The organism is Acidovorax sp. M14 (assembly GCF_049331375.1).
In the GTDB taxonomy this organism is placed as follows: domain Bacteria; phylum Pseudomonadota; class Gammaproteobacteria; order Burkholderiales; family Burkholderiaceae_C; genus Acidovorax.
Genome location: NZ_CP186263.1, coordinates 1,464,543 through 1,579,502, shown reverse-complemented (window position 1 = coordinate 1,579,502; position 114,960 = coordinate 1,464,543). Strand labels below are relative to the sequence as shown.

Below are 114,960 nucleotides of genomic sequence, written 5' to 3'. Positions count from 1 at the left end.
TCTTTGTTGAACTTCTTGAACGTGGCCATTGCGGACCCCTTGAAAATTAATTTTGTTGAATATCCTGGATGTGCAGCACTGCAGTCTTGCCGTTGCGCGGCGTGGCCAGAAACCCAGAGAAAGTCCAGAGACTTCCGATGTTCTGCCTTGCCAGTCGCTCGGCCATCGCTCCAAACGCGGTGGCCTTCATGGCAGCCTTGACTTCGCGGGGGCGACCTGCCTCGGTTTGCTGGGACTCGTGTTCGAGGCGCAGCGAGATGGCAGGCAATCCGGCGGGCGTGTATCGCAGGGGTTCAGCCTCTGCGATACAGGCGGTCAAGACGACGCGGTTCTCCACTCCAAAGAGAGAAGAGGATCAGCGCTCGCCAGCCGCTGCGTATTCAGCTTGGCTGGCCTTGCGGGCTTCTTCGCGCTCCACGGTCTTCATCATGGAGGAAGGACCGGTTTCGGCCTTCTTCTTTTGCACGGTCAGGTGGCGCAGCACGGCGTCGTTGAACTTGAAGGCGTGTTCCAGTTCAGCCATCACAGCCTGGTCGGCTTCGATGTTCACGCACAGGTAGTGGGCCTTGGCCAGCTTGTTGATCAGGTACGCCAGTTGACGACGGCCCCAGTCTTCCACGCGGTGCACCTTGCCACCGCCAGCGGTGATCATGCCCTTGTAGCGCTCCAGCATGGCTGGCACTTGTTCGCTTTGATCCGGATGGATCAACAAAATGATTTCGTAATGACGCATGCAGACTCCTTTTGGGTGAGACCACCCACCGCGTCTAGAAGTGGTGTGGCAAGGGAAAGCCTGCGATTATAACCCGGCCGCTCGCGCTTGTACACTCAGCACATTCGCAGCCGCACTCTCCGCGCCCCATTTGCCCGGTCATGGGAGATAGGGCCCTTGCAAAAACGGCAGTTGGGCCGACATGCCTTACAACCACTTGCGCCAGTCCGGGCCGTCACAACGACAAATCCCTTGCGCAGACCTTGATATTGCCCGGCGAGCCCCCAGATGCCGCGCGTACCGCTTTTTTACCTCTTCACTTACTGACATGTCAGACCACAGCCAAACCAACCCCGCCCAGAGCGCCCCTGCCCCCGAAGAAGTCGAAGCCGCCATGGCTGCCCACGCCTCCGATGAGCTGGCTCGCCTGCAGGGCGAGCTGGCCGAGCTGAAGGCCAAGAGCGCCGATCTGGCCGACCAGTTCCTGCGTGCCAAGGCCGAGGCAGAGAATGCCCGCCGCCGCGCTGAAGAGGAAGTGTCCAAGGCCCGCAAATTCGGCATCGAGAGTTTTGCCGAGAGCCTGCTGCCCGTGGCCGACAGCCTGGATGCCGCCCTGGCCATCAAGGAAGCCACCCCCCAGCAGCTGCGCGAGGGCGCCGACGCTACGCTGCGCCAGCTGACCTCGGCCCTCGAGCGCAACAAGGTGGTGGCCATCAACCCCACTGCAGGCGCCAAGTTCGACCCCCACCAGCACCAGGCCATCAGCGTGGTACCCGCTGAACAAGAAGCCAACACGGTGGTCGCCGTGCTGCAAAAGGGCTATGTGATCGCCGAGCGCGTACTGCGCCCCGCCCTGGTCACCGTGGCGGCCCCCAAATAAAAGCCGCAAAAAATCGCCCCGGAAGACTTGAACCCCACCAAGTTATCCACAAGTTACTAGCCATCCAAACCATTCAAGCATTCGGAGAAAAATCATGGGAAAAATCATCGGCATTGACCTGGGCACCACCAACAGCTGCGTCTCCATCATGGAGGGCAACACCACCCGCGTGATCGAAAACAGCGAAGGCGCGCGCACCACGCCGTCCATCGTGGCTTACCAGGAAGACGGCGAGATCCTCGTCGGCGCATCCGCCAAGCGCCAGGCCGTGACCAACCCCAAGAACACGCTGTTCGCGATCAAGCGCCTGATCGGCCGCAAGTTCACCGAAAAGGAAGTGCAAAAGGACATCGACCTGATGCCCTACTCCATCGTGGCCGCCGACAACGGTGACGCCTGGGTGGAAGTGCGCGGCAAGAAGCTGTCGGCCCAGCAAGTGTCTGCTGACATTCTGCGCAAGATGAAGAAGACCGCCGAGGACTACCTGGGCGAGCCCGTGACCGAGGCCGTGATCACCGTGCCCGCGTACTTCAACGACGCTCAGCGCCAAGCCACCAAGGACGCTGGCCGCATTGCAGGCCTAGACGTCAAGCGCATCATCAACGAACCCACGGCTGCGGCCCTGGCCTTCGGCCTGGACAAGCAGGAAAAGGGCGACCGCAAGATTGCTGTGTATGACCTGGGTGGCGGTACGTTCGACGTGTCCATCATCGAAATCGCCGACGTAGACGGCGAAAAGCAGTTCGAAGTGCTGTCGACCAACGGCGACACCTTCCTGGGCGGCGAAGACTTCGACCAGCGCATCATTGACTACATCATCAGCGAGTTCAAGAAAGAGCAAGGCGTGGACCTCTCCAAGGACGTCCTGGCCCTGCAACGCCTGAAGGAAGCCGCTGAAAAGGCCAAGATCGAGCTGTCCAACTCGGCCTCTACCGACATCAACCTGCCCTACATCACGGCCGACGCTTCGGGCCCTAAGCACCTGAACATCAAGCTGACCCGCGCCAAGCTGGAAGCCCTGGTGGAAGAGCTGATCGAGCGCACCATCGCTCCTTGCCGCATGGCCATCAAGGATGCCGGCGTGTCCGTGTCCGACATCCATGACGTGATCCTGGTCGGCGGCATGACCCGCATGCCAAAGGTGCAGGAGAAGGTCAAGGAGTTCTTCGGCAAGGACCCCCGCAAGGACGTGAACCCTGACGAAGCCGTGGCCGTGGGCGCCGCCATTCAAGGTCAGGTGCTGTCGGGCGACCGCAAGGACGTGCTGCTGCTGGACGTGACCCCCCTGTCGCTGGGTATCGAAACACTGGGCGGTGTGATGACCAAGATGATCACCAAGAACACGACCATCCCGACGAAGTTCGCACAGACCTTCTCGACGGCCGACGACAACCAGCCTGCCGTGACCATCAAGGTCTACCAGGGCGAACGCGAAATGGCTTCGGGCAACAAGCTGCTGGGCGAGTTCAACCTGGAAGGCATTCCACCGGCAGCCCGTGGTGTTCCACAGATCGAAGTGTCGTTCGACATCGACGCCAACGGCATCTTGCACGTGGGCGCCAAGGACAAGGGCACCGGCAAGGAAAACAAGATCACCATCAAGGCCAACTCGGGCCTGTCGGAAGAAGAAATCCAGAAGATGGTGAAGGACGCCGAGCTGAACGCCGCGGACGACAAGAAGAAGCTGGAGCTGGTACAAGCCCGCAACCAGGGTGAAGCTGCCGTACACAGTGTGAACAAGAGCCTCGCCGAGCATGGCGACAAGCTCGAAGCCGGCGAAAAGGACGCCATCACCGCCGCCGTGAAGGCCCTGGAAGAAGCGCTGAAGGGTGAAGACAAGGCTGCCATCGACGAAAAGACGACCGCGCTGATGGCCGCCAGCCAGAAGCTGGGCGAGAAGATGTACGCCGAATCGCAGGCAGCGCAAGCCGCCCAGGCGGCCGGTGGTGCAGACGCCGCAGGCGCCTCGGCCGGTGCAGCCAACAAGCCCGCCGATGACGATAACGTCGTCGATGCCGAGGTGAAGGAAGTCAAGAAGGGCTGAACGAGCCCCCGTTGACCCGAGCCGCCGCGCATTGCTCTGAGGGGCTGCGCGGCGTTCCTGTTCCAACTGGGTTCTGAATCACTATGTCCAAACGAGACTTTTACGAAATCCTAGGCGTTCCGAAAAACGCCTCGGACGAAGAAATCAAGAAGGCCTATCGCAAGCTGGCGATGAAGCATCACCCTGACCGCAACCAGGGTGATGCCGCCAAGCCTGCCGAAGAGAAATTCAAGGAAGCCAAAGAGGCTTACGAAATGCTCTCCGACCCGCAAAAGCGGGCCGCCTACGACCAGTACGGCCACGCCGGTGTGGACCCCAACATGCGCGGCCCCGGCGGTGCAGGTGCCGAAGGGTTTGGCGGTTTTGCCGAGGCGTTTGGCGACATCTTCGGTGACATGTTCGGCCAGCAAGGCCGTGGCCGGGGAGCCGGCGGACGCCAAGTGTACCGGGGCTCCGACCTCAGCTACGCCATGGAGATCACGCTGGAAGAGGCCGCGCGCGGCAAGGACGCGCAGATCCGCATCCCCTCCTGGGACACCTGCGACACCTGCCATGGCAGCGGCGCCAAGCCTGGCACCAGCGCGAAGACCTGCGGCACCTGCCAGGGCGCAGGCACGGTGCAGATGCGCCAGGGCTTCTTCAGCGTGCAGCAGACCTGCCCCCACTGCCGCGGCACGGGCAAGATCATTCCTGAGCCCTGCACCACCTGCCACGGCCAGGGCAAGCTCAAGAAGCAAAAAACGCTGGAGGTGAAGATCCCTGCGGGCATCGACGACGGCATGCGCATCCGCAGCACGGGCAACGGCGAACCGGGCACCAACGGCGGCCCACCGGGCGACCTGTACATCGAGATCCGCCTGAAGAAACACGACATCTTCGAGCGCGACGGTGACGACCTGCACTGCCAGGTGCCCGTGAGCTTCATCACGGCGGCCCTCGGCGGCGAGATCGAAGTGCCCACGCTCGCAGGCAAGGCCGCGATCGACATCCCCGAAGGCACCCAGGCCGGCAAACAGTTCCGCCTGCGCGGCAAGGGCATCAAGGGAGTGCGCGCCAGCTACCCCGGCGACCTGTACTGCCACATCGCGGTCGAGACGCCCGTCAAGCTCACCGAGCACCAGCGCAAGCTGCTGCGCGAGCTGGAAGACTCCCTCAAGAAGGGCGGCGCGCGCCATTCGCCCAGTGGCGAGAGCTGGACGGACCGACTAAAGAACTTCTTCAGCTGATCCCTAACGCACGGGTTTCCCCGCCCCTAACCGCCTGCAGCCCCAAGGCCGCAGGCGGTTTTTTCTTGATGCAAGGCAAGAAACGCCGTGGCAATGTCCACGGGCGCGATCCGATCAGTAGGATGGGCACCATCGATGATCAGTCAGGAGCCTGGACACATGAACGTCAACATCACCTTCCTAGGCGGCTCCGGCACTGTCACCGGCTCCAAATACCTGGTGCGCTACAACGGCAAAAGCCTGCTGGTCGATTGCGGTCTGTTCCAGGGCTACAAGCAGCTGCGCCTGCGCAACTGGCAGCCCCTGCCCGTCACGCCGCACCAGATCGACGCCGTGGTGCTGACCCACGCCCACCTGGACCACAGCGGCTACCTGCCCTTGCTGGCGCGCGACGGCTATACCCACGCCATCCATTGCACGCCGGGCACGCGCGACCTGTGCACCATCCTGCTGCCCGACAGCGGACACCTGCAGGAAGAAGACGCCGCCTTCCTCAACCGCCACCAGCTCAGCAGCCACAGCCCCGCCCTGCCCCTGTATACGCGGCTGGATGCAATGCACTGCCTCAAGCAGTTCCAGATCCATCCGTTCCACAAAGCCTTCGAGCCCTTGCCCGGCTGGCGCGTGACCTTTTCGCCTGCGGGCCACATCCTGGGGGCGGCCAGCGTGCTGCTGGAGGTGGGAGGCAGGCGCATCCTGTTCTCCGGTGACCTGGGCCGGCCGGACGACTTGCTGATGAACCCACCAGACGCCCCGCCCCAAGCGGACACGGTGCTCATCGAATCCACCTACGGCGACCGCGAGCACCCGCCTGAGGGTCTGCTCGACGAACTGGGCCCCGCCCTGCAGCGGCTGGCTGCACGCGGGGGCATCGCCGTGGTGCCTGTGTTCGCCGTGGGCCGTGCACAGGTCGTGCTACACGCCATCGGTTTGCTGAAGGCGCAGGGCGTGGTACCCGCATCGCTCAAGGTGTTTCTGGACAGCCCTATGGCCGTGAGCACCACAGGGCTGTTCCAGCACCACATGCAGGAACACCGCCTGAGCGGGCGGGAAGTGCAGGCGCTGGAACACGGCGCCACCATGGTCCAGACGACGGAACAGTCCAAAGGCCTGGCCCGGCTGCATGGGCCCATGGTCATCCTGTCGGCCAGCGGCATGGCCACCGGGGGCCGCGTGCTGCACCACCTGGCGCTGCACGCGGGCGACCACCGCAACATGATCATCCTGACCGGGCACCAGGCGCCGGGCACGCGCGGCGCCCGCCTGGCTGAGGGCGAGAAAAACATCCGCATCCACGGCCAGGACGTGGCTGTTCGGGCCGAAGTGGTCAAGCTGTCTTCTGCATCGGCCCATGCGGACGGCAACCAGCTCATCGCCTGGCTGCGCAGCATGGGCCACGCACCCGACCAGGTGTACGTGGTGCATGGCGAAATGGACGCTGCAGACCGGCTGCGCCAACGCGTTGAACACGAGCTGCGCTGGCGGGCCTCGGTGCCCGAACACGGCAGCACCTGCACGGCCTGAGCTCCGCCCCGGTCTCTCTTTCTGCGCTCCAGAAGAGCAGTTCTCGCGCAGAAGGGCATCGCAGTCATCGCGTATCGCGATGACAAACCACTAATAATGGGGGGAAAATAGGAAACCTTCTCCTTTCGAGAAGTCAAAACCCCATGAAAAGCTCCGAGCGCAGTTTTGCGCGCCGTATTGACCTGACCTCGCTGCAATTGTTTGTGGCGGTGTGCGAGCTCGGCAGCATCGGCCGCGCGGCCGAGCGCGAGTTCATCGCGGCGTCGGCCGTGAGCAAGCGTCTCTCGGATCTGGAAACGGCCGTGGACACCGCCCTGCTCTACCGCCACAGCCGGGGCGTGACCCTCACGCCCGCTGGCGAGAGCCTGCTGCACCATGCGCGCACCGTGCTGTTCGGCCTGGAGCGCATGCAGGGCGAACTGAGTGAATACGCTGACGGCGTGCGCGGCCATGTGCGCATGCACGCCAACATTTCGGCCATCTTCCAGTTTCTGCCCGAAGACCTGGGCGCCTTCGCGCGCGAGCACAGCCAGATCAAGATCGATCTGCAGGAGCACCTTTCCAGCGACGTGCTGCACGCCGTGCAAGAAGGCGCCGCCGATCTGGGCATCTGCAACATCGGCATGGCGAACGGCGGGGGTGCCCTTGAGCTGCAAACCCGCCCCTACCGCGCTGATAATCTGGTGCTGGTTGTGCCCCGAGCGCATGATTTGTCTGCGCTTGATGCTATCAATTTTGAAGAAGTCCTGGACTGGGACATCGTGGGCCTGCACGCCAACAGCAGCATCAGCCTGGCCATGCGTGCAGCCGCAGCCGCTGCCGGGCGCCCGCTGCGCCAGCGCATCCAGGTCACGGGGCTCGATGCCATGTGCCGCATGATCGACAACGGCCTGGGCGTGGGGCTATTGCCCGACCGGGCCTTTGCACTGATGCGCGGCGTGGGCAACCTGCAGGCCATCCCGCTGACCGATGCCTGGGCGCACCGCGAACTGCGCGTGGTGGCCCGCGACTTTGACGCCCTGCCCGTCACAGCCCGTTTGCTGGTGGAACACCTTGCACCGCGGCCGGAGCCGCCCTCGGCGCAAACAGCCCCCGACACTAAAATCCAATCCCCCACCTGAAGCCCGAAAGCAGAAAGAAAGCCACGCCATGGGACGCACCCTGTACGACAAGATCTGGGACGAGCATGTTGTCCACACCGAAGAGGACGGCACCTCCATCCTCTACATCGACCGCCATCTGGTGCACGAAGTCACCAGCCCCCAGGCGTTTGAAGGCCTGCGCGAGGCGGGCCGCAAGGTCTGGCGCATGAGCTCCATCGTGGCCACCGCCGACCACAACACGCCCACCACGGGCTGGGAGAACGGCTACGACGGCATCACCGACCCGATCAGCAAAGAACAGATCACCACGCTGAACGACAACATCGCGCAGATCACGCCGGCAGCGTTCTTCCCATTCATGCACAAGCGCCAAGGCATCGTGCACGTGATCGGCCCCGAAAACGGCGCCACCCTGCCCGGCATGACCGTGGTCTGCGGCGACAGCCACACCAGCACACACGGCGCGTTTGGCGCACTGGCGCACGGCATCGGCACCTCCGAAGTCGAGCACGTGATGGCCACCCAGACCCTGCTGGCCAAGAAGGCCAAGAACATGCTGGTCCAGGTGGACGGCACGCTGGCCAAGGGCGTGACGCCCAAGGACGTGGTGCTGGCCATCATCGGCAAGATCGGCACCGCCGGCGGCACGGGCTACACGATTGAATTTGCCGGCTCCGTCTTCCGCGCCATGACCATGGAAGGCCGCATGACCGTGTGCAACATGGCCATCGAGGCCGGTGCCCGCGCAGGCCTGGTGGCGGTGGATGACAAGACCATCGAATACGTCAAGGGCCGCCCCCTGTCGCCCACAGGCGTGGAATGGGATCAGGCCGTGGCGTACTGGAAAACGCTGCACTCTGACGCCGACGCAAAGTTCGACGCCGTGGTCAAGCTCGACGCGGCGGAGATCGTTCCGCAGGTCACCTGGGGCACCAGCCCCGAGATGGTGCTGGGCGTGGACGCCCGCGTGCCGGACCCCGACAAGGAGAAAGACGCCAACAAGCGTGGCGCCATCGAGCGCGCCTTGACCTACATGGGCCTCACGCCGGGCAAGCCGATCAACGACATCACCATCGACAAGGTGTTCATCGGCAGCTGCACCAACAGCCGCATCGAAGACATGCGCGAAGCCGCCGCCGTGGTGAAGAACCTGGGCCGCAAGGTGGCCAGCAATGTGAAGCTGGCCATGGTGGTACCCGGCTCGGGCCTGGTCAAGGAACAGGCCGAGCGCGAGGGCTTGGACCAGATCTTCAAGGCCGCAGGCTTTGAATGGCGCGAACCCGGTTGCAGCATGTGCCTGGCCATGAACGCCGACCGCCTGGAGCCTGGCGAGCGTTGCGCATCGACCAGCAACCGCAACTTTGAAGGCCGCCAGGGCGCTGGAGGCCGCACCCATCTCGTGAGCCCCGCCATGGCCGCTGCGGCTGCCGTGCACGGGCATTTCGTAGACATCCGCCAATTTGCCTGAAGGAGCTTTGCCATGAAAACCACCGCTACCCTCATCGCTTTGACCCTCACGTTCCTGCTGGCCGGTTGCAACACCGTCAAGGGTGTGGGCCAGGACATCGGCAAGGCCGGATCGGCCATCGAGCGCGCAGCCAAATAAGGCCTCCTGACATGCAGAAATTCACCCTCCACAAAGGCCTCGTGGCTCCCATGGACCGCGAGAACGTCGATACCGACGCCATCATCCCCAAGCAGTTCCTCAAGTCGATCAAGAAGACGGGCTTTGGCCCCAACCTGTTTGACGAATGGCGCTACCTGGACAAGGGCGAGCCGGGCATCCCCGAAAGCCAGCGCAAGCCCAACCCCGACTTTGTGCTGAACCAGCCACGTTACAAAGGCGCGAGCATCCTCATCGCGCGCAAGAACTTTGGCTGCGGCTCCAGCCGTGAACACGCGCCCTGGGCACTGGACCAGTTCGGCTTTCGCGCCGTGATCGCGCCCAGCTTTGCCGACATCTTCTTCAACAACTGCTTCAAGAACGGCCTGCTGCCAATCGTGCTGCCAGAGGCCACCGTCGCCCAGCTGTTTGACGAAGTGGCGGCCTTTCCGGGCTACCAGCTCACCATCGACCTGGAGCGCCAGGTCATCGTGCGCCCCCAGGGCGAGGAGATCCCGTTCGAGGTGCAGGCCTTCCGCAAGTACTGCCTGCTCAACGGTTTTGACGACATCGGCCTGACCCTGCGCCAGTCGGACAAGATCAAGGCCTTTGAAGCCCAGCGCCTGGCCACCAAGCCCTGGCTGGCACACACCATGGTGTCGTAACCCCAATATTCAGCCCAATTGGCCGCAAGTGCTACATCCATATGCGCTGGCAGCTATCAAAAACAAAGCAAAACCAATGAAAATCGCAGTTCTGCCGGGTGACGGCATCGGTACCGAAATCGTGGCCGAGGCCGTCAAGGTCCTCAACGCACTCGACCTGAAGTTCGAGATGGAATCGGCCCTTGTCGGCGGTGCCGCCTACGAGGCCCACGGCCACCCGCTGCCCGAATCCACCCTCCAACTCGCCAAGGAAGCCGACGCCATCCTGTTCGGCGCCGTGGGCGACTGGAAATACGACAAGCTCGACCGCCCCCTGCGCCCCGAGCAAGCCATCCTGGGCCTGCGCAAGAACCTGGGCCTGTTCGCCAACTTCCGCCCCGCGATTTGCTACGAGCAACTGGTGGGCGCCTCGAGCCTCAAGCCCGAGTTGATCGCAGGCCTGGACATCCTCATCATCCGCGAGCTGACGGGCGACATCTACTTCGGTCAACCCCGTGGCCGCCGCACGGCAGTGGATGGGCACTTCCCCGGTGCAGAGGAAGCCTTTGACACCATGCGCTACTCGCGCCCTGAGATCGAGCGCATCGCCCATGTCGCCTTCCAGGCCGCCCGCAAGCGCAACAAGAAGGTCACCAGCGTGGACAAGGCCAACGTGCTGGAAACCTTCCAGTTCTGGAAAGACGTGATGACCGAAGTGGGCCAGCAGTACCCCGACGTCGAACTGCAGCACATGTACGTGGACAACGCGGCCATGCAACTGGTCAAGGCCCCCAAGGCATTTGACGTGGTGGTGACCGGCAACATGTTCGGCGACATCCTGTCGGACGAAGCGTCCATGCTCACCGGCTCCATCGGCATGCTGCCCTCGGCCAGCCTGAACAGCAGCAACCAGGGCCTGTACGAGCCCAGCCACGGCAGCGCCCCCGACATCGCCGGCAAGGGCGTTGCCAACCCGCTGGCCACCATCCTGTCGGCTGCGATGATGCTGCGCTTCAGCCTGAACCAGGAAGCCGCCGCCCAGCGCATCGAAGCGGCCGTGCAAAAAGTGCTGGCCCAAGGCCTGCGCACGCCCGACATCTACAGCGAAGGCACCACCAAGGTCGGCACAGCGCAGATGGGCGACGCCGTGGTGAAGGCGCTGCAAGCGTAAACCGCCCCACCCACGCGAGCTGCTCGTAGCGGCGGCAAGCGGCATCCATCACAGGCGACCCTCAGTGGTCGCCTTTTTCATGGGCAGGACCCGGCTCGCAGATCCACCCAGCCCTCTAGGTGGCGTTGCACAGCAGTTCATGGCGTTCGCGCAACGCTGCAAGCCCCGTGCAAGCCGCGATCCATTACAATCACGCTCATGTTTGCCGCCCGCCCGTTCGCCCTGAACACCGCTACTGCCGCCCTGGCAGGCGTGGCTGTGCGCGCAATCACCACCAAAACCACGACCATTATTAAGGGCTGATCCAGCTCCGGTACCGTCGTGCGCCCTCTCCCGGCCAGACGAGCCGGGGCAAACAGTCTGGTCTGGCACTGTTTCTTAATCTGAAAGGGGCGTTGAAATGAGCAAGTTGGTAGGTTTGGTCGGCTGGCGCGGCATGGTCGGCTCAGTGTTGATGGACCGCATGGTCGAAGAAAAAGACTTCGACCTGATTGAGCCATTGTTCTTCTCCACCTCCAACGCCGGCGGCAAGGCCCCTGCGCAGGCCAAGAACGAAACCACCCTGCAAGACGCCTTCAACATCGATGCCCTGAAGCGCTGCGACATCATCATCACCGCACAAGGCGGCGACTACACCACCGAAGTCTTCCCCAAGCTGCGCGCTGCGGGCTGGAACGGCCACTGGATCGACGCCGCCTCCACCCTGCGCATGGAGAAGGACGCGGTCATCATCCTCGACCCCGTGAACATGCCCGTCATCAAGGACGCGCTGGCCAACGGCGGCAAGAACTGGGTGGGCGGCAACTGCACCGTGAGCTGCATGCTGATGGGCGTGGGTGCACTTTACAAGGCCGGTCTGGTCGAGTGGATGAGCACCCAGACCTACCAGGCCGCGTCGGGCGGCGGCGCGCAGCACATGCGCGAACTGCTCACGCAATACGGCACGCTGAACGCCGAGGTGAAGGCCCTGCTCGACGACCCCAAGAGCGCCATCCTGGAAATCGATCGCAAGGTCATTGCCAAGCAGCGCGCCCTGACCGGCGCCGAAACCGCCAACTTCGGCGTACCCCTGGGCGGCTCGCTGATCCCCTGGATCGACAAGGATCTGGGCAACGGCCAGTCCAAGGAAGAGTGGAAGGGCATGGCCGAGACCAACAAGATTTTGGGTCTGGGCGAGGGTTTTGGCTCTGCCGCCATACCGGTCGACGGCTTCTGCGTGCGCGTGGGTGCCATGCGTTGCCACAGCCAGGCGCTGACCTTCAAGCTCAAGAAGGATGTGCCCGTGGCCGACCTCGAAGCCATGATCGCCGCCGACAACGAATGGGTGAAGGTGGTACCCAACACCCGCGAAGCCACGATCAAGGACCTGACCCCCGTGGCAGTGACCGGCACCATGACCATCCCCGTGGGCCGCATCCGCAAGCTGGCCATGGGCCCTGAGTATGTGGGTGCCTTCACCATTGGCGACCAGTTGCTGTGGGGTGCCGCAGAGCCCCTGCGCCGTATGCTGCGCATTTTGCTCAACGCCTGATAACCTCCCGCAAAAAGCGCGCGCAAACCCAGTTGCGCGCGCTTTTTTGCGTCTGGACCATCGACACACTCGGTTACGCGACGTTGGCAATTGGCAACAACTGCACGCCCCAATTTGGGGCGCCGGGACCCCTCACAAAGCTTCGGAGCCACCTCAGCTTGTCAGTGCAAAACATTGATGCTATGGTGCTTTTTACATATTTTCACGCGCCGGGGCGGGACCAGACCATGACAAAAAAAGCACCGCTCGTCCGAGCCGCACAAAATCCTCATCAGTTGTTGGCAAACATGCATCGTTGGAAATTTTCTGTCCTGGCGGCCGCGGCCGTGGCTTGCGCTGGCTTCTACACCAGCGACGCGTCTGCGCTGGCACTGGGCCGCATCACCGTGCAGTCTGCCCTGGGAGAACCCCTGCGCGCTGAAATCGACCTGCCACAGATCACCCCCGCAGAAGCCGACTCGCTGCGTGCCACAACAGCTGCGCCCGAAGTCTTCCGTGCCCAGGGCATGGAATACACGCAGACCATGAACAACCTGCAGATCCAGCTGCAGCGCCGCGCTGACGGCACCGCCGTGTTGCGCTTGTCCAGCGACCGGCCTGTGAATGAGCCCTTCCTGGACTTGGTGCTGGATGCCAACTGGGGATCGGGCCGTATCGTTCGCAGCTACACCATGCTGTTCGACCCGCCCAGCATGCGCCGCGCAGCGCCTGCGGTCACAGCAGCACCTCAGATTTCTGCACCTGCTGCGCCCCAGGTGCCAGCAACCCGCCCAGCAGCAACGGCCCGCGTCAGCGAGCCTGCGGCAGCTCCGACCGCGCCGCGCGCGGCTGCGCCCCGCCCCGCACCGACAGACGGTGTGACGGTGCAGGCAGGCGACACCGCAGGCCGCATTGCGAACGCATACAAGCCTGCTGGCGTGTCGCTCGACCAGATGCTGGTTGCCATGATGCGCGCCAACCCGGATGCATTCATCCAGGGCAACGTCAACCGCCTGAGGGCTGGCGCTGTGCTGCAGATGCCTGACCAGGCCGCAGCTCAATCCACCCCAGCCCCCGAAGCACGACAGATTCTGGCGGCCCAGGCCCGGGACTTCAACGACTTCCGCCGCAAGCTGGCGGGGGCAGCCCCGTCGACTGAAGTGGCAGCAGCCCAGCGCTCTGCCTCTGGCAGCGTCCAGACGCGCGTCGAAGACAAAAAGCCCGCGACGGCGGCACCTGACAAGCTCACTCTGTCCAAAGGCTCCGTCAAGGGCCAAAAGGCAGCCGAAGAGCAAGTCGCCAAGGACAAGCAGGCCAGCGAAGCCGCCACGCGGATGGCGGAGTTGTCCAAGAACATTACCGATCTGAATAAGCTGAGCGCTGCGTCCGCAGCTGCCGGCAGCAGTGCCGCGCCGGCCGCCGCAGGTGCCGCCAGCGCGCCAGCAGGGGTGGCAGTGCAGACCCCAGCCGTGCCGGCCACGCCGACCGCGCCCGCTGCACCTGCAGCCCCCGCTTCTGCCCCCGAGGCAGCAGCCAGCACGCCGGCAGACACCCCAGTGGCAGCAGAAGCGGCTGCCTCGGCTCCCGCCGCAGATGCATCCGCCCCCACACCTGCACCCAAGTCAGCGCCTACTCCCAAGCCTGCCCCCGCGCCGGTGGAAGAGCCTGGCTTCTTGTCCACCCTCATGGACGACCCGCTGCTGCCTATCGGCGGCGGCATCCTGGTCGCGGGTCTGCTCGGGTTTGGCGCCTACCGGCTGATCCAGCGCCGTCGCCAGAACGGCGGGGTGGACAGCTCCTTCCTCGAAAGCCGCATTCAGCCCGACTCGTTCTTTGGCGCCAGCGGCGGCCAGCGCGTAGACACGGCCAACAGCGACATGACCACGGGCTCGTCCATGGCCTACTCTCCCAGCCAGCTGGATGCAGGCGGTGACGTAGACCCTGTGGCAGAAGCCGATGTGTATCTGGCCTATGGCCGCGATCTCCAGGCCGAAGAAATCCTGAAAGAGGCCGTGCGCCACAACCCCGGCCGTGTCTCGGTGCACGTCAAACTGGGCGAAATCTACGCCAAGCGCCAGGACCGAAAAGCCCTGGAGGCTGTGGCTGGTGAAGTGTTCAAGCTGACCCAGGGCGAAGGGCCCGACTGGAACCGCATTGCCGAACTCGGACGTGACTTGGAGCCCGAGAACCGCCTGTACCAACCTGGCGGCCGCCCCGGCATGGCCGAAGATGAATCGCCCTCGGTGCCACCGGGCGGCTTCCCCAGCACCTTCACAGGCGCAGGCAGCCCTGCTGCAGCCTTGCCACCGGACCTGGACCTCGATCTGGATCTGGACCTGCCCGATGACGCGCTGACGGATGCGCCGCCAGCAGCAGCCGGTGGGTTTGCAGCGGCCGCCGCGGCGGCGACTGCAGCCAACAGCCGCAGCGAAGCCAGCGAACCACAAACGCTGCGCCCCGAACTGGACTTGCCCAGCATCCCCGAAGAACCTAGCGCCTCGTGGAACAGCCAGGAAACCGCACCCAGCCCCATGATGGCGCCCCCGCCCGTGGCCAATCTGGACTTCCCCAGCGGTGACGACCTGAGCATGGCTCCGTCGGGCCCGATGCCTCTGAGCGGCGAGCCACAGGATTCTGGCCCGATGGAGTTTGACCTGGGCGACCTGTCTCTGGACCTGAACGCCCCCTCCAAGCCCATGGCAGCGCCTGCCGCCAAAGCACCCGCTGCCCCGGCGCCAGAATTTGCCGACGACGGATCGGCCGCAGCACAAGACGACCCTCTGGCCACCAAGCTGGCACTGGCCGAGGAGTTCAACGCCATCGGTGACACGGATGGTGCACGCACGCTGATTGAAGAAGTGGTGGCAGAGTCCAGCGGTGCCCTCAAGACCCGTGCGCAGCGCATGCTGGCTGAACTGGGCTGATGCCGTTCGGCCCATCCGCTGATCTAGCACCCAGCACTTCCCCAGGCCCCCCCATGACCCGGGTGGCGCTGGGCGTCAGCTACAACGGCCAAGCCTACAACGGCTGGCAAAGCCAGCTTTCTGGCAACACCGTGCAGGACAAACTCGAAGCGGCCCTGGGCCGCTTTGCTACGCATCCGGTCAGCACGCTCTGCGCAGGCCGCACGGATGCCGGTGTGCACGGGCTGATGCAGGTGGTGCACTTTGATACCCCCCTCAACCGCCCTGCTGCGTCTTGGGTGCGGGGCACCAACACCTTCCTGCCGCCTGACATTGCGGTGCAATGGGCACAGGCAGTGCCTGAGCAATTTCACGCACGCGCCAGTGCGGTGGCACGGCGGTATGCCTACGTGTTGCTGCAGTCTCCGGTGCGGCCCAGCGTAGATGCCGGTCGGGTGGGCTGGGTGTTTCACCCGCTGGACCATGGCGCCATGCGGCAGGCAGCCGACTACCTGATCGGCGAGCATGACTTCACCTCGTTCCGCGCGTCCGCCTGCCAGGCCAAGACCCCCGTCAAAACCTTGCATCGCATCGACATCGTGCGACGGGGCGCGAGTGCACCGCACCCAGAGCTGGGCTGGAGCCCCTGTTACTGGCGTTTTGAATTTGAAGCCAACGCCTTCTTGCACCACATGATCCGCAACATCATGGGCTGCCTGATCGCCATCGGCCAGGGCACGCAGCCTCCCGAATGGATGGCCGAGGTGCTGGCAGCCCGATCCCGCAAGGTGGCTGCGCCGACGTTTTCGCCAGACGGGCTGTACTTTCAAGGGCCCGTCTACGACGCAGCCTGGGGCCTGCCCCAGCGCACGGCTGCGTATGATTGGCTTCCATGAACCAGGCCACCCCACTGACCACAACGGCTCTAGCCGCCAGTCAACGCCTCCACGCCCCTTTCCAGGCGTCTGCCAACGTACGCACCCGCATCAAGATCTGTGGGTTGACCCGCGAGGAAGACGTGGATGCAGCCGTGGCTGCGGGCGCCGATGCGGTGGGCTTTGTGCTCTACGCCCCCAGCCCACGGGCGGTCACCCCTCAGCGGGCCGCGCAGTTGGCCCGGCGCCTGCCGCCGTTTGTCACACCCGTGCTGCTGTTCGTGAACGAATCCACTCCTAATGTGATAGCAGCCAGCACAATGATTGCTGGCGCTACAGTGCAATTTCATGGTGATGAAACGCCGCAGGACTGCCTGGCCGCCACCCACCAGGGGGCACGCCCCTATCTACGAGCCGCCCGAATTCCCCTCGGCGATGGAGCGGCGCAGTTTGACCTCGTAAAATACGCCCACGATTACTCCCACGCCCAAGCCATCCTGCTCGACGCCCACGTCGACGGTTTTGGCGGAGGCGGCAAGGCATTCAATTGGTCACTCCTTCCACCAAGCGTCAGCTCTCACCTCGTTTTGTCTGGTGGACTCACGCCTGCAAACGTGACCGATGGCATTTTGCAAGTCCGCCCGCGGGGTCTCTCGCTGGCGGTTGATGTCAGCTCCGGCGTTGAAGCCGATGGCCCCGATGGCAAACCCATCAAGGGCATCAAGGACGCCGTGAAGATCCAACGCTTCGTTGCCGCCGTGCGTGCGGCCGATGCACAACTTGCAAAGAACCCCCATGAATTCCTATCAGCAACCTGATGCTTCCGGCCATTTCGGCCCCTACGGCGGCAGCTTCGTCAGCGAAACCCTGACCCACGCCATCCAGGAACTGCGCGAGGCCTACGCGCGCTACCAGAGCGACCCGGAGTTTCTGGCCGAATTCCAGTACGAACTCAAGCACTTCGTTGGCCGCCCCTCTCCCATCTACCATGCGGCGCGCACCAGCCGCGAAATGGGCGGCGCGCAGATCTACCTCAAGCGCGAAGACCTGAACCACACCGGCGCACACAAGATCAACAACGTGATCGGCCAAGCCATGCTGGCCAAGCGCATGGGCAAGCCCCGTGTGATTGCCGAGACGGGCGCAGGCCAGCACGGGGTGGCGACGGCCACCATCTGCGCCCGCTACGGCCTGGAATGCGTGGTGTACATGGGTGCCGAAGACGTGAAGCGCCAAAGCCCCAACGTGTACCGCATGAAACTGCTGGGCGCCACCGTGGTGCCCGTGGAGTCCGGCAGCAAGACCCTGAAAGACGCCCTGAACGACGCCATGCGCGACTGGGTGGCGAATGTGGACAACACCTTCTACATCATCGGCACGGTGGCAGGCCCGCACCCCTACCCCATGATGGTGCGGGACTTCCAGAGCGTGATCGGCAAGGAATGCATTGAGCAAATGCCCGCCATGCTGACCGAGCAAAAGGTGCTGGGCCAGCAACCCGATGCCGTGATCGCCTGCGTGGGCGGCGGCAGCAATGCCATGGGCATCTTCCACCCCTATATCCCGTTCGAGAAAACGCGCCTGATTGGCGTGGAAGCTGCGGGTGAAGGCCTGGAGTCGGGCAAACACTCCGCATCGCTGCAAAAAGGCAGCGCGGGCGTGCTGCACGGCAACCGCACCTTCATCTTGCAGGATGACAACGGCCAGATCACCGAAACCCACAGCATCAGCGCGGGCCTGGACTACCCCGGCGTAGGCCCCGAGCACGCCTGGTTGCAGGAGATCGGCCGCGCGGAGTACGTCGGCATCACCGACCAGGAAGCGCTGGACGCCTTCCACTATCTGTGCCGCACCGAGGGCATCATCCCTGCGCTCGAATCCAGCCACGCCGTGGCCTATGCCATGAAGCTGGCCAAAACCATGCGCCCAGACCAGTCGATCCTGGTCAACCTCTCGGGCCGGGGCGACAAGGACATTGGTACTGTGGCCGATCTCAGTGGCGCCGACTTTTACTGCCGCCCCAGCTGCCAGGGGCAGTCCGTCAAGGGCGGCGAGCAACCCATCAAGTTGGTGAAATAAATGAGCCGTATCGCATCCACCTTTTCTGCCCTGCAAGCCCAGGGCCGCAAGGCGCTGATTCCTTATGTGACCGCCGGTTTCCCGTTCGCCGACATCACCCCCGCGCTCATGCACGGCATGGTCGAGGCCGGTGCCGACGTGATCGAGCTGGGCGTGCCCTTTTCCGACCCCATGGCCGATGGCCCGGTGATCCAGAAGGCGGGTGAAAAAGCCCTCAGCCTGGGCATTGGCATGGTGCAGGTGCTGGACCATGTGCGCGAGTTCCGCAAGCGCAACAACACGACACCCGTGGTGCTGATGGGCTATGCCAACCCTGTGGAACGCTACGACCAGAAGCACGGCGAAGGTGCGTTTGTGCGCGACTCTGCCGCTGCGGGCGTGGACGGCGTGCTCATCGTGGACTACCCGCCCGAAGAATGCGAAGCTTTTGCTGCCAGCCTGCGCGCGCACGGCATGGACCTGATCTTCCTGCTGGCTCCCACCAGCACGGACGAACGCATGGCCCAGGTGGCGCGCGTAGCCAGCGGCTATGTGTACTACGTGTCGCTCAAGGGCGTGACCGGCTCCGGCGCGCTGGATACGGCGGCCGTGGAGCAGATGCTGCCCCGCATCCGCCAGCATGTGACCATCCCGGTGGGTGTGGGCTTTGGCATCCGCGACGCAGCCACCGCCCAGGCCATTGGCAAGGTGGCCGATGCCGTGGTCATCGGTAGCCGCATCATCCAGTTGATTGAAGACCAGGAGCACGCCAAGGTGGTGCCCCTGACCATCGACTTCCTGCGTGGCATCCGCAAGGCCCTGGACGCCTAGTCGCATAATGCAGCCCGGCGCATCCTGTGGGGTGCGCCGACAGATTCACACCCGGCCTGCCCCGCAAACGCCTACGGGCTATGCAGCAGGTCGCGCCACTGAAGAGGAGAACACCATGTCCTGGCTCGAAAAACTTCTGCCCGCCAAAATCCAGCAAACCGACCCCACCGAGCGCCGCCAGGTGCCCGAAGGCCTCTGGATCAAGTGCCCGAGCTGCGAAACGGTGCTCTACAAGGCGGATCTGGAACACAACCAGAATGTCTGCCCCCATTGCAGCCACCACCACCGCATTGGCGCACGCGCCCGCCTGGACGCCTTTCTGGACGCCGAAGGTCGCTACGAAATCGGCCAGGAAGTGCTACCTGTGGACGCCCTCAAGTTCAAGGACAGCCGCAAGTACCCCGAGCGCCTGAAGGAAGCGCTAGAGAACACCGGCGAGACCGACGCCCTCATCGTCATGGGCGGCGCGGTCAAGAGCATCAACGTGGTGGCCGCCTGCTTCGAGTTCGACTTCATGGGCGGCTCCATGGGGTCCGTGGTGGGCGAGCGCTTTGTGCGCGGCGTGGAAACCGCCATTGAGCAGAAGGTGCCCTTCATCTGCTTCACCGCCACCGGCGGCGCGCGCATGCAGGAAGGCCTGCTGTCACTGATGCAGATGGCCAAGACCAACGCGGCACTGACCCGCCTGGCCAAGAAGGGCCTGCCCTACATCAGCGTGCTGACCGACCCGACCATGGGCGGCGTGAGCGCCGGCTTTGCCTTCGTGGGCGACATCGTGATCGCCGAGCCCAAGGCGCTGATCGGCTTTGCCGGCCCCCGAGTGATCGAATCCACCGTGCGCGTAACCTTGCCTGAGGGCTTTCAGCGCGCCGAATTCCTTCAGACCAAGGGTGCCGTGGACTTCATCTGCGACCGCCGCGAACTGCGCAACACCGTCGCCAGCAGTCTGGCCATGCTGCAACGGCTGCCCGCCGACGCGGTGATGTGAACAACACCCAGTCCCTGGGAAGGGACTGGGCCGGGCCTATCGCCCACCACCAACGCTACATTTTCAATAGCAATTGAGGCATATGCGCCTAGCGCATCGGGCCGTTTTGGTGCCTCAGCGCATCACGCTGGCCTGCAAATGGCCCAAAACGATCATCGCGACCTGCAGCACCACCAGCGCCACCAAGGGTGACAGATCAAAGCCGCCCATCAGCGGAATCACCCGGCGAAATGGCCGCAACACGGGCTCGCACAAGCGTGCAATCACATCGCCCAACGGCGAACGACCGCCTTGTATCCAGGACAGGACCGCATAGACGATCAGCAGGCCGATCAGCCCCGAGACCGCCACGCGCAGCAGCCCGAACAAGGCCAGCCAGGGCAACCATGCCCACGCCGAGCCAGCTCCCAGCAGCAACGTCAACAACGCGTACTGCACCAGCTGCACGAGCATCGCTGCCACCAGGCTGGACACATCCCAACGCCCCGCCGGTGGTATCACCCGGCGCAGCGGCATGATCAGCCAGTCGGTCAACGCAAACACCAACCCACCAACGGGGTTGGAAAACGGCACCCGCTGCCACTGCATGTACAGCCGCAAGAGGCAGGCCCCGGTCAGCAAGCCGCCAATAACATCAAGCAGGAAAGAGGCGATCTGATAGAGCATGGATGAGACAAAAGCAGTGGTGCGCAGCAAAAGCCGACAGTGTCATGGGATGATAGCGGGCCACGGCACCCGCGCGCCCATGACCCCACCCCTCACCTTGTCGTCCCTGCCGCTTTTCCCCCTAGGCTCCGTCCTGTTCCCGGACGGGGTGCTGGCGCTGCGAGTGTTTGAGGTGCGCTACCTGGACATGGTTCGCAAGTGCCACCAGGCAGGCGCACCATTTGGCGTCGTCTCTCTCACCCAGGGACAGGAGGTACGCCAAGCTGGCGTACCGGAGGAACGCTTCAACGACATCGGCACCCTCGCCGTCATCGAGCAGCTGGAAACGCCACAGCCTGGACTGATCACGGTGCTATGCCGTGGTAGCCAGCGTTTTCGGATCACCCAGCGCCGCCACTTGCCACACGGTTTGTGGACGGCAGACGTAGGCCATATCGAACGGGATCTGACCGTACCGGTTCCAGAGGATCTCAAAAAGGCGTCAACGGCATTGGCGCAGGTCTTAAACACTCTCCAGGTACGCGACCCGGGCATGCCTCACTTGGCAACGCCTACCGCAGCGCAACTGGATGATTGCGGCTGGGTAGCCAACCGGTGGTGCGAATTGCTGCCCGTTCCCCTCGAGCTGAAACAGCGGTTGATGGAGCTGGACAATCCGCTGGTGCGTCTGGAACTGGTGGGGGATGTACTGGAGCGGACGGGGATAGCGCCGTCTTGATGCGCATGCCCCCCATTGCCAATCCTCCCGCCCCGTCATCTCCAAGGGCATTGAATACGCCCATGCTGAGCACTATCCTGTCGTGGCCACGATCTACCAAGCGGCTTTTTGTGGTCAGCCTGGACCTGTGCACGGGTCTGATTGCCATGTGGCTGGCTTTTACCCTGCGGCTGGACACACCGCATTGGCCCACCGGGCTGCAATGGTTAGTTTATGGCCTGGGCCCCGCACTGGCGCTGCCCATATTCATCCGCGCGGGCTTGTACCGGGCCATCTTTCGCTACAACGGCATTGCAGCACTCATCACCACGGGTAAGGCGGTTGCGCTGTATGGCGGCCTGCTATTCAGCATCTTGCTCATAGCGCAATGGGAGGGGGTACCACGCAGCGTTGGCGCGCTGCAACCGCTGATCCTGCTCCTGATGGTGGGATCGAACCGAGCGCTGGGCTGGTTCTGGCTGGCGGGTCGACCGCGCAACGCCACCCATCGATTGCTGATTTATGGAGCTGGCAGTGCAGGCGCGCAAACAGCCGCTGCCATGCAGAACATGCGGCAGTACCAGCTGATGGGTTTTGTGGACGATGATCCCCGAAAGACCGGCAGCACCATCAACGGCGTGCGCGTGTACAACCCCAGCCACCTGCCCGAGTTGATCGAGCGGCTCAAGGTCACTGACGTGCTGCTGGCCTTGCCCAGCACCACACGCCAGCGCAGGCACCAGATCATTGAAAACCTCGGCGGCGCCGCAGTGCGCGTGCGTACCCTGCCTGGCTTGTCCGATCTGGCCAGTGGTCGGGTCACCATGACGGACTTCCAGGAGCTGGATATCGAAGACCTGCTGGGCCGCGAACCCGTCGCTCCCGATCCGGAACTGCTGGGGAAGAACATCCGCGGCAAGGTGGTCCTGATCACCGGCGCGGGCGGCAGCATCGGCAGCGAGCTATGCCGGCAAATCGCAGCGCAAGCGCCTGGACGCCTGGTACTGCTGGACCACAGTGAATACGCGCTCTACAGCATTCACCATGAGCTCAGCACCCTGCAAGCCAAAGGCCTGCTGGACTGCGAGTTGCTTCCCATCCTTGCCAACGTCCGTGACGAGGCCTGGGTCACCCGTCTGTGCGAGGAATACCGGCCGCACACGATATACCACGCCGCCGCCTACAAGCACGTGCCCATGGTGGAGGCCAACCCCGGCGAAGGCGTGCTGAACAACGTATTTGGCACCCTTAACATGGTCCGGGCCGCCATCGCCGCCGACGTGCAGGACTTTGTGCTGATCTCCACCGACAAGGCCGTACGCCCCACCAACGTGATGGGCGCCACCAAGCGCGTTGCCGAGATGATTCTGCAAGCCGTGGCGGCAGCTGACACCCACCCCTTCGCCACCGATGCAGCGACGGCCGCGACACCCTGGGCCAGTCCCACCCGCTTTTCCATGGTGCGATTCGGCAACGTGCTCGGTTCCAGCGGTAGCGTGATCCCCCTGTTTCGCCGCCAGATAGCAGTCGGCGGCCCCGTTACCGTAACGCACCCCGAAGTGACACGCTACTTCATGACCATCCCGGAGGCAGCCCAACTCGTGCTGCAGGCCGGCGCCATGGCGGAGGGTGGAGATGTGTTTTTACTGGACATGGGCACGCCCATCAAAATTTTGGAGATTGCCCGGCGAATGGTCACGCTATCGGGGCTCCGCGTGCGAGATCAGTCCCAAGCCGCGGCAGACATCGACCTGGTATTCACGGGGCTGCGCCCAGGAGAAAAGTTACACGAAGAGTTGCTGATCGGGGAAAACGCCCAACCCACAGAGCATCATCGGATACTGCGGGCGCGCGAGGAACATCTGTGCTGGGAGGCCCTGCAGCCTCAGCTCCAAGAGGTGAAAACCGTCATCCAGAATCGACACACATCGGCCCTCAAATCACTGTTGCGCCGACTGGTTCCGGGCTATGTCCCGGAAGGCAGCTGATGCGCGACCGGAATCATCTTTTCAACATCATTTCGAATGTCACTGGGATGGTGTTGCCCATGCTGGTGGGCGTGCTAACGGTTCCCGGCCTGCTTCAGCGTTTGGGCCACGAGCAGTTTGGCGTGCTTGCGTTGGGCTGGGTGCTGGTGGGCTATTTCGGGTTTCTCGATCTCGGTATGGGGCGTGCGCTCACGCAATACCTGGCTTCGGCTGACCGGACAGGCACCTCCCGCCAGGAACAAGCGACGGTGGCCTATGCGGCGCGGCTCCTGCTGGGTGGCTTGTCTCTGTTGTTGGCACTGTTGCTTTGGGTGGTGCTGCCGTGGCTGGTCGGTTTTGTCCAGATGCCCGCAGATCTGCAGGCACAAACGCGTGCCACCGTCCCGCTGCTGGTAATGGCCGTCCCACTGACCATGTGGTTTTCGTGCAGCGCTGGCGTGCTCGAGGCACGCAGCCGATTTGGCGCAGTCAATAGCGTACGCATTCCTACGGGCGTAGGAAACTTTGTCGCGCCTTGGCTGGTATCGCTGTTCACTGCGGATTTGAACGGGGTTATAGGCAGCCTGTTGGCGGTGCGGTTGGCCGGGGCACTGGGCATGGCATGGTGGGCAAGGCCCGAATTCACCAACCCCGCATCTCACTGGCCCACCGAAGGCATACGGCGACTGCTGCGCTTTGGTGGCTGGATGACAGTAAGCAATCTGGTCGGTCCGTTGATGACGTACTTCGACCGCTTCGCCCTTGCAGCATGGGTCACTATGACTGCCGTGACGCATTACACCGTGCCTTTTGATGTCATTTCACGCCTGCCCATGGTGCCCCTGGCGATCATGGGCGTGCTGTTGCCGCTGCTCGCACAGGTCAGCCACGCCACAAACAGCACCAGCGCGCCACTTTACGCCACCATCAAACGCACCGTGAACTTGCTGCTTGTATGCTGGATTCCAGGGATGGTGCTGGTGGCGTGGGTGGGACCGCATTTGCTGGAGTGGTGGGTAGGCGCCGACATGGCCGCTGCCAGCACTACCATTTGGCGCTGGCTGGCAGTGGGTGTGCTGATCAATGGACTGGCGCACCTGCCATTCACCTTGCTGCAAAGCATGGGGCGAACCAACATCATCGCCAAGATTCACCTGGCGGAACTGCTGCCTTACTGCGTCGGCCTGTGGTGGGCACTGACCCACTACGGAGTGGTCGGAGGTGCTGTGTTGTGGTCTTTGCGTATTAGCGTGGATACAGCACTGCTATTTGCCAGCGCCTTCCGGCTCTTTCCTGTTTGGCGTCGCATTTTTGTCAGCCTTACCCTTTGGGGAGGGGTGGGGACGTTAGCCACTCTCTGGATCGCAATCACTGCCTGATCGCCCAATCACCGTTTAGAACGTCGCATTCGCTTATTCGAACGCCCATGACAACCCTACAGAAACCCGCAAGTCTTGCTGCAAGTACGGCATGGGACCCGACTGAACTCGAAACGCTCGGGCACTGCCCCATTTGCCAGAGCACAGCCCGGAAGGTAGTTCACAAAGACCTGACGGACACTCTGTTTGGATGCGCGCCAGGGCATTGGACTATGCACGTCTGCGACGCCTGTGACACCGCTTACCTTGACCCCCGCCCCACCGTCGAATCCATTGGCAAGGCCTACGCCCAGTACTGCACCCACCCAGAGGCAGCCAACAAAACCCCTGGCCACGAGATTCCGGACCGCGACAGTGCGCTGCGGACCTTCGCACGCGCCCTGTTCAACGGCTACCGCAATACCCGCTGGCAAATGACCATCGCCCCTAGCAACCCTTGGGGGTGTTACGTCGTGCCCCTGATCCCCCTCGTGCGATCCTTGGTTGCGCAGCAAATGCGCCACATGCCACCGCACCCAGTGGGGCGACAAGGGCGTCTGCTGGATGTGGGTTGCGGCAATGGCGCATTCCTCAAGCTAGCACAAAAGGCAGGATGGTCCGTGCATGGCATTGACTTTGATCCGATTGCCGTGGCCGAGGCCCGCGAAGGAGGACTGGATATTTTCCTCGGTGACATCGACCAATTGGCAGCACAAGAGCAAACCTACGACTGGATTACCTGCAGCCATGTTTTGGAACACGTTCATCACCCGCAAAAATTGCTGAAATCCATGCAACGCTTGCTCCGCCCTGGCGGCACCCTCTGGCTGCAAACACCGAATATCGACAGCATCGGTCACCGAACGTATGGCACAAGCTGGATTGGTGCCGACCCACCGCGCCATCTGACTCTCTTGAATTTGCCGACCCTTCGTCAAACGTTTGAAAGTTCAGGTTTCAAAGCAAGCTTCTGTCGCCTGCCGGTGCTCTCGGCAATGGCTGTATACGCCGCCAGCAGCGCTTTGCGCAGCGGCGAAGCAAATGCCATAGCGCTTCCCCATTCACGCATTTTGAGGTTTCGCTTTTTGCTTCTGGCTATTGCCCAAAACTGGAGCTTGCGCCACGCTGAATTTCACACCGTCATTGCCACACGTTAAGCCAGCTCCGCCTAGCCATGTCTGAATACAAAGTTTTCTGCATCATCGTCACCTACCGCCCTGATGCAGAACACTTGCAGCGTGTGCTGGCCAGCATCACGCGGCAAACACCTCATATCGTCTTGGTGGACAACACCCCCGGCCAGCACGAGGCCCTCGCGGTGCCAGAGGGCGTGCAGCGCGTCACCTTGGGCGACAACATAGGCATTGCTGCGGCGCAAAACATCGGCATACGCGCCGCGCTGGAGCAGGGTGCCGACGCAGTTTGGCTCAGCGACCAAGACACCGTTTATCCCCCTCAATTTTTGACCGACATGCTGGCCGCTCTGCAGACCTGTCATGCCCAAGGCATTCGGCTGGGCGCCCTGGCGCCGTCTTACTTCGACACCAACAAGGGCACGGTGCAGGCATTTGTCAGGCACGCGCCATTCACGCAATTCTTCCTGCCCCAGCCCGGATTACATCCGGTGTCCCATGCCATTGCCTCCGGTACGCTGATACCTGCCTGCGCGTTGCAGGAAATCGGGCACATGCAAGAGAACCTGTTCATTGATTGGGTCGATCTGGAATGGTGCTGGCGGGCTAAAAATCTGCACGGCTACCGCACCTTTTGCACAGGCGATGTGGTGATTGAACACACCATGGGGGATAGCTCTGTTTATTTTCGCGGCAAGAAGGTGAGCATTCGCACCCCCATACGCCACTATTACATGGTTCGTAACGCCATCCACATAGCACTACACTCCCAATCGGCCACCACGCCCATTCGTTTTGAGGTCTTCGTCAAGGCACTGGCCTGGACGCTCGTCTTTCCCCTCATTGCCCCCAGCGACAAGCGCCAGCATCTGCGTGCCACCTTGGCAGGGCTCTGGGATGGCCTCTGCAATCGCATGGGCCAAAAGGCCTAGTCTGACGACCCAAGCCCTGTGACACCGCCCACCCGTATGCCCCGCGTGCTCGTCGTCCTGGCAGCATTTAATGGCATCAAGTTTTTGCCCGCGCAACTGGAATCTATCCTTTGCCAACAAGACGTTGCTGTACAGGTGGCGATCAGCGTCGACCGTTCCATCGATGGCACACAAGCCTGGGCCGAGGAGACTGCGCAGCGAGACCCCCGGGTTTCCGTTTTACCTTCAGGACAGGTCTTTGGAGGGGCGGCGCCGAATTTCTTTCGCCTGATCGACGAGGTCGATCTGACGGGGTTTGATTGCCTGGCTCTCGCCGACCAGGACGACCTGTGGTACCCAGACAAACTTGCCCGCGCCTGTCAGCAAATGCAGCACACGGGTGCTGTGGGTTACTCCAGCAACGTCACAGCTTTCTGGCCGAGCGGCCGAGAGCGCCTGATTGACAAGGCCCAACCGCAGCAGCCGTGGGATTTTTTGTTTGAAGGCCCCGGGCCAGGCTGCACTTTTGTCTTGAAGCAGCCACTGGCACTGGCGCTACAAGCTTGGGTACGCACCCATGCCGAGCAATTGCAGCCGGTGGGTTTTCATGACTGGCTGATCTATGCCTGGGCGCGCGCACAAGGTTATGCATGGACGATAGACGCACACCCACACATGCTCTATCGCCAACACGCAGACAACCAGATCGGCGCGAATGCAGGGCTGCGTCCACTCCTGCTGCGGATACGGCGTGTCGCTGATGGCTGGGGGCTGGGCCAGGCCAGCCTCATCGCTCGTCTGACCGGATTGGAGACACACCCTTTTGTAGCCCCCTGGTGCCAGGGGCAGCGGCTCGGTTTGCTACGCCTGGCGTTTCGTGCAGGCCAATGCAGGCGGCGGCGCCGTGATCAGGTACTCTTTATGCTGTCGTGCCTTTGGATGGCTTTTTTCTTGCCCAACCGTGGACATGTCGCATGAAAACTTGCCTGATCACTGGCGCATCCGGGTTTGTAGGAAGGCATCTGGCCACCGCACTCCAGCAGTCCCCAGACCCCTGGCTGTTGCGATTGGTGGCGCGAGACACCGACAGGCTGCAGGATCGGGACGGAGTGACACGCCACGCCATCAGCACTATCGACGGCAACACTGAATGGCCCTGCCTGCAAGGCACCGATGTGGTGGTGCACGCCGCCGCCCGAGTGCATGTGATGCAAGACACTGCAAGCGACGCATGGGCGCAGTACCAGCGCGTCAACGCAGACGGCACGCTGCGGCTGGCACAACGGGCGGCAGACGCTGGCGTGCAGCGCTTTATCTTTCTGAGCACTATTGGCGTCCACGGCACAGGGCAGGAGCGGCCCTACAACGAATCCGACAACCCCGTACCCAACAGCCCCTATGCCCAGTCCAAGCTGGACGCCGAAATCGGCTTGCGGTCGCTGGCTGCGCACAGTGGCATGGAGGTGGTGGTGATTCGCCCCCCGCTCGTGTATGGCCCAGGCGCACCAGGCAACTTTGCCCGGCTCGCGGCCATGGTGCAGCGTGGTGTCCCCTTGCCGCTAGGCGGCGTACGTAATTTACGCAGCCTTCTCGCCATTGACAATCTTGTGAGCTTCATACAATGCTGCATGACTCACCCGGCAGCGGCAAATCAAACATTTTTGGTCAGCGACGGCCAGGATCTATCAACTCCAGACATCATCCGCGGCATGGGTGCTGCTCTAAACCGGCCGGTGCACTTCCTTCCCTGTCCGCCGACGCTCCTGCGATGGGGTATGGCCTGCCTCGGCAAGCATGCCATGCATCGCCAGCTCACATCAACGCTACGGGCAGATATCCGCAAGGCCCGCACCATGCTCACTTGGGAGCCGCCCATACCGGTGAGTACGGCACTCATCAAAGCACTATCGCCCCACCAACCCAGATGAAACGATTGATAGACTTGCTGTTGGCAGCCGTGGCAAGCGTGCTGCTAGCTCTGCCACTTTTGATCATTGCGCTATGGATACGGCTGACATCGCCCGGCCCTGCACTCCACTGGTCGCAGCGGGTAGGTCGCAACAACCGCCTGTTCGCCATGCCCAAGTTCCGCAGCATGCGGATCGACACGCCCGAGGTAGCCACCCACTTATTGGAGAACCCCGCACAATGGCTCATCCCCATCGGGAGTTTTTTGCGCCGCAACAGCCTCGATGAATTGCCCCAGCTCTGGAGCATTCTGCGTGGCGATATGAGCCTGGTCGGCCCCCGGCCCGCCCTGCACAACCAGCACGACCTGATCGCACAGCGCACACAGGCAGGCGTACACATGCTGCGTCCCGGCCTGACCGGCTGGGCGCAAATCAATGGACGCGATGAGTTGCCCATCGCTCAAAAAGTGGCGCTGGATGCTTGGTATCTGGAACACCGCTCGCTTGCGCTCGATGTGCGCATCCTGCTGCGCACGGTGCTGAAGGTATTGCGACGTGACGGCGTAAGCCACTGAACCGCAACGAAACACTTCCAACGACGCTCGGATCACAACATGCATGTCGCCATCAAAAAGGCCGTTCGTACCATTCTTCCCAAGAAGGTTGTGGAGGCACTCATCTATCTCAAGCACTCCCGTTCCAGGCTGCCCAACCACGAGACCTATGCAGCCTGCGTTGCCGGCAAAAAGGGGCTTGAAATTGGGGGCCCGAGCATGCTGTTCAAAACCACGCTACCCCTCTACCAAAGGATCAAAGATCTGGATGGAGTGAACTTCTCGACCCATACCGCTTGGGAGGGCAGCATCAAGGCCGGGCGCCACTTCAATTTCATTGGGTCCAAGAAGGGGATGCAGTTCATCGCAGAAGCTTCCGACTTGACAGCCATCCAAGATCATTCATACGAGTTTCTTCTCTCGTCCAATTGCCTTGAGCATGTTGCCAACCCTATCAAAGCATTGATGGAGTGGCAAAGAGTCATCCAGCCTGGTGGCGCACTGATTCTGGTACTGCCCAACAAAGCGGGTAATTTTGATCACAAGCGACCCACCACCCCGCTGGCCCACCTCGTGGAGGATTTCGAGAAGGGCACATCTGAACACGACCTGACGCACCTGAAGGAAATTCTGGCCCTCCATGATTTATCTATGGACCCGCCAGCAGGCACCCCGGAGCAATTCAGGACGCGCAGCCTGGACAACTTCAACAACAGAACCCTGCACCATCATGTTTTTGACCTGGATGTGATGCGAGGCATGCTGACCCATGCAGGTTTCGACGTGGTTGAGACCACGGCGACAGACACTGATTTCTTTGCATTGGCAAAAAAACCTCTATAGCCCCTTGCCATGGCATCGGACAGCGATTTGCACCGCACGGTCCGTGAAAACCTAAAATCCCGGGTTTTGGTTCAAACCACCGCCCCTTTCAGGCGGCCCTCCATGTCTGACAACAACACAACCCTCCCTCCCCAGGACGACAACCAGCTCATCGCCGAGCGCCGCGAAAAGCTCCGTGCTCTGCGCGAAGCCCAGGCCAACGGCGGTAGCGTTGCTTTCCCCAACAACTTCAAGCCCGCCCACAAGGCTGCGCAGTTGCACCTGGAACACAGCGCAGCCACCAACGAGTCGCTGGAAGCCACGCCGGTGAACGTTTCCGTGGCTGGCCGCATGATGCTCAAGCGCGTGATGGGCAAGGCCAGTTTTGCCACGATCCAGGACGGCTCGTTGGGCGAAGTCGGCGGACGCATCCAGCTTTATGTGACCCGCGACGCCGTGGGCGAAGATCTGTACGCTGCGTTCAAGCACTGGGACCTGGGCGACATCCTGGGCGCCGAGGGCACGCTGATGAAGACCAAGACCGGCGAGTTGTCGGTCAAGGTGACCAGCCTGCGCCTGCTCACCAAGAGCCTGCGACCGCTGCCGGACAAGTTCCACGGCATGGCCGACCAGGAACAGAAGTACCGCCAGCGCTATGTGGACCTGATCACCGACGAGCAGGCCCGCAAGCGCTTCGTGGCCCGCAGCAAGGCCGTGAGCGGCCTGCGCGAGTTCATGGTGAGCCATGGCTTCCTCGAAGTCGAGACGCCGATGCTGCACCCCATTCCGGGAGGCGCCAATGCCAAGCCGTTTGTCACGCACCACAACGCGCTGGAGCAGGAGATGTACCTGCGCATTGCGCCAGAGCTGTATCTCAAGCGCCTGATCGTGGGCGGCTTCGAGCGCGTGTTCGAGATCAACCGCAGCTACCGCAACGAAGGTATCTCGGTGCGCCACAACCCCGAGTTCACCATGATGGAGTTCTACGCGGCGTACTGGAACTACCTGGACCTGATGGACTTCACGGAGACGCTGATCCGCGAGGTGGCGCTCAAGGCCACAGGCTCGCTGCAGATGACGTACCAGGGCCGCGCGGTGGACCTGTCCCAGCCGTTTGCCCGCCTGACCATCCGCGAAGCCATCTTCCAGTACACCGAAGCCGGCGCCCATGTGGACGATGCCGCCTGGCTCATCAGCGCGCTGAAAAAGCTGGGCATGACGGAAGAGAAGGACAAGCTCTCCACCCGAACCCTGGCCAGCCTGCAGGTGCTGTACTTTGAAGAAACGGTGGAAGACAAGCTGTGGCAGCCCACCTTCATCATGGAGCACCCGACCGAGATCTCGCCGCTGGCACGTGCGAACGACAACCGCCCCGAGGTGACCGAGCGCTTTGAGCTGTACATCACGGGCCGCGAGTTCGGTAATGGCTTCAGCGAGCTGAACGACGCCGAAGACCAGGCCGCACGCTTCCACGCCCAGGTGGCGGCCAAGGACAGCGGCGACGACGAGGCCATGTTCTACGACCACGACTTCGTGCGCGCACTGGAATACGGCATGCCACCGACGGGGGGTTGCGGCATCGGCATTGACCGCCTCATGATGCTGCTGACAGACAGCCCCAGCATTCGCGACGTGATCCTGTTCCCTGCGCTGCGCCGCGAGTCCTGAGGCCTGGATTTGCCCTGGGGGCGGTCTTGACCGTCCTCGCCCCCGGCACCAAGGAGACACACCGTGCCCTTCAGCTCCAGCAACGCCCCCTACCCTGCCAACGAGCCCCTGCCCTCGGGCAATGCTTTTTCGGTGCTGGTGGTCGAGGACCAGGGCTCCGTGCGCGCGGCGCTGGTGGCCGAACTGCGGCGGGCGGGTGTGTCCGACATCTTCGAAGCGCCTGAAGGCCAGGCCGCGCTGCATCTGTTCAAGACACACCGGCCGGACCTGGTGTTACTGGACATCAAGCTGCCAGGCCAGGACGGCTACTGGGTAGCGCAGCAGATGCGCGAGAGCGAGGCCGGCGACTGGACACCTATCATCTTTCTGTCGGGCCTGGACAACGAACTGGATGTGTGGCGCGGCATCGAGGTGGGCGGCGACGACTACCTCGTCAAGCCGGTCAAACCCATCGTGCTGATGGCCAAGCTGCGTGCCATGCGGCGCCTGCTGGACATGCGCCGACGGCTGGTGTCGATGTCTGCCGAGCTGCATGCTGCCAACCAGCGGCTCAATGAGATGGTGGAAATCGATGCCCTCACCGGCCTCGTCAACCGCCGCGGGTTTGACCGCATCCTGCACAACGAGATCCTGGCCGCACGGCGCGACGGAACGCCGCTCACGCTGATGCTCTGCGATCTGGACCACTTCAAGCTGTTCAACGATGCCAGCGGCCACGTGCAAGGCGACGCCTGCCTGAAGGAAGTGGGCCGCCTGCTGCGCGAAGTCTGCGTGCGCCCCCGGGACGTGGCCTCGCGCTATGGCGGCGAGGAATTCGCCCTCATCCTGCCCAACACGCCCCGCTCCGGCGCGATGACGTTTGCGCGCGCGCTGGGGCAGTTGCTCAAGGTGCGCGCCATTGCGCACGCGGGCTCCCCGCTGGGCGACACGCTGACCCTGTCGGGCGGCATCACCACCTGCGTGCCCGATGACAGCACCAACGCCGAAAGCATGATCATGCGGGCCGATCAGGCGCTGTATGCCGCCAAGGCGCAGGGCCGCAACCGCTTTTTCAGTTTTGAAATGCAGATGGACACCCTGGAGCAATTACGCCATTGAGTTTCTTCCACTTTTTCTCGTTTGACGCGACCGAACGCAACGCCCGTACCGCCGTCTCCCGCATGCAAGTTCTGAAAACCCGACTGCCTGAGTGGATGCAGGACTGGCTCGAAGTCATCATCCCCGGCTCGCAAATCCTGCTGATCCTGTTCGCAGCCTGGTTGCTGCAGCGCACGCTGCGCCGTTTGGTACGCCGCGCCAGTGCGCACTACCAGCTGCCCAATGAGCTGGTGGTGCCCATCAACGGCCTCATCCGGTGGATCATCATTGCCAGCGCGCTGCTGCTGGTGCTGGAGCGCATGGGGGTATCCGCCACGGTGCTCTGGACTGCGTTCACCGGGTTTGCCACGGTGGGGGCGGTAGCGTTCTTCGCGGCCTGGAGCGTGCTGTCCAACCTGTTTTGCGCGCTGCTGATCTTCACCGTGCGGCCCTTCAAGATTGGCGACTACATCGAGGTGCTGGACACTGCTGAAAAGCCGGGCGCGAAGGGACGGGTGGTGGACATCAACCTGCTCTACACCACACTGGAAGACCACGGCGCAACATCCGGCCACGTGGCTTGGTTGCAGATTCCGAATGCGCTGGTGTTCCAGCGCGTGGTGCGCCGGTTTCAGGGGGTGCCACCGCCCCCTGCCCCACCCACACCACCGGCTACCGCCGCGGATGCTGTAGCCAACGCCTCCCCGGCCGCACCGACGCCGGTGACGCCAGGGCCTTTCAACACGCCTTAGCGGTGAAGGGGCAGCGCCGCACGGGACGGCGCCGCACCCAACGCCTCATTACCAACCAGGTCAGGGCAAAAGGTCGAGCGCCTGCAGGTAAGCAGGCTGGTACATGAGTTCGTCCCAGGCCTGCGGCAGGGTTTCGGGCAGCAGCGCCAGGCGGCGGGATTCGCTGTCCACACTCGGCTGCCAGCGGCCTTGCTGCTGGGCCTTTTCCAGGCCTTCGATGAGTTCGTCCACGGCCTTGCCATCCCCCACGCTCTGGTTGCACAACAGCACCAGGTCGCAACCTGCCTCCAGCGCCGCCACAGCGGCATCGGTGTAGCTGACCACCTGGCCGTCCAGTCGGCGGGCCCCTTCCATGCTGAGGTCGTCGCTGAAGATTGCGCCGTCAAAACGCATCTCGCGGCGCAGGATGTCTTGCAGCCAGCGCTGCGAGAATCCTGCGGGGCGGCTGTCGACCTTGGAGTAGATCACGTGGGCCGGCATCACGCTGGTGAGCGTGCTGCTGAGCCAGGGGTACGGCGCTGCATCGTCGGCCAGGATGGCCTTGAGGCTGCGCTTGTCCACGGGTACTTCGGTATGCGAGTCGGCCTTGACAAAGCCGTGACCAGGGAAATGTTTGCCGCAGTTGGCCATGCCCGCCTGCAGCAGGCCGTGCATGAGGCTCTTGGCGAGCAGCGCCACCACACGAGGGTCACGGTGGAACGAGCGGTCGCCGATCACGCCACTTTCGCCCCAGTCGAGGTCCAGCACCGGAGTGAAGCTGAAGTCCACGCCGCAGGCGCGCAGCTCCGCGCCAAGCACATAGCCCGCCGCCGTGGCTGCGTTGGTGGCGCGCAGGGCACCGCTGCCGGGCACGGCCTTGGCGCCCTTGCCGTCGTCCATCCACATCTCGCCCAGCGCGCGCATGGGCGGCAGATGGGTGAAGCCATCGGTGCGAAAGCGCTGCACGCGGCCGCCTTCGTGGTCCACACAGATCAGCAGGTCGTCGCGCACGGCCTTGATGCTGCTGGTGAGCTGCAGCAGCTGCGCGCGGTTTTCCCAGTTGCGGGCAAACAGGATGACGCCACCCGTGAGCGGGTGCGCCAGGCGGCGGCGGTCATCAGCGCTGAGGGTGGTACCAGCGACGTCGAGGATCAGAGGTGCGTGTTCAGTCATGGAAGGTTTCAAAGGGCAATTGCTACTCAATGGACAGCTATCAGCGCATATCAATCCAGCGCTTCAAGGTGATTGGGTTTGAATTTTCTCCACCACACAGAAGCTGGCGGCGTAGTCGGTCTCGTCAGTCACGCTCAGGTGCGCCTGCAGGCCCTGGGCCTCAAACCATTCCTTGAGCGCGCCGTGCAGCACGATGACGGGCTGGCCGCTGCGCAGCTTGGCGACCTCGCAGTGGCGCCAGGTCATCGGCATCCGCATGCCCAGGCCAATCGCCTTGCTGAAGGCCTCCTTGGCGGAGAACCGGGTGGCCAGGTAGCGCAAGCCCCGGTCGGGCCAGCGCGCGCTGCGTTCGCGCCAGGTGGCCAGTTCGCCATCGGCCAGCACCTTTTCTGCAAAACGGTCGCCGTGGCGGGCCAGGCCGGCCGCGATGCGGCGCACGTCGCAGATGTCGGTACCGATGCCGTAGATCATGAAATTTCAATCAAAATGGCTGCAAGCGCTAGTGTGATATGCCTCTACAGCTATCAAATCAGGAGTTTTCATCATCCACAAACCCCTGGGCAATGCAGTCCAGGTAGGCCTGTACGGTGGCCGTATAGCCCAACTCCAGCGCATCGGCGATCAGCGCATGGCCGATCGAGACCTCGAGCACGCCCGGCACTTCGCGCACAAAGGCCGCCAGGTTGTCCCGATTGAGGTCATGGCCCGCATTCACGCCCAAGCCTGCATCCAGCGCCGCCTGGGCGGCTGCAGCGTAGCGTTTCAGCTCCACCGCCTGCTGCGGCGAGCCCCAGGCGGCTGCATAGGGCTCGGTGTACAGCTCCACCCGGTCAGCGCCCACCGCCTTGGCGGCGGCCATCTGCTCTGGCACCGGGTCCATGAAGAGACTCACACGCACGCCCAGCGCCTTGCATTCGGCCACCAGAGGCGCCAGACGCTCAGCATCTTGCGGAAAGCTCCAGCCGTGGTCGCTGGTGAACTGGTCTTCACTGTCAGGCACAAAGGTGGCCTGGTGGGGGCGCACCTGGCGGATGAAGTCCATCAGGTTCTGCGAAGGGTTGCCCTCGATGTTGTATTCGCGCTCGGGCCAGGCCTTCATCAGCGTTGCCAGCTCGTACACGTCCTGGCTGCGGATATGACGCTCGTCGGGGCGAGGATGCACCGTGATGCCCTGGGCCCCCGCCTTCAGGCACAGCTCGGCCGCGCGGGTGACGCTGGGAATGCCCAGATGGCGCGTGTTGCGCAGCAGGGCCACCTTGTTGACGTTGACGGACAAAGCGGTGCGCTGGAGGGAACGGGAGGATGGGTTCATAGGGCCTGCAAGTCGATCATGAGCTGGCGGGTGCGCAGCGTCGGGCTACCGCAATGGTATTGCAGCAAGGCACGCAGCTGCGGCTTGAGTTCGGTCGCCACGGGGGCGCACGCGCGCAAGGTGGCGGTGTAGCTGGCCACATCATCCAGGCCACGCTGCAGGGCCTGCCATTGGCCGCCCGTCAGGCCTGCACGGTCTGCGGCGGACGCAGCGCGCAGACCACCTTCGGGCACCAGTGTGTAACGGGTGTCGGGCTCCAGGGGGGCGAAGGTCATGGTCTGCACATCCAGGCCGGGCAAGAGGCCAATCTCGCGCAGAAGCAGCAGCTCAAAACTGCGCAGCACCGCCTCCAGCGCATCGCCATGTTCGCTGGCCAGCACGCGCACCACGCCCGCATAGGCATCGAACAAGGCTGGGTGCGGGTCTGCCCGCGCCAGCAGGCGCAGCAGCAGTTCGTTGAGGTACATGCCCGACAGCAGGGCATCCCCCGTGGGCATCACATGCCCACCCACCCACTCCGCGCCCTTGAGCGTATGGATGTCCGCATGGCCGTCGCCCGTGAGCGTGTAGGTCACCAGCAAGGGCTGCAGCGGCAGCAGCACCGGGCGGAAGTTGGAGCTGGGCTTCTTGGCCCCTTTGGCCACCAGAGCGGTCCGCCCTTGCTGGCGGCAGAAGACCTCCAGGATCAGACTGGACTCGCTCCAGTCGTAGCTGTGCAGCACGAACGCAGGCTCATCGGAAACGCGCTTGGCTACGGCCACGGTGCTGCAGGGATGGAGGGTGGGAAAGGATCGCCTGTGACGCCTGCTGCGGTGTGCGCGAGCAGCAGGAAGGGAGCGTTAGCGTTCGGGATTCACTCGTAGCCGAAGGAGCGCACCCGGGCTTCGTCATCGGCCCAGCCGGAGCGGACCTTGACCCACAGCTCCAGGAACACCTTGGCGTCCATGAGCTTTTCCAGCTCTTGGCGGGCTTCAGTGCCAATGCGCTTGAGGCGCTCGCCCTTGTCGCCGATGACCATCATCTTGTGGTTCTCGCGCTCCACCACGATGGTGGCGGCGATCTTGACCAGGCGCTTGTGCTGCTTGCTTTTTTCCTCGTCGAACTTGTCGATCACCACGGTCGACGTGTAGGGCAGCTCGTCGCCGGTAAAGCGGAACAGCTTCTCGCGCACGGTTTCGGAGGCCAGAAACTTCTCGCTGCGGTCGGTCAGCTCATCCTCGCCATACCACCAAGGCTGCTCGGGCAGGTATTTGGCGCAAATGCCGAACAAGCGCTCGATGTCACCCTTGTTCTTGGCCGACATCGGCACAAATTCGGCGAACGGGTGACGCTCCTGCATGCTCTTGAGCCAGGGGACAAGCTCGGCACGGCGATGCACCATGTCCAGCTTGTTGGCCACCAGCAGCGTGGGGATGCCGGGCTTGAACAGCGACAGCACCTTGGCGTCGGCCAGGGTGAAATTGCCAGCCTCGACCACAAAGAGGATCAGATCCACGTCGCCAATCGCGCCCATCACGGTCTTGTTCAGCGACTTGTTGAGGGCGGTGGCGTGCCGGGTCTGGAAGCCCGGGGTGTCCACAAAAATGAACTGCGTCTGATCCAGGGTACGGATGCCCGTGATGCGGTGGCGCGTGGTCTGCGCCTTGCGCGAGGTGATGCTGATCTTCTGCCCCACGAGGGCGTTGAGCAGGGTGGACTTGCCCACGTTGGGCTTGCCCACAATGGCGATCACGCCGCAGCGTTGGCCGTGCACTGCAGCGGGAGCTCCGGCCGCAGCCAGCATGGCTTCGAGATCATCTTGCACTGGGGCGCTTTCAGCGCCGTCGTCAGCTGCTACATCTTTGGTAGCGTCATTCATAAATTTTTTGCTTTCAATGTGGCCAGCATGGCCGCAGCAGCGGCTTGTTCGCCCGCCCTGCGGGACCCGCCGATGCCACGCTCGGTCAGGCCCAGTTCGGGAATATCGCATTCGACGTCGAAGGTCTGGCGGTGAGCTGCCCCCACCGTCGCCACCACCTTGTACTGCGGCAGCTTCATTTTGCGGCCCTGGAGCCACTCCTGCAACGCGGTTTTCGCGTCCTTGGACGCTGCCTGCATCTGCGGATTGATCTCCACGCCCTGGAAAAGGCGGTGCACCAGGGCTTCTGCGCTGGCATAGCCTGCGTCCAGATACACCGCACCGATCAGGGCTTCCAATGCGTCCGCAAGGATTGAGGGCCGCTGCTGCCCGCCCGACTTAGCCTCGCCCTCGCCCAGACGCAACACCTCGGACACTTTGAGTCGCACAGCCAGTTGGTGCAGCGTGTCTTGCTTGACCAGATTGGCCCGAACGCGAGAGAGATCCCCCTCAGGCAAAGCCGACAGCCGCTGGTAAAGCAGACTGGCTACCGCCAGGTTCAAGACGGAATCGCCCAGGAATTCAAGCCGCTCGTTGTGGTCGGCCGAAAAGCTGCGGTGCGTGGTAGCGCGTTGGAGCAGCGAGGGATCAGAAAAAACATGCTGCAGGCGCCCCTGCAGCGCCAAGAGACCGGCCTGCACCTAGTTGGTCTGCGCTTCAAGGCGGTAGACCAGATAAGCTGGACCTGCCAGGGGAATTTCGCGCGAATATTTGAAAGACACGATCACCTTATCGCCGCGCTTAGTCACTTCTAGGTCAGAGCCTTTGATGGATGTGATGTCATCAATCGCTGCCGCGCGGTCGAAAGCAGCGCGCACACCGGGCACCGTCGTCTCCACTTTGGCTTTCTCGATGGCCTTCTTCGCTGCGCTGTACTCCAGAAAGATAGGCACCGACTGCCCGCCGATAGCAAACGCGGCCACAGCGATCAACCCCACAAAAATTAGTCCAAAAAACGACAACCCGCGTTGGCGCGAGCGGCTAGCGATGCGATGTGTCTTCATTAATGATCCCCTCAATATTGTTGGCAATCGCCCGTACTCAATGGAACGAGCCGATGCGCTTGAGACTACCGAAATTCATCCAGACAAAAAAGGCCTTGCCCACAATGTTGCCCTCAGGCACGAACCCCCAGTAACGGGAATCCAGTGAGTTGTCTCGGTTGTCACCCATCATGAAGTAGTGTCCCTCCGGCACCTTGCACGTAACACCTTCCACACTGTAGCGACAGTTTTCACGATAGGCAAAATTGCTGGCGCCTTGCACAAAAGCGGGCACATCGGGGTTGTTCAACAACCGGTGTGGCTTGTCGCCCAGTTGCTCTTCGAACTGCTTGAAGTACCGCATCGAGTCTTCTTCAAAGAAGTCGGGCAAGGCTTTCGTATCTAGCGCTTTGCCATTGATGGTGAGGCGCTTGTTGATGTAAGCCACCTCGTCGCCCGGCACACCCACCACCCGCTTGATGTAGTCCATGCTCGGTTGTGGTGGGTAGCGAAATACCAGCACATCGCCGCGCACGGGCCGGCTGCCTTCCGTCAGCCGTGTGTTAATGACGGGCAGCCGGATACCGTATGTGAATTTGTTCACCAGAATCAGGTCGCCCACCAGCAGGGTCGGGATCATGGAACCCGACGGGATCTTGAAGGGCTCAAACAGAAACGAGCGCAAAAAGAAAACGGCCGCAATCACGGGGAACAAGCCCGCCGTCCAGTCCAGCCACCAGGGTTGCATGAGGATGCGGCCCTTGGCTTCCTGCACATCCACGTCCACCTTCTGGATCCCCATGCGATCCAGTTCAGCGCGCCGCTCGGCGGCTGCATCCTCAATGGCCTGGGCTGCACGCCGCCGGCGAGGGAGAAAATAAATGCGCTCTGCCAGCCAGTAAACACCGGTGACGACCGTCGCAAGGAACAGGAGCAGCGCAAAGTTGCCCTCGATCGCCCCGGTGTACCAAGCACCGATGTAACTCACAAAGGCCGCCAGCACCAGCGACGTCAAAATTTGCATGAACTGCATCAGTCTTCCACCTGCAAAATGGCCAGAAATGCCTCCTGGGGCACCTCGACCGATCCAATCTGTTTCATGCGCTTCTTGCCTGCCTTCTGCTTCTCAAGCAGCTTGCGCTTGCGGGTAATGTCGCCCCCATAGCACTTGGCCAGCACGTTCTTGCGCAGCGCCTTGATGGTTTCACGGGCAATGATGTTGGCGCCGATGGCGGCCTGAATCGCCACATCGAACATCTGGCGGCTGATGATCTCGCGCATCTTGGCCGCCACCGCGCGGCCACGATAGGCCGACTGGCTGCGGTGGACGATGATGGACAGCGCGTCGACCTTTTCACCATTGAGCAGGATGTCCACCTTCACCACGTCGGAGGCGCGGTACTCCTTGAACTCGTAGTCCATGGAGGCGTAGCCGCGCGACACGGACTTGAGCTTGTCGAAGAAGTCCAGCACGATCTCGCCCAGCGGCAGCTCGTAGGTCAGCATGACCTGCCGGCCGTGGTAGGCCATGTTGAGTTGCACGCCACGCTTCTGGTTGGCCAGCGTCATCACAGGGCCCACGTATTCCTGCGGCATGTACAGATGCACCGTGACGATGGGCTCGCGGATCTCCTGGATACGCCCCTGCTCCGGCATCTTGGAGGGGTTCTCCACCATGATGACTTCGCCGTCACCCTTGACCACCTCGTACACCACGCTGGGCGCGGTGGTGATCAGGTCCTGGTCGAACTCGCGCTCCAGACGTTCCTGAACGATCTCCATGTGCAAGAGGCCCAGGAAGCCGCAGCGGAAGCCGAAGCCCAACGCTTGCGACACCTCGGGCTCAAAGTGCAGCGAGGCGTCATTGAGCTGGAGCTTTTCCAGCGCGTCGCGCAGCTGGTCGTATTCGCTGGCTTCGGTCGGGTAGAGACCGGCGAACACCTGGGGCTGGATTTCCTTGAAGCCGGGCAGCGCCTGCTCAGCCGGGCCCAGGTTGTTGGGTAGCTTCTTTTCCAGCGTGATGGTGTCGCCCACCTTCGCGGCCTTCAGCTCCTTGATGCCCGCAATGATGTAGCCCACCTCGCCCGCATTGAGCGCGTCGCGCGGTGAGTTTGCGGGCGTGAACACACCCAGGTTGTCAGCGTTGTAGGCCGCGCCCGACGCCATCATCTTGATGCGCTCGCCTTTGAGCAGGCGACCATCCACCACGCGCACCAGCATCACCACACCGACGTACGGGTCGAACCAGCTGTCAATGATCATCGCACGCAGTGGGGCATCTGGATTGCCACGAGGTGCAGGCACCTTCGCGACGATCAGTTCCAGGATTTCATCGATGCCCATGCCCGTCTTTGCCGAGCATGGGATGGCATCCGTGGCATCGATGCCGATGACATCCTCGATCTCGGCCTTCGCGTTGTCGGGGTCGGCCTGTGGCAGGTCCATCTTGTTGAGCACGGGCAGCACTTCGACACCGAGATCCAGCGCGGTGTAGCAGTTGGCCACAGTCTGTGCCTCCACCCCTTGCGATGCATCCACGACCAGCAGTGCGCCCTCGCACGCAGACAACGAACGGCTGACCTCGTACGAGAAGTCCACATGGCCCGGTGTGTCGATCAGATTGAGGTTGTAGACCTGCCCATCGCGCGCCTTGTAATGCAGCGCAGCGGTCTGCGCCTTGATGGTTATCCCACGCTCTTTTTCGATGTCCATCGAGTCCAGGACCTGGGCCTCCATCTCACGGTCTGCAAGACCTCCACACCGCTGGATCAAGCGGTCGGCCAGCGTCGACTTGCCATGGTCGATGTGCGCAATGATGGAAAAATTTCTGATGTGATTCATCAACGGAAAGCGTCAAGTGATTGAATTAAAACAGCGCGCACAAGAAAAAAGGGCGCGTCGAGTGGCGACGCGCCCTGAACCAACAATCATTGGCAACTGCGATAGTTGGAGCTTCATTGTAGGCAAAAAGGCCAACTGAAAAAGCCCACCCCCCGGTATCTGAGGGAAGTTGCCATGGTGCAACAGGGATTTTATACACAGTTTATGCACAGTCCACACACAAACAACGCTGAACAACTTGTGGGCGAGCTGTGGATCAACTGTGCATTGCACAAAAACATCCCACATCGTGAACACAGAGCCGGTCGATATGCAGATAAGCGTTGAACGCCGGCCTCTATTCTATCGAAAGTGGTTGATGGCCCTTTAAAAAGTTAGCAAAAGCTAACATCTAGACTCATTGCGGCGCCAGCGATCGACCTGTCAAAAATTCAGCGATCACGGCAAAGTCCCCCATTCTAAGTAGGGAATCGCCCCGGGCGGAGCCATTCCCCTCACGCCTCTGCCCAGCTCACTTGCCAGGACGAATCAGCGCGTACTGCGCCCACTCGCCGCGGCGATAGAGCACATTAATAGGCTTGCTCTTATCGGCCTTGGACAGCACGGTCTCGAACTCTTTCACGCCCGAGACTTCCGTGTTGGCCACCGACAAGATGATGTCCCCTTCGCGCAGGCCCGCGCGTGCGGCAGCATCCGTAGCGGCAGCCACCACCACACCGCCCTTGAGCTTGAGCTCTTTCTTCTGGGCATCCGTCAGGTCGGTCACAGACAAACCCATCTGCTGCGCGGCGGCTGAGGCCTTGGGCTTCTCTTCGCGCTCAGCTACTTTGGTCGCTGGCTTGTCTGGCTCGATCTCCGCAATGGTGATCGCCAGATCACGCGAGGCACCGCGACGGAACACCGTGACGGAGCTGCGGTTACCCGGCTTGGTGTTACCAACCAAGCGCGGCAGGTCTGCCACTTTGTCAATGGACTTGCCATCAAACCGCGTGATGATGTCGCCCGCCTCCACGCCGGCCTTGTCGGCAGGCGATCCAGCCTCCACCCCCGTTACCAAGGCTCCTTGCGCCTTGCCCAGACCAATCGATTCGGCAACGTCCTTGGTGACTGGCCCGATCTGCACGCCGATGCGGCCACGCGTCACACGACCCGACGCGCGCAGTTGATCACTCACACGGATGGCTTCATCCATGGGAATTGCGAATGAGATCCCCATGAACCCCCCCGAGCGGGAATAGATCTGGCTGTTGATGCCAACCACCTCGCCCCGCATGTTGATGAGGGGGCCGCCAGAGTTCCCAGGGTTGATGGCCACATCCGTCTGAATGAAGGGGAGGTAGTCGCCCGTGTCCCGCTGCTTGGCGCTGACGATGCCTGCCGTCACCGTGTTCTCCAGCCCAAAGGGTGAGCCAATCGCCATCACCCATTCACCCACGCGGAGCCGGCTCACGTCGCCCACCTTGACCGCAGGCAGTCCGGAAGCCTCGATCTTCACCACCGCTACATCGGTGCGTTTGTCGGCGCCCACGATACGCGCCTTGAACTCGCGCTTGTCGGTCAAAGTCACGATGACTTCATCGGCACCATCGACCACGTGCGCGTTGGTCATCACGAACCCGTCGGAGGTCAAGATGAAACCCGACCCCACACCGCGTGGCTGAGCCTCTTCCTCCTGCTGGGGTCTATGGGGCCGCTGCTGCCGCGGGACGTTGGGAATCGGAACACCAAACCGGCGGAAGAATTCGAGCATCTCTTCGTCCATACCGTTGGCATTGGACCGACTGGACACTTTCTCGACCGTGCGGATGTTGACCACCGAAGGCCCCACCTGATCCACCAGATCAGTGAAATCAGGCAGGCCTCGAACCAGTGGTGCAGGCTGTGCCAACGCCGCATGGGGCGCTAACGACATAGTGGCCAAACCACCCATCAGGCATGCCACTGCCACCGAACGCAACATACTTCCATCAAACTTCGGCATCTTCGACCTTTCTTGATTCTTGGCGAATGCTGTTCACGAATTGTGTGTGACTGTGAAGAGTGTGACGCCAAATGGTTCCCGGGATGCGTGGCCACCACCATGACCCCACGACGATCCACAGGTCCACGAGCGATGGGCCCACCGCTTCGTACCCACAGCACCGGTCAGCGCAGGCGCTCCAGTTGGCCGACAAAGAGGCGCAGCGTCTGCAGTGGCACTTCACCCACCGCAGTCAGCCACATGTCTGATGGCCCACGTTGGGCCAGCAACTGGGTGGCTCCCATGCTGGACACCTGGGGCTGCGCGGGATGGCGCTGGGGGTCAAACGGCTCGACGAAAAGCGAGACCGAAGCCAACCCATCGGAGTAAAGACACTGCAAGACACTGGGGGCGTCCGGCGCGTCGGATACCGCCCTGCGATGGCAACTGACAGGCACAAAACCCGCCACCGGCTGGCGCAAGGTCCAACCTTCGGCCTTGGCCGTGGTCTTGACGACGGAAGGTGCGACCACCTTGTAACCCGAGGTCGCATCCATCAGACGCGACAGCTGCTCCACCTTCACCGGCGCGTTGAGGTCCAGTTCGGAAAAAGCCGCCTGCTCCAGCACCCGACCGTCCGCCGCCAGCGTCTGCAGCTTCACCACCAGCCCGGTCTCCCGCTCACTCCAGAGCCGATAACCAAAGCGCAGAGTGTCCGCGGGCTGAAACGAAACCACATCCGACATGAAGCCCGCCACCCGCTCCTGGCCCAGCAGGCGGGGTGTGTAAAACTGGGCAATCGACGTTCCGCTGACGACAGGTACGCGCGGAAAGAGCCCGGACGTATCACGACGGTCCGAGCGCACGACGCGCGCCTGAGGCAGAAAGGTGCGAACCTCATCATTGCGACGATAGACGGTGCGCGGAGTGCCACTGAGCGACTCCACCCGCTCCAACTGTTGCTGGCCGTCGCATGCATGCCAGATGCGTGAACTGGACATGGCGCCATTGGCTGACAGCACCACAAAGGTGCCGGCATATGCACGGCTGCAGGGTGCGCTGTGCATGCGCTCGATCCACTGCGCCATGTCGCGCTCTGCCGGTGCATTGGCAACTGATTCGGCGGGACCAGCCACCGCAGGAAGTACGCTCAGTCCGCAAAGTGCCGCCGCGATCAGCGAGCCAAACCATCGAACCCGGGAAATTCCAAAGACCTTCACTACTCCAGAGGGGTTCATCACACGATCTCAGCGCCAGAAATTGCCATCCACGGTTCAGCGGCCAGGGGTCTCAAACGTCGCGTTGCGCAAAAAGCCCGCCGGCATCTGCAGGGCCGATGTACTTCCGAACTGCTTGTGGGCGGCCAGCAACTCGTCCAGACGAGGGTCCCGGATCATCACCTGCTGGCCGTCTGCGTCTGCAACGGCCACTACGGGCGCGCCTTGCGCCGTCGCGCGCTCGGGGGAAGATGCGGCCAGTTGCGCCCCCGGCCCGCCGGCACCCTGGAGTTGGGAGAACGAGGTCCAGCCGATGGCCGCCACGGCGGCCAGCGATGCAAAACCCGCCACCATCTTCCAACGGAACACAGAAGCATTGGCAGCCTCCGGCAAGTGAGCTGCTACATGGTCTAGTGGGTCCAGTTCAACCGGAGCCTGAGGGCGCTGTGGCGGCGTTTCCTTGGCAAGCTCGTCGCGCAAGCGGGACAGAAATGCCGGATTCACTGGCCGGGCCAGGTCAGAGGAGCGCAACACATCGCCCACAAGGTGATACACCCCCCAGGTGTCTCGTCCGTCATCTTCCGCCGCCCAGGCCAGCGCAGCGGCGAACTCGTCACCTTGGAGCTGACCGTCTGCCAGCGCCGACAACTGCTCGCTTCGCACTTCGCGCAAGTCAAGTTCTGCCGGGGTATGGATACCTGTTTCTGCCTTGTTCATTCGATCACCTCACCACCGTTTGCCCGACTGGTTTTCGAGCAAGGGACGCACTTTGGCCGAAATGGCTTCGCGCGCCCGAAAAATTCGAGACCGCACCGTACCTATGGGACATCCCATTGCGGTTGCAATTTCTTCGTAACTGAGCCCCTCGATCTCTCGCAGCGTGACCGCTTGGCGCAGATCGTCAGGCAAGGCCTCCATGGCTGCATTCACGACCTGCGCTATTTCTTGGGCCGCAAGGACAGTTTCTGGGGTTTCGTCGCTGGTTAGTTCGTGTCCAAGGCGGGAAGTTTCATCCTCATCCTCGGAACCCCGGAAGGCATTTTCAGAAATGACCGGGTTGCGCTTCATGTCCATCAGCGCCTTTTTGGCGGTGTTGACGGCAATCCGGTACAGCCAGGTGTAGAACTGGGCGTCGCCACGGAACTGGTGCAGCGCCCGATAGGCGCGAATGAAGGTTTCCTGGGCAATGTCCTGGACCAAGTCCGCGTCACGCACCATGCGTCCGATAAGTCGCTCGATGCGACGCTGGTACTTGATGACCAGCAATTCATAGGCGCGCTGGTCGCCCGCTACCGTGCGCTCCACCAGTTGGAGATCGCTGTCTTCGGAGGGGGAAGGCGGAATTACAGTCATGGATACTCAGGATTCACGCCCTGCAACAGCTTGCCGGGCGGTTTCGTCAGCGTTGTCAACGCCCGATATGGCGCGCGAATATACCGCACGGCGCAAGTCCATCCAGCGCTCAGGCTGGCTGGAGCGCTCCAGCCATAACCACTGGCATGAATGCCCTATGGGCACGACACGCAACCACAGGTGCGCCTGCAGATCCAGCAAGACCTCGGGAGGCACAGAAAGCGCCAGTGGCCCGCTAAAGGACTTTGCCGTTTGGCCCAGCGTCCAGGCTTGACCATCGAATTGCAGCACTACGCGCGGTTGGCTCCACCAAAAATGGGCTGCCCCTGCTGCTGCCAACAGCCAGAGTCCGAGGGCCACAGCAACCGATACAACTGCATCACGCGCCCCGGAGCTCACCCAAGCAACCGCGACCCCAGCCCCGGCGAACAAAAGAGCCAATAACAGTGCACCCAGCACCCTGCTGCGCCACAGCGGGTACTGAACAGAAGGAGCACGCCTTGAGAGCAGTGTCACAGGACTACCTACTCAGGCCCACAGACCGAATGCCTGCCAGCGCCAAAAACGACGCCATGCTCCTTTGGGAGGACGGTCGCAAGCGGACAGGCAATGCTTGTTGCAACCGAATCCGTGATGTCTGCGCCCAATCAGACGCGTTTGAACACCAGCGTTCCGTTGGTACCACCAAAACCGAAGTTGTTCTTCACGGCAACGTCGATCTTCATGTCCCGCGCCGTGTTGGCACAGTAGTCCAGATCACATTCCGGGTCCTTGTTGAACAGGTTGATGGTGGGTGGCACTTTTTGTTCGTGCAGGGCGAGCACGGTGAACACGCTCTCAATACCGCCCGCACCACCAAGCAAGTGGCCCGTCATGGACTTGGTGGAGCTCACCACGGTCTTGTAGGCATGGTCGCCCAAGGCCGCCTTGATCGCGTTGGTTTCGTTGATGTCGCCCAAGGGGGTGGACGTGCCGTGGGCATTGAGATAGTCCACCTGATCCACATTGATCCCGGCATTGCGCAGTGCACTGAGCATGGCGCGCCGAGGCCCGTCCATGTTGGGAGCCGTCATGTGCCCAGCATCTGCGCTCATGCCAAAGCCGCTGAGTTCGGCGTAAATCTTGGCACCTCGGGCCTTGGCGTGCTCGTACTCTTCCAGCACCATCACGCCAGCGCCCTCGCCAAGCACAAAACCGTCGCGATCCTTGTCCCATGGGCGGGATGCTGTCTTGGGATCGTCGTTGCGGGTGGACAGTGCGCGCATGGCGGCAAACCCACCAATGCCCAGCGGGGAAACCGTGGATTCGGTCCCGCCAGCCACAACCACGTCGGCATCGCCGTATTCGATCATGCGTCCTGCCTCGCCAATGCAGTGCAAGCCCGTTGTGCAGGCAGTCACCACGGCAAGGTTGGGGCCCTTGAAGCCAAAACGCATGGACACATGCCCTGCCACCATGTTGATGATGGACGCAGGGACAAAAAATGGGGTGATACGCCGGGGTCCACGGCTGACCAGTTCGGCGTGGGTGTCTTCGATCAGCGGCAGGCCGCCAATGCCGGAGCCGATCACGCAGGCAATGCGTGTGGCGAACTCCTCACTGAGCGCTTCCCCCGTGGGAAGGCCTGCGTCCTGCACGGCCTGCGCCGCGGCAGCAATGCCGTAGTGGATGAAGGTGTCCATCGCGCGCGCGTCCTTGGCGCTGATGTACGACTCCAGGTCAAGACCTTTGACCTCTCCCGCAATCTTGCAGGCGAAGTTCGACGCATCGAACTTGGTGATGAGGTCAATGCCGGATCGGCCGGCAAGGAGGTTGGCCCAGGAATCGGCCACCGTGTTACCCACGGGGCTGACGCAACCCAGGCCGGTCACGACAACGCGACGACGGCTCATGCGTATAAAACCTTCTGCTGATCGCTTGAGTCAGGCGCGGGGCGCCGCTCAGGCCTTCTGGTGGGTGTTGGCGTAGTCGATGGCGTTTTGCACCGTGGTGATCTTCTCGGCGTCTTCGTCCGGGATCTCGATGCCGAATTCGTCTTCCAGAGCCATCACCAGTTCCACCGTGTCGAGCGAGTCGGCACCGAGGTCTGCCACGAAGGCCTTTTCATTGGTGACTTGGGACTCTTCCACACCGAGTTGTTCGGCAATGATTTTTTTGACGCGTGCTTCGATATCGCTCATGGTTTCCCTCTGGGGGTTGTGAATGAATCCGCGATTCTAGCCGCTTAAGGAGAAGCCCCTAAACGACCCGCCGTCCGGATGAACCGGCGTTAACTTGTCTTAATTACATGTACATGCCGCCATTGACGTGCAACTCCTGCCCCGTCACGTAGCCAGCCTCGCGCGAGGCAAGGTATGCCACCGCGTGTGCGATGTCCGCAGGCTTGCCCATGTGACCCAGCGGGATCTGCGCATTGAGCGCTTTTTGCTGGTCTTCGGGCAGCACGGAGGTCATGTCGGTCTCGATGAAACCGGGTGCCACGCAGTTCACGGTGATGTTGCGGCTGCCCAGCTCACGGGCCAGTGCACGCGTCATACCCGCCACACCCGCCTTGGCCGCAGCATAGTTGGCCTGCCCCGGATTGCCCGACGCACCCACCACGCTGGTGATGCTGATGATGCGCCCAAAGCGCTGCTTCATCATCGGGCGAATAGCGGCACGGCTTGTGCGGAATACGGCCTTGAGATTGGTGTCCAGCACCGCATCCCAGTCGTCGTCCTTCATGCGCATGGCCAGGGTATCGCGCGTGATGCCGGCGTTGTTCACCAGCACATGCAGACCACCCTGTTGCTTGACGATGCCGTCCATCAAGGCCTCGACCGCAGCCACATCGTTCACATTCAGATTAGCACCCCGGCAGCCAGGGTAAGCCGACAGCGCCTGGCTGATGCGCGCAGCGCCTTCATCCGTGGTGGCCGTACCCACCACCTGGTAGCCGCGCACCGCCAATTCCAGGGCAATGGCCGCGCCAATGCCGCGCGATGCGCCGGTCACCAGCGCCACTTGCGCCGCTGTCTGGGTCGATTCCGTCATGCCAACAACTCCCGGGTTTCGGCCAGCGTGGCCGAGTCAAACAATGCAGCACCGACCAGTTCGGGGTCGATGCGTTTGGTGAGGCCAGCCAGCACCTTGCCGGGGCCACATTCAATGATGTGCGTCACACCGCGCGCCTTGAGCGCATGCACGCATTCCACCCAGCGCACGGGGCCGAAGGCCTGGCGATAGAGCGCTTCGCGAATGGCATCAGCGTCCTGCTGCACCGCCACGTCCACGTTGTTGACCACCGGAATCTGGGGGGCAGCCAAGGCAACGTCTGCCAGAGCCACACGCAGCTTTTCAGCGGCCGGCTTCATCAGGCTGGAGTGAAAAGGCGCCGACACCGGCAGGGGCAATGCACGCTTGGCGCCCGCCGCCTTAAGCACTTCGCAGGCCTTGTCCACCGCCGCCTTGGTACCAGCGATCACGGTCTGGATCGGGTCGTTGAAATTGACAGCCTCCACCACTTCGGCCGTGCCCGGGCCGAACGAGGCCAATGCCTCGGCGCAACCGGCGATGACCTTGGAAGCCTCCATGCCCAGAATGGCGGCCATGGCTCCGGTCCCGACGGGCACAGCCTCTTGCATGGCCGCTGCGCGCAACCGCACGAGCGGAGCCGCCTGCGCCAGCGTCAGCACACCAGCCGCCACCAGGGCGGAGTATTCACCCAGCGAATGCCCCGCCACAGCCGCTGGGGCTGCGCCACCTTCTGCGCGCCACACCCGCCATGCCGCCACACCCGCGACCAGCATCACCGGCTGGGTGTTGGTGGTGAGAGCCAACGCTTCCTTGGGACCTTCCTTGATCAGCAGGCCAACATCTTCGCCCAAGGCATCCGAGGCTTCCTTCAGGGTCTGAGCCACCACCGGGTGGTCACCCCAGCCATCCAGCATGCCCACCGATTGCGAGCCTTGCCCAGGAAAGACAAATGCAAAAGACTTCATGAAAAATCCAGAAATATGATGAAACTGGCCGGTAGCGCTAGTACCTATTGCGCTAGCAGCTACAACTTCAGGAGCACGGCGCCCCAGGTGAAGCCGCCGCCCACGCCTTCGAGCAGCAGGGTTTCGCCTTTCTTGACCTGACCGGCACGCACCGCGTGGTCCAGAGCCAGAGGAATGGACGCCGCCGAGGTATTGCCGTGCTGGTCCACCGTGACCACGACCTTGTCCATGGACATCTTCAGTTTGCGGGCAGTGCCCTGCATGATGCGGATGTTGGCCTGGTGCGGAATCAGCCAATCGATATCGACCTCAGTCAGCCCGGCCTTGGCCAAGGCCGCGTGGGCCGCTTTCTCCAGCACACCGACTGCCAGCTTGAAGACCGCCTGCCCGTCCATCTTGAGGACCGGGTCGCCAAGCACCTTGCCGCCAGACACATTGCCGGGCACACACAAAATATCCACATGCTTGCCGTCGGCGTGCAGGTCGCTCGACAGGATGCCCGGTGTGTCCGAGGCTTCCAGCACCACAGCGCCCGCGCCATCACCGAACAACACACAGGTAGTGCGGTCGTTGAAGTCCAGAATGCGGCTGAAAACTTCGGCGCCAATCACCAGGGCGCGGTTGGCCGCACCGGTCTGGATCATGGAATCCGCCACGGACAAGGCATAGACAAACCCGCTGCAGACCGCTTGCACATCGAAAGCGGGGCAACCATTGGCGCCCAGCTTGTTCTGCAAGATACAAGCGACGGACGGAAACACCATGTCTGGCGTGGACGTGGCCACGATGATCAGATCGATGTCTGTGGGCTGCAGATTGGCAGCCTGCAAGGCACTGCGCGCAGCCTCCAGACCGAGGTCGCTGGCCGTGACATCCGGCGCGGCAAAGTGGCGCGCCCGAATACCGGTGCGCTCCACAATCCATTCATCCGAGGTTTCGATGCCGCGCTGGCCCAGTTCTGCGACCAGATCGGCGTTGGTCAACCGGCGTGGGGGCAGATAGCTGCCTGTGCCGGTAATGCGGGAATAACGTCTCATTATTGTGCGGTCGCCGCAACGCCAGGCTGGGGCTGGGCATCTGCAGGCGCCAGCAGGGGCGCCGCGTGCGCAATCCGGGTCCGGACACGGTCGAGCAGGTTGTTGCGGGCTGCATCATACGCCCGGTTCAACGCCTGCTCGAAAGCCATGGCGTCTGCCGATCCGTGGCTCTTGAACACCAGCCCGCGCAGGCCCAGCAGCGCCGCACCGTTGTAACGACGGTAATCCATGCGCTTCATCAACGCTTTTAGGATCGGATAAGCGACGATGGCAGCCATTTTGGTAAAAATGTGGCGCGAAAACTCGGTTTTGAGAGCGCCAATGATCATTGACGCCACACCTTCGCTGGCCTTGAGGGCCACATTGCCCACGAACCCGTCACAGACCACGATATCCACCGTACCCTTGAAGATATCGTTACCCTCCACATTGCCATAGAAGTTCAAGTCGCCGGAATTGGCCGCAGATCGCAGCAATTCACCAGCTTTTTTGATTACTTCACTGCCCTTGATGACTTCTTCACCAATGTTCAGCAGGCCCACCGTGGGCTCACCACCCTCTTGAAGAACCGACACCAGGGCAGAGCCCATCACGGCAAACTGCAGCAGATGCTCGGCCGAGCAATCGACATTGGCACCCAGATCCAGGACGGTTGTGGCCCCGCCCGTGGCGTTAGGCATCTGGGTGGCGATGGCGGGCCGGTCGATGCCGTCCAGCGTCTTGAGAAGGTACCGGGCAATGGCCATCAGGGCCCCGGTATTGCCGGCAGACACCGCTGCCGATGCAGCGCCGTCCTTGACCTGCTGGATGGCAACCCGCATCGAAGAATCCTTCTTCTTGCGCAAGGCCACCTCCACCGGATCGTCCATGGCCACCACTTCGGTAGCAGGCACGATGGTGGCTCGGTCGTGGGAAAACGATTGCAGGCTGTCCGCCAGGCCAACTAGCAGCAGGCGGGCATCCGGGTGGTGGTCGAGAAACTGGCGGCACGCCGCGAGCGTGACGCGGGGGCCGTGGTCGCCCCCCATGCAGTCAACAGCCAGTGTGATCATGGGCGACTTGTCCGGTCGGCCCAAGGGGCCGAGAAATGAATACGACGGTCAAAACAAAGGCCCGCGCTACAGGGTGTGTAGCAACGGGCCTTTGGATGGAGTGAAGGTCAGGCTTCAGACTTGTTCTTCAGCACCTGACGGCCACGGTAGAAACCGTTGGGGCTGATGTGGTGACGCAGGTGCGTTTCACCGGTAGTGGGTTCCACAGCAATGCCTGGCACATTCAGGGCATTGTGCGAGCGGTGCATACCGCGCTTGGAAGGGGACTTTTTGTTTTGCTGAACGGCCATGATGGCTCCTGATCTGGAATAGGTTGGTAAAAACGCGATCAGCCCAAAAAGACACGATGGGGTTCGCGTGAAGCCGACGATTATAACCCAAATGCTTTTTGGGCCTGCCAATCAGTCTTTGGCATCCTTGCGCAAAGCGGCCAAGGCAGCGAAAGGATTGGGTTTTTCGGCATTGGCTTCTTCAAAATCATCGTCAGAAGACGCGAGAGGTACCGAGGTCGGACACTCGTCGTGTTTGGGCACCACGGGCAACGCCATCAGCAACTCGTCCTCGATGAGTTCGTGCAAATCAAACTCGCGGCTCAGGGCCAGCAGGTCTTCTTCGCTCTCATCGTCCAGGGCCTCGGCCGTGGCTTCATCGGCCACGAAGCGAAACTCCCGATCCACCTCCAGCGGGACATCCACCGGCGTCAGGCAGCGCTGGCACTCCATAGGGAAGCTGGCGCGTACCTTGATGTGCAACCAGACCTGCCCCATTCCGCCCAGCGCAGTGCGTATTTCACCGGTCGCCTCCCAGTCCACCAACAGGTCCGGGTGCAGGCCTTTGGCTTCTTGCGCCAGGCGTTCGTACTTCAACAGCGAGTCGTGGCCCGCCAGCCGACCGCCCGCCTGTGCAAAGGCTTTCACGTCGAGGCGCTGTGCGGAGAATTCCTTGGTCATGGCGGCAGTGTAAGAGAATCGGCGCATGCATCAATCCCCCTCCTCCCAACGCCCTCTGGTATTGGGCTCGACCTCGCGCTACCGGCGCGAATTGCTGGAACGGCTGAACCTGCCTTTCGAAGTGACCGCCCCCCATGTCGATGAGACCCCCCTGCCCGGCGAGGCGCCCCGCGCCCTGGCCTTGCGCCTGGCGCTGGCTAAAGCGAAAGCTGTGGCACGGCAGCACCCCGAAGCGGTGGTGATCGGGTCCGACCAGGTGGCCGACCTGGCCGGGGAGCCGCTGGGCAAACCGGGCCAGCACGAGCGCGCCGTGCAGCAGTTGCATCAGATGCGCGGCCAGACGGTGGTGTTCCAGACCGCGCTGGCCGTGGTGTGCGCCGCCACCGGCTTTGAGCAGGTGGACCTCGCCCCCGTGGAGGTGAAGTTCCGCGACCTGTCGGACGAGGAAATCGAACGTTACCTGCGCGCCGAACAGCCCTACGACTGCGCAGGCAGCGCCAAGAGCGAAGGCCTGGGCATTGCACTGCTGGACGCCATCCACAGCGATGACCCCACGGCGCTCATCGGGCTGCCACTGATCCGCACATGCCGCATGCTGCGCGCAGCGGGGCTGGTGCTGCCATGAGCGTCAAAACCGGCACGCTGTATCTTGTGCCTGCCCCCCTGGACTTTGGCTGCGACACCCAGGCCCCGCTGCAGGACGCCCTGCCCTCGGCCACCATGCAAACGGCCTCCCGCCTGACCCACTGGGTGTGCGAAAACGCCAAGAGCACGCGGGCTTACCTCAAGCGGATTGACGCGCTGTACCCCCTGGCTCTGTCCCTGCAGCAACAGCAGATCACCGAGTTGCCGCGCGAGGTGCACAAAAAGGGTGACCACGGCGACAAGGGCTCAGCCCCGTTCGACGCCCGCCCGCTGCTCGCTGCTGCGCTCAACGGGCACGATATCGGCCTGGTCAGCGAAGCAGGCATGCCCGCCGTGGCCGACCCCGGCTCGTCGGTGGTGCGGGCTGCGCACGACCTGGGCCTGCGCGTGGTGCCACTGGTCGGGCCGGTGTCGCTGCTGCTGGCGCTGGCGGCCAGCGGCCTCAACGGGCAAAACTTCGCCTTTGTCGGCTACCTGCCGCAAGACGGGCAAGAGCGCACACAGCGCATCAAGGAGCTTGAGGGCATGGCGCTGCGCACAGGCCAGACCCAGCTGTTCATCGAGACCCCGTACCGCAACCCCGCCCTGTGGCAGGCCCTGGTGCAGACCCTGCAACCGCACACCCGGCTGGCGCTGGCCAGCGGCCTGACCCTGCCCGATGCGCGGGTGCAAAGCCAGCTGGTGCGCCAGTGGAAGCAGCAGCCCGCGCCACCGGACAACCGCACGCCCGTAGTGTTTGCGCTGGGACGCTGAAACAGGCAGGAGGCGGCACGGGACACGCGTAGCGCCTAAAATGCTACATATTCAGGAGCATTTCAGGCATATTGCACTAGCGCATTCGCCCGAAAACACCTCAAAACGCTGCACAACGGCCTCGCACAGGCTCCGAGGTACAGCACACAACCTGGGCCTACAAAAAAGCCCCGGCAGAGACCTCTGCCGGGGCTTGGGATACGCATCTTCCTCAGTCAATTCAAGGGTTTGCGGATGATCAAGCCCCCTTGCCGAGTCCTAGGCGACTGTCAGCGCAGCTGCGGCCCCGATACAGCCAGCGATTTGACCGCGCCCATGCCCACGGCAGCGCCAAAGCGCTTGGCCAGGCGCTCGGCCACGTTGTCGCGGCGGGTGTAGTCGATGATGTCTTCGGCCTTGACCACTTCGCGCGCCACGTAGTCGAGGTTGCCCAGCTTGTCCGCAAGTCCCATCTCCACAGCCTGCTGGCCTGTCCAGAACAAGCCGCTGAAGGTGTCGGGCGTGGTCTTGAGGCGATCACCCCGCCCGGCCTTCACCACGGCAATGAATTGCTGGTGGATCTGGTCCAGCATGGTCTGCGCATAGGCGCGCTGCTTTTCGGTCTGCGGGCTGAAGGGGTCGAGAAAGCCTTTGTTTTCACCGGCGGTGAGCAGGCGGCGTTCCACACCCAGCTTTTCCATGGTGCCAGTGAAGCCGAAGCCATCCATCAGCACACCGATGCTGCCCACGATGCTGGCCTTGTCCACGTAGATGTCGTCGGCAGCGGCAGCGATGTAGTAGGCGGCCGAGGCGCAGGTTTCTTCCACCACCGCGTAGATCGGTTTCTTGTGCTTGGCCTTCAGGCGCACGATCTCGTCGTTGATGATCCCCGCCTGCACGGGGCTGCCGCCCGGCGAGTTGATCAGCAGCACCAGGGCCTGCGAACCCTCGTCTTCCAGCGCGCTGCGCATGGCGGCCACCACAAACTCGGCACTGGCCTCGGCACCACTGGCGATTTCGCCCTTGATGTCCACCACCGCCGTGTGCGGCGCGCTGGTGCTGGTGCTGGGCGACGCCTGACGCAACGCGGCAAACGCAATCGCCGCCAGCAGGGCCAGCCATGCCAGGCGGAAAAAGATCTTCCAGCGACGGGCGCTGCGTTGCTCATTGAGAGCAGCAAAGGCCAGCTTTTCCAGCGTGGCACGTTCCCAGCCGGGTTCACGCGATGAGTCGCTCACAGGTGCTCCTGAATTTGTAGCTGCTTGCGCCCACAGATCGGGCGCGGAATTGGTTTTGGGGTCAAAGCCCGACGAGCCGGGCTGTTGGGAGTCTGTCATGTCATGCGTCCTGGGAACTGCACCGCTGCAGCCCGCGCGCCGTGCCGGACGGAACCAGGCGACAGCACATCAGGGTAATACATCTGGATTTTCTAGAACTCTACGGGCTGCAGGTTGTAGGCAGTATGCCAGCGCACCACGCCATCCCTCTCCGACAGGGCAATTTTCACCAGTCCACCCCGGCAGGGTCCGCCCGCGCACTGGCCGGTGTGGGGCAAATAAGCCGCGCCGTGGGTCGCACACAACAGCCAGTGGCCCGTGTCGTCAAAAAAACGGTCGGGCTGGTAGTCCATCTCCATTGCCACATGGGTGCAGCGGTTGAGGTAAGCGTGTGGCAGGCCCTGGTAGCGGATTGCAAAGGCCCGGCAGGTCTGGCCAGCGTACACGACATCAAACGGCACGGCACGGCCGCCATCGACGAGGTCGGCGCTGTTGCACAAAGCGAAGGACTGCTCGGGCGATATGTTCATGGCTTGCTCCGCTTCACGGCCCAGCGTCAGGCATTGTTCAGCAGCCAGTCGTGCAGCTCGCGCACCGAATGGGCCACCGCCAGCGGCTTGAGAGCATGGAAGGCGTCGGGCTCATGGGCGCCATAGCTCACCCCCACACTCGCACAGCCGGCGTTGACGGCCATCTGCAGGTCGTGCGTGGTGTCGCCAATCATCAAGAGACGCTCGGGCGCCACGTCAAATTCGGCCATCAGCTCCTGCAGCATCAGCGGGTGGGGCTTGCCTGCGGTCTGGTCGGCGGTGCGGGAGCCGTCGAACACACCGCGCAGGTCTACCGAGTGCAGCGCCTCGTCAAGCCCGCGCCGGCTTTTGCCGGTGGCCACGGCCAACAAGTGGCCGCGCTCGCGCAGGTCGTTCAGCAGAGGCAGCACGCCTTCAAACAGGCTCAGGTCGTCCTGGTGCTGGATGTAGTGAAAGCGGTAGCGGTTGCCCAGCTCCGTGTACTTCTCGGGCGGCACATCGGGCGCCGCATGGGCCAGCGCCTGCATCAGGCCCATGCCGATCACGTAGGCAGCCTCCTTGTCGGTGGGCACGGTGCCGCCCACGTCGCGCACCGCCGCCTGGATGCAGCGCACGATGATGGCGGTGGAATCGAACAGCGTGCCGTCCCAGTCAAAGGCGATGAGGTCGAAACGGCGCGGACGGAAGTTTTTGGCGGACATGGAAGCAGAAGTTTTTTCGCGCAGGATCGTCAGGCGGTGGGCACAAAATCGGCCAGCTCGGGGGGCAGCTCGGCGTTCAGTTGCACACGTTCGCCCGAGGCGGGGTGGTTGAACTGTAACCGCCACGCATGCAGAAACATGCGCTTCATCCCCTGCTTCTGCAGACGTTTGTTGAGGTCGAAATCGCCGTATTTGTCGTCGCCCACGATGGCGTGCCCCTGGCTGGCCAGGTGCACGCGGATCTGGTGGGTGCGGCCGGTCTTGATAGTCACCTCCAGCAGCGACATCGCGGGCAGGCCCTGTTCCGGCCGGGCCGCTGCTGTGCAGCGCACCTTGACCAGGGTGATGGAGCGCATGCCATCCGGGTCGTCTGCGGTGGTCACGCGCACGCGGCGTTCGCCGTCGGCCTGCAGGTATTTGTGCAGCGGCAGGTCGATGACCTTCTTGTTGGCCGGCCAGGTGCCGGTGACCAGCGCCAGGTAGGTTTTGCCCGTCTCGCGCTCGCGGAACTGGTCCTGCAGGTGAGTGAGCGCTGACCGCTTCTTGGCCACGAGCAGGATGCCGGAGGTCTCGCGGTCCAGCCGGTGCACCAGCTCCAGGAATTTGGAGGCAGGGCGCGCCTGGCGCAGCTGCTCGATCACTCCGAAGCTCACACCGCTGCCGCCGTGCACCGCCACGCCGGCCGGTTTGTCAATGGCGATCAGGTGCTCGTCTTCCAGCAGGATGGGAAATTCGCGTGCGGGCGCCGGGCGCTCGGCCTTTTCGGCGACCTTGTCTGAAATCCGGACAGGCGGCAGGCGCACGATGTCACCCGCCTCGACGCGGGTGTCGGCACTCACACGGCCTTTGTTGATGCGCACCTCGCCGCTGCGGATGATGCGGTAGACGTGCGTTTTTGGCACACCTTTCAGGTGGCGTATCAAAAAGTTATCGAGCCGCTGGCCGGCGGAGTCAGCATCCACTTCCACCAGGCGGGCTGCGGGAAGCCCCGCAGAAGCTGCGGGCGGTTTGGCCCCTATAATGTGTTTCACCTGCGCGTTGTTATGTAAGTGGTTGATTTGTCTGGAGTTTAGTCCACACAGCCCTTGCCCCTCACGCAGGCAGGTCGATGCCAGCGGGCGTCGTGCGCGCAGATTGCAGGCCAGATGCCTGTGGTGGCCCGCATGCCGTGCGGCGGGCTGACAGATTGAAACACTGATACGGAATCCCCCAGCTGGCAGATGCTCCCTACCCGGGCGCAGCCTGCCAGCGGATCAAAGCGAGCATGTGGTTGTTGATGAGCTGGATGGTGACCTTGTGGCGGTGGCTGATGCCCCCGGCTGCACGCTCCTATTCGGCTCTAGCGCCCAGCCAGCAAGCGCAATCAGCTACATTTTTGCTAGCAAAACTGCGCTCCTACCACTCGCCCCCATCCACGCGCCCCTGCCTCACGATGCTGCGCTAGAGCGCGGCAGATCATTGGCATTCCCGGCAATTCCCTTCGTTTCGATGCGTCAGTCCAGGCATTCACAGCTCCTGTAGAGCTTGTTGTTAATGGTTTGGAACTGTGGGCGGCAGCCCGCGCAGCTTTCCCCGCTGAGAGGGATGGTTGCACCGCTGCTGTCCGCAACACACTGAAGGAATCGCATCATGAAGCGGATGCTCATCAACGCCACGCAGCCCGAAGAACGGCGCCTGGCCATCGTCGACGGACAAAAGCTCCTCGACTACGAAATCGAGATTGAAGGGCGCGAGCAGCGCAAGGGCAACATCTACAAGGCCGTCGTCACGCGCGTCGAGCCCTCGCTGGAAGCCTGCTTTGTCGATTACGGCGAAGACCGCCACGGTTTCCTGCCGTTCAAGGAAATCTCGCGCCAGTACTTCGCCCCCGGCGTGTCGCCCAGCCAGGCGCGCATCAACGAAGTCATCAAGGAAGGCCAGGAACTGCTGGTCCAGGTCGAAAAGGAAGAGCGCGGCAACAAGGGTGCAGCCCTGACCACCTTCATCTCGCTGGCAGGCCGCTACGTGGTGCTGATGCCCAACAACCCCCGTGGCGGTGGCGTGTCGCGCCGCATCGAGGGCGAGGACCGCGCCGAACTCAAGGAGGCGATGGACCAGCTGGAGTACCCCAACGGCATGTCCATCATTGCGCGCACCGCCGGCATCGGCCGCACCGCGCCGGAGCTGCAGTGGGACCTGAACTACCTGCTCAAGCTCTGGAACGCCATCGACGGCGCTGCCAAGGGCGGCAAGGGCGCCTTTCTGATCTACCAGGAATCGTCGCTCGTCATCCGCGCGATCCGCGACTATTTCAACAACGACATCGGTGACATCCTCATCGATACCGACGACATCTACGAACAGGCGCAGCAGTTCATGGCGCACGTCATGCCCGAGCATGCCGCTCGCGTGAAGCGCTACCGCGACGACGCCGCCCTGTTCAGCCGCTTCCAGATCGAGCACCAGATCGAGTCGGCCTACGCCCGCACCGTGAGCCTGCCCTCGGGCGGCGCCATCGTGATCGACCACACCGAAGCATTGGTGTCCGTGGACGTGAACTCGGCCCGTGCCATCAAGGGCGGCGACATCGAGGAAACCGCCACCCGCACCAACCTGGAAGCCGCCGACGAAGTGGCCCGCCAGATGCGCCTGCGCGACCTGGGCGGCCTGATCGTGATCGACTTCATCGACATGGAAGAGTCGAAGAACCGCCGCGAAGTGGAAAACCGCCTGCGCGATGCGCTGCGCCAGGACCGCGCCCGTGTGCAGTTCGGCACCATCAGCAAGTTCGGCCTCATGGAAATGAGCCGCCAGCGCCTGAAGCCTGCCCTGTCCGAAGGCTCCTCCATCCCCTGTCCCCGTTGCGGAGGCTCGGGCCACATCCGTGACACCGAATCGTCGGCGCTGCAGATCCTGCGCATCATTCAAGAAGAGTCGATGAAGGACAACACCGCCGCCGTGCACTGCCAGGTGCCGGTGGAAGTGGCCTCGTTCCTGCTGAACGAAAAGCGCACCGAGATCGCAAAGATCGAACTCAAGCAGCGCGTGGCCGTGCTGATGGTGCCCAACAAGACGTTGGAAACCCCCAACTACCGCCTGGAACGCCTGAAGCACGACGACCCACGCTTGGACCACATCGAAGCCAGCTACAAGCTCGCCGAAGAAGTGGAAGACCCAACGTCTGTCACACGCCGCTCGCAGGAGCCCACCAACAAGCAGACCCCGGTGATCAAGGGCGTGCTGCCTGATGCCCCCGCCCCCGTGGCCGAGCCCCGCCCCGAAGGCGCGGCGCGCCCACCCCGTGGCGGCCAGCGCCCCGCAGCCCATGCAGCCCCTGCACCTGCCCCCGTGGCCGCTCCGGCGCCTGTCGCCCCCGCGCCGCAGGAGCAAGGCTTCTTCGCCTGGCTCAAGAGCCTGTTCGGCTTTGGCAGCGCCCCTGCCGCACCCGCCCCGGTGGCAACGGCTGCGCCAGCCGCCGCACCGGCCGCGGCTGAAACCACCGGCCGTGGCGAACCCCGCCGCGAAGGCCGCAACGGTGAAAGCCGTGGCCGCCGTGGTGGCCGCGACGGCAACCGTGACGGTCAGCGCGAAGGCGCACCACGTGACGGCAACCGCGAAGGCAGCACCGGCGAAAGCCGTGGCCGCCGTGGTGAACGCTCGGCCGAAGGCCGCGCACCCCGCGACGCAGAGCGCCGCCCTGAGGGCGAAGGCCGTGACGGTGGCCGCAACGGACGCGGCGAAGGCCGTGAAGGGGGCCGTGGCCGCCGCGACAGCGAGCCGCGCAACCTGAACGCTGGCACGAACGGAGACAACTCCAACGCCGCCACCGCTCAGGTGGAAGGCCCCAACGCTGGCAACACCGGTGGTGCAGAAGGCCAACCCGCCCAGCAACCCCGTGGCGAACGCGGCCCGCGCCGCGAACGCGGTGATCGCGGTGGCAACCGTGGCGAGCGTGGTGAACGCGCTCCCCGTGCGGTCGAGGCCCAGGAGGCAGCAGCCCCAGCCGCTGCTGGCGACTTTGCCGACACCGCGCCTCTGGCCTCGCTGCCAGACCTGGACCTGAGTGGCAATGACGCACCCGCGAATGGCAATGGCAATGGCGCCAACGAAGAGCAACGCCGCGAGCGCCGCTCCCGCGACCGCTACGGCCGTGACCGCCGCGAACGTGGCGAGCGTGGCCCACGCGACGCCAACGGCAACGCTGAAGCCGCAGCACCCGCCATGCTGGACTTCGACCCCACCCAGGCCGAGCCGGCCCCGGCACAGGACGAAGCGCCACGCCGCAGCTACTTCAGCAACAACACGCCCGCCGCAGAGCCTGTGGCACCGGTGGCAGCCCCTGTGGCCGCAGCGCCAGTCGCAGCGGCTACCGAACCTGTAGCTGTTCCCGCGCCTGTTGTCGCACCCGCTGCTGCCCCCGTGGCGGCACCGGCTCCGGTCGCGGCACCCGCTCCGGCCGCTGCAGCACCAGCGCCTGCAGCGCCTGCCAAGGGCCTGCCGCGCGTCCAGGCGTTCACGCTGCCCATCGATGAACTGCAGCAAGTGGCTGCCGCGTCGGGCTTGCAGTGGGTGAACTCGGACGCGGACAAGATTGCGGCCGTGCAGGCCGCCATCGCTGCCGAGCCCAAGCCCATCCGCGTGCCCCGCGAGCGCCCCCCAGCGGTGGTGCTGGACGAAGGCCCGCTGGTGCTGGTAGAAACCCGCCGCGACCTGTCGGCAATGGCGCTGCCATTTGAGCAGCCCCCCGCAGCCTGACACGCTGCAATGGCTGCTGCCCCAGGGCTGTAGCCATCACCCAGAAGGCGGCTCAGGCCGCCTTCTTTTTTTTGGGGACCGCCGAGTGTGTACGGCCCTTGGCGCCAATACCCGCAAGCGGCCGGAGGCAGCCTGTCAGCAGGTACCATTTCGGCTCGCTGGTGCCGCAGTGCAGCCAGTAACCCGCACCGTCCAGGCCAAGCCCCACGCCACACACCCGAGATCCACGGACCCTTCGCCCCATGCTGTTCCTGCTGTCTCCCGCCAAATCGCTCGACTACGACACGCCCGTTCCCGAAGGCCTGCCGCACACCACGCCACAATTTGTGCCGCAGTCCACGGCCCTCATCGAGGTGCTGCGCGAGCAGTCGCCGCAGCAGATTGCGTCGCTGATGGAGTTGAGCGACACGCTCGCGGCGCTGAACGTGGCGCGCTACCAGGCCTGGCGCCCCCGCTTCACGGCCCACAACTCGCGCCAGGCGGTGCTGGCCTTCAATGGCGACGTGTACGAGGGCCTGCAGGCCCGCAGCCTGAGCGCTGACGACCTGCACTGGGCCCAGAGCCATGTCGCCATCCTCAGCGGCCTGTATGGTGTGCTGCGGCCGCTGGACCGCATGCAGCCCTATCGCCTGGAGATGGGCACGCGCCTGGCCACCGAGGCAGGCAGCAACCTGTACCAGTTCTGGGGCCGCCAGATTGCCGAGCACCTGAACACCCGGCTGCGCGCGGACACCACGCCGGTGGTGATCAACCTCGCCTCGCAGGAATACTTCAAGGCCGTGGACCGCAAGGCGCTCAAGGCGCGCGTGATCGAATGCGTGTTCGAGGACTGGAAGGGCGGCAACTACAAGATCATCAGCTTCTTTGCCAAGCGCGCGCGCGGCCTGATGGCGCGCTATGCCATCACCCACCGCCTTGCCACACCCCACCAGCTCGAAGGCTTTGATCTGGATGGCTATGCCTTTGCCCCGGCCTCCTCCACGCCCGAGCGCCTGGTCTTCCGGCGCAAGGCCCCACCGGCCTTATAAACACCCCTCCCCCTGCTCTTTCTTGTTGAAGGACCGCCATGACATTGCGTTCTGACCAGCACCCGGACGGCACGACCACCAGCACCCAGCGCGCCAGCGCAGCGCGGCAGGCCATCACGCCCGAGCTGCGCCGCTGGATCATTGAGCAGGCGCAGGCAGGCTACGCCGCGCCTGTGGTGCTGCAATCCATGCGCGACGCAGGGTGGGACGAGGACGTGGCCGCCGACGCGCTGGAGATCACGCTGCAGGAGCACCTGAACGACCTGGCCGTGCAGCAGGGCCTGCCCTCGGCCGTGCCGGTGCCCGAGCCCCGGCTGGATGAATCCCCCGCCCAGGTGGACTGCGGAGACCGCACGGTGAATGTGCTGCTGGCCATGGCGCAGCCGCGCATCGTGGTGTTTGGCAACCTGCTGTCGCCAGAGGAGTGTGATGCCCTGATCGCCGCCGCAGAGCCCCGCATGGCACGCTCGCTCACCGTAGCCACCAAGACCGGCGGCGAAGAGATCAACGCCGACCGCACCAGCGACGGCATGTTCTTCCAGCGCGGCCAAAGCCCGTTGATCCAGCGCATCGAAGAGCGCATCGCGCGCCTGCTCCAGTGGCCCATCGAAAACGGCGAAGGCCTGCAGGTGCTGCATTACCGCCCCGGCGCCGAATACAAACCCCACTACGACTACTTCGACCCCGCCGAGCCCGGCACGCCCAGCATCATCAAGCGCGGCGGCCAGCGTGTGGGCACGCTGGTGATGTACCTCAACACGCCCGAAAAGGGCGGCGGCACCACCTTCCCCGACGTGCACCTGGAGGTCGCGCCGCAGCGTGGCAACGCGGTGTTCTTCAGCTACGAGCGCCCGCACCCGTCCACCCGCACCCTGCATGGCGGCGCCCCCGTGATCGCAGGGGACAAATGGATCGCCACCAAATGGCTGCGCGAGCGGGAATTTCAGTAAAAACGCCGGTATGCGCGAGTCGAATATGCGCCAGCAGCTACAAAAATAGTAGCAAAAATACATCCCCCTTGGAACCCATACACCCGAAAGACCAGGCCATGAACACGCCAGAACAATCCCAGCTTGGCAAGGCCTCGGCCTATATCGACCAGTACGACGCGTCGCTGCTGTTCCCCATCCCGCGCGCGGGCAAGCGGGCCGAGATCGGCATCACCGGCGCGGCGCCCTTCTTCGGGGCCGACCTGTGGACGGCGTTCGAGCTGTCGTGGCTGAACCAGCGTGGCAAACCACAGGTGGCCCTGGCGCACATCACGGTGCCCTGCGAGACGCCCAACATCGTCGAGAGCAAGTCGTTCAAGCTGTACCTCAACAGCTTCAACAACACGCGCTTTGCCGATGCGGCCGAGGTGCAGGCCCGCATCCGCGCCGACATCAGCGAGGCGGTGTGGCGCGGTGCCGAGCACCCCGCCACCGTGGGCGTGAAGCTCATCGCGCCCGAACTGTTCGACCAGGAGCCCGTGCACGAGCTGGACGGCCTGAGCCTGGACCGGCTGGACGTGGAATGCACGCGCTACCAGCCCGCGCCCGACCTGCTGACGGCCACATTCAACGAAGCGCCCGTAACCGAGACCCTCACCAGCAACCTGCTCAAGAGCAACTGCCTGGTGACCGGCCAGCCCGACTGGGGCAGCGTGCAGATCAGCTACAGCGGCCCACAGATCAACCAGGAAGGCCTGCTGCAGTACCTGGTGAGCTTTCGCAACCACAACGAGTTTCACGAGCAGTGCGTGGAGCGCATCTTCATGGACCTGTGGACCCGCTGCAAACCCATCAAGCTCACGGTGTACGCGCGCTACACGCGCCGTGGCGGGCTGGACATCAACCCCCTGCGCACCAGCCACCCGCAAGCCCTGCCGCGCAACGTGCGCACGGCGCGCCAGTAGGCCTGACCATCCCCGTCAACCGACCGCGTCCGTCAGTTGCGCGCGTCAATCCAGTCGCACCGCAGGGTGTGGCGCAGGTGCGCGCGGGTGCGCCAGGCAACGTACAGGCTGGGGACAAAAATGCCGATCAGGCAGACCGGCGCGGCGCAAGGCTCGCCAAACGCGCAGATGGGAAACCAGCCCACCCAGCCCAGCATCCAGACCGTCAGCACCAGGTCCCACAGGTGGTATTCGAGCGGGTGGTCGGCCTTGTGCGCCACATGCCACTGCTTGATGCGCTGCAGCTCGTCGAGGGTCATGGTGATCTCCCGGACAACGGGAGAATCACTGTAAGTTACGAGTAAGAATTCGTCAAGGTACGAATGGCTGTGGGCGGCTCCTTGCGGTGCCGCTCACCCCAGCCGGAACACGTCCACCGAGCGGCCCAGCGACACCGCGCTCTCCTTGAGACCCTGGGCGGCGGCGGCCGACTCCTCCACCAGCGCGGCGTTCTGCTGCGTCACGGTGTCAAGCTGGGTCACGGCCTCGTTGACCTGGGCAATGCCCTGCGACTGCTCCTTGGTGGCGCTGCTGATCTGCTGGACCAGCGTGCTCACGCGTTCCACCGCATGGACCACGCCTTCGATGGTGGTGCCGGCATGGTCCATCTGCTGCGCGCCGCTGGCGATCTGGTTCACCGTGACGCCAATCAGGCCGCTGATCTCCTTGGCCGAGCTGGCACTGCGCTGCGCCAGTGCCCGCACCTCGCCCGCCACCACCGCAAAGCCCCTGCCTTGCTCGCCAGCCCGCGCGGCTTCCACAGCGGCGTTGAGCGCCAGCAGATTGGTCTGGAAGGCAATGCCCTCGATCACGCCCACGATCTCGCTGATCTTGGTGGACGACAGCTTCATCTGCTGCATGGCCGCCCCCACCTCCTGCACCGCCTGGCCACCGCGCGTGGCGATGTCGCTGCTCTGTGCGCTCTCGTGCGACACCTTGGCCGCTGTCTCCGACGTCTGCAGCACCGTGCTGGCCAGTTGCTCCATGGCCGCGGCGGTCTCTTCCAGGCTGCTGGCCTGCGACTCGGTACGGGCCGACAGGTCCATGCCGCCGCGCGCGATTTCGTCGGCCGATTCGATGAAGTTGCGCACCTCGGTGCGCACGTCGCCCACCACGGCGCGCAGGTTGACCTGGGTCTGCTGCAAGCGCTGCATCAGCGCGCCCAGGGGTTGGGGGTAGTCGGTGCCCACCGACGTGGCGAGGTTGCAGGCCGAGATGTCGGATGCGAAGCGGGTCGCGTCGTGCACCCCTTGCAGCACGGTGGCCTGAAAGCGCCACAGCGTCCACCCCGCCCCCAGCACCAGCAGCGCCAGGCGGGCCACCCAGGCGGTGGTGCCCTGCAGGCCCATCACGTCGGGCAACAAGGCCAGCAGCACCATCACCGCCAGCAACAGCGCCATGCGGGGCAGCAAGGCCATCTGCGCCAGGCGCTGCTGCCAGCCGCGCACCCCGCGATAGCGCACGTTGCCCGAGTCCAGGTAAAAGCTGCTCGCGCCCGACGCCGCCTCGCTGCGCATCTGGGCATACAGGGCTTCGGCGGCAGAAATTTCTGCCGCGCTGGGCTTGGTGCGCACCGACATGTAAGCGCGTGGCTTGCCGCCTTCCATGATGGGAGTGACGTTGGCACGCACCCAGTAGTGGTCGCCGTTCTTGCGCCGGTTTTTCACCAGACCTGTCCAGGGCTCGCCCCGGCCAATGGTGCGCCACATGTCCTTGTAGGCCTCTGGCGGCATGTCCGGGTGGCGAATGATGTTGTGCGGCTGGCCGATGAGTTCGTCGTAGCTGTAGCCACTGACGCGCACAAACGCCGGGTTGCAGTGCGTGATCTCGCCCTTGGTGTTGGTGCTGGACACCAGCAGCTCATCACCGGGGTAGTCAAAATTCTGCTGGGTCACTGGCAGGTTGATGCGCATTCGAGGCTCCTGGAAGGCCTGCGGCAGGGGCAGGCAGCGCGGTGTTTTGTTAGACGTTCGTGTAACCGCTTGATACGAATCAAGTCTAACTGCTCACTCCCCCGATTTGCCCCCAAAAGGTGCCGAGTGAGGAATGGCCTGCACAACCCTCCCGAGGCGCACACACCCCAGCCCTACTCCTGTGGCGTCAAAAGAGCTGCCCCGTGTCCCTGTCCACACCCGCCTGCGGCCTGCGCCGGCTGCTCGCAGCTGCGGCACGGGTCTGCGGATCGGGCTCGGGCTCCTCGCCGCGCCGCACCAGCGTGCTGGCCCGCACGCCCAGCAGGCGCAGGCGCTTGTCCAGCGGCACGCGCTTGAGGCACTGCCCGGCCAGCTGCCGGATGGTGGCTCCGTCGGCCGTGTAGCTGTTAGCCGTGTGGTCGCGCGTCGCGATCTTGAAGTCGTCGTAGCGCAGCTTGATGCCGATGGTGCGCGCCACATAGCCCTTGCGCTGCAGGTCCTCGGCCACGCGCATGCACAGGTCGGTAAAGATCGCGCCCAGCTCGGCCCGGTCGCGCACCGCGTGCAGGTCGCGGTCAAAGGTGGTCTCGCGGCTCATGCTCACGGGCTCGCTCTCGGTCACCACCGGGCTGTCATCGCGGCCCCAGGCCACGCGGTGCATCCAGGCGCCGGTGGACTTGCCAAAGTGGCCCATCAGCCATTGCTCATCCTGCGCGGCCAGCTGCCCGATGGTCTCGATGCCCAGCCGCGCCAGCTTCTCGCCGGCCTTGGGCCCGATGCCGTTGATCTTGCGCACGTTCAGGGGCCAGATCTTGCTCTGCAGGTCTTCCTCGTAAACGATGGAGATGCCGTTGGGCTTGTTGAACTCGCTGGCCATCTTGGCCAGCAGCCGGTTGGGCGCCACGCCAATCGAGCAGGTCAGCCCGGTCCGTTCAAAGATACTTTTCTGGATAAGCCGCGCAAGCACCCGCCCGCCTTCGCGCTGGCCTCCCGGCACGTCGGTGAAGTCGATGTAGACCTCGTCCACGCCCCGGTCCTGCATCACCGGCGCAATCTCGGTGATGGTGCTTTTGAACAGGCGCGAAAAGCGTCGCACCTCATCAAAATCCACCGGCAGCACGATGGCCTGCGGGCACAGCTTGGCCGCTTTCATCATGCCCATGGCCGAGCCCACGCCAAACTGCCGCGCCGGGTAGGTGGCCGTGGTGATCACGCCCCGGCCCACATAGTCCTTGAGCAGCGGAAAGTCCTCCACCGGGATGAAGCGCCGCTCGCGCTCTGCGGTGCCGTCCGGGCCGCGCAGCAGCAGCTCGTCCACCTTGCGCCTGCCGCCGCCAATCACCACGGGCAGGCCCTTGAGCTGCGGGTAGCGCAGCAGCTCGACGGACGCAAAAAAAGCGTCCATGTCCAGGTGCGCGATGCGGCGCCGCTTGCCCGAAGAGGCAGCCTGCGCAGGGGTTTGGGTCTCAGAAGAATCGAACTCGGTGGCGGTCACACCCGATATTGTGCGGGGCGGAGCCATCCCTGCGCAGGCGGTGCATTAGCGATTACGCCGCGCGCTACGCTCCCCTGCCGCTATGGCCCCCAGCATCAGCACCACACCGGCCATCTGCCATGCGCCCAAGGTGTGCTGAAAGTACACCCAGTCCACCACAATGGCGACCGTCGGGTAGGCAAACTGCAGCACCGCCACCCGGGCCGTCGCCAGCCGGGCCATGCCTGCGTACATCAAGGTGTATGCCAGGCCCGTGTGGATCAGCCCCAGCCCGGCCAGCCATGCCCATGGGGCGCCCCAGGCGGGCCAGCCTTGTCCCACGGGGGCCACCCACAGCACGGCCGCACCCAGCGCGCATTGCCACCACGCCAGCGCGCCTACCGGCAGCGCCCCCAGGCGCTTGGCAACCACGGTGACGGTGGCTGTGCACAGCGCACCGACCAGGCAGAGGCCTACGCCCACCCAGTAGCCAGACGCATGCCCGGCGCCGGAGGAGGTCAGCCCCCCGGCCACGCCCGTGGCCAGCACCAGCCCCACCATCGCGACCAGCACTGACACCACGCGCTGCCGGGGTACGGCTTCTTTGAGCCACCAGGCCCCCAGCAGCAACACCCACAGGGGCTGCACATGGAACAGCACCACCGCCACCCCGGTAGGCACCTGCTGGATCGCCGTGAAAAACAGCCACCAGCTCGCCAGCATCAGCCCGCTGAGCAGCAACACCCACGGCAAAGCCGCCCAGCCCACCCAGAGCCCCCGCCACAGTCCCGACCATGACCGGTGGCGCCACGCCATCCACAACGTGAGACCCACGAGACCAAAAGCGCAGCGGAACCAGGTCACCGTCAATGGCGCCGCCTGCGCCTCGTGCACGAACACGCCGATGATGCCCAGCAGCGCGTTGCCTAGCACAAAGGCGATCCAGCCATCCAGCCGGTGGGCAGACGACAGCCCACGCGCGCTGCCCGCAGGGGAAGCGGACGCGGGAACCACGGGGACGGATGTGCCTGAAACGGTAGAGGAAGACTGCTGCATGCTCGCAGTGTGGCTGCCAGCCCCAGCAATCGAAAGCGCATAATTTATGCATCAACCATTCGATCTTCGAATACATCACCACAGGGGCAATCCATGAGCTACCGCGACTTGCAATTCGACTGGCTCCAATGCCTGGTGGCGGTGGTGGATGCAGGCTCGCTCTCTGGCGCGGCGGCCGAGGTGCACCGGTCGCAGTCGGCGGTCAGCATGCAGCTCAAGAAGCTGGAAGACGCCGTAGGCCACCGACTGCTGGAACGCGACGCCCGCAAGCAGCACCTCACACCCGAGGGTGAAACCCTGCTGGGCTACGCCCGCCGCATTCTGGAGCTGCATGCAGAAGCGCACGATGCCCTGAACGGCGACGCCCTCACAGGCCGGGTGCGGCTGGGGGTGCCGGATGACTATGCAGCGCGCTACCTCACGCCCGTGCTCAAACGCTTTGCGCCCCGGCACAGCGCGGTGGAGATTGAGCTGGACTGCGAGCAGTCCACCGCCCTCATCCCGCGCGTGGCCAGTGGCGACCTGGACCTGGCCCTGATCTCGCGCGACCACGCACGCCGGGGCACGTTGCTGTTCCATGAGCCCATGGTGTGGGTGGGGTCTGCGCAGTTCGAGTTGTGGAGGCGCGACCCGCTGCCCATTGCGGTGTACGAATCGGCCAGCCTGGCGCGGCGCGGCGCCATCCACGCGCTGGCGCAGCAGGGGCGCCGCTACAAGGTGGTCTATCACAGCTCCAGCCTGGCCGGACAAATTGCAGCGGTGGAAAGCGGCCTGGCCGTGGCCGCCCTCACCCACTGCAGCGTGCCACCGCAGTTGCAGGTGCTCGGCACCGAGCACGGCCTGGGGCCGCTGGCCCCCATGGAGGTGGCCGTGTATCGCAGCCGCGCATCGCGCGGCTCCAAGGCGGTGGACAGCCTGCAGAATCTGCTGGTGCAGACCCTGCGGCAATCCGGTGGCGCCCGCGTGACCGGCTGAACGCCTCAGCGCCTGCTTACGAAAAGGGAGCCTACTTTTTGGAGAGCGCCGCGCTGCGAATGCCCTGCAGTGTGCCGGTGGGCGTGATCGCCTCGGGGTCGATCAGGCAGTGCAGCACGCTGGGCAGTCCGCTGGCGCGGGCACGGGCCAGCGCGGGGGCAAAGTCTTCGGTGCGCTCCATCCGCTCGCCATGGCCGCCAAAGGCCTGGGCGTAGGCCTTGAAGTCGGGGTTCTTGAGCTGCGTGGCGCTGATGCGGCCGGGGTACTCGCGTTCCTGGTGCATGCGGATGGTGCCGTACATGGCGTTGTCCAGCAGCACCACGATGATGGGCAGGCCGTATTGCACAGCCGTCGCAAACTCCTGGCCGTGCATCAGAAAGTCGCCGTCGCCCGCGAAGATCACCACCTCGCGCTGCGGCCACAGGCGCTTGCCGCCCACGCCCGCAGGCAGGCCGTAGCCCATCGATCCGCTGGTGGGCGCGAGCTGGCTCGCGTAGGTGGTGAAGGGCCAGAAGCGGTGAATCCAGGTGGCGAAGTTGCCCGCGCCGTTGCAGAAGATGGTGTCGGCGGGCAGCACTTCCTTGAGGTGCTGCATCACCTGGCCCATCTGCAGGTTGCCGGGGATACGGATGGGCGCCGTGTCGCTCCAGGCCAGGTACTCGGCATGGGCGGCTTCTGTGTGGGCCTTCCAAGGCACAGCCGCCGTGGGGCGCACCGTGTTGAGCGCCGCAGCAAACGCCTGGGGCGTGGCGTGAATGGCCTGTGTGGGGCGGTAGAGCTTGCCCAGTTCGTCTGCATCGGCATGCACATGCACCAGCGTCTGTGCAGGCGTGGGAATATTGAACAGCTCGTAGCCTTGCGACGGCACCTCCGACAAGCGGCCGCCCACCACCAGCACCAGGTCGGACGCCTTGATGCGTGCCAGCAGCTTGGGGTTGACGCCCAGGCCCAGGTCGCCGCCGTAGCAAGCGTGCGTGGCCGGGAACAGCATCTGGCGGCGGAACGAGCAGTACACAGGGATGGACCACACTTCGGCAAACGCGGTGAACTCGCGCACCGCCTGCTCGGACCAGCGGCTGCCGCCCAGGATAGCGACGGGGCTTTGAGCGGCTTGCAGGCGCTGCGCCAGCTCGGCCATCTGCGCGGCGCCGGGGTGCGTTTCCGTCACCTGGTAGGGCAGCGCATCGGCCACCGTAGCGGCTTCCGTCAGCATGTCTTCGGGCAGCGCCACCACCACCGGGCCGGGGCGGCCCGAGGTGGCAACGTGGAAGGCGCGCGAGATCAGCTCGGGCACACGGGCCGGGTCGTCGATCTGCACCACCCACTTGGCCATGGTGCCAAACACGGCGCTGTAGTCCAGCTCCTGAAACGCCTCGCGCCCCATGGCGTTGCGCGCCACCTGGCCCACGAAAAGGATCATGGGCGTCGAATCCTGGTGCGCGATGTGCACACCGGCCGACGCATTGGTGGCACCGGGCCCGCGTGTCACAAAGCAGATGCCGGGCTGGCCCGTGAGCTTGCCCTGCGCTTCGGCCATCATGGCCGCGCCGCCCTCCTGACGGCACACGGTCACGCCGATGTCGGCATCGTGCAGCGCATCAAGCACAGCCAAGTAGCTTTCGCCAGGCACACAAAAGAGCTGCTTCACGCCATGGGTGATGAGCTGCTGCACCAGGATCTGGCCGCCGGTGCGCGGGGTGAGGGAGGTCGTATTCATATCAACGGTATCGGATCAGAAATTCAGAACAGGGCCTGGCAGGCGCGCTGGATGCGCGCGCAGGCCTCTTGCAAATCGGCGGTGGAGGCAGCGTACGAGATGCGAAAGTATGGCGCCAGCCCCAGCACCCCGCCGGGCACCACCGCGACATGGTGCTCGCGCAGCAGGTAGGCGCAAAAGTCGGCATCGGTGCGCAGCAGCATGCCGCCGGGCGTGGTGCGGCCCAGCACGCCTTCGCAACTGGCAAAGGTGTAGAACGCGCCCTCAGGCACGCGGCAGCGCAGGCCGGGGGAGGCGTTGAGTGCAGCCACCACCAGATCGCGCCGGTCCTGGAACGCTTGGCAGCGCTCGCGCACCACATCTTGCGGCCCCGTGAGCGCCGCCACGGCTGCCGCCTGGCTGATGGACGAGGGGCACGACGTGGCCTGGCTCTGCACTACGGCCATGGCCGCAATCAGCGCCTTGGGGCCTGCGCCGTAGCCCAGGCGCCAGCCCGTCATGGCGTACGACTTGGAGACGCCGTTCACCGTCAGCGTGCGATCGCGCAGCGAGGGCAACACGGCGGCGGGCGTGGCAAACGCGCGGCCGTCGTACAGGATATGTTCGTAGATGTCGTCCGCCAGCAGCCACACCTGCGGGTGGCGCTCCACCACCTCCAGCACCGGGCGCAACTGCTCAGCGCTGTAGGCCGCGCCGCTGGGATTGGAGGGCGAGTTGATGAACACCCAGCGCGTGCGCGGCGTGATGGCCGCCTCCAGCTGCTCGGGCGTGATGCGAAAGCCGTTGGCCTCGGTGCAGGGCACGACCACGGGTACACCGCCCGCAATCAGCACCATGTCGGCGTAGGACGTCCAGTACGGCGCGGGCAGGATCACTTCATCGCCCGGATTCACCGACGCCATCAGGGCGTTGTAGAGGATCTGTTTGGCGCCTGCACCGGCGGTGATTTCGTTGAGCGCAAAGTCCAGCCCGTTGTCATGCTTGAACTTGTGCTGGATGGCGGCCTTGAGTTCGGCCGTGCCATCCAGCACCGTATAGTGCGTCTCCCCCCGCGCCATGGCTTTTTGCGCAGCCTCCAAAATGTGCGTTGGCGTGTCGAAGTCGGGCTCGCCCAGGCCCAGCACGATCACGGGCTGGCCCTGGCGCTTGAGCTGGTTGGCGTCTTGCGTCAGGCGCACGATTTCGGAGACGCATATGGCGCCCAGGCGGTCGGCCGCGCGGAAGGCCGTGGCGGGGATGGGAGCGTTCATTGCTGGTAAGTCTCCAGGGGCTTGTCGTTGGGGGTGGCAAACAGCTGGCGCAGCGTAGTGCCCAGCGGCAGGTTCAGGCTCATGTTCTTGGGCGGAATGGGGTTCACAAACCACTTGGTGTAGATCTTTTCCATCTCGCCGGACTGCATCAGCTTGGTGAGCACACCGTCCACTGCGGCCTTGAAGGTCGGATCGTCCTTGCGGAACAGCAGTGCAATGGGCTCAGCGCCCAACGGCTCGCCGACGATGCGGTAGGCCGAGGGGTCCTTGGAGTTGGCAATCATCCCGGCCAGCAGGTTGTCGTCGAGCACAAAGGCATCGGCGCGGCCGGTCTCCAGCAGCAAGAAGCTCTCGTGGTGGTCCTTGCCCAGCACGGTCTTGATCGGGGCGCCGCCCAGCGCGCGCTCTTGCTTGCGCAGCAGCTGTACGGCGGTGGTGCCGGTGGATGCCGCAATGGTGCGGCCTGCAAGCTGGCTAATGGACTTCAGGTCCGAATCCTTGCGCACCGCCATGCGCACTTCGCTCACGTAGGTGGTCACGGCAAAGGCCACCTGCTGCTGGCGCGCGGTGTTGTTGGTGGTGGGGCCGCAGCCGATATCCAGCGTGCCGTTCTGCACCAAGGGCAGCGTGTTCTGCGCCGTCACCGCCATGTATTCGAGCTTGGCGTCGGGCGCGATTTCCTTGAGCACACGCTCGCACAACTCGACGTGGTAGCCCACGTATTTTTGATTCGCGCCCAGCGCATAGGCCATGGGCGGCGAGGTTTCGCGCACGCCCAGCACGGCCTTGCCGCTGGACTTGATCTTCTCCAGCGTGGGCTGGGTGACCGTCTGCGCCTGTGCGGGGGCCGTGGCCATGCATGCCAGGGCCAGACCTGCGGCGAGCGCAGTGAAGGTCTTGCGGGAAATTGCCATGTCATTGTCTCCGTGTGTGTTGTGGTTGGCAGGTGGATGAATTGGTGAGAGAGAAATCGGGCGGCCGGGTGACGCTCAAATCACGTTCTTTTCGAGCAGCGGCGCGTTGCGCGCAATGCGTTCAATGGACAGCGGCGACAGGTCCAGGCTTTGGTAGCTGCCCGTGAGCAACAGCTCGGCCACGCCCCGGCCCACGGCGGGGCACTGCTGCAGGCCATGGCCCGAAAAGCCGTTGGCAAACACCAGGTTGTCGCACGCCGGGTGCAGGCCCACGATGGCGTTGTGATCGAACGTGTTCATCTCGTAGTAGCCCGCCCAGGCGCCCTGCATGCGCAGTGCCTCAAAGCCCGGGATGCGCTCGGCCAGCGTGGGCCAGATGTGGTCCTCGAACGCTGTGTACTCCGGCTCCAGCGGGGCAAAGTCGGCATCGTTGACTGCGTCGGGCGCAAAGCCGCAGATAAAACCTTTGCCCTCGGGCCGCAGCCAAATGCCGCTGGTGTCGATGAGCAGTGGGCAGCCCGGCAGCGCTGCGGGGCTGGCCAGGTTGAAGACGGTGCGGCGTTTGCCCACAACGGGCAAATCAATGCCCGCCCAGCCCGCAATGGCGGCCGCCCAGGGGCCACCCGCATTCACGGCGTAGCGGCAAGGCAGCACGGTGCCGCTTTGCAGGCGTACTGCGTTCACATGCAGCACGCCATCGTTGGCCGCCGTATCCAGGCCCACCGCCTCGTCGGCCACATAGCGCACGCCCTGGCTCTGCGCCTTTTTACGCAAAGCCGTCAGCAGCAGGTAGCCATCAAACCAGCCCTCGCCCGACAGGCCCAACGAGCCCAGCACCACGTCCTGCAGCGCCAGCCACGGAAAACGCTCGGTCAGTTGCTGCCGGCTCAGCAGCGCCACATCGGCGCCGTGCTGCTTCTGCAGTGCATGGTTCTCGCGCAGCGTGGCCTCGCCCGCCTGGGTGGCCAGGTACAGGTAGCCGCCTTCGTGCAGACCGATGTCAGGCACATCACCATGGCACGCCAACAGTTGGCCCACGTTACGCAAAAAGCCGATGCCAAACGCCGAGATCTGGATGTTGATGTCGGTAGAAAACTGCTGGCGGATGGAGCTCGCCGACAGCGCGGATGACGCCCGCGCGTAGGTCGGATCGCGCTCGACCACCACCACCTCGCAGCCCGGCTGCTCCAGCGTGAGGAAGTACGCAATCGCACTGCCGATGACACCACCGCCAATGATGACGATGGGGTGTGAGTCCTTAGCAATCAACATGAACGGGGCAACCAGCGCATGGCTTACACGTCAAACGTCACGCCCTGCGCCAGCGGCAAAGCGGTGGAGTAGTTGATGGTGTTGGTCGCCCGGCGCATGTAGGCTTTCCAGCTGTCCGAGCCCGCCTCGCGACCACCGCCGGTTTCCTTCTCGCCGCCAAACGCGCCGCCAATCTCGGCGCCGCTGGGGCCGATGTTGACATTGGCGATGCCACAGTCCGAACCGGCGGCCGACATGAACTGTTCCGCCTCGCGCACATTGAGCGTGAAGATGGACGACGACAGGCCCGCGCCCACGGCGTTGTTCATGGCAATGGCGTCGTCGATGCTGCTGTAACGCACCACGTACAGGATGGGCGCAAAGGTTTCGTGCAGCGCGGGGCCTTCGTGCTTTTGCAGCTCCACCAGCGCAGGGCGCACGTAGTACGCGTCCGCACCGCCCACGCCTTCCACACGGCCACCGCCGTGCACCGTGGCGCCCAGCGCGCGGCTTTGCTCCAGTGCCTTTTGCATGCCGTCAAAGGCCATGCGGTCGATCAGCGGGCCCACCAGCGTGCCAGCGGTGCGCGGGTCGCCCACCTGCACATTGGCGTACACCTTGGCCAGCTGGGGCACCAGCTGGTCGTAAATGCTTTCGTGCACGAACAGGCGGCGCAGCGTGGTGCAGCGCTGGCCCGCCGTGCCCATGGCGGCAAACGCAATGCCACGCAGGGCCAGGTTCAGGTCGGCCGTGGGCGCCACGATGGCCGCGTTGTTGCCGCCCAGTTCCAGAATGCCGCGCGCAAACCGCGCTGCCAGGCGCGGGCCCACGGCGCGGCCCATGGCGGTGGAGCCTGTGGCCGACAGCACGGGCACGCGGGCGTCATCCACCAGCACCTCGCCGATGTCGCGCTGGCCCACGATCAGCTCCAGGAGGCCTTCGGGGGCATCGGCGCCAAAGCGTGCAATGGCACGCTGGGCAATCGCGTGCGTGGCCAGGGCAGTGAGCGGGGTCTTTTCCGAAGGCTTCCACACCACCGAGTCACCGCACACCAGCGCCAGCGCGGCGTTCCACGACCACACAGCCACGGGGAAGTTGAAGGCCGAGATCACGCCGCACACGCCCAGCGGGTGCCAGGTTTCCATCATGCGGTGGCCAGGGCGCTCGGTGGCAATCGTCAGGCCGTACAGCTGGCGCGACAGGCCCACGGCAAAGTCGCAGATGTCGATCATCTCCTGCACCTCGCCCAGGCCTTCGGACGGGATCTTGCCCGCCTCGATGGTCACCAGCAGGCCCAGGTCGGCCTTGGCGGCACGCAGCTCTTCGCCCAGCAGGCGCACCAGCTCGCCCCGGCGCGGTGCGGGCACATTGCGCCACGCCAAAAAGGCCGCATGCGCGCGGCCGATGGCGGCCTTGGCATCGGCCGCGCTTTGTTGCGGCACCTGGGCCAGCACCTCGCCCGTGATGGGCGAACGCGCCGCCAGCGTGCCGCCGGTGTAGGCAGCGCGGGGCACGCCCAGGCGTTGCAGCAGTGGATCGACTTCAGACAAGAGCGGTGTGACAACAGGGGTGGCGGCAGGGGTGGCAGACATGGCGGCTCGCAAAGGTGAATGGAGGCAGAGAGATGGCAACAGCGTGGAAGAACACACGCAATGAATGCACCAATATCCGCCAATCGCGCCGTGCTGGATAGCAAAAAAATGGAACTACTTGATCACAAATCAGCATGAAGTGCCTGAAAATTGCAGAGCTGCCGACGCTTGATGTAGTAGCACTACGCCCCAAAACCATGCACAACGAGACAGAGCCGCTCATTCCCCCTGCGCATGATTGACCCCATTTGCCACCATGACCCTGCTGCGCCGCGCCTTCTTGCCCTCCACCGCCGACCTGCTGGCCTTTGAGGCGGCAGCGCGCCACCAGAGCGTGTCGCGCGCGGCCGAGGAGCTGCACCTCACCCAAAGCGCGGTGTCGCGCCAGATCCGCCAGTTGGAAGAGCAGATCGGCACCGCCCTCTTCCACCGCGTGCGCCAGCGTGTGGTGCTCACCGACGCGGGCCGCGTCTATGCGGCCGATGTGCAAAACGTCTTGCAGCAGTTGTCGGCCAGCACGCAGAAAGCCATGGCGTTCTCCAGCACCGACGGCCTGCTCAACCTGGCCGTGCTGCCCACGCTGGGCACCCGCTGGCTCATCCCACGCCTGGGTGGCTTCATGGCCTTGCACCCCGAGGCCATGGTCAACTTCTCGGCACGCACCGAGCCGTTTGACTTTGCGGGCACACCGTTTGACGCTGCCATCCACTTCGGCACCCCGCACTGGGCGGGCGCCGTGTGCGAATACCTGATGCATGAAGAAACCGTGCCCGTGTGCAGCCCCACCTACCGCGACCGCCACCACATCCGCACCCCACAGGACCTGACGCGTGTGGTGCTGCTGCAGCAAAGCACCCGCCCCACCCAATGGGCCGAATGGTTTGAGCTGGTTGGCGCCCCCACCGCCCTGGCCCTGCGCGGCCCCCAGTCGGAGCACTTCGCCATGATTGCGCAAGCCGCCGTATCGCACCTGGGCGCGGCGCTGCTGCCGCGCTTCTTGATCGAGCAGGAGCTGGCGGCAGGCAGCCTGGTGGAGCTGTCAGACCAGGTGCTGACCAGCACCGATGCGTACTACCTAGTGTACCCCGAGGCGCGAGCGCAGACGCCGCTAGTGAAGGCGTTCAGAGACTGGCTGGTGGGGGAGTGCGCAGGGCAGAGGCAGGGGTGAAACGCTCACCGCTGAAACAAAAGGGCACCCGTGTTCAAGCGCTTGAGGAAGTGCGCAGGCAGCATGCGCGGCCCCAGGTTGACCCAAGTGCCTGACGATGCCTGAACGCTAGTGAAAAAACTGCACCAGGTCAAAATTGTCAATCGACCTCGCAAGCTCCAAAGGAGAGATACCGTAGTTGTTCTCCTTGTTTCTGTCAGCCCCAGAGCGAAGCAACAACTTGATCAAATCGCCGTTACGTTCGGAATGGAAAACAGCATCTGAAAGCGGTGTATTTCCATTCGCATCAACAGAGTCCACGGTCGCCCCCGCCAGTATCAGGGCCTCACTGACGGCGTAGCCGTTGGATTGCGCAGCGAAGTGCAAGGGGGTCAAGCCGTTGTCATCCGACGCGTTGGGGTCCGCGCTGGCCAACAGAAGTTCTTTCACCTTCGACAAGTCAGCTTCCAGAGCCGCGTAGTCAAGTTCGGTCCGCCCCATGCGATCCACGCCAGAGCGTTCGTTCTTCTTCGGACTTTTGCGCGTCATTGCCTCTCCGTCACTTGCATTGCAGAACCATCGAGGATGGAAGGGGCCGTCCGAAGACGCTGGGCATCGATACCTCCTGGAGATGGCGGACGACCCGGGTTTGCAGATGTGAAGCGTTGCGCGAATGGCGAAGGCCAAGATCCCATGGCACCCCGGAATTTCAACCCAGCGAACTATAGCGTTCGAAGAAGCAGGTACGTGGCCCTTATCTGCTTTGGAAATTGATGTGCTCCAAAGCGTCCAACCACGCGGCAAGATTCTGTTCCATGTCGAATTCGTTCAAGACGCTGCCCCCAGCGCCAGGGCATCCTCCGGCGCCATGCAACTTGAATCCCTCGACACCCATCTCTGGCACGCCACCCACGCCTTCAAGGCCAACGGACTTCCCATCACCACCCGCATGACTGTGGTGCGGCTGCCAGGAGAGCAGCTTCTCGTCCACTCACCGATTCCAATGCCCCCAGGGAGTGCCCTGCTGGAGCAGCTGCAGGCACTTGGCACGGTGGCTTTCATCGTGGCACCGAACAAGATGCACCACCTGTTTCTGGCGCCTTGCGCCCAGACCTTCCCGAACGCCAGGGTGTATGGCCCCAAGGGCCTGGCTCAGAAGCGGCCAGACCTGGCAGCCAGGCTGAACGATCTGCCCTCAGGCGATGTGCCCGAATGGCTTCCAGACCTGGAGCACCTGGCTTGTGAGGGCATTCCTGCAGGCAATGAGTCGGTATGGTTCCACCGCCCTTCGGCCACGCTCATCGTGACAGACCTTCTGCAGTGGATGGCGGGGGACCTGCCTTGGTCCACGCGTGCCTACGCCACGTTAACCGGGGTGCGGCGCCAACTGGCGGTTCCGCTCACGGTGCGCGCGCTGGTGCGTGACCGTCGTGCCGCAGCCCGCAGCGCAGAGCGCGTGCTGCGCTGGCCCTTTGAGCGGGTCGTGACGGCCCACAACCAGGTGCTGGACGACCATGCCCACGCACAGGTCAAAAAGGCATTCGCCGTGCTCTGCTGACCACACCCAACAGCCGCCTATTTTTGCTCCTGTCCTGCAGGCTGAATGGCGTGATCGGGGCGAACGCTCGACAGGCTTTGCGCTGGCCGCCGCAGCGTCACATCAAACGGATTGATCTTGGGCCCCACCGCCAGAGCTTCGCGCTTGAGCAACTCCACCACCGTGGGCAGCCGGTCGTCATTAAGCCGCGCAGAAATGGTGCCCACGCTCAGCGCCGCCACCGCGCGCCCCTCGCGGTCCAGGATAGGCACGGCCACGCCGGCCATGCCTTCGAGCAAGCCGGTATTGCGCCCCGCATAGCCCAGCTGGCGCACGCGCTCGATTTCGGTGCGCAGATAGACCTCGTCAAACACGCCGTACTCCCGCACGCGCGACAGGTTGAAGCGGATGACCTCTTCGCGCTCTGCCTCGGGCAAAAACGCCAGGATGGCCAGCGCGCCCTGCCCCACGCCCAGGGCCACGCGGCCGCCGATGTCGCCGGTGAACGAGCGGATGGGGAACGGGCCCTCGCTGCGGTCCAGGCACACGGCGTCAAACCCACTGCGCACCAACAGAAAGATGCTGTCGCCCAAGCTGGCGCACAGGCGCAGCAGCGCAGGGCGGCACAGGCTGCGCAGGTCGCCGGGGTTGCCAGCCTTCGCCGCCAAGGCAAAGAAATCCATGCTCAAGCGGTAGAGCTTGCTGCGCTCGTCCTGCTCGACCATGCCCTCTGCCACCAGCGATTGCAGCAAACGGTGCGTGGTGCCTTGCGTCAGGCCCACGGCACGCGCCAATTGGGTGACTCGCCCGCCCTCGGCCTGCACGGCCGACAGGGCCCGGATGACGGCAAACACCCGGGGTACGCCGCCGGTGGCGGTGGATGCGGCTTCCATACCTCGCTCCTGTGGAATTCGTTGATCAAACTGAAGGCATCATATTTCATTGAACGGAATAAATTCAATAAAAATTCTGTTTAATGGAATACCAGAAGCATTCTGGTTTGTTTATTGCAATAGATTCAATTGAATCGAGCGGCTGTTCCAGCTTTTGTATGGCACTTGCACCACCCCGGTGCAAGCACACCGAAGGCCCGCAGCCCATCCATGCAACTCCACAGCAGGTGGCACGCACGGCCCCCAGGCAAACCGTGCGATGCCACCACCGGAAAGGCTTTCGCCATGTCGTTTCTCAAGCTCACGGATGTGACCAAGTTCTATGGCAGCACCTGCGCGGTGCAGTCCATGAACCTCACGGTGCAAAAGGGTGAATTTGTGTCGTTGCTGGGCCCGTCGGGCTGCGGCAAGACGACCACGCTACAGATGGTGGCGGGGTTTGAGGCCGTGACCAGTGGGCGCATCGAACTCGATGGCAAGGACATCACCCACGCCAAGGCCAACACGCGCGGCCTGGGCATCGTGTTCCAGAGCTATGCGCTGTTCCCGCACATGACGGTGGCAGCCAACGTGAGCTTTGGGCTGGAGATGCGCAAGGTGCCCAAAGCCGAGCGCGCCGAGCGCGTGGCCCAGGCGCTGGCCCTGGTGCACCTGGAAAAGCATGCCACGCGCTACCCGCGCGAGCTGTCCGGCGGCCAGCGCCAGCGGGTGGCCCTGGCACGTGCGCTGGTGATCGAGCCGCCCGTGCTGCTGCTGGACGAACCCCTGTCCAACCTCGACGCCAAGCTGCGTGAGGAGATGCAGTTTGAGCTGCGGCAGATTCAGCGCAAGGTGGGCACCACCACCATCATGGTCACGCACGACCAGAGCGAGGCCATGTCCATCAGCGACCGCGTGGTGGTGATGGAGGCCGGCCGCGCCACGCAGATCGACCACCCGCACCGCGTGTACGAACACCCGCGCACGCGCTTCATCTCCACCTTTGTGGGCAAGGCCAACCTGCTGCCCGGCCAGGTAGCGCATGCAAGCGGCACGCACACGCAGGTGAAGGTGGGAGCCCTCACGATGGAGGTGGACGGTGCCCGCTACCGCCCCGGCGCCGCCGTGCTGCTGAGCGTGCGGCCTGAAAAAGTGCAACTGGTGCCCGCCGTACAGGGCCGGATGGATGGTCAGGTGTGCGAGCGGTTCTTCCTGGGCAGCCAGTGGCTGTACCGTGTGGGCACCCCCGTGGGCGACCTGATGGTGCTGGTGCCCAACGACGGCCGCGCTGCGCTGGCCGAGGGCGAGCGCACGGGCGTGGACTGGCCCGACCACTGCATGCGCCTGCTGCCCGCCGATGAAACCGCCATGGCCGAGCTGGAGGCCGAAGACGCCGCCGAGGTGGCGCCATGAGCCTGACCACCACCTTGTTGCACAAAAAGGCCGCGCCCTGGTGGTTGTCCGGCCCGGCGCTGCTGCTGTTCACGGTACTGCTGCTGGTGCCACTGGCACTCACGGCCGTGCTGTCGTTCAACGCGTTCGACCCGGCCACAGGGGTGAAGGCAGGCGAGTTCACGCTGGAGCACTACGCCCATGTGTTCACCGATTCGTACTACCACACGATCTTCTGGCGCACGTTCTGGATTGCGGGGCTGGTCACGCTGATCTGCGTGGCCATTGGCGCACCCGAGGCCTACATCCTGAGCCGCATGGGCAACCCGTGGCGCTCCATCTTGCTGCTGGTGGTGCTGGCACCGCTGCTGGTATCCGTGGTGGTACGGGCCTTTGGCTGGAGCATGCTGCTGGGGCCTGAGGGGCTGGTGAATGGGCTGTTCGGGCTACTTGGATTTGGCCCCGTGAAGATGCTTTACACCGAGATCGCCGTGGCGATTGCGCTGGTGCATGTGATGCTGCCGTTCATGGTGATCCCGGTGTGGACCTCACTGCAAAAGCTCGACCCGGGTGTGGAGAACGCCGCCCTGTCGCTGCAGGCCACACCCTTCACCACGCTGCGGCGCATTGTGTTGCCGCAGGTGCTGCCCGGCATCCTGTCGGGAAGCCTGATCGTGTTTGGGCTGGCGGCCAGCTCGTTTGCCATCCCCGGCCTGCTGGGCGGGCGGCGGCTGAAGATGGTGGCAACGGTGGTGTACGACGAGTACCTGCACGAGCTGAACTGGCCCCTGGGCGCCGCGATTGCGCTGACGCTGCTGGTGGCCAACCTGGTGGTGATGCTGAGCTACAACCGGCTGGTTGAGGGCCGGTACAAGAAAGCGTTGGGCTGAAGTTATGCAGAAGAACGGACCTTTGGCCCTCGCGTTCAACGCGCTGGTCATCACCTTCATGCTCGCCCCCTTGCTGGTGGTGTGCATCGTGGCCTTCACGCCGCACAACACGCTGACACTGCCCACCACCGAGCTTTCGCTGCGCTGGTTCAAAGCGGTGTTCGAGCACCCTGACTTTGTGCAGTCGTTCTGGAACAGCCTGTGGCTGGCGCTCGCCTCGGCCACGCTGGCCACGGTGCTGGCGGTGCCTGCGGGCATTGCCATCACACGCTACGACTTCCCCGGGCGTGGTTTTCTCAATGGTTTGTTCCTGTCACCGCTGATCATTCCGCACCTGGTGCTGGGCGTGGCCCTGCTGCGCCTGTTTGCGCTGATCGGTGGCACGGGCAGCTTTGGCTGGCTGGTGTTTGCGCATGCACTCATCGTCACTCCCTACACGCTGCGGCTGGTGGTGGCTGCCCTCGTGGGGTTTGACCGCAGTGCCGAGCATGCCGCCCTGTCGCTGGGCGCCAGCCAGGCCACGGTGTTCACGCGCATCACGCTGCCAATGATCCTGCCCGGTGTCACAGGTGGCTGGATGCTGGCCTTCATCAACAGCTTTGACGAAGTGACCATGTCGATCTTTGTCACCTCGCCCAGCACGGTGACGCTGCCAGTGCGCATGTACATGTACGCCACCGAGTCGATTGACCCGCTGATGGCGGCGGTGTCGGCACTGATGGTGGGCCTGACGGCTTGCGCGATGGTGATTCTTGACCGCGTGTACGGCCTGGACCGTGTGCTCGTAGGCAAGAAATAAATGGGCACGAATTCCATGACTGTGAACACAGCCCTGCTCCACCGCGTGGCCGAAAAAGACCGCGCCCCCGTGCCCTTCACGCTCGATGGCGAACCCGCCACAGCACTCGAAGGCGACACGGTGCTCACGGCCATCCTCACCCACCGGGCCCAGTTGCGACGCAACGAGTTCAGCCACGAACCCCGCGCAGGCTTTTGCCTGATGGGTGCTTGCCAGGACTGCTGGGTGCAAACCGCCACGGGTGAGCGGCTGCGGTCTTGCGCCACCTTCATCCAGGCAGGCATGCAGCTGACCACCGGAGCGCCCGCATGACCGGCCCCACATTGCAACCCGTGATCGTGGGCGCAGGCCCTGCGGGCATTCGCGCTGCGCAAACCCTGGTGGCGTATGGCGTGCGGCCCGTGGTGATTGACGAGGCCGCGCGCGGTGGCGGACAAATCTACCGCCGCCCGCCTGCCCACTTTGCCCGCAGCGCACAAACGCTGTACGGCACCGAGGCATCACGCGCCACCGCGTTGCACAGCACTTTCGACAGCCTGCAGGCACAGATCGACTACCAACCCAACAGCCTGGTGTGGAACACCCAGGGTAGCCTGCTCGATGTGCTGCACGGCCCCACGCAAACCACGCGCACGGTGCCCTACCAGCAGCTCATCGTCGCCAGCGGCGCCACCGACCGCGTGTTGCCCGTGCCCGGCTGGACGTTGCCCGGCGTGTACACCCTGGGCGGTGCGCAGGTGGCGCTCAAGTTCCAGGGCTGCACCATTGGCCGCAACGTGGCGCTGATGGGCACGGGGCCGCTGCTGTATTTGGTGGCCTACCAATATGCCAAGGCGGGCACCAAAGTAGCCGCAGTGCTGGACACCGCCCGCTTTGCGGACCAGTTGGCCGCCCTGCCCGGCATGCTCACCCAGCCCGCCGTGCTGGGCAAGGGCCTGTACTACGTGGCCTGGCTGCGTGCACAGGGCGTGGCCGTGCACACCGGCGTGCGGCCGGTGCGCGTGGAAGGCAGCATAGAGGGCGATATGCGGGTGAACGCCGTGGTGTGGAGCGATGGGAACACCGAGCACACCGTGCCCTGCGATGCCGTGGGCTTTGGCTACGCCCTGCGGTCCGAAACCCAACTGGCCGACCTGCTGGGTTGCCGCTTTGCCTGGGCCCCGATGCACCGAGCCCACCTGCCCGAGCGCGACAGCGCAGGCCGCACCAGCGTGGCCGGTGTGTACCTGGCGGGCGATGGCGCGGGCATCATGGGTGCCGATGCGGCCGAGTGGGCGGGCGAGCGCGCCGCGCTGGCGCTGCTGGCCGACCACGGCGTGAAGGTGGATGCGGCACGCTCCGCAGAGCTGGAACGCAAGCTGACGCATCTGATGCCGTTTCGCCAAGGGCTGGAGCGCGCTTTTCCCTTCCCCACCGACTGGGCTGCGCACGCGCCCGATGCGCTGGTGGTGTGCCGGTGCGAGAACGTCACGGCAGGCGAACTGCGCGCCTGTGCCCGCGATACAGGCGCCGACGAGATGAACCGCCTCAAGGCCCTGACCCGCGTGGGCATGGGCCGTTGCCAGGGCCGCATGTGCGGCGTGGCGGCGGCAGAAATCCTGGCCCAGGCCACCGGCAAGCCGATTGATGCGGTGGGACGGCTGCGCGGGCAGGCACCGATCAAGCCCATTCCCATCCACCTGCAGACCCGGGCGGAGGCCACCGAATGAGCACAACCACCCGAACCATCGACACCGACGTTGCCATCGTAGGCGGCGGCATCATGGGGGCATCCGCCGCGCTGGCGCTGCGCCGCAAAGGCGTGAGCGTGGTGCTGCTGGAGCGCGATCTGTGTGGCTCCCGCTCCAGCGGCGTGAACTATGGCGGCGTACGCCGCCAGGGCCGCCCGGTGAGCCAACTGCCGCTGGCGCAGCGCGCCCACCAAGTGTGGGCCGACCTGCCAGCGCTGATTGGTACCGATGGTGAATACCAGCGCAGCGGGCATTTCAAGATTGGCCGCAGCGAGGCGGACATGGCTGCGCTGGAAGCCTATGCCAACCTGAGCCGCGACTTCGACCTGGGCATTCAACTGATCTCGGGCACCACACTGCGCGAGCGCTGTCCCTGGCTGGGCGGGCGCGCTGTGGGCGGATCGCTGTGCCCCGATGACGGGCAAGCCAATCCGCGCTTGGTGTCGCCCGCCTTTGCCCTGGCTGCGCGGCGTGCAGGTGCGCAGATTCTGGAGCGCACACCGATGACCTCGGTGGAGCACGACGGCAAGCTGTTCACCGTGCGCTCCGGCACCGCTGTGGCCGTGCGTGCGCCCGTGCTCATCAACTGCGCAGGCGCCTGGGCCGGTGCGCTGGCCGCGCAGTTTGGCGAGGCCGTACCCATCCACTCCGGCCACCCGGCCATGGCGGTGACCGAGCCCCTGCCCTTCTTCATGCATTGGAGCCTGGGCGTGGAAGGCGGCGGCATCTACTGCCGGCAGGTGGCGCGTGGCAACCTGGTGCTGGGTGGCGGATCGGGCGTGGCGCTGGATGCCGACCGCGCCCGCTCCGAGCGCAGCGCCATTGCCGCCTTGGCGGTGCAAGCGGTGGAGCTGCTGCCCGCGCTGAAAAACGCGCACTTCATCCGCACCTGGAGTGGCACCGAGGGCTACCTCCCCGACCGCCAGCCCGTGCTGGGCCCAAGCAGCACCACGCCCGGGTTGATCCACGGCTTTGGCTTTGCCGGTGCGGGCTTTCAGATCGGCCCCGGCGTGGGCGAGGTGCTGGCCGAGCTGGCGCGCGATGGCCGCAGCACCACGCCGATTGATGCGTTTGCAATTGAGCGATTTGTTCCCAAAGCAGTGGCTGAAGTGGCCAGCACTGCGGCTGCCCAGTGACCCGTTTGCCACCGACCCGTACCCACTCTCCCACCAGAAAGGAAACCACCATGACCTTCTCCCCCCGCTTTGCCAGCCGCGCCCGCCGCGCCCTTGTGGCGGCCGCTGCACTGGCCACCATGGCCGCCGCAGGCACCGCCACCGCGCAGACCAAGACGCTGTACATCGGCATGAACGGCGGCACCATGGAGAAGGCGTACACGCAGTACGTGTTCCCGGCGTTTGAAAAGCTGCATGGCGTGAAGGTGGTGGTGGTGCCCGGCACGTCCTCGGACATCCTGGCCAAGGCCCAGGCCAACAAGGACAAGCCACAGATGCATGTGATGTTCCTCGACGACGGCATCATGGTGCGCGCCATGGGCATGGGCCTGTGCGAGAAGCAAAAGCCCAACCAGAACCTGAACGACCTGTACCCCGCCGCCCGCTTCAAAGACGACCTGGCCAGCGGCGTGAGCCTGGGCATGACGGGCATTGCCTACAACACCAAGATGTTTGCCGAAAAGGGCTGGGCCGCGCCCACGTCGTGGATGGACTTTGCCGACCCCAAATACAAAGGCAAGGTGGTGTTCCAGTCCATGCCGTCGTCGTCGTTCGGGCTGCACGGCTTCTTGATGTTCAACCGCATCCAGGGCGGCAACGACAAGAACGTGGAGCCGGGCTTTACCAACTGGGCCAAGACCATTGGCCCCAACGTGCTCGAGTACATCCCCAGCTCGGCCAAGATTTCGGAGATGGTGCAGACGGGTGAAGCCGCGATCTTCCCGCTCACGCCCACCAGCGTGGCGGCCTTGAAGGCCAAGGGCATTCCGGTGGAATACGCACAGCCCAAGGAGGGCTCGGTGGTGCTGATGACCGGCCAGTGCGTGATCGCCAAGAACAGCGAACCCGAGCTGGCCCAAAAGCTGGCCGAGTTTCTGCTGAGCCCTCTGGCCCAGGCCAACGTGCTGCAGTTTGGCGCGCAGATCCCCACCAACCCCAAGGCGCCTGCCGTGGGTGAAGGCGCGGCGCAAGTGGCACAGATCAGCCAGTGGATGAAAAACGCCGTGACCCTGGACTGGGACAGCGTGAACGCGAACCGCCCTGCCTGGAACGCGCGCTGGAACAAGACCATCGAGCGTTGAGAGAACCCTCAGAGAACGTTGAGAGTGTGTGAGCGGGCTACACCTGCTCACACCGGCGGGCCGTTTGTGACAAATGTCACCGGCCCCGCTGTCCCCTGCGGTGGTGGGGTGTCACAAACCCCTGCTTCGACTTCAGAATCCGGCGCCTGGACACGCTGATCCCTTCAGCCAGTCCGCCCACATTCGAAGAAGAGGGATACCACCATGAAACGCTGGATCAAATGGACCGCAGGCAGCGCGCTGCTGCTGGGCGTGATCGTTGTCGCCACCGCCGCCAGCGGCCTGTACCTGGCCGAGCAAAAACGCAACCGCTACATCGACATCAAACCCCGCCCCGTGGCCTACACCACCGATGCGCAGACCATCGAACGTGGGCGCTATCTGTATGCATCGCGTGGCTGCACCGACTGCCATGGCGCACAAGGCACGGGCCGCGAGTTCGTCAACGATGGCAAGGGCACGCGCATCGTGGGGCCCAACATCACGCCGGCCGGCGTGGTGGCGCGCTACCAGCCCGAGGACTGGAATAGCGTGATCCGCCACGGCGTCAAGCCCAATGGCCGCCCGGTGCTGGTCATGCCCAGCGAGGACTACAACCGCTTCACCAACGAGGACCTGAACGCCCTGGTGTCGTATGTGCGCCAGTTCCCCCCCAAGGAGGGCACGCAGGCCGTGGTCGATCTGCCGCACCCTGCCTGGGTGCTGTATGGGCTGGGGGCGATTCCCGACGCGGCGTCGCGCATTGACCACCAGCTGGCCCCCTCGCGGCCGACGGCTGCCGGAGTGACGCTGGCCAACGGCCAGTACGTGGCCAACATGTGCATCGGCTGCCACGGTGCCGATCTGTCGGGCGGCAAGATTCCGGGTGCCCCACCCGACTGGCCTGCGGCCGCGGACATCCGTCCTGGAACACACAGCCCGGGCACCGCCCTGGCCCGCTATCCCAACGCTGCCAGTTTTGTGTCCATGCTGCGCACCGGCAAGCGCCCGGACGGCACGCCCATCCAGGTCATGCCCTTCGAGTCGCTGGGTCAGTTGAGCGATGTGGATGCGCAGGCGCTGTACCTGTACCTGAACGCGCCCCCGGGCAGCGTGAAGCAGGAGGTGGGCAGCACCACGGCCGGCGGCCAGAAGAGCAGTGCCAACACCGTGCCCTCCGGGCCCGGCGGGCTCAAGCTGCCTGGCTGACCTCGGAACCTCAGGGTGCCCTGCAGCAGGGCGGCCCATAAGAACCTGTTCAAAGTCTCAGGCAAAGAAAGGGCGAAGCACTCCACCCGTCCAAAGTGACTGCCCTGCTGACCCGCCCCCGGTGGACCACCCGCTAGCGTGGCGGGTCAGCTTCCCGGGTGCTGAGGGGCTGGGTGAGCAGAAACAGGGGCCAGGCTGTAAGACCCCATGGGTCCGCCCGGGGTGTTGCCGGGGCCTGCGGGCGCAGCCGGGGGCGCACGCCGCACGCGGGGCACCACGCTGAGCTGCACGGTATCCAGCACCGGGCCAGGCACCACATTCAGCGCCTTGCGCGGCAGGTCCACCAGTTGCTCGGCATGCCATACGTGCACTTGCGCGGCGCCATCGGGCACGCTGGCAAAACGGGCGATGCCGTCGCTGTCGGTCTTGAGCGTCCAGGCCGAATCGGTCACAAACACATGGCCGCGCATGGAGCCGTGCAGGTGGCAGCCCAGCAGCACCACGCCGGGCGTATCCAGCTTCACATCGGCAAAGTTGGCGGGCTTGCCATCGGCCTTGCCCGCCAGGCGCAGCTCGAAGTTGGAACTGGCCGCAGCCGATGCTGCCGCAGCGGACGCCCCCGTGGGGTTGCCGCGTACATGGTGGTCCCAGCGGTCCTGGTTCGTGAAGCGCACCGTGGAGCCGGGCATGACCACCGTGACGGCAGGCACAAACCGCATGCGCTCCTGCTCGATGGTGGGACTGGGCTGCAACAGGCTGGGGGCTGCACCAGTGGTGGCGCTGGGGTACACCACCACCACGGCGTCGGGCACGGGCTTGCCGTCGCGGTCCAGCACCTGGATTTGGACATTTCCGGCGCAAGCGCTAGTGAATATTGCGCTGGCAGCTATGAAAAAAATAGCATTTTTCATCGTCTTAGTGTTTGGTGATCACATCGCGGTGCATGGGCGCCAACAAGGCCAGCAGGCGGTTTTGTTGAGCGAACGGTATGCCCTGGGCGTCCATGGCGCTTTGCAGCACCTCCACCAGGGCGTTGAAGTGGCCCTTGTTGATGTCCATGTCGGCATGGGCCGATTTCATGTCAGCGCCTTCATATTTGCAAGGGCCACCGCTCAATTGGCAGAACTGGTCGGTCAGGCTCTCCTTGAGGGCGGCCGGTTTGGTGTCCTTGAAGTGGCCGCCAATGCGCGGGTCTTTGACCACGCGGTTCACAAAATCGTCCACCAGGCGGGTGATGCCCGGCTTTTCGCCCAGGGCCTGGTACAGGCCTGCAGGGGCTGCTGGGGCAACAGTCGTGGCTACCGGAGCCGCGGCGGTCTGCGCAAAGGCCGGGGCAGCAAGCCAGCCGCCGAGGGAGACGGCCAGGGCGATGAGGGTTTTGGAGTGCGTCATGACAATGTCCTCAGAAGGCGACTTGGGCCGACAGGTAGTAGCCCGTCTGGCGGCGGTTGTTGGTGATGCCGGGGACGATGCGGCCCAGGTCCACATAGGCGAGCGTGAGCGACACGTTCTTGCTGGGCGCCCAGGCCACAAAGATGTCTTTCCAGTCGTCCTCGCGCAAGGCGGCGCCCAGGCCGGCCGCTGCGCCGAGGGCCTGCAGATTGTTGGGCTTGAAGCGGTATTCGGCACCCACTGCCAGGTTCTTGTTGATCAGATACGCCACCGAGAACTCGGGCTGCAGGCTGCGGCTGTTCTTGCCGGGCGCAGCCGAGCCAAAGCCCAGCAGGCCGTTCTGGTTGGCGTTGGTGTAGCGCAGCGTGCCGTTGACCAGCACGCTTTGCGCCAGCAGCAGCTTGGTGGCGCTCACGTACACATCGGTGCCGCTGGTTTTGGTGCCCAGAAAGTCCAGCACCGACCTGATGGAGCCCGGGTGCACCTGCTTGTGCTCCAGCCCCACCGCAATCTGGGGCATCCAGCTGTCGCTGTTGAGCACCGCGTCGCCCGCCACCTTGAGCTTGATGCCGAGCACATCCATCTTGATGTGCTGGCCGGGTGTCACGCCAAACGGCGCAATGCCGTTGAGCGCGATGGCAGGCGAGGCATCAAAGTCCTGCCGCGCCAGCGACAGCTCCAGGCGGTCGTGCAGGCCCAGGGCCACGCCATAGCCGTTCAGGCTGTAGTCCTGGGTGGCCGCGCGGGTGGCATAGGCGCTGACACCCACTTCGCCCTCGGTGGCGTTGCTGCCAATCACTGCCCAGGGGGTCAGCCCGCCGCCCGCCGATCCGGCGATGGTGCTGACACCACCGGTGAGCAGCAGCTTGCCGGTATCGGCCTGGACCGCACTGCAGGTCAGTGCAACGCCAGCCAGCACGGCGATGGAAAGGGGACTCTTCATGGGGCGCTCCTCGTGTTTGTAAATAATTGCTACGACAGCGTCATTACGCACACGGGCGGCGTCCAGATGTGAATCCAGAGTACCGCAAAGGGTCTTTAGCGCCTGATCAGGGTCTGGCCCCCACGACGGACTGGCCCCCGTTCTCGTCAGCCAGCGAAGGCAAGGCGCTGCACGGTCCAGTACAGCGACAGCACCAGCAACGCGACGGAGCCCCCACGCACCACCACCGAGCGGTACCACGCCCTGCGCGCCAATGCCACCGAGACCGCGCACCACAGGGCGACCACCATCAGTTGGCCCACTTCGACCCCCAGGTTGAACCCCGCCAGGGCCCACAACAGCGAAGCGCCCGCCACGCCCGCTTCGACCAGCACCCCGGAAAAACCCAGCCCGTGCACCAGACCAAAGCCCAGAGCAAGCCAGCTACTGCGCAGGCCTTGGACGGGAAACAGGTTCATCAACGCCGAGACGCCGATGCTGATAGCAATGGCGGGCTCCACCCAGTTGCCCGACACGGTGACCCAGCCCAGGCCTGCCAGTGCCAGCGTGATGGAATGGCCCACGGTGAAACAGGTCACCGTGAGCAGGAGCGCCTTGATCCCGGCGAAGCGGCCCCTGGTGCCGGAGGCCAGGGTTTCAGCGATCGGTGTTGTGCCGGACTCCGTGTGCAATGGCAGATCGCGGTGGCGGGGCTGTGGCCGCGCCAGGGAGATGGGCAGCAACAGTGCCAGCAAAAAGGCCAGGTGGTCGTAGCCAGACAGGATGTGGTGCACCCCCTCGGTCACAAAGTGCAGCAGCGTGGCCAACCCGCCGCGTGGGGCGCCGGGCTCTGTTGCGTCCGCACCTTGAGCCCCTTCCGCACCGTCTGCCCCCGCTTGTCCTGCGCGGCTGCCCGCAGAGCGCAGGTCGGTGCCGGAGCGCCCGTCAGGGGCCAGCACGGCTGCCAGCGTCTGGCCGCTCAACGCGCCGCCCACCAGCAGGCGGTGTGTGGGGTCGATGCCCTGCAGCAGGCCGTAGCGCAGGGTGACCGCCTGGGCTGGCGCACAGGGCAGCGTGGCAGCCAGCCGCGCGTAACGCCCATCGGTGCGCTGCTCCAACGCTTCAAAGCGCCAGGCAGGCACCGTCGCCGTGCCGTCGCACTGCCACAACATGCCCTGGCCCACCCACTGGACGATGGCGGGCACGGACTGTCGCACCTCGCCCCATGTGAGCTGGCGGTCGCCATCGGCATCGAGCTGCTCCAGCGCGGCATCCACATCCTTCAAGGCCACCGACAGCACAAGGCCTATCGATGCGCCCGCCCCTGCAGTGCCCTGGGGTGCCAGCGCATCCGTCACCCGCAGATAGGCGTCGCTGGCCTTGTGGGCCCAGGCGCTGGGCGCAAGTGCTGCGGCAGCCAACGCGACAGCCACCATGGCCCGCAGGGAACGCCCGTGTGGGCGCAGGAGGCCTGTTAACCAGTGCATGCAGCGCATCATTGGGCTCCCCGGGTCTGCCAGCGCGCCAGGCGCAGGTCGTGCAGTCCTGCTTGCTGCAGGGCCTGCCGCACGGCCTGGTGGGCAGCAGCATCGCCCGACTGCTCAGAGGTCTGCAGTGCAAGCCACCAGTCGAGCGGCTCTTTTTGGAGGGCAAGGTTGGTGCCGGCCGCCTTCCATGCGGCGGCGGGCTGCCCCTGCAACCACAGCGCCATCAAGGCACGCTCCCGGGCGTGGGCGTCCAGCCCCTCTCCGCGCGCCGCGATAGCGGCAAAACGGGCTTCCAGGTCGCGCACCAGGGGCTGCCACGCGGCGTCCCCCATCAGCCGCAGGGCCTGCGCGCGCCGCAACAGCACGGAGTCGCTGTCGGGCTGGTGCCGGAGCACCTCCAGCGCGGCGCTCGCACGATTGCGGCGCAACAGCTGGTCGGCATAGGCCAGCGCGGTGTAGCCGTCTGGGGCATCGGCCAGGCTGCGGCGGTAGGCCGCGTCGGCAGCGTCATCGCGCCCTGCGCGCTCTTCGCTCTCGGCCAGCAGCGACCCGATCCAGGCCCGCTGGGCGGCATTCCCCGCCACCTGCTGTCGCAGGGCGGTGAAGCCATTGCGTGCGGCATCGTGCTGGCCTTGCAGTGAACGGGTTTCGAGCAGGCAGGCGGTGGCGTACAGCGCAGCACCGTGGCGGGCTACGTTGCGGCAGGCGGCCTCGGCGGCCTCATAGCGCGCGGCCACACGCTCCAGCGTGGCCAGCGTGAGCCAGCCTTGCACCTGTGCGGGGTTGGTTTGCAAGGCGCGCTCCAGCGTGGCGCGCGCGGCTGAAAATTCATGGCGCCCTTGCTCTACGGTGGCCTGCAACACCAGCAGATCGGCCGGGGCGTCTGCCTGGCCCCACCAGCGTGCCAGGGCCGCCTGTGCCCGGCCCAGGTAACGCGGGTCCGCCGTCTCGCGTGACAGCGTGATCCAGCGCCGGGCCGTGGCGGCAGCGGCCTGGGGCGTGGCGGGGGCTGCGCTCACACGCTCGGGCAGACGCTCGACCACATCGGCATCGAGGCCAGGTGGCAAGTCCTGCGGCAAGGCCGCCAGGGCCGTGCCCGCCCATAGCACCAGGCACAAGGCCACGCACACACAGTGATTAGGTTTCTTCATGGGCTCGTGACAACAGCGGATATCGAAAGAGACACAATCACCCACGCACGCCCTGGCCACACCCCTTCGGGGCGCAGCCAAGACATCGCGCAAGGGTCAGAGCCGCGAATCGGGCTCTTCAGTCTCGGTGCTGGACAGCACCAGCTGGTCCACCGCTTGAGGCTCGGCGGTGTCCGACGCGCCGCTGGCCACAATGGGCTGCACATACGCGAACGCATTCACCATCACCGGGCCCCCATTGCCAGGGTCTGCCGTGTTGTCGCCGCTACCGCCCCCGCCGCAACCGGTGATAGCCAATGCCGCCACCGAAGTAAGGGCCAGGTGCTGAATCCGAAGGTTCTTTTGCATGGTGTGGCTCCTTCGGATCAGAAGTTCTTGGCACCAGGCAGCGGTGGATTCACATACGGAAACGCCGTACGGTAGTCCGTCGCCTTGGTGCGCGAGCCGTCCACAAACGCTACCCCTCCTGCCGGGGCATCACCCGGCTTGCAGCCCACCTTGAGCGTGTCCGTGGCACCCGTCACCGTGCACAGCGCACCCATGGCCACGCGCAGCGATACGTCCACCACGTCGTCGCCCAAGCGGCGGCCGTTCGGGAAGCCGGCCGCATCCCCTGCCACCACCCCCAGCGAGTTCTGCGCAGCCGCAGCCGTGGCGGCAATGCCCGTGTTCAAGCGCAGCATTTCGGCCAGGGGGCCTCCAGCACCCAGGCCGGTGACGTTGCCGGGGCGATTGACGGTGGGCAGCCCCGTGAGGAAGGCCGTCATCAGGTCGGTGCGCGGGAAATTCGTGGGGGCCTTGGCGCCAAACAGCGTCTCGACCAGCGCGGGCAGCGTGGGGTGCGTCACGTAGTCCGCAAAGTTGGCCGCATCATCCTTGGGCTTGGATGCGTTGAACTTGTCCTTGTCCTTGAGGCCAATCACCACCTCGTTGACCAGCGGCATGCCCAGGCGCGAGACCTGCGTCCATGCGCCACCGGCCTTCTCGCTGGCCTGCAGGCCCGAGTCTGGCTTGCCATTGAGCAAGCGGGCCTGGCGCAGGCTGGCAGTGGTCCAGCCGCCAATGACCTTCTCGCCCGATGCCGCCGTGAGGCAATTGGTGGGCACTTCCACCGCGAGCGACGTCACGTTCTTGTTGGCAATCTGGCCCGCGCCGAAGGCCGCAGCATTCGACTCGCTGGTGATGACGGCGGCAGGTGCATTCACCAGATCAAAGATGGTGCCCAACGACACCGGGAACGGGTCCTGCCGCTGGCCCACAAACACCTTGCCGGGGGTGGAGCAGCCGGGGATGTTGATGCCATACACATACTTGCCGGCGTAGGCGTCGTAGGCGGCCGCATTGCCCAGCGATTTTTCACCGATGTAGTCGATGGGCTTGGTAAAGGTGGTGCCCCCACCGGCCATGGTGATCTGCTCGCGCTTGCCGGTACGGCGGTCACCGCGCACGATGAACATCTCGTACTCTTCGCGGTAGGCCAGCGGGTCGCCCGCTGCGCCGCTGATGCCACCGGCGTTGCGCAGCGGAATGGCCACCTTCTTGCGGGCACCGTCAGGGCCGATATCGAGCGTGATGCCGTTGCCACCATTGTTCAGCGTGTTCTTGAAGCGGAACTGAAAGGTGATGTCCTCCGCTGCGTCGCCGTTGTTGTCGATATGGATCTCGTACAGCGCATTCGAGTCCAGGCTGAAGTAGTTGGGGCCGCCATAGGCATCCTGCAGCGGCAGGTAGTTGGCGATCATGGTGACAAAACCCGCTCGACCCGGTTCGTAGCTGTTGAACAGGTAGAAGTCGCTGCCGTCAACCTTGGGCTGGGTCGTGATGAACGGCGCCTCGCGGTGGCTGGACGCCAGACTGACGCCGGCTGCGCTGGCAGCCAGAACAGCCAGCACGGCCAGACTGATTTTTTTCAATGGCATGGGGATCTCCTCGTAGGTGGATGGTGGGGTGCCAAGCACCCCACCCTTGAATACGACGAAGAGAAACCCGTGGATTCAACAGTGGCAACTATTCTTTTCTTTCGCCACCGGTTCTTCCAGACCTGTACGCAACTGCCTGAAACCCGTGTGTCAGGTGGCCTTGCGGATCAGAGCGCCCTTGAACAGCACCGGCCCAGTCGGGCCTGTGGCGCTGGGCACCCCCCCCTTGGGCTCCAGACTGATGGCCAGGGTGGGGACTTCTTTCACATCGCCCTCCTGGGCCACCAGCTTGAGCAGCTTGTCCTGCCCCAGCACGCCCAATGAGCGCGGGCCACCAGCGGGCGGCAGCGCCCACAGTTGCAAGGACTTGTCCGTCCCCTCCTGGAAACCTCCCACGCGCTGCAGCACGAGCTGGTTGTTCTTGGGGTCGAACGTCACCAGCATCGACGCGTCGGCCTTGTCATCGGCCAACACCGCCACGTACTGGATCTGGGGCGTGGCCTGCAGTTGTTGCTGCAGTGCGGCGATCTGCGCGCCCGTGGTGGCACGCAGGCCTCCATTGACCTGCACGCCCACCACCACAGCCGCCAGCGTGGCGATGGCGCCCGCAGCTGCCGCACCGCGCCACACCAGCAGGTTGCGCCACCAGCCGCCGGAGGCTGGCGCGGGTGTGTGTGCGGGGGCGGCCTGCCGGGCGGCCCGCATGGCCTGCTCCAGCTGGCCAGCCCGCACCAGGTTGTCGATGCGCGTCCAGACGGCGGGCGACGGCGCCACCTGCGGTTGCAGCTCGGTCAGGCCCGACCAGCGGGTCTGCCATACCAGCGCGGCAGCGCGCACAGTGGCGTGTTCGCGCGCCAGGGCTTCAAAACGGCGGCGGGCGCCACCGCGCAGCGTGCCCAGTGCGTAGCTGGCGGCGAGGCGGTCGAGCAAATCAGGGTGTTGGGTGATGTTCATGGCGACGACCTCAGGCGTAGCGCGCCATGCAGGCACGCAGTTGCTCCAGCCCCCGGCGAATCCAGGTCTTGACGGTGCCCAGCGGCAGCTTGAGCTGCTCGGCCAGCTCGCCGTGGCTCTGGTCGCGCAGGTAGGCCAGGCTCACCACCTCGCGCTGTTTGTGGTCCAGCTTGCCCAGGCAGTGGTGCAGCGCAAACGCCTGCTCGCTGGCATCGGCAGCGTCCATGGGGTTGGGGGCATCGCCCTCCAGCGTCTGCGCCATGGCGTCATCCAGCTCGTTCATCAGGTCGGCCCGGTCGGTGGTGCGCTTGCGCAGGGCGTCCAGCGCCCGACTGCGTACGATGAGCCCCATCCAGGCCATCGGCGGGCTCAGCGATGCGCGGTAGCTGCCGGCACCGCGCCAGATGGTCAAAAACGCCTCCTGCAGCACATCCTCCGCCGCGTCGCGGTTGCGGACGATGCGCAGGGCCAGGCCAAAAAGCTGCGACGAGGTGCGCTCGTACAGTCTTTTCAGCGCGACGTCGTCCTGCGCGGCAATACGGTCTAGGAGGTCCATCAGTTCGCTGTCTGGGTGGAGGGTGCTCATGCGCCCATTCTCTGGGATTGGTCGGGTTGGCAGGGCCTGTGGGGCTTTGCTGTAGGTGAATACGCCACAGCCGGCGTTTTGGATGTGGGCGGGGCACACCCCGGGAACGATGCCCATGAAAGAACACCGCGAAGCGGCTGAATCCAGGGGGCGACATCAGCCGTATTGCAAGGGCCTAGACGGCTCTCGCCCCCACGCTGACTCCCCTTTCGCTACCGCCATGCCCCTGCCCTATCCACGGTCCCCTGTTCGTTGTGTTGCCATGGCAGCCGCCCTGTTCTGGGCGGGCCACGGCGCTGCCATGGCCCAGTCGGTGGAGCGTGGTGCTGCGCTGTACGCAGCGCATTGCAGCAGTTGCCACAGCCCGGACCAGCACGGAGACGGCCCAGCGCACCGGGGCGTGGTGGGGCGCCGCGCGGGCGCCCTGAAGGACTTTGACTACTCGCCGGCCTTGCGCGCCAGCAAGATCCTGTGGACGCGGGCCACGCTCAAGGCCTGGCTGACTGACCCCGAGGCGCTGATACCCGGCCAGGGCATGGACTACCAGCTCGACGATGCGCAGGACCGCGAGGACGTGGTGGCCTATCTGGCCACGCTCAAACGCCTGCCCGCGACTGTGCCAGCAGCAAGGTAAAGCGCATTCAGCCGCTCAGGCCGTGGGATACGTGCCAGGCAGCAGGATCGAAGAATCCACGTTGTTGATGTTGGTGTGGCCGCAGAACGCCATGGTGATGTCGAGCTCTTTCTGGATGATCTGCAGGGCCCGAGTGACGCCCGCCTCGCCGTAGGCACCCAGGCCATACAAAAAGCTGCGGCCGATCAGAGTGCCCCGCGCACCCAGCGCGCGGGCCTTGAGCACGTCCTGCCCGCTGCGAATGCCGCCGTCCATCCACACCTCGATATCCTTGCCGGCCGCAGCAGCAATGCCGGGCAGCGCCGCGATGGAGGACGGCGCGCCATCGAGCTGGCGACCGCCGTGGTTGCTGACGATGAGCGCATCGGCGCCGCTGTTCACGGCCAGGCGCGCGTCCTCGGCGTCCATGATGCCTTTGAGGATCAGCTTGCCGCCCCAGCGCTTCTTGATCCACTCCACATCGCCCCAGTTGAGCTGCGGGTCGAACTGCTCGGCCGTCCACGACGACAGCGACGACAGGTCGCCCACACCCTTGGCGTGGCCCACGATGTTGCCGAAGCTGCGGCGTTTTGTGCCCAGCATGCCCAGGCACCAGCGCGGCTTGGTGGCCAGGTTGATGAGGTTGGCGATGGTGGGCTTGGGCGGGGCCGAGAGGCCGTTCTTGATGTCCTTGTGGCGCTGGCCCAGGATCTGCAGGTCCAGCGTGAGCTGCAGCGCCGAACAGTTGGCGGCCTTGGCGCGGTCGATCAGGCGGTTGATGAAGTCGCGGTCGCGCATCACATAGACTTGGAACCAGAACGGATGGCGACCAGTGTGTTCGGCAATGTCCTCGATGGAGCAGATGCTCATGGTCGAGAGCGTGAACGGAATGCCAAACGCCTTGGCCGCCTTGGCGCCCAGGATCTCGCCATCGGCATGCTGCATGCCGGTGAGGCCCGTGGGCGCAATGGCCACGGGCATGGCCACATCCTGACCTACCATGGTGGTGCGGGTGGTGCGGCCTTCCATGTTCACGGCCACACGCTGGCGCAGCTTGATGCGCTGGAAGTCGCTTTCGTTGGCGCGGTAGGTGCCCTCGGTGTACGAGCCCGAATCGGCGTAGTCATAGAACATGCGCGGCACGCGGCGCTGGGCAATGACACGCAGGTCTTCGATGCAGGTGATTTTGGACAGGTTGGGCACGCAGGCTCTCCGGTATGGGAAATGCGCCAAATGGTAGGCGGTGGCGCGGGGCGCAGCCATCAAAATTTTTTCGACGGCTTGCAACAAATTTCCAGCAGAGGGGTCAGGTCGCCCCGCCTTGCGCGCCAGCTACTGGGCCGTGGCCGCCAGGTCCGGCTCTGGCAACACCGCCTCGGGCTCGACGTCGGGCCCCCGGTACAACATGAAGCGCATGCGGCCACCCCGCTTGGCCGCGTACATGGCTCCGTCGGCATGGCGCGACAGCTCGTCGAACGTACTGCCATGCTGCGGGAACAGTGCAATGCCGCCGCTCACACCCACCCGCACCGGCTGCCCGGCCAGCTCAAACGCAGCGTCGCAGGCCGCCAGAATCTTGCGCGCCACCAGGCAGGCGGGCTCCACCCCGTCCAGCCCCGGCAACAACACCACAAACTCGTCGCCCCCTTGCCGGCACACGGTGTCGGACGCACGCACGGCCGCCTGCAGGCGCTGGGCAAACTGCACCAGCAGGATGTCGCCCACGTCATGGCCCAGGCGGTCGTTGACCTCCTTGAAGCCGTCCAGGTCCAGGTACATCACTGCCAGAGACCGGCCTTCGCGCCGCGCCTGCGCCATCGCCAGCTGGGCACGGTCCTGCAGCAGCACACGGTTGGGCAGGTCGGTCAGCGCGTCGTATTGGGCCAGGTGGGCCATGCGCTCGGCCATGGCCACCGCCTCGGTCACGTCACGCAGCACGGCCACCGCACCGGTCACCGCACCATGGCGGTCCGTGATGGCGCTGGCCGTCTCTTCCACCTGGAAGCGCTGGCCGCTGGTGCGGTGCACCAGCACGCCCCGCACGGGGTCTGTGGCGGTACCCTGGTGTATTGCAGTGCGCAGCGTGTTGGGCAAGGGCTCGTCGTTGTCGGGGCTGCGCAGGCTCACCACTTCGTCCACGTTGTGCCCGGCCGCATCAAACGCCTGCCAGCCCGTGAGACGCTCGGCCACGGGGTTGAGGTAGGTCACCATGCCCCTGGCGTCCGAGCAGACCACGGCATCCCCGATGGATTGCAGCGTGAGGCGCACGCGCTCTTTCTCGTCGAACAGCTCGTTCTCCATGCGCTTGCGCTCGGTGATGTCCGTCACTTGCACAAAAAGGCCGGTGACCACGCCGCGCTCATCGGTATCGGGTAGATAGGACACGATGCAGTGGCGCGGCAGACCGTCGTGGTCCTCGTCCGTGCGCTCAAAGCGCAGTGGCTTGCCTGCCAAGGCCAAGTCGTAATTGGGCTTGCTGGCCGCATACCGGGCCTCGCTCAGCAGCTCGCTGATGTGGCGGCCCCGCACTGGTGCCGGGTAGGTGCCAAACTCCTCCAGCGCTGCGCGGTTGGCAAAGCGGTTGCGCATACCGGCATCCCAGTAGGCAATCATGGAGGGCACGTTGTCCAGGGTGGTGCGCAGGTCGTGCTCGGCCTCGGTCAGGCGCGCCGACACCTTCTGGCGCAGCAGCAGCTCGCGCACAAACAGCAGGGCCAGCCCCAGGCAGCCCAGCATCAGCATTACGGCAAAACCGCCCAGCACCAAGGCGCTGCTCCGCCACTTGGCCAGGATGGTGTCGGTGGACTGGGCGACGTTCAGGATCAGCGGATAGTTGCCCACGGGCCGGAAGGAATACAGGCGCTCAATCCCGTCAAGCGCCGCTACACCGACGAACGATCCCGCGCCCTCGGTCTGGAAGCGCACCAAATTCGGAGTGCCTGCGATGGATTTGCCAACGTCGGCGTCTCCGTAGGGAAACCGGGAGATCACCACCCCGTCCTGCCGGAAGAGGTTGATACCGCTGTTGTTTCCGAGATCCAAAGACCCATACAGCTCTTTGAAATAACTCAGACGAATAGCCCCCACCACCACCCCGGCAAAGCTGCCATCGGAGTGGTAGTAGGCACGAGAAATGGGCAGGATGTTGAGGCCCGTCACCCGCGAAGGCACGGGCTTGCCGAAGAACAGCCCCTGCTGGCCTTGCTCGCGGAACGCCAGAAAGTAGTCACGGTCGGCAAAATTGGCCTTGCGGGGCTCCAGGGAGCCCGAGTCCAGAATGACGTTGCCCTGCGCGTCCAGCACCAGCACATCGCCTGCGCCACGCGCTCGCAGCGAGTTGTCGAACACCACCCGCGCGCGCAGGTCGGGGGGCAAGGCCCAGACCTCGGGGCGTGCCACCTCGCGGGCCACGCCTTCCAGGGATTTGTCAAACGAATCCAGCGACCATGCCAAGCCCTGCTCCAGGGTTCTAGCCAGGTTGGCGTTGGTCTGCGCTGCGTAGCTCCACTCGTCGTTGCGAATGGTCCAGATGGTGCGGGCAAACAACGCACCAATGCCCAGAGCCACCAGCAAAGCCAGCCAGATCAGGCGGTGAGAGAAAAACTGGCGGAGCGATGGCATAGGGATAGTTTGTAACTATTTTAAACAGCCGCCTTAGCTGAGACTTAGCACCAAGGCACACCGTATTCCTCGGGATTGGCGGCGTCAATGCGCACCTGCCCGGGTGGGCGCCGCCACCACACCGGCGCCGCGCACCTCCAGCCGCACCTCGTCCAGTACCGTGCCTTGGGCGTCGGTGATCTGCACCACATGCCGACCCGGCCAGGGCAGCCAGGGCACCCGGGCACCGCGGCCCAGCGGTTTGCCGTCCAGCCGCCACTGCACCGCATCGCGCGTGGCGGTGAACTGCAGGCGCTGGCGCGCGGGCGGAATGTCCGGGTCCAGCGCAATCACCGTGCCGGATGCAGGGGCAGTGATGCGCGCCGGGGCGGCGGCAGAAGCCGATGCAGGCTCTGCAGAGGCACGGGCGGCGCTTTTGGAGGCTTTTTGGTCATATGCGCTGGTTCCATATGCCTCACCAGCTATTGAATCAATAGCAAACAACGGCTGCTGCGTGCCGGGAACAAACCACTCGTCGCGCGCGGCCTCCAGCGGCTGGGGCGCCCCCGCGCCCGAAGACGGCCCCGGGCCGAACCGCACGGCCGCCCGCACCAGCCCCTGGGGGGCCTTGGGCGCGCGACTGGGCTCGCGGGCGTGCAAAAAGCCCATCACCGCCGCCCAGATGGGTGCCGCGCCGCTGGTGCCGCTGACCTCGTGCATGGCCGCGCCACTGGCATTGCCCACCCACACACCCACCGTGTAGCGCTCGGACCAGCCCACGGCCCAGTTGTCGCGCATGTCCTTGCTGGTGCCGGTTTTCACCGCCGTCCAGAAGCGGGTGGCCAACACGCTGTCGGTGCCGAAGGTGCGGGCGCGTGCATTGCCGTCGGACAGGATGTCGCCCACGATGAAGGCGGCGCGTGGGTCGATGGCTGGCGTGAAGCGGGGCTTGGCATCGGCCGGGGCTACGCTACCCTGTCGCCCGCCGTTGGCGAGCGTGACTGCAACAGGACTCGCCCGCCCGCCGTTGGCGAGCGTGCGGTAGGCGTTCGTCAGGTGCAGCAGCGGTACCTCGGGGCTGCCCAGTGCCAGGCTGTAGCCAAAGTAGTCGCCACTTTCACGCAGCGGCAATCCCATGGCCCCGAGCTGCCGGTGGAACGCATCGGGCGTGACCATGACCAGCGTGCGCACGGCGGGCACGTTGAGCGACGCCGCCAGTGCCGTGCGCACCGACACCCAGCCCTTGTACTGGCGGTCGTAGTTTTGCGGAATGTAGAGCCCGCCCGCCGTGGTGATCTGCGCGGGCGAGTCCTCCACCAGCGAGGCCGCCGTGAGCCGCCGCTCTGCAATCGCCTGGGCATACAAAAAGGGCTTGAGCGTGGAGCCCGGCTGGCGCAGCGCCAGCACCCCGTCGACCTCGCTGGCCTGGCTGAGCTGGCCGGACGACCCGACCCAGGCCAGCACCGCGCCCGTGGCGTTGTCCAGCACCAGCACCGCGCCGTCTTCCACATGGCGCCCCCGCAGCTCGCGCAGGTGCTGCTGCAGGCTCTGCATCGCAAAGCGCTGCAGCGGTGCGCGCAGGGTGCTGGTCACCCGCTCGGGCACGGCGCTGTCCTTGTCCTGCTGGCGCAGCAGGTAGCGCGCAAAGTGCGGCGCCACACCCTCGCTCGCATCGAACGCGCGGCGTTGCAATGCGGCTGTAGTGAACAGGTCCAGCGCATCGCAGTCCACGCGCGCCGCTGGTGCAGCAGGCAAGGTGGGGGTGGAGGGGCGCTGCTGCATATCGCGCAGCACGCCGCAGGCACGCTGCGCCACCAGTGCGGGCCGTGCGTTGGGCGCGCGCACCAGGGCTGCTGCCACTGCGGCTTCACGGTCATCCAGCCCGTGGGCCGCCTTGTCAAACAGGGTGCGGCTCAGGGCGTCGATGCCCACCAGCTCGCTGCGAAATGGCACGAGGTTGAGGTACGCCTCCAGGATCTGGTCCTTGCGCCAGCGCCGGTCCAGCACCTGGGCGGCCACGGTCTGGCCCAGCTTTTGCGCCACAGTGCGCCCGCCGGGGCCCTGGCGCCAGTCACCGTCGAGCAGGCCCGCGAGCTGCATGGTGATGGTGCTGGCCCCGCGTGTGCGCTGGTTCCACAGGTTGCCCCAGGCAGCCGCCGACGCCGCACGCCAGTCCACGCCGCTGTGTTCAAAAAAGCGCTTGTCCTCGCTCAGCACCAGCGCCTGGCGCAGCGCGGGCGACACGTCGGCCAGCGGCACCCACTGGCCGCGCCGCACGGTGGCATCGGTGCGCAAGCGCTGCAGCACCTCGCCTTCGCGCGAGAGGATCAGGGTGTCCGAGGGCTTGAAGTCCGCGCGCACCTCGTCAAACGTGGGGATGGCCCAGGCGCCCGAGGCACAGGCCGCCAGCACCAGAGCGGTGGCCTGTGTTCGCAGGCGCAAGGTGAAGAAGGAAGCGAACGGAAGGAACACAAACGCGCAGAGATAAAAAAAGCGCCATCAGCGCGCTGCGCGCAGGCGCACGGCGTCGCACCAGCGCTGCGCCACGCTTGGCACGGTGACACACACCGCGTCGTGCGTGGCGGTGGTCACGGCGCGCTCCAGCAGCTGGATGTCGGCCTCGTGCTGGCGCGCCACATGCGGGTCCTCAAAGAAAACAGCGCGGTGGCAACGGCGCTCCAGCACCAGGTCGGCAATCTGCGCGTCGCCACCCAGCGGCCCGCTGTTAAAGCGCTGCACCCAGGGCTGTCCCTCGGGCCAGCCTTTGCTCCACGCCAGGGCGTTCAGTCGCTGGCCCGTGGTGCCGGTGGCCACCCGGTGGCGAAACTGCGACAGCACATCAAAGTTGCGATCCGCGAAGTCAAGCATGGCCTGTTTGCACGCGTCGTGCGCAATCAGGGCCAGCGTCTGGTTGCCATGGTCATGGAACCGGTCGGCCTGTGGGTCGGGCGCCAGCCCGGCGTGGATGCGCTCCATCTCGATCCAGTCGCGTGCGCTGGCCACGGTGGAGAGAAACGGCTTGCCATGGATCACGCACTGCCGCTTGAGGGCCAGCGCCTCGGGGAAGATGGAAGAAGGGTCCACGGGGTCGGTGAGGTAAATCGCGCCATCGAGCGTGCGCCCTTCCCCCATGCCCACCACCTCTGCCACTACTTTCATCAGCCCACCGTCGCGCCCGTACGGATAGCGCACCAGCGGCCGGTACCCTTGCAGCATGCCCGCAGCGACGATGGCATCGTGCGTGCGGCCCACGGCGTGCAGCCCCAGCTGCAGTTCCCGGATGCCCGCCTCGCAGGCGCGCAACCAGGAAAAGAGCGCCGCGTCTTCGGTGTGGTGGTGCAGGCGGTTGGCAGCGAGACCCAGGATCATGGCGGGTTGACTTTCTGAAAACGAAGGGATCGGAGCATCGTAAGCCCCTCACGGCTCAGCGATCGGAGTGCTCACGGTCAAACCGCCCCTCGGCCTCGGTCAGGTGACGCAGCAGCACGTGCGAGATCAGGTTGACGCCGATGCCGCCGAACACCACCGGCAGCAGGTACAGCGCAATCGTCAGCTCGGAACTGAACCACGCATCGTCGGCCAGCGACGGCGTGCTCTTGGCCTGCGCGGCGATGGACTGCAACAGGTACACATCCACGCCCGCAATGAGCACCAGCGCCACCCCAAACCCCAGCACCGCCCAGCGCGAGATCGACCGGGTGACCAGCAGCAGCGCATAGATGCCCACCGGCAGCACCAGCGAGAACCCCACCAGCAGCCAGAACCGCAGCTCCAGAAAGACGCTGAGGCTCATGGCATGAAGGCCTGGGGTGGGCGATGGGCAAGGCGGTGCATGGCGGCGTTATGACAGAGTGGCGTTGGAGCGTCGCAGCTTATTTGGCCACCTGCACCTTCACCCGTGCGTTGGGCAGTTCACCAAACATCTCGGGCGCATACATGGCCTCGACGCGGCTCGGCGGCAGCGCAAAGTCGCCCGCGTTGTTCAGGCGCACGGTGTACTCCATCTTGACGGTGCCCTTGGGCAGGTACTCGTAGTAGCTGCGGAAGGACTCGAAGCTGCGCTCCTCGAACGCGGGCCAGCCTGCGCCGCTCTTCTTTTCGCCCTGCGTGGCGATCTCGGAGTCGCGACCGAGGCCGCTGCCCAAAATGGTGGCGCCGCCGGGGATGGGGTCGGTGATGGCCACCCAGGTCATGTCGGCTGTGGCGTTGACCTCCAGCGTCACGCGCAGCACGTCGCCGCGTGTGTACTGGCCGGCGGGCAGCGACTTGTTGGCCTGCTCCACCGGGGTGATGGTCTTCTTGATCGCATAGCCCGCCGCGAACGGCGCCTTGAGATCGATGGCCGCCACCGACTGCAGCGTGAGCCACGGCTTGCCCGGGCCCTGGTGCGTGACGGCCAGCTGCTCCTTGCCGCCCGTCTTGCCTACAGCACTAGACCATGGCAGGAACATACCGTTGTTCTTCAGGTTGCCTGGCGATGCGGGCGCGCCAAACCAGGTGATCTGGTTGGGAGCACCGGTGGCGTCCGATGCCTTCACGCGGTCCACCTTGCTCCAGTCCACGCTGGCGGTGTTGCCGCCCATGCTGGCCTTGGTGGTGCCCGACACCGGTGTGGCCTCGAACTTGGCGCTGAATTTTTCCAGCGCCAAGCCGCCCCACAGGTTGGCCGTGGTGGTGTGCCAGGCGCCCGCCTGCTGGCGGCTGATGAAGCCGTTGGCCAGACGGCCCATGTCGTCCTTCCAGGCCGGGTCGTCCATCACGGCCAGCATCAGGCGGGCGGTGTTCACGTCGCCGTTCTGCATCAGCCACCACCAGTAGTCGTCCTGCTCGTTGCTGAAGATGAGCTTGGTGCCCTGGAACGACAGGCGGCCGCGCAGGATCTGCATCGCCTCGGCCAGGCGCTTGTCGCGCTCGGGCACATCGGCCACGCGCCTGAGCACATTCACCCAGTCGATCACCGTGTGGGTAGGCCACTGGTTGGGCGCGATGGTGATGCTGCTCACCATGCGGCCCTGGGCCTTGCCGTAGCGCGACAGCGCTTCGAGCGCGGCCACCTTGCGCATGTCCAGGTCCTTGCGCGGGCTCCAGAAGTTGCGCTGGATGCGGCCTTCCACAAACGCGATCAGGCCACGCTCCATGGGCGCGCGGGCTTCGTCGGGCAGGGCAAACGCGGGGTTGATGCTGGCGGCCTCGTGCGTGGCGGCCAGCACATAGGCCGTGAGGGTGTCGCTGCCCCGGTTGGCGTCGCCGTCGCGCGGCGGGAAGTAATTGGCCAGGCCATCGCTGTCGAGGTAGGTGGGCAACTGCGCCACCACGGTCTGCCACAGCGCGCCGTCGCGCAGGCCCACGGCCTTGCTGGTCTTTTGCTCCAGGCAGGCAAACGGGTAGCGGGCCCACCAGTCGCGCACGCCGGGCAGGCCTTCGGCCAGCTTGGGCTGCAGCGACATCTTGAGGCCGCCCCGGCCGGGCAATGCGTCGGCGGGTGGGTTCACGTCGAGGTTGTAGCTACCGTCCACCTGCACCAGCGTGGCCTGCTGCACCGTGAGCGGCACCGCCTGCACGATGCGCTGGCGGGCCTTGAGGGCGTCGCGGGCGCCGCTGACCTGGTCCTTGGCTTCGATCTCCCACAGGATGGCCTCGGCACGCGTCTGCGCCAGCTGCGCGGGGGCCGTCACATCCCAGGCCACCTCGCGCGCCTCTCCGGCCGGAATGTCGATGGTCTGCGGCTTCAGCTCCAGCAGCGTGGCGCGCGGTGCCACCTCGACCTTCATGGCGGCCTTGGTGGTGTTGCGCAGCGTGATCTGCGCGCGGAACTGGTCGTCCTCGCGCACCAGCGGCGGCAGGCCGCTGATGATCTGCAGGTCTTGCGTGGCGCGGATGCTGGTGCTGCCGGTGCCGAACAGGCCGGTGGACGCGTCGGCCACCGCCACGATCTTGAAGGTGGTCAGTGCGTCATTGAGCGGCACCGTCACCTTGGCCTGACCATTGGCGTCGAGCTTGAGTGCAGGCTCCCACAGCAGCAGGGTGTCGAGCAGCTCGCGCGTGGGCGACTTGCCGCCGCCGCCACCAGCAGGCACTGCCTTCTTGCCGTAGTGGCGCCGGCCAATGATTTCCATCTGCGCGGTCGAGGTCTCCACGCCCCAGCTGCGGCGCTGCAGCATGGCTTCGAGCAGGTTCCAGCTGTTGTTGGGCATCAGCTCCAGCAGGGCCTGGTCCACAGCGGCCAGGGCCACTTCGGCATTGGCGGCGGGCTTGCCGCCCGGCAGCGTGGCGGTGATGGTGACCTGTGCCTTGCCGCGCACGGCATAGCTCTCCTTGTCGGCCTGCACCTTCACATCGATCTGGTGGGCCTGCGTGCCCACGCGGATTTCAGCCACGCCCAAGCGGTATGCGGGCTTGGACAGATCCACCAGCGCCGTGGGCGCCTGGTATTCCTTGCCTTCGTACCAGAACGAGTTCCACCACTCACGCGGCGCCTTGAAGCCCCAGGTGAAGAAGCTGTACCACGGCACCTCGCGCAGGCGGCCGCGCAGGGCCAGCACGCTCACGTACACATTGGGTCCCCAGTCGGGCTGCACCTTCAGGCTCACCGTGGGGTCCTGGCCGTTGAGCTGCACCACCTGCGTGTCGATGATGCCCTCGCGCTCCACGGCCACCAGGGCCGTGGCAAAGCGGAACGGCATGCGCACCTGGAACTTGGCGGTCTCGCCGGGCTGGTAGCTCTTCTTCTCGGCCAGCAGGTCGATGCGGTCGTGGTCTTCGCCACCAAACCACAGCTCGCCCTGGCGCGTCACCCACACCGACGACGCGGCCACGCTGGTGTTGCCGTCCTTGTCGGTGGCCGTGGCCACCAGCTCCACCTCGCCCGCCTCGTCGAGCTTGGCCTCGCACAGCAGCAGGCCGCGCGCGTCGCTCTTGCCGGTGCACAGCGTGCCCAGGTCCTTGGTTTCGGTCTGGTTGTCGTAGCTGTAGAAGCCGCCCACCATGCGCTTGCGCGTGGTGGTGGTGATGCGTGCCACCGCCTGCACCTGCAGCGAGGTGTCGGCCGCCGGCTTGCCGTTGTGCTGCAGCGCCAGCGCCTGGAAGCGAATCTTCTGGCGCGCAGACACCCATCCCTCGGTCTTGATGCCCGCGACCACACCGGCAGGCCACAGCGTCTGCGTGCTGCGCAGGGTCTGCACCTCGCCATTGGGGTCGGCATAGGTGGCCTCCAGCAGCAGCTCCTGCGGCTGGCGCGCCTGGGGCACGTTGTCGATGGTGACCTTGCCCGCACCGTTCTTGTCCAGCGTGAGCGGCAGCTTGTCGGCAATCACGCGCGCGTCCTGGCTGGCGGAGGCTTCTTCGTCGTCGCTGTTGGCATTGCTCTGCTCGCGCTTGCGCGGCGGGCTGAAGCGGAAGGTGTCGTAGTCGCTGAACTCCAGGGACTTGCCGCGCACCAGGGCCGACACGCGCACCGGCAGGTTGGCCGCGCCGCCACCGGCCACGTAGTTGATCTGCACATCGGTGGGCACCGAGCGTACGCGCACCAGCGCCTTTTTATCGACCGGGGCAATGCGCCCCTCCAGCACAGGCAGGCGGAACTCCTCCACCCGGAACGAGCCCGACGCGATGTTGCCGTTCATCGTGCCATTGCCCGCAAACTCGACCTGGTACACGCCCAGCCTGGCTGCTGGCGGAATGGCAAAGGTGCTTTGCGCGCTGAGCCCGCCGGTGGCCGTGCCGCGCCACACCAGGGGCTGGGTGAACTGCTGGCCGCTGCCCAGGTGGGTGATGACGAGGGTGTCGGGACGCGACCCCGGCAGGGCAAAGCCCTGGCGTGTTTCGGCGCGCAGCAGGTGTTTCATCGACACGGTTTCGCCTGCGCGGAACAGCGTGCGGTCAAAGATCGTGTGGGCGCGCTCGTCCGGCGATGGAGACCGGCTGGTGGGCACATTGAAGCGCCAGGGCTCGATGCCGCGCTGCCAGTCGCTCCAGGTGAAGGCCATGTCCTCGACGCCATCGCCCCCCTTGTGGCGGGCGCTCACAAAGTACGACTGGCCGACCTCGTCCTCAGAATTGGAATTGCAGCCCGGCGGCTCGGGCGAGAGCCCTTCGATGCGGGCTATGCCCTGGGCATCGGTGGTGGCGTTGGCCAGTTCGTTGCCCCGGCAGTCCGACACGCGCACTGTGGCGCCCTGCACGGGCTGGCCCTTGTCCAGCGTGGTGACCCAGGCCATGGCGTTTTCGCGGCCGAGCTTGAAATGCACCCCCAGGTTGGTCACCAGCGCCGAGGTGCGCACATACATCGTGCGGCCTTCGCCATGGCGGTCGTCCAGCAGCGAGGCGCCGAGCTTTTGCGACGCGATCTCCACCACATGGAAGCCGGGCGTGAGCGGAATGCCCACCACCTCGAACGGACGCGAGTCGTTGCTCGAGGGCTTGGGGAGCTGAAGCGTCTTGACGCCGCCCTTGCCCGCCAGCAGCGACAGCATGCGCGACTGCACGTACTCCTTGTCGTCATCCAGCACCTTGGGCAGGGGGCCGATCACGTCTTGGCGCGCCTGCTTGCGGTTCACCACATAGTTGTCGTAGCGCTGCACCTTTCGGAACCAGGCAATGATGTCCGCGTCGGTGCGGGGCTTGAGCGTGCTCACCTTGCCCGCTGGCGCGCTGGCTGTGGCGGTGCCCGCCTGCAGGCCCTGCACACGCAGGGCAGCCTCCACGTTGCGCAGCGTCACGGGCAGCAGCGCAGGCGGGTTGTCCGATGCGGGGCCTTCGGCAAAACGCTCCACGATGCCAAACGGCGCTGCCGCAAACTTGGCCAGCGGCGGCATGCCGCCGGTGGACACCCTGAGCGGGAAGTTGTCCGCATTGCGCAGCGGGCGGCCCGAGGCGTCCTTGAAGTCCTTGGGCAGCTCGATGGTGAAGGCCGTGTTCTCGGCCAGCGGCGCATTGAACTGCAGGCTGTTGACCAGGGCATCGGCCTGGGCGCCTTCTGCGCCGCCGTCGATCTGGGGCTTGAGGGTTTCCTTGGCGGACTTGAGGCGAATGGCTGCGGCCAGCTTGCGCGGCACGGGCGCATTGAACGACAGCATCATCGGCCGGATGGGCAGGCAGGCCGCCTGGGCGTTTTCACGCTCGCAGTTGAACTCGGCCGAGAACGGCTCGCGCACCTTGAAGTCGAAGCGCTTTTCCACCGTGTTGGCCACGCCGCTGGGCGTTGCCACGCCCTTGCCGAACACGATCTGCATGCGCGAGCCGGAGGTGAACCGGCGGTTGCAGGCCAACGTGGCAAACGACAAGGGGTCGCGTGCGGCGTCTTTCTCCAGACCCAGGCCCTTGAGGATCTCGGCGCGCTGGGCTCCTTCGATCAGGCGCACGGGGATGCGCTCGCCCACGCCTTCGGCCGTGCACCACACGTTGGCCTGCACGCTGGCCGTGGTGGCGGCGCCGTTGAGGAACAGCACAAAGAACTGCTCCTCGTCGATCTGCTCGTAGGTGCTGGGGCGGAGGTTCTGCACAAACGGCCCGCCGCTATTGAACTGATAGCTCTTGGCGCCCGTCAGCTCTGCGCCAGCGGCCGATTTGAAGCCTGGCTTGACGCTGGCGGTGCATCGCACGCCCGGCGGCAGGTCGCGCTCGAAGTCAAACACCCACTCGCGCTCGCCGGTCCAGCGGCCCGTGCCCTTGGTGACGCTGGCGTCGCTGCAGCTCAGGCTCAGCGGCGCGGGCGCCTTAGGGTCGCCGAAATTGACCGCAGCACTATCGAACTTGGCCACCACCTGGCGCACGCGCGCCACCTCGCCCTGGGGCGAGAAGCTGGTGATCTGCAGGGCCTGCGCCCCCCAGGCCACCAGAGACAGGCTGGCGGCCAACATCCATTTTTTTGCGTTCACGCTATCCCCTCCGAAGGAACCGGCAAGCGTAACAAAGTGCCATGTCGCGCGGGTGTGTGTTGCAAGCACTTACGTATCGAGCGGGCCCGTGGGCATCTCCTGTGCATGACGACGTGCCGATGGGGCCATGTCCTACCCGCTGTCCCTGCTCAGCGCCCAAAGATGACGGCTTCGTTTTACCCCATGCACCCTCAGGAGCGCCCATGGCACGACCCCCTACCTCGCGCAGCGCGGCCCACAAATCGCCGTCTGCCCTGCCCTCTTCCACCCAGTCCGACAACTTTCGCGGCAATGCGGGCGAACTGCAGCAACAGGCTGGCGGCAAGCACCCGGTACTGACCACACAGCAGGGCATTCCGGTCGCCGACAACCAGAACTCGCTGCGCGCGGGGCCGCGCGGCCCGGCGCTACTGGAAGACTTCATCCTGCGCGAGAAGATCACCCACTTTGACCATGAACGCATTCCCGAGCGCATCGTGCACGCCCGGGGCACGGCGGCCCATGGCTTCTTTGAACTCACGCATTCGCTCAAAAAGTACACCACCGCCAAGGTGCTGACCGAGCTAGGGGTGCAGACCCCCGTGTTCACCCGTTTTTCCACCGTGGCCGGTGGCGCGGGCTCGGTGGACACACCGCGCGACGTACGTGGCTTTGCCGTCAAGTTCTACACGCCCGAAGGCAACTGGGACCTGGTGGGCAACAACATCCCCGTGTTCTTCATTCAGGACGCAATGAAATTCCCGGACCTGGTACACGCGGTGAAGATGGAGCCCGACCGGGGCTTTCCGCAGGCGGCCAGCGCGCACGACACCTTCTGGGACTTTGTCTCGCTGATGCCCGAGAGCATGCACATGATCATGTGGGCCATGAGCGACCGCACCATCCCGCGCAGCCTGCGCATGATGGAAGGCTTTGGCGTGCACAGCTTCCGCCTGCTGAATGCAGCGGGCGAGAGCACGTTTGTGAAGTTCCACTGGCGGCCCAAGCTGGGCATCCAGTCCACCGTGTGGGACGAGGCGGTCAAGCTGCAGTCGGCCGACAACGACTTCCACCGGCGCGACCTGTTCGAGTCCATCGAGGCGGGCGACTTCCCCGAGTGGGAGCTGTCGGTACAGCTGTTCACCGAAGAAGACGCCCAGCGCTTCCCCTTTGACCACCTGGACCCGACCAAACTCATCCCCGAAGAGCTGGTACCCCTGCAGCCCGTCGGCCGCATGGTGCTCAACCGCTGGCCCGACAACTTTTTTGCCGAGACCGAGCAGGTGGCGTTCTGCCCCGCCAATGTGCCGCCGGGCATCGACTTCAGCAACGACCCGCTGCTGCAGGGCCGCCTGTTCTCGTACCTGGACACCCAGCTGTCCCGCCTGGGCGGGCCCAACTTTGCGCAGATCCCCATCAATGCGCCCAAGTGCCCGTTCCACAACATGCAGCGCGACGGCCACATGCAGATGCAGGTGCCCAAGGGCCGCGTCAACTACGAGCCCAGCAGCCTGCAGGGCGACACGCCCCGGGCGTCGCTGGCGCAAGGCTTTCGCCATGTGGCCCAGGTCGACGACGGGGTGAAGGGCCGCGTACGCCCCGAGAGCTTTGCCGACCACTACAGCCAGGCGCGCATGTTCTACCGCAGCCAGAGCCCGCTGGAGCAGGCGCACATGGCGTCGGCGCTGGTGTTCGAGCTGTCCAAGGTGGGCACACCCCATGTGCGCGAAGCGGTGGTGGGCCATCTGCTGCATGTGGATGCTGACCTGGCCCAGCGGGTGGCCGACGGCCTGGGTCTGCAAACCCTGCCGCCCGCCCCCGCCACCACCGAGCCGGTGCAGGACCTGCCCCTGTCGCCCGCGCTGCGCATCATCGACCGCATGAAGCCCACGCTGCAGGGCCGGTGCATCGGCATTCTGGTGGCCGACGGCTCCAACGGCACCTCGGTGGCCAACCTGCGCAAGGCGCTGGAGAAGGTGGGCGCCACCGTGAAGATCGTCGCGCCCAAGGTGGGCGGCGCCGTACTGAAAGACGGCACGCTGCTGCCCGCCGACGGCCAGCTGGCGGGCACCCCGTCGGCGGTGTTTGACGCCGTGGCCTCCATCCTGTCGCCCGACATGGGCGCACAGCTGGCCAAGGAGGCGGCGGCCGTGGACTGGTTCCGCGACGCGTTCGGCCACCTCAAGGCCATTGCCGCCTGCAAGGGCACCCGGGCCATCCTGCAGGCCGGTGGCATCGAGCCCGATGCGGGCGTGGTGGACCCGGCCGATGTGCAGGGCTTCATCGCCGCCGCCCAGACCCGCCAGTGGGACCGCGAGCCCCAAGTCCGCACCCTGGCCTGACCGCATCGCCCTCTTTTTTGTTCACCCACCACCCAAGGAGTCACCATGCCCAAAAGCCACTACGACAGCCATCAACTCGACGACCTCGTCCTGCAGATGATGGAGACCGAACTCGGCGGCGAACAGGTGTACCGCACCGCCATCACCTGCGCCATCAACCCCGACCTGAAGAAGGAATGGGAAGGCTACCTGGAAGAAACGCTGGCGCACCAGAACGTGGTGCGCGGCATCTGCGATGCGCTGGGCCTGGACCCCGATGCGCAGTCGCCCACGCGGGCTGTGGTCAAGCACATTGGCACCTCCCTGGTCCAGGCGATGCAGCTGGCCAAAAAGTCGGGCACGCCAGAGGCCGCACAGCTGGTGGCCTGCGAATGTGTGGTGCATGCCGAAACCAAGGACCACGCCAACTGGGAGCTGCTGGGCCAGGTGGCCAAGGTGGCCACGGGCGATGTGGGCCACACCCTCAAGGTGGCCCACAAGGCGGTGGAAAAAGACGAGGACCACCACCTGTACCACACCAAGGGCTGGTGCCGCGAACTGGCCATTCAGGCCCTGGGCATGCCCGCCGTGCTGCCCCCGCCCGAAGAGGTCAAGAACGTGGAGACCGCCATCGGCGCATCGCGCGCCGAGCAGCAGCGCACGGCCATGCTGTAACCGGGTTGCGGGCTGAGCGGCAGCCTCGCGACAGGCTTCGCTCCTAAAAATATAGCTGCAAGCGCTTGATGCACTAGCGCTTGCAGCTATTTTTGTTGGATATCGGCAAAACCCGCCCCTCACGCCGATGGCGTGGAGGTCTCCGGCGGCGGCTCGGCAACTCCCGGGGCTTCGGCCAGTATCGCCAGCCCTTTGCCGCTGCGCTTGCTGGTGTACAGCGCCCGGTCCGCCCGGTCCATGAGCGCCGGCATCGACTCCACCGCAGGGCCCTGGAACAACGCCACCCCAATGCTCACACCGGTCAGCACGTGTTGGCCACTGTCCAGTCCGATGGGTGCCACCAGCGCTGCCAGCACCTTCTGGGCCATTTCCATGGCGGCCTCGGGGGACGCCACGGCGTTCAGCACCAGGGCAAATTCGTCGCCACCCAGGCGGGCGGCGGTGTCATTGGCGCGCGCCAGTCCGGCCAGACGCTGCGCCACACGCACCAGCACCTGGTCGCCACTGCCATGCCCCAGACTGTCGTTCACGGCCTTGAAGCCATCCAGATCCACCAGCAGCAACGCGCCAGCACGGTGGTCGCGGTAGGCCGTCAGCACCGCCTGCGACAAGCGGTCTTCAAACAGGCGCC

104 protein-coding genes (2 of these 104 running past the window's edge) are annotated in these 114,960 nt (G+C 64.6%); 48 read left to right on the top strand and 56 right to left on the bottom strand.

Features of this window, described 5'->3' with window-relative positions:
* The 3 genes in view from rpsR to rpsF are tightly spaced (at most 18 nt apart) and all read right to left on the bottom strand, a layout consistent with a single transcriptional unit that may run on beyond the window.
* A protein-coding gene (gene rpsR / locus ACOYR4_RS07320; RefSeq protein ID WP_005795932.1) for a 30S ribosomal protein S18 crosses the window boundary here: on the bottom strand, positions 1-29 show its start. 253 nt of this gene lie to the left of the window's left edge; 29 of the gene's 282 nt are visible here — the first part of the coding sequence; it begins with the start codon at positions 27-29; its stop codon lies off the left edge, out of view.
* A 17-nt stretch (positions 30-46) separates the two neighbouring features.
* Positions 47-337 (bottom strand): primosomal replication protein N, encoded by a 291-nt coding sequence (gene priB, locus ACOYR4_RS07315; RefSeq protein ID WP_015013246.1) that lies wholly within the window; start codon positions 335-337, stop codon positions 47-49.
* An 18-nt stretch (positions 338-355) separates the two neighbouring features.
* Positions 356-733: a 30S ribosomal protein S6 gene (gene rpsF, locus ACOYR4_RS07310; RefSeq protein ID WP_015013245.1), complete on the bottom strand. Its 378-nt coding sequence runs from the start codon at positions 731-733 to the stop codon at positions 356-358.
* Between the two features lie 307 nt (positions 734-1,040).
* On the opposite strand from rpsF, the gene grpE reads away from it, so the two are divergent.
* From grpE to accD, 16 genes are all read left to right on the top strand, one after another.
* Positions 1,041-1,592, top strand: a complete 552-nt coding sequence (gene grpE, locus ACOYR4_RS07305) for a nucleotide exchange factor GrpE (protein ID WP_422849107.1) — start codon at positions 1,041-1,043, stop codon at positions 1,590-1,592.
* A gap of 94 nt (positions 1,593-1,686) precedes the next feature.
* A complete protein-coding gene (gene dnaK, locus ACOYR4_RS07300) occupies positions 1,687-3,636 on the top strand; it encodes a molecular chaperone DnaK (RefSeq protein ID WP_110959345.1) in 1,950 nt (649 codons plus the stop codon).
* An 83-nt stretch (positions 3,637-3,719) separates the two neighbouring features.
* Positions 3,720-4,862: a molecular chaperone DnaJ gene (gene dnaJ / locus ACOYR4_RS07295; protein WP_015013242.1), complete on the top strand. Its 1,143-nt coding sequence runs from the start codon at positions 3,720-3,722 to the stop codon at positions 4,860-4,862.
* A gap of 159 nt (positions 4,863-5,021) precedes the next feature.
* On the top strand, positions 5,022-6,386 hold the full coding sequence (locus ACOYR4_RS07290; protein WP_422849106.1) for an MBL fold metallo-hydrolase: 1,365 nt from the start codon (positions 5,022-5,024) through the stop codon (positions 6,384-6,386).
* Positions 6,387-6,529: 143 nt separating this feature from the next.
* Positions 6,530-7,507: a LysR family transcriptional regulator gene (locus ACOYR4_RS07285; protein ID WP_422849105.1), complete on the top strand. Its 978-nt coding sequence runs from the start codon at positions 6,530-6,532 to the stop codon at positions 7,505-7,507.
* A gap of 28 nt (positions 7,508-7,535) precedes the next feature.
* The gene (gene leuC / locus ACOYR4_RS07280; RefSeq protein WP_422849104.1) at positions 7,536-8,957 is read left to right on the top strand and encodes a 3-isopropylmalate dehydratase large subunit; all 1,422 of its coding nucleotides are present in this window, start codon (positions 7,536-7,538) and stop codon (positions 8,955-8,957) included.
* Positions 8,958-8,969: 12 nt separating this feature from the next.
* A complete protein-coding gene (locus ACOYR4_RS07275; RefSeq protein WP_015013238.1) occupies positions 8,970-9,095 on the top strand; it encodes an entericidin A/B family lipoprotein in 126 nt (41 codons plus the stop codon).
* A gap of 11 nt (positions 9,096-9,106) precedes the next feature.
* Positions 9,107-9,757, top strand: a complete 651-nt coding sequence (leuD, locus tag ACOYR4_RS07270; protein WP_015013237.1) for a 3-isopropylmalate dehydratase small subunit — start codon at positions 9,107-9,109, stop codon at positions 9,755-9,757.
* A gap of 76 nt (positions 9,758-9,833) precedes the next feature.
* The gene (gene leuB / locus ACOYR4_RS07265) at positions 9,834-10,907 is read left to right on the top strand and encodes a 3-isopropylmalate dehydrogenase (protein ID WP_015013236.1); all 1,074 of its coding nucleotides are present in this window, start codon (positions 9,834-9,836) and stop codon (positions 10,905-10,907) included.
* A gap of 400 nt (positions 10,908-11,307) precedes the next feature.
* Positions 11,308-12,438 (top strand): aspartate-semialdehyde dehydrogenase, encoded by a 1,131-nt coding sequence (gene asd / locus ACOYR4_RS07260; protein WP_110959350.1) that lies wholly within the window; start codon positions 11,308-11,310, stop codon positions 12,436-12,438.
* 287 nt (positions 12,439-12,725) lie between these two features.
* Entirely contained in the window at positions 12,726-15,341 is a 2,616-nt protein-coding gene (locus ACOYR4_RS07255) for a FimV/HubP family polar landmark protein (protein ID WP_422849103.1), read from the top strand.
* Positions 15,342-15,394: 53 nt separating this feature from the next.
* Entirely contained in the window at positions 15,395-16,216 is an 822-nt protein-coding gene (gene truA, locus ACOYR4_RS07250) for a tRNA pseudouridine(38-40) synthase TruA (RefSeq protein ID WP_060984512.1), read from the top strand.
* Positions 16,213-17,013, top strand: a complete 801-nt coding sequence (locus tag ACOYR4_RS07245; RefSeq protein ID WP_422849102.1) for a phosphoribosylanthranilate isomerase — start codon at positions 16,213-16,215, stop codon at positions 17,011-17,013. The genes truA and ACOYR4_RS07245 overlap by 4 nt, the downstream gene beginning before the upstream one ends.
* Positions 16,991-18,274 (top strand): tryptophan synthase subunit beta, encoded by a 1,284-nt coding sequence (gene trpB, locus ACOYR4_RS07240; protein WP_422849101.1) that lies wholly within the window; start codon positions 16,991-16,993, stop codon positions 18,272-18,274. Before ACOYR4_RS07245 ends, trpB begins: the two co-directional genes overlap by 23 nt.
* Positions 18,275-19,084 carry a tryptophan synthase subunit alpha gene (gene trpA / locus ACOYR4_RS07235; protein WP_422849100.1) on the top strand — a complete coding sequence of 270 codons (810 nt, stop codon included), beginning with the start codon at positions 18,275-18,277 and terminating at the stop codon, positions 19,082-19,084.
* 115 nt (positions 19,085-19,199) lie between these two features.
* Positions 19,200-20,072 (top strand): acetyl-CoA carboxylase, carboxyltransferase subunit beta, encoded by an 873-nt coding sequence (gene accD, locus ACOYR4_RS07230; RefSeq protein ID WP_015013229.1) that lies wholly within the window; start codon positions 19,200-19,202, stop codon positions 20,070-20,072.
* A gap of 114 nt (positions 20,073-20,186) precedes the next feature.
* On the opposite strand, the gene ACOYR4_RS07225 is transcribed toward accD, so the two are convergent.
* Positions 20,187-20,738 (bottom strand): YggT family protein, encoded by a 552-nt coding sequence (locus ACOYR4_RS07225; RefSeq protein ID WP_422849099.1) that lies wholly within the window; start codon positions 20,736-20,738, stop codon positions 20,187-20,189.
* A 79-nt stretch (positions 20,739-20,817) separates the two neighbouring features.
* Here ACOYR4_RS07225 and ACOYR4_RS07220 point away from each other — a divergent pair, with 79 nt between their 5' ends.
* The 12 genes from ACOYR4_RS07220 to ACOYR4_RS07165 all read left to right on the top strand — a co-directional run bounded on the left by ACOYR4_RS07220 (position 20,818) and on the right by ACOYR4_RS07165 (position 33,587).
* Complete coding sequence (locus ACOYR4_RS07220; protein WP_422849098.1) at positions 20,818-21,456, top strand: LON peptidase substrate-binding domain-containing protein; 639 nt, start codon at positions 20,818-20,820, stop codon at positions 21,454-21,456.
* 62 nt (positions 21,457-21,518) lie between these two features.
* Positions 21,519-23,423, top strand: coding sequence for a polysaccharide biosynthesis protein (locus ACOYR4_RS07215; protein ID WP_422849097.1), 1,905 nt, complete (start codon positions 21,519-21,521; stop codon positions 23,421-23,423).
* Positions 23,423-24,781: an oligosaccharide flippase family protein gene (locus ACOYR4_RS07210; protein WP_422849096.1), complete on the top strand. Its 1,359-nt coding sequence runs from the start codon at positions 23,423-23,425 to the stop codon at positions 24,779-24,781. Before ACOYR4_RS07215 ends, ACOYR4_RS07210 begins: the two co-directional genes overlap by 1 nt.
* A gap of 212 nt (positions 24,782-24,993) precedes the next feature.
* Positions 24,994-25,917, top strand: a complete 924-nt coding sequence (locus tag ACOYR4_RS07205) for a class I SAM-dependent methyltransferase (protein WP_422849095.1) — start codon at positions 24,994-24,996, stop codon at positions 25,915-25,917.
* A gap of 17 nt (positions 25,918-25,934) precedes the next feature.
* Positions 25,935-26,825, top strand: a complete 891-nt coding sequence (locus tag ACOYR4_RS07200; RefSeq protein WP_422849094.1) for a glycosyltransferase family 2 protein — start codon at positions 25,935-25,937, stop codon at positions 26,823-26,825.
* A 36-nt stretch (positions 26,826-26,861) separates the two neighbouring features.
* Positions 26,862-27,782: a glycosyltransferase gene (locus tag ACOYR4_RS07195; RefSeq protein ID WP_422849093.1), complete on the top strand. Its 921-nt coding sequence runs from the start codon at positions 26,862-26,864 to the stop codon at positions 27,780-27,782.
* Positions 27,779-28,732: an NAD-dependent epimerase/dehydratase family protein gene (locus ACOYR4_RS07190; protein WP_422849092.1), complete on the top strand. Its 954-nt coding sequence runs from the start codon at positions 27,779-27,781 to the stop codon at positions 28,730-28,732. Before ACOYR4_RS07195 ends, ACOYR4_RS07190 begins: the two co-directional genes overlap by 4 nt.
* Positions 28,729-29,289, top strand: coding sequence for a sugar transferase (locus ACOYR4_RS07185; protein WP_422849091.1), 561 nt, complete (start codon positions 28,729-28,731; stop codon positions 29,287-29,289). The genes ACOYR4_RS07190 and ACOYR4_RS07185 overlap by 4 nt, the downstream gene beginning before the upstream one ends.
* Positions 29,290-29,328: 39 nt before the next feature.
* Complete coding sequence (locus ACOYR4_RS07180) at positions 29,329-30,111, top strand: class I SAM-dependent methyltransferase (RefSeq protein WP_422849090.1); 783 nt, start codon at positions 29,329-29,331, stop codon at positions 30,109-30,111.
* 102 nt (positions 30,112-30,213) lie between these two features.
* A complete protein-coding gene (gene lysS, locus ACOYR4_RS07175; RefSeq protein ID WP_422849089.1) occupies positions 30,214-31,758 on the top strand; it encodes a lysine--tRNA ligase in 1,545 nt (514 codons plus the stop codon).
* Positions 31,759-31,821: 63 nt separating this feature from the next.
* Positions 31,822-32,856 carry a GGDEF domain-containing response regulator gene (locus ACOYR4_RS07170; protein ID WP_015013206.1) on the top strand — a complete coding sequence of 345 codons (1,035 nt, stop codon included), beginning with the start codon at positions 31,822-31,824 and terminating at the stop codon, positions 32,854-32,856.
* A 62-nt stretch (positions 32,857-32,918) separates the two neighbouring features.
* The gene (locus ACOYR4_RS07165) at positions 32,919-33,587 is read left to right on the top strand and encodes a mechanosensitive ion channel family protein (protein ID WP_291441529.1); all 669 of its coding nucleotides are present in this window, start codon (positions 32,919-32,921) and stop codon (positions 33,585-33,587) included.
* Positions 33,588-33,647: 60 nt separating this feature from the next.
* Here ACOYR4_RS07165 and nagZ read toward each other — a convergent pair whose 3' ends face one another.
* The 21 genes from nagZ to ACOYR4_RS07060 all read right to left on the bottom strand — a co-directional run bounded on the left by nagZ (position 33,648) and on the right by ACOYR4_RS07060 (position 53,321).
* The gene (nagZ, locus tag ACOYR4_RS07160) at positions 33,648-34,739 is read right to left on the bottom strand and encodes a beta-N-acetylhexosaminidase (protein WP_295940502.1); all 1,092 of its coding nucleotides are present in this window, start codon (positions 34,737-34,739) and stop codon (positions 33,648-33,650) included.
* A gap of 63 nt (positions 34,740-34,802) precedes the next feature.
* Positions 34,803-35,210, bottom strand: coding sequence for a holo-ACP synthase (gene acpS, locus ACOYR4_RS07155; RefSeq protein ID WP_422849088.1), 408 nt, complete (start codon positions 35,208-35,210; stop codon positions 34,803-34,805).
* Positions 35,211-35,268: 58 nt separating this feature from the next.
* On the bottom strand, positions 35,269-36,051 hold the full coding sequence (locus tag ACOYR4_RS07150; protein ID WP_422849087.1) for a pyridoxine 5'-phosphate synthase: 783 nt from the start codon (positions 36,049-36,051) through the stop codon (positions 35,269-35,271).
* Positions 36,048-36,812 carry a DNA repair protein RecO gene (recO, locus tag ACOYR4_RS07145; protein WP_422849086.1) on the bottom strand — a complete coding sequence of 255 codons (765 nt, stop codon included), beginning with the start codon at positions 36,810-36,812 and terminating at the stop codon, positions 36,048-36,050. Before recO ends, ACOYR4_RS07150 begins: the two co-directional genes overlap by 4 nt.
* A gap of 92 nt (positions 36,813-36,904) precedes the next feature.
* Positions 36,905-37,909, bottom strand: a complete 1,005-nt coding sequence (gene era, locus ACOYR4_RS07140; RefSeq protein WP_422849085.1) for a GTPase Era — start codon at positions 37,907-37,909, stop codon at positions 36,905-36,907.
* Complete coding sequence (rnc, locus tag ACOYR4_RS07135; RefSeq protein WP_015013199.1) at positions 37,906-38,589, bottom strand: ribonuclease III; 684 nt, start codon at positions 38,587-38,589, stop codon at positions 37,906-37,908. The genes era and rnc overlap by 4 nt, the downstream gene beginning before the upstream one ends.
* Positions 38,590-38,952 (bottom strand): DUF4845 domain-containing protein, encoded by a 363-nt coding sequence (locus tag ACOYR4_RS07130; RefSeq protein ID WP_422849084.1) that lies wholly within the window; start codon positions 38,950-38,952, stop codon positions 38,590-38,592. It abuts the gene before it with no gap.
* 37 nt (positions 38,953-38,989) lie between these two features.
* A complete protein-coding gene (gene lepB, locus ACOYR4_RS07125; protein ID WP_422849083.1) occupies positions 38,990-39,964 on the bottom strand; it encodes a signal peptidase I in 975 nt (324 codons plus the stop codon).
* Positions 39,964-41,772: a translation elongation factor 4 gene (gene lepA, locus ACOYR4_RS07120; protein ID WP_015013196.1), complete on the bottom strand. Its 1,809-nt coding sequence runs from the start codon at positions 41,770-41,772 to the stop codon at positions 39,964-39,966. The genes lepB and lepA overlap by 1 nt, the downstream gene beginning before the upstream one ends.
* Before the next feature lie 511 nt (positions 41,773-42,283).
* The gene (locus tag ACOYR4_RS07115; protein WP_422849082.1) at positions 42,284-43,753 is read right to left on the bottom strand and encodes a DegQ family serine endoprotease; all 1,470 of its coding nucleotides are present in this window, start codon (positions 43,751-43,753) and stop codon (positions 42,284-42,286) included.
* Between the two features lie 164 nt (positions 43,754-43,917).
* Positions 43,918-44,970, bottom strand: coding sequence for a MucB/RseB C-terminal domain-containing protein (locus tag ACOYR4_RS07110; RefSeq protein WP_422849081.1), 1,053 nt, complete (start codon positions 44,968-44,970; stop codon positions 43,918-43,920).
* A 36-nt stretch (positions 44,971-45,006) separates the two neighbouring features.
* Positions 45,007-45,666, bottom strand: coding sequence for a sigma-E factor negative regulatory protein (locus ACOYR4_RS07105; RefSeq protein WP_422849080.1), 660 nt, complete (start codon positions 45,664-45,666; stop codon positions 45,007-45,009).
* Positions 45,667-45,675: 9 nt separating this feature from the next.
* Positions 45,676-46,302, bottom strand: a complete 627-nt coding sequence (gene rpoE, locus ACOYR4_RS07100) for an RNA polymerase sigma factor RpoE (protein WP_343734974.1) — start codon at positions 46,300-46,302, stop codon at positions 45,676-45,678.
* Positions 46,303-46,949: 647 nt separating this feature from the next.
* The gene (gene fabF, locus ACOYR4_RS07095) at positions 46,950-48,194 is read right to left on the bottom strand and encodes a beta-ketoacyl-ACP synthase II (protein ID WP_422849079.1); all 1,245 of its coding nucleotides are present in this window, start codon (positions 48,192-48,194) and stop codon (positions 46,950-46,952) included.
* A 48-nt stretch (positions 48,195-48,242) separates the two neighbouring features.
* Positions 48,243-48,482, bottom strand: coding sequence for an acyl carrier protein (gene acpP / locus ACOYR4_RS07090; protein ID WP_003058049.1), 240 nt, complete (start codon positions 48,480-48,482; stop codon positions 48,243-48,245).
* Between the two features lie 103 nt (positions 48,483-48,585).
* On the bottom strand, positions 48,586-49,335 hold the full coding sequence (fabG, locus tag ACOYR4_RS07085) for a 3-oxoacyl-ACP reductase FabG (protein ID WP_015013189.1): 750 nt from the start codon (positions 49,333-49,335) through the stop codon (positions 48,586-48,588).
* Entirely contained in the window at positions 49,332-50,282 is a 951-nt protein-coding gene (fabD, locus tag ACOYR4_RS07080; protein ID WP_422849078.1) for an ACP S-malonyltransferase, read from the bottom strand. Before fabD ends, fabG begins: the two co-directional genes overlap by 4 nt.
* A gap of 59 nt (positions 50,283-50,341) precedes the next feature.
* Positions 50,342-51,319 (bottom strand): beta-ketoacyl-ACP synthase III, encoded by a 978-nt coding sequence (locus ACOYR4_RS07075; RefSeq protein ID WP_422849077.1) that lies wholly within the window; start codon positions 51,317-51,319, stop codon positions 50,342-50,344.
* Entirely contained in the window at positions 51,319-52,371 is a 1,053-nt protein-coding gene (gene plsX / locus ACOYR4_RS07070) for a phosphate acyltransferase PlsX (protein WP_015013186.1), read from the bottom strand. The genes ACOYR4_RS07075 and plsX overlap by 1 nt, the downstream gene beginning before the upstream one ends.
* Positions 52,372-52,478: 107 nt before the next feature.
* Positions 52,479-52,661, bottom strand: coding sequence for a 50S ribosomal protein L32 (gene rpmF, locus ACOYR4_RS07065; RefSeq protein ID WP_005794249.1), 183 nt, complete (start codon positions 52,659-52,661; stop codon positions 52,479-52,481).
* A gap of 111 nt (positions 52,662-52,772) precedes the next feature.
* Positions 52,773-53,321, bottom strand: coding sequence for a YceD family protein (locus tag ACOYR4_RS07060; RefSeq protein WP_043565232.1), 549 nt, complete (start codon positions 53,319-53,321; stop codon positions 52,773-52,775).
* A 25-nt stretch (positions 53,322-53,346) separates the two neighbouring features.
* On the opposite strand from ACOYR4_RS07060, the gene ACOYR4_RS07055 reads away from it, so the two are divergent.
* On the top strand, positions 53,347-53,946 hold the full coding sequence (locus ACOYR4_RS07055) for a Maf family nucleotide pyrophosphatase (RefSeq protein WP_422849076.1): 600 nt from the start codon (positions 53,347-53,349) through the stop codon (positions 53,944-53,946).
* On the top strand, positions 53,943-54,719 hold the full coding sequence (locus ACOYR4_RS07050) for an SAM-dependent methyltransferase (RefSeq protein WP_309825706.1): 777 nt from the start codon (positions 53,943-53,945) through the stop codon (positions 54,717-54,719). Before ACOYR4_RS07055 ends, ACOYR4_RS07050 begins: the two co-directional genes overlap by 4 nt.
* A 269-nt stretch (positions 54,720-54,988) precedes the next feature.
* Here ACOYR4_RS07050 and ACOYR4_RS07045 read toward each other — a convergent pair whose 3' ends face one another.
* From ACOYR4_RS07045 to ACOYR4_RS07030, 4 genes are all read right to left on the bottom strand, one after another.
* Entirely contained in the window at positions 54,989-56,035 is a 1,047-nt protein-coding gene (locus tag ACOYR4_RS07045) for a S49 family peptidase (protein ID WP_422849075.1), read from the bottom strand.
* 92 nt (positions 56,036-56,127) lie between these two features.
* Positions 56,128-56,505, bottom strand: a complete 378-nt coding sequence (locus ACOYR4_RS07040; protein WP_309825710.1) for a Rieske (2Fe-2S) protein — start codon at positions 56,503-56,505, stop codon at positions 56,128-56,130.
* A gap of 26 nt (positions 56,506-56,531) precedes the next feature.
* Positions 56,532-57,206, bottom strand: coding sequence for an HAD family hydrolase (locus tag ACOYR4_RS07035; protein WP_422849074.1), 675 nt, complete (start codon positions 57,204-57,206; stop codon positions 56,532-56,534).
* A 29-nt stretch (positions 57,207-57,235) separates the two neighbouring features.
* Positions 57,236-58,237, bottom strand: coding sequence for an RluA family pseudouridine synthase (locus tag ACOYR4_RS07030; RefSeq protein ID WP_422849073.1), 1,002 nt, complete (start codon positions 58,235-58,237; stop codon positions 57,236-57,238).
* 598 nt (positions 58,238-58,835) lie between these two features.
* Between ACOYR4_RS07030 and ACOYR4_RS07025 the strand changes: the two genes are divergently transcribed.
* From ACOYR4_RS07025 to queF, 4 genes are all read left to right on the top strand, one after another.
* A complete protein-coding gene (locus ACOYR4_RS07025) occupies positions 58,836-61,940 on the top strand; it encodes an Rne/Rng family ribonuclease (RefSeq protein WP_422849072.1) in 3,105 nt (1,034 codons plus the stop codon).
* Positions 61,941-62,182: 242 nt separating this feature from the next.
* A complete protein-coding gene (yaaA, locus tag ACOYR4_RS07020; protein WP_422849071.1) occupies positions 62,183-62,968 on the top strand; it encodes a peroxide stress protein YaaA in 786 nt (261 codons plus the stop codon).
* Positions 62,969-63,006: 38 nt separating this feature from the next.
* A complete protein-coding gene (locus ACOYR4_RS07015; protein WP_291441484.1) occupies positions 63,007-63,918 on the top strand; it encodes a 2OG-Fe(II) oxygenase in 912 nt (303 codons plus the stop codon).
* A gap of 98 nt (positions 63,919-64,016) precedes the next feature.
* Positions 64,017-64,862 (top strand): NADPH-dependent 7-cyano-7-deazaguanine reductase QueF, encoded by an 846-nt coding sequence (gene queF, locus ACOYR4_RS07010; protein WP_422849070.1) that lies wholly within the window; start codon positions 64,017-64,019, stop codon positions 64,860-64,862.
* A gap of 32 nt (positions 64,863-64,894) precedes the next feature.
* Here queF and ACOYR4_RS07005 read toward each other — a convergent pair whose 3' ends face one another.
* The 4 genes from ACOYR4_RS07005 to ACOYR4_RS06990 all read right to left on the bottom strand — a co-directional run bounded on the left by ACOYR4_RS07005 (position 64,895) and on the right by ACOYR4_RS06990 (position 69,302).
* Positions 64,895-65,161 carry a hypothetical protein gene (locus ACOYR4_RS07005; RefSeq protein WP_056061307.1) on the bottom strand — a complete coding sequence of 89 codons (267 nt, stop codon included), beginning with the start codon at positions 65,159-65,161 and terminating at the stop codon, positions 64,895-64,897.
* A 93-nt stretch (positions 65,162-65,254) separates the two neighbouring features.
* Positions 65,255-66,814: a methyl-accepting chemotaxis protein gene (locus ACOYR4_RS07000; RefSeq protein WP_422849069.1), complete on the bottom strand. Its 1,560-nt coding sequence runs from the start codon at positions 66,812-66,814 to the stop codon at positions 65,255-65,257.
* Between the two features lie 187 nt (positions 66,815-67,001).
* A complete protein-coding gene (locus ACOYR4_RS06995; protein WP_051022660.1) occupies positions 67,002-68,219 on the bottom strand; it encodes a Y-family DNA polymerase in 1,218 nt (405 codons plus the stop codon).
* Between the two features lie 135 nt (positions 68,220-68,354).
* Positions 68,355-69,302, bottom strand: a complete 948-nt coding sequence (locus tag ACOYR4_RS06990) for a DMT family transporter (protein ID WP_422849068.1) — start codon at positions 69,300-69,302, stop codon at positions 68,355-68,357.
* 135 nt (positions 69,303-69,437) lie between these two features.
* Here ACOYR4_RS06990 and ACOYR4_RS06985 point away from each other — a divergent pair, with 135 nt between their 5' ends.
* On the top strand, positions 69,438-70,319 hold the full coding sequence (locus tag ACOYR4_RS06985) for a LysR family transcriptional regulator (RefSeq protein WP_291441476.1): 882 nt from the start codon (positions 69,438-69,440) through the stop codon (positions 70,317-70,319).
* Positions 70,320-70,350: 31 nt separating this feature from the next.
* On the opposite strand, the gene ACOYR4_RS06980 is transcribed toward ACOYR4_RS06985, so the two are convergent.
* From ACOYR4_RS06980 to ACOYR4_RS06960, 5 genes are all read right to left on the bottom strand, one after another.
* Positions 70,351-72,036, bottom strand: coding sequence for a thiamine pyrophosphate-binding protein (locus ACOYR4_RS06980; RefSeq protein ID WP_422849067.1), 1,686 nt, complete (start codon positions 72,034-72,036; stop codon positions 70,351-70,353).
* Between the two features lie 23 nt (positions 72,037-72,059).
* Positions 72,060-73,286: a pyridoxal phosphate-dependent aminotransferase gene (locus tag ACOYR4_RS06975; protein ID WP_422849066.1), complete on the bottom strand. Its 1,227-nt coding sequence runs from the start codon at positions 73,284-73,286 to the stop codon at positions 72,060-72,062.
* Entirely contained in the window at positions 73,283-74,200 is a 918-nt protein-coding gene (locus ACOYR4_RS06970; protein ID WP_422849065.1) for an amino acid ABC transporter substrate-binding protein, read from the bottom strand. Before ACOYR4_RS06970 ends, ACOYR4_RS06975 begins: the two co-directional genes overlap by 4 nt.
* Before the next feature lie 75 nt (positions 74,201-74,275).
* Positions 74,276-75,472: an NAD(P)/FAD-dependent oxidoreductase gene (locus ACOYR4_RS06965; protein ID WP_422849064.1), complete on the bottom strand. Its 1,197-nt coding sequence runs from the start codon at positions 75,470-75,472 to the stop codon at positions 74,276-74,278.
* A gap of 23 nt (positions 75,473-75,495) precedes the next feature.
* Positions 75,496-77,043, bottom strand: a complete 1,548-nt coding sequence (locus ACOYR4_RS06960) for an aldehyde dehydrogenase family protein (RefSeq protein WP_422849063.1) — start codon at positions 77,041-77,043, stop codon at positions 75,496-75,498.
* Between the two features lie 256 nt (positions 77,044-77,299).
* Here ACOYR4_RS06960 and ACOYR4_RS06955 point away from each other — a divergent pair, with 256 nt between their 5' ends.
* A complete protein-coding gene (locus ACOYR4_RS06955) occupies positions 77,300-78,211 on the top strand; it encodes a LysR family transcriptional regulator (protein WP_203422214.1) in 912 nt (303 codons plus the stop codon).
* Positions 78,212-78,319: 108 nt separating this feature from the next.
* Here the strand turns inward: ACOYR4_RS06955 and ACOYR4_RS06950 are convergent, their stop codons facing one another.
* Positions 78,320-78,739 (bottom strand): ankyrin repeat domain-containing protein, encoded by a 420-nt coding sequence (locus ACOYR4_RS06950; protein ID WP_422849062.1) that lies wholly within the window; start codon positions 78,737-78,739, stop codon positions 78,320-78,322.
* 319 nt (positions 78,740-79,058) lie between these two features.
* Here ACOYR4_RS06950 and ACOYR4_RS06945 point away from each other — a divergent pair, with 319 nt between their 5' ends.
* A complete protein-coding gene (locus tag ACOYR4_RS06945; protein WP_422849061.1) occupies positions 79,059-79,748 on the top strand; it encodes a DUF4336 domain-containing protein in 690 nt (229 codons plus the stop codon).
* Between the two features lie 17 nt (positions 79,749-79,765).
* Here ACOYR4_RS06945 and ACOYR4_RS06940 read toward each other — a convergent pair whose 3' ends face one another.
* Entirely contained in the window at positions 79,766-80,620 is an 855-nt protein-coding gene (locus ACOYR4_RS06940; protein WP_422849060.1) for an IclR family transcriptional regulator, read from the bottom strand.
* A gap of 285 nt (positions 80,621-80,905) precedes the next feature.
* On the opposite strand from ACOYR4_RS06940, the gene ACOYR4_RS06935 reads away from it, so the two are divergent.
* The 8 genes from ACOYR4_RS06935 (at position 80,906) to ACOYR4_RS06900 (ending at position 88,855) form a co-directional block, all read left to right on the top strand.
* Positions 80,906-82,012: an ABC transporter ATP-binding protein gene (locus tag ACOYR4_RS06935; RefSeq protein WP_422849059.1), complete on the top strand. Its 1,107-nt coding sequence runs from the start codon at positions 80,906-80,908 to the stop codon at positions 82,010-82,012.
* On the top strand, positions 82,009-82,881 hold the full coding sequence (locus ACOYR4_RS06930) for an ABC transporter permease (protein ID WP_422849058.1): 873 nt from the start codon (positions 82,009-82,011) through the stop codon (positions 82,879-82,881). Before ACOYR4_RS06935 ends, ACOYR4_RS06930 begins: the two co-directional genes overlap by 4 nt.
* 4 nt (positions 82,882-82,885) lie before the next feature.
* Positions 82,886-83,680, top strand: a complete 795-nt coding sequence (locus ACOYR4_RS06925; protein WP_309825758.1) for an ABC transporter permease — start codon at positions 82,886-82,888, stop codon at positions 83,678-83,680.
* A gap of 15 nt (positions 83,681-83,695) precedes the next feature.
* A complete protein-coding gene (locus tag ACOYR4_RS06920) occupies positions 83,696-83,992 on the top strand; it encodes a (2Fe-2S)-binding protein (protein ID WP_233247278.1) in 297 nt (98 codons plus the stop codon).
* Complete coding sequence (locus ACOYR4_RS06915; protein ID WP_422849057.1) at positions 83,989-85,389, top strand: FAD-dependent oxidoreductase; 1,401 nt, start codon at positions 83,989-83,991, stop codon at positions 85,387-85,389. The genes ACOYR4_RS06920 and ACOYR4_RS06915 overlap by 4 nt, the downstream gene beginning before the upstream one ends.
* The gene (locus ACOYR4_RS06910) at positions 85,386-86,546 is read left to right on the top strand and encodes an NAD(P)/FAD-dependent oxidoreductase (RefSeq protein WP_422849056.1); all 1,161 of its coding nucleotides are present in this window, start codon (positions 85,386-85,388) and stop codon (positions 86,544-86,546) included. The genes ACOYR4_RS06915 and ACOYR4_RS06910 overlap by 4 nt, the downstream gene beginning before the upstream one ends.
* Positions 86,547-86,596: 50 nt before the next feature.
* Entirely contained in the window at positions 86,597-87,667 is a 1,071-nt protein-coding gene (locus ACOYR4_RS06905) for an ABC transporter substrate-binding protein (protein ID WP_422849055.1), read from the top strand.
* 204 nt (positions 87,668-87,871) lie between these two features.
* The gene (locus tag ACOYR4_RS06900) at positions 87,872-88,855 is read left to right on the top strand and encodes a c-type cytochrome (protein WP_422849054.1); all 984 of its coding nucleotides are present in this window, start codon (positions 87,872-87,874) and stop codon (positions 88,853-88,855) included.
* A 146-nt stretch (positions 88,856-89,001) separates the two neighbouring features.
* Here the strand turns inward: ACOYR4_RS06900 and ACOYR4_RS06895 are convergent, their stop codons facing one another.
* From ACOYR4_RS06895 to ACOYR4_RS06855, 9 genes are all read right to left on the bottom strand, one after another.
* Entirely contained in the window at positions 89,002-89,766 is a 765-nt protein-coding gene (locus ACOYR4_RS06895; RefSeq protein ID WP_422849053.1) for a cupredoxin domain-containing protein, read from the bottom strand.
* Between the two features lie 4 nt (positions 89,767-89,770).
* On the bottom strand, positions 89,771-90,247 hold the full coding sequence (locus ACOYR4_RS06890; RefSeq protein ID WP_309825770.1) for a group 1 truncated hemoglobin: 477 nt from the start codon (positions 90,245-90,247) through the stop codon (positions 89,771-89,773).
* Positions 90,248-90,257: 10 nt separating this feature from the next.
* Positions 90,258-91,190: a DUF3034 family protein gene (locus ACOYR4_RS06885; RefSeq protein ID WP_309825772.1), complete on the bottom strand. Its 933-nt coding sequence runs from the start codon at positions 91,188-91,190 to the stop codon at positions 90,258-90,260.
* Between the two features lie 146 nt (positions 91,191-91,336).
* The gene (locus tag ACOYR4_RS06880; protein WP_161958922.1) at positions 91,337-92,656 is read right to left on the bottom strand and encodes a HupE/UreJ family protein; all 1,320 of its coding nucleotides are present in this window, start codon (positions 92,654-92,656) and stop codon (positions 91,337-91,339) included.
* An 8-nt stretch (positions 92,657-92,664) separates the two neighbouring features.
* Positions 92,665-93,807, bottom strand: a complete 1,143-nt coding sequence (locus ACOYR4_RS06875; protein ID WP_161958923.1) for a hypothetical protein — start codon at positions 93,805-93,807, stop codon at positions 92,665-92,667.
* Between the two features lie 96 nt (positions 93,808-93,903).
* Positions 93,904-94,155: a hypothetical protein gene (locus tag ACOYR4_RS06870; RefSeq protein WP_110959418.1), complete on the bottom strand. Its 252-nt coding sequence runs from the start codon at positions 94,153-94,155 to the stop codon at positions 93,904-93,906.
* A gap of 17 nt (positions 94,156-94,172) precedes the next feature.
* Positions 94,173-95,726 carry a DUF4331 domain-containing protein gene (locus ACOYR4_RS06865; RefSeq protein ID WP_110959419.1) on the bottom strand — a complete coding sequence of 518 codons (1,554 nt, stop codon included), beginning with the start codon at positions 95,724-95,726 and terminating at the stop codon, positions 94,173-94,175.
* 150 nt (positions 95,727-95,876) lie between these two features.
* On the bottom strand, positions 95,877-96,680 hold the full coding sequence (locus tag ACOYR4_RS06860; protein ID WP_110959420.1) for an anti-sigma factor: 804 nt from the start codon (positions 96,678-96,680) through the stop codon (positions 95,877-95,879).
* 10 nt (positions 96,681-96,690) lie between these two features.
* On the bottom strand, positions 96,691-97,266 hold the full coding sequence (locus tag ACOYR4_RS06855) for an RNA polymerase sigma factor (protein ID WP_110959824.1): 576 nt from the start codon (positions 97,264-97,266) through the stop codon (positions 96,691-96,693).
* A 262-nt stretch (positions 97,267-97,528) separates the two neighbouring features.
* Here ACOYR4_RS06855 and ACOYR4_RS06850 point away from each other — a divergent pair, with 262 nt between their 5' ends.
* Complete coding sequence (locus ACOYR4_RS06850) at positions 97,529-97,900, top strand: c-type cytochrome (protein WP_422849052.1); 372 nt, start codon at positions 97,529-97,531, stop codon at positions 97,898-97,900.
* A gap of 15 nt (positions 97,901-97,915) precedes the next feature.
* Here the strand turns inward: ACOYR4_RS06850 and ACOYR4_RS06845 are convergent, their stop codons facing one another.
* The 6 genes from ACOYR4_RS06845 to ACOYR4_RS06820 all read right to left on the bottom strand — a co-directional run bounded on the left by ACOYR4_RS06845 (position 97,916) and on the right by ACOYR4_RS06820 (position 111,336).
* The gene (locus tag ACOYR4_RS06845; protein ID WP_043566195.1) at positions 97,916-99,082 is read right to left on the bottom strand and encodes an alpha-hydroxy acid oxidase; all 1,167 of its coding nucleotides are present in this window, start codon (positions 99,080-99,082) and stop codon (positions 97,916-97,918) included.
* 129 nt (positions 99,083-99,211) lie between these two features.
* On the bottom strand, positions 99,212-101,500 hold the full coding sequence (locus ACOYR4_RS06840) for a diguanylate cyclase domain-containing protein (RefSeq protein ID WP_422849051.1): 2,289 nt from the start codon (positions 101,498-101,500) through the stop codon (positions 99,212-99,214).
* An 84-nt stretch (positions 101,501-101,584) separates the two neighbouring features.
* Positions 101,585-103,921, bottom strand: coding sequence for a penicillin-binding protein 1C (gene pbpC, locus ACOYR4_RS06835; RefSeq protein ID WP_422849050.1), 2,337 nt, complete (start codon positions 103,919-103,921; stop codon positions 101,585-101,587).
* A 57-nt stretch (positions 103,922-103,978) separates the two neighbouring features.
* Complete coding sequence (locus ACOYR4_RS06830) at positions 103,979-104,848, bottom strand: methylglyoxal synthase (RefSeq protein ID WP_422849049.1); 870 nt, start codon at positions 104,846-104,848, stop codon at positions 103,979-103,981.
* A 55-nt stretch (positions 104,849-104,903) separates the two neighbouring features.
* Positions 104,904-105,272 (bottom strand): hypothetical protein, encoded by a 369-nt coding sequence (locus ACOYR4_RS06825; RefSeq protein WP_015013149.1) that lies wholly within the window; start codon positions 105,270-105,272, stop codon positions 104,904-104,906.
* Between the two features lie 79 nt (positions 105,273-105,351).
* Positions 105,352-111,336, bottom strand: a complete 5,985-nt coding sequence (locus ACOYR4_RS06820; protein ID WP_422849633.1) for an MG2 domain-containing protein — start codon at positions 111,334-111,336, stop codon at positions 105,352-105,354.
* 221 nt (positions 111,337-111,557) lie between these two features.
* Here ACOYR4_RS06820 and ACOYR4_RS06815 point away from each other — a divergent pair, with 221 nt between their 5' ends.
* Positions 111,558-113,675 carry a catalase gene (locus tag ACOYR4_RS06815; protein WP_422849048.1) on the top strand — a complete coding sequence of 706 codons (2,118 nt, stop codon included), beginning with the start codon at positions 111,558-111,560 and terminating at the stop codon, positions 113,673-113,675.
* Positions 113,676-113,720: 45 nt separating this feature from the next.
* The gene (locus ACOYR4_RS06810) at positions 113,721-114,329 is read left to right on the top strand and encodes a hypothetical protein (RefSeq protein ID WP_015013146.1); all 609 of its coding nucleotides are present in this window, start codon (positions 113,721-113,723) and stop codon (positions 114,327-114,329) included.
* 119 nt (positions 114,330-114,448) lie between these two features.
* Here the strand turns inward: ACOYR4_RS06810 and ACOYR4_RS06805 are convergent, their stop codons facing one another.
* Positions 114,449-114,960: the end of a diguanylate cyclase domain-containing protein gene (locus ACOYR4_RS06805; RefSeq protein ID WP_422849047.1), read on the bottom strand. The gene runs 946 nt beyond the window's last position; the window shows 512 of its 1,458 coding nt (coding positions 947-1,458); the start codon falls outside the window, past its right edge — the gene reads right to left on this strand; the stop codon is at positions 114,449-114,451.

Coding starts and splice junctions, on each gene's coding strand:
- rpsF (WP_015013245.1), bottom strand. CDS start 733: ATGCGTCATTACGAAATCATTTTGTTGATCCATCCGGATCAAAGCGAA.
- grpE (WP_422849107.1), top strand. CDS start 1,041: ATGTCAGACCACAGCCAAACCAACCCCGCCCAGAGCGCCCCTGCCCCC.
- dnaK (WP_110959345.1), top strand. CDS start 1,687: ATGGGAAAAATCATCGGCATTGACCTGGGCACCACCAACAGCTGCGTC.
- dnaJ (WP_015013242.1), top strand. CDS start 3,720: ATGTCCAAACGAGACTTTTACGAAATCCTAGGCGTTCCGAAAAACGCC.
- ACOYR4_RS07290 (WP_422849106.1), top strand. CDS start 5,022: ATGAACGTCAACATCACCTTCCTAGGCGGCTCCGGCACTGTCACCGGC.
- ACOYR4_RS07285 (WP_422849105.1), top strand. CDS start 6,530: ATGAAAAGCTCCGAGCGCAGTTTTGCGCGCCGTATTGACCTGACCTCG.
- leuC (WP_422849104.1), top strand. CDS start 7,536: ATGGGACGCACCCTGTACGACAAGATCTGGGACGAGCATGTTGTCCAC.
- ACOYR4_RS07275 (WP_015013238.1), top strand. CDS start 8,970: ATGAAAACCACCGCTACCCTCATCGCTTTGACCCTCACGTTCCTGCTG.
- leuD (WP_015013237.1), top strand. CDS start 9,107: ATGCAGAAATTCACCCTCCACAAAGGCCTCGTGGCTCCCATGGACCGC.
- leuB (WP_015013236.1), top strand. CDS start 9,834: ATGAAAATCGCAGTTCTGCCGGGTGACGGCATCGGTACCGAAATCGTG.
- asd (WP_110959350.1), top strand. CDS start 11,308: ATGAGCAAGTTGGTAGGTTTGGTCGGCTGGCGCGGCATGGTCGGCTCA.
- ACOYR4_RS07255 (WP_422849103.1), top strand. CDS start 12,726: ATGCATCGTTGGAAATTTTCTGTCCTGGCGGCCGCGGCCGTGGCTTGC.
- truA (WP_060984512.1), top strand. CDS start 15,395: ATGACCCGGGTGGCGCTGGGCGTCAGCTACAACGGCCAAGCCTACAAC.
- ACOYR4_RS07245 (WP_422849102.1), top strand. CDS start 16,213: ATGAACCAGGCCACCCCACTGACCACAACGGCTCTAGCCGCCAGTCAA.
- trpB (WP_422849101.1), top strand. CDS start 16,991: ATGAATTCCTATCAGCAACCTGATGCTTCCGGCCATTTCGGCCCCTAC.
- trpA (WP_422849100.1), top strand. CDS start 18,275: ATGAGCCGTATCGCATCCACCTTTTCTGCCCTGCAAGCCCAGGGCCGC.
- accD (WP_015013229.1), top strand. CDS start 19,200: ATGTCCTGGCTCGAAAAACTTCTGCCCGCCAAAATCCAGCAAACCGAC.
- ACOYR4_RS07225 (WP_422849099.1), bottom strand. CDS start 20,738: ATGCTCTATCAGATCGCCTCTTTCCTGCTTGATGTTATTGGCGGCTTG.
- ACOYR4_RS07220 (WP_422849098.1), top strand. CDS start 20,818: ATGACCCCACCCCTCACCTTGTCGTCCCTGCCGCTTTTCCCCCTAGGC.
- ACOYR4_RS07215 (WP_422849097.1), top strand. CDS start 21,519: ATGCTGAGCACTATCCTGTCGTGGCCACGATCTACCAAGCGGCTTTTT.
- ACOYR4_RS07210 (WP_422849096.1), top strand. CDS start 23,423: ATGCGCGACCGGAATCATCTTTTCAACATCATTTCGAATGTCACTGGG.
- ACOYR4_RS07205 (WP_422849095.1), top strand. CDS start 24,994: ATGCACGTCTGCGACGCCTGTGACACCGCTTACCTTGACCCCCGCCCC.
- ACOYR4_RS07200 (WP_422849094.1), top strand. CDS start 25,935: ATGTCTGAATACAAAGTTTTCTGCATCATCGTCACCTACCGCCCTGAT.
- ACOYR4_RS07195 (WP_422849093.1), top strand. CDS start 26,862: ATGCCCCGCGTGCTCGTCGTCCTGGCAGCATTTAATGGCATCAAGTTT.
- ACOYR4_RS07190 (WP_422849092.1), top strand. CDS start 27,779: ATGAAAACTTGCCTGATCACTGGCGCATCCGGGTTTGTAGGAAGGCAT.
- ACOYR4_RS07185 (WP_422849091.1), top strand. CDS start 28,729: ATGAAACGATTGATAGACTTGCTGTTGGCAGCCGTGGCAAGCGTGCTG.
- ACOYR4_RS07180 (WP_422849090.1), top strand. CDS start 29,329: ATGCATGTCGCCATCAAAAAGGCCGTTCGTACCATTCTTCCCAAGAAG.
- lysS (WP_422849089.1), top strand. CDS start 30,214: ATGTCTGACAACAACACAACCCTCCCTCCCCAGGACGACAACCAGCTC.
- ACOYR4_RS07165 (WP_291441529.1), top strand. CDS start 32,919: ATGCAAGTTCTGAAAACCCGACTGCCTGAGTGGATGCAGGACTGGCTC.
- nagZ (WP_295940502.1), bottom strand. CDS start 34,739: ATGACTGAACACGCACCTCTGATCCTCGACGTCGCTGGTACCACCCTC.
- acpS (WP_422849088.1), bottom strand. CDS start 35,210: ATGATCTACGGCATCGGTACCGACATCTGCGACGTGCGCCGCATCGCG.
- ACOYR4_RS07150 (WP_422849087.1), bottom strand. CDS start 36,051: ATGAACCCATCCTCCCGTTCCCTCCAGCGCACCGCTTTGTCCGTCAAC.
- era (WP_422849085.1), bottom strand. CDS start 37,909: ATGAATGACGCTACCAAAGATGTAGCAGCTGACGACGGCGCTGAAAGC.
- ACOYR4_RS07130 (WP_422849084.1), bottom strand. CDS start 38,952: ATGAAGACACATCGCATCGCTAGCCGCTCGCGCCAACGCGGGTTGTCG.
- lepB (WP_422849083.1), bottom strand. CDS start 39,964: ATGCAGTTCATGCAAATTTTGACGTCGCTGGTGCTGGCGGCCTTTGTG.
- lepA (WP_015013196.1), bottom strand. CDS start 41,772: ATGAATCACATCAGAAATTTTTCCATCATTGCGCACATCGACCATGGC.
- ACOYR4_RS07115 (WP_422849082.1), bottom strand. CDS start 43,753: ATGCCGAAGTTTGATGGAAGTATGTTGCGTTCGGTGGCAGTGGCATGC.
- ACOYR4_RS07110 (WP_422849081.1), bottom strand. CDS start 44,970: ATGAACCCCTCTGGAGTAGTGAAGGTCTTTGGAATTTCCCGGGTTCGA.
- ACOYR4_RS07105 (WP_422849080.1), bottom strand. CDS start 45,666: ATGAACAAGGCAGAAACAGGTATCCATACCCCGGCAGAACTTGACTTG.
- rpoE (WP_343734974.1), bottom strand. CDS start 46,302: ATGACTGTAATTCCGCCTTCCCCCTCCGAAGACAGCGATCTCCAACTG.
- fabF (WP_422849079.1), bottom strand. CDS start 48,194: ATGAGCCGTCGTCGCGTTGTCGTGACCGGCCTGGGTTGCGTCAGCCCC.
- acpP (WP_003058049.1), bottom strand. CDS start 48,482: ATGAGCGATATCGAAGCACGCGTCAAAAAAATCATTGCCGAACAACTC.
- fabG (WP_015013189.1), bottom strand. CDS start 49,335: ATGACGGAATCGACCCAGACAGCGGCGCAAGTGGCGCTGGTGACCGGC.
- fabD (WP_422849078.1), bottom strand. CDS start 50,282: ATGAAGTCTTTTGCATTTGTCTTTCCTGGGCAAGGCTCGCAATCGGTG.
- ACOYR4_RS07075 (WP_422849077.1), bottom strand. CDS start 51,319: ATGAGACGTTATTCCCGCATTACCGGCACAGGCAGCTATCTGCCCCCA.
- plsX (WP_015013186.1), bottom strand. CDS start 52,371: ATGATCACACTGGCTGTTGACTGCATGGGGGGCGACCACGGCCCCCGC.
- rpmF (WP_005794249.1), bottom strand. CDS start 52,661: ATGGCCGTTCAGCAAAACAAAAAGTCCCCTTCCAAGCGCGGTATGCAC.
- ACOYR4_RS07060 (WP_043565232.1), bottom strand. CDS start 53,321: ATGACCAAGGAATTCTCCGCACAGCGCCTCGACGTGAAAGCCTTTGCA.
- ACOYR4_RS07055 (WP_422849076.1), top strand. CDS start 53,347: ATGCATCAATCCCCCTCCTCCCAACGCCCTCTGGTATTGGGCTCGACC.
- ACOYR4_RS07050 (WP_309825706.1), top strand. CDS start 53,943: ATGAGCGTCAAAACCGGCACGCTGTATCTTGTGCCTGCCCCCCTGGAC.
- ACOYR4_RS07045 (WP_422849075.1), bottom strand. CDS start 56,035: ATGACAGACTCCCAACAGCCCGGCTCGTCGGGCTTTGACCCCAAAACC.
- ACOYR4_RS07040 (WP_309825710.1), bottom strand. CDS start 56,505: ATGAACATATCGCCCGAGCAGTCCTTCGCTTTGTGCAACAGCGCCGAC.
- ACOYR4_RS07035 (WP_422849074.1), bottom strand. CDS start 57,206: ATGTCCGCCAAAAACTTCCGTCCGCGCCGTTTCGACCTCATCGCCTTT.
- ACOYR4_RS07025 (WP_422849072.1), top strand. CDS start 58,836: ATGAAGCGGATGCTCATCAACGCCACGCAGCCCGAAGAACGGCGCCTG.
- yaaA (WP_422849071.1), top strand. CDS start 62,183: ATGCTGTTCCTGCTGTCTCCCGCCAAATCGCTCGACTACGACACGCCC.
- ACOYR4_RS07015 (WP_291441484.1), top strand. CDS start 63,007: ATGACATTGCGTTCTGACCAGCACCCGGACGGCACGACCACCAGCACC.
- queF (WP_422849070.1), top strand. CDS start 64,017: ATGAACACGCCAGAACAATCCCAGCTTGGCAAGGCCTCGGCCTATATC.
- ACOYR4_RS07005 (WP_056061307.1), bottom strand. CDS start 65,161: ATGACCCTCGACGAGCTGCAGCGCATCAAGCAGTGGCATGTGGCGCAC.
- ACOYR4_RS07000 (WP_422849069.1), bottom strand. CDS start 66,814: ATGCGCATCAACCTGCCAGTGACCCAGCAGAATTTTGACTACCCCGGT.
- ACOYR4_RS06995 (WP_051022660.1), bottom strand. CDS start 68,219: ATGGACGCTTTTTTTGCGTCCGTCGAGCTGCTGCGCTACCCGCAGCTC.
- ACOYR4_RS06985 (WP_291441476.1), top strand. CDS start 69,438: ATGAGCTACCGCGACTTGCAATTCGACTGGCTCCAATGCCTGGTGGCG.
- ACOYR4_RS06980 (WP_422849067.1), bottom strand. CDS start 72,036: ATGAATACGACCTCCCTCACCCCGCGCACCGGCGGCCAGATCCTGGTG.
- ACOYR4_RS06975 (WP_422849066.1), bottom strand. CDS start 73,286: ATGAACGCTCCCATCCCCGCCACGGCCTTCCGCGCGGCCGACCGCCTG.
- ACOYR4_RS06970 (WP_422849065.1), bottom strand. CDS start 74,200: ATGGCAATTTCCCGCAAGACCTTCACTGCGCTCGCCGCAGGTCTGGCC.
- ACOYR4_RS06965 (WP_422849064.1), bottom strand. CDS start 75,472: ATGTTGATTGCTAAGGACTCACACCCCATCGTCATCATTGGCGGTGGT.
- ACOYR4_RS06960 (WP_422849063.1), bottom strand. CDS start 77,043: ATGTCTGCCACCCCTGCCGCCACCCCTGTTGTCACACCGCTCTTGTCT.
- ACOYR4_RS06955 (WP_203422214.1), top strand. CDS start 77,300: ATGACCCTGCTGCGCCGCGCCTTCTTGCCCTCCACCGCCGACCTGCTG.
- ACOYR4_RS06950 (WP_422849062.1), bottom strand. CDS start 78,739: ATGACGCGCAAAAGTCCGAAGAAGAACGAACGCTCTGGCGTGGATCGC.
- ACOYR4_RS06945 (WP_422849061.1), top strand. CDS start 79,059: ATGCAACTTGAATCCCTCGACACCCATCTCTGGCACGCCACCCACGCC.
- ACOYR4_RS06940 (WP_422849060.1), bottom strand. CDS start 80,620: ATGGAAGCCGCATCCACCGCCACCGGCGGCGTACCCCGGGTGTTTGCC.
- ACOYR4_RS06935 (WP_422849059.1), top strand. CDS start 80,906: ATGTCGTTTCTCAAGCTCACGGATGTGACCAAGTTCTATGGCAGCACC.
- ACOYR4_RS06930 (WP_422849058.1), top strand. CDS start 82,009: ATGAGCCTGACCACCACCTTGTTGCACAAAAAGGCCGCGCCCTGGTGG.
- ACOYR4_RS06925 (WP_309825758.1), top strand. CDS start 82,886: ATGCAGAAGAACGGACCTTTGGCCCTCGCGTTCAACGCGCTGGTCATC.
- ACOYR4_RS06920 (WP_233247278.1), top strand. CDS start 83,696: ATGACTGTGAACACAGCCCTGCTCCACCGCGTGGCCGAAAAAGACCGC.
- ACOYR4_RS06915 (WP_422849057.1), top strand. CDS start 83,989: ATGACCGGCCCCACATTGCAACCCGTGATCGTGGGCGCAGGCCCTGCG.
- ACOYR4_RS06910 (WP_422849056.1), top strand. CDS start 85,386: ATGAGCACAACCACCCGAACCATCGACACCGACGTTGCCATCGTAGGC.
- ACOYR4_RS06905 (WP_422849055.1), top strand. CDS start 86,597: ATGACCTTCTCCCCCCGCTTTGCCAGCCGCGCCCGCCGCGCCCTTGTG.
- ACOYR4_RS06900 (WP_422849054.1), top strand. CDS start 87,872: ATGAAACGCTGGATCAAATGGACCGCAGGCAGCGCGCTGCTGCTGGGC.
- ACOYR4_RS06895 (WP_422849053.1), bottom strand. CDS start 89,766: ATGAAAAATGCTATTTTTTTCATAGCTGCCAGCGCAATATTCACTAGC.
- ACOYR4_RS06890 (WP_309825770.1), bottom strand. CDS start 90,247: ATGACGCACTCCAAAACCCTCATCGCCCTGGCCGTCTCCCTCGGCGGC.
- ACOYR4_RS06885 (WP_309825772.1), bottom strand. CDS start 91,190: ATGAAGAGTCCCCTTTCCATCGCCGTGCTGGCTGGCGTTGCACTGACC.
- ACOYR4_RS06880 (WP_161958922.1), bottom strand. CDS start 92,656: ATGCACTGGTTAACAGGCCTCCTGCGCCCACACGGGCGTTCCCTGCGG.
- ACOYR4_RS06875 (WP_161958923.1), bottom strand. CDS start 93,807: ATGAAGAAACCTAATCACTGTGTGTGCGTGGCCTTGTGCCTGGTGCTA.
- ACOYR4_RS06870 (WP_110959418.1), bottom strand. CDS start 94,155: ATGCAAAAGAACCTTCGGATTCAGCACCTGGCCCTTACTTCGGTGGCG.
- ACOYR4_RS06865 (WP_110959419.1), bottom strand. CDS start 95,726: ATGCCATTGAAAAAAATCAGTCTGGCCGTGCTGGCTGTTCTGGCTGCC.
- ACOYR4_RS06860 (WP_110959420.1), bottom strand. CDS start 96,680: ATGAACATCACCCAACACCCTGATTTGCTCGACCGCCTCGCCGCCAGC.
- ACOYR4_RS06855 (WP_110959824.1), bottom strand. CDS start 97,266: ATGAGCACCCTCCACCCAGACAGCGAACTGATGGACCTCCTAGACCGT.
- ACOYR4_RS06850 (WP_422849052.1), top strand. CDS start 97,529: ATGGCAGCCGCCCTGTTCTGGGCGGGCCACGGCGCTGCCATGGCCCAG.
- ACOYR4_RS06840 (WP_422849051.1), bottom strand. CDS start 101,500: ATGCCATCGCTCCGCCAGTTTTTCTCTCACCGCCTGATCTGGCTGGCT.
- ACOYR4_RS06830 (WP_422849049.1), bottom strand. CDS start 104,848: ATGATCCTGGGTCTCGCTGCCAACCGCCTGCACCACCACACCGAAGAC.
- ACOYR4_RS06825 (WP_015013149.1), bottom strand. CDS start 105,272: ATGAGCCTCAGCGTCTTTCTGGAGCTGCGGTTCTGGCTGCTGGTGGGG.
- ACOYR4_RS06820 (WP_422849633.1), bottom strand. CDS start 111,336: ATGTTGGCCGCCAGCCTGTCTCTGGTGGCCTGGGGGGCGCAGGCCCTG.
- ACOYR4_RS06815 (WP_422849048.1), top strand. CDS start 111,558: ATGGCACGACCCCCTACCTCGCGCAGCGCGGCCCACAAATCGCCGTCT.
- ACOYR4_RS06810 (WP_015013146.1), top strand. CDS start 113,721: ATGCCCAAAAGCCACTACGACAGCCATCAACTCGACGACCTCGTCCTG.